This window comes from Paraburkholderia sp. Tr-20389 (genome assembly GCF_017104565.1).
In the GTDB taxonomy this organism is placed as follows: Bacteria; Pseudomonadota; Gammaproteobacteria; order Burkholderiales; family Burkholderiaceae; genus Paraburkholderia.
This window is the reverse complement of the sequence record NZ_JAAGPD010000003.1, coordinates 173,015-285,066: the sequence shown is the minus strand read 5'-3', so window position 1 is coordinate 285,066 and position 112,052 is coordinate 173,015. Positions and strand designations below refer to the sequence as shown.

Genomic DNA, 112,052 nt, shown 5'->3' with positions numbered 1-112,052 from the left:
CCTGGGAGTCCCGACGCATGACTTGCCGCTCATGTGCGCACGCCCCTCACAGTGCGTCGTAACGCGCCTTGACCTGCTCGAAGAGCTTCCAGAACGATGCAGGCGCGCGGCCGTTCAGCCGCTCGCGCAATACGTCGAGATGGCTGTGCCAGCCGGGGCCGACGTCGAGCTGCTCGGCGCGGCCTGACAGATTGCAATGAGTGAGCACGAGCTTCACCTGATCGCCGGCTTCCGACAATTCGAACGTCACTTCCGAGAGATTGTCTTGAATGCTGCCCCACGTGAACGCGAGCGCATGAGGCGGCTCGACGCGCAACAGACGGTGCAGCGATTCATGTCCGCCCGCGTACTGCCGATACGGCTCTGGCGGGACTTCGGGCGTCGCCGACAGCAGCGAATGATCGAAGTGCATGATGAAGTCGCCGCCGGGCTGCGGCGCCATCGCGCCGGATGCGAGCCACTGGCTGCGCTTGTCGGCTTCGGTCAGATAGGCCCAGACGCGCTCGATCGGGCCGGGCAGCAGACGTTCGAAGCGCACGACCTGCGTACCTTCGAAAGCGCCGAGTGTTTCGTTCAGATTCATCGTGCTTCTCCCTGTTGGTTGTATCGGTTGTCTCGCGTCAGAGAACGAATCGCCGCGCCGAGTTCCGCGATCAGCCGGTCCGCCTTGTCGGGACGCACGCCCGCGTAACCGAGCATGAAACCGTTGAAGCGGGCGGCGTCCTCTCCCTGATAGCAATACGTGCTCAGCGGTGAAACCGATATGCCCCGCTCGCGAAGCTCGGCGCTCACTTCGCGGTCTTTCAAAGGCGCATCGAGCCGCATCGTCAGATGCATGCCGCTGCCGTCGGACGAAACCGTGACGAGATCGCGCATGTGCGTGTGGATCGCGCCGACCATCGCCTCGCGGCGCTGCTGGTAGATGCGCCGCATGCGCCGCAAATGGCGGGCGTACCTGCCGCTTTCGATGAAATCGGCCAACGCGACCTGATCCGCGACGCGCCCTTGCCGCGACATCTCGCCGATCACGCCGCCGATCTCGGACGCGAGGCTCGCGGGAACGATCATGAAGCCGATCCGCAGCGCGGGGAACATGGTCTTGCTGAAAGTGCCGAGGTAAACGACGGGCGCGGCGTCGCGCAGCCCTTGCACCGACGGCAGCGGCGGACCGCTGTGACGTAGCTCGCTGTCGTAGTCGTCTTCGATGATCCATGCGCCGCGCTCGACGATGTTGTCGATGATCGACCAGCGCCGCTCCAGGCTCAGCACGCTGCCAAGCGGATATTGATGCGACGGCGTGATGTAGACGAGACGCGGCGGCGTGCGCTGCCAGTGGTCCTCTGTCGGTGCGAGGCCGGCGGCGTCGACGGGAATCGGCACGATGTTCAGTCCCGCCGACTGAAACGCAATTCTCGCACCGTGATAGCCGGGGTTTTCGAGCCACACGGTGTCGCCGGGATCGGCCAGCATGCGCGCGCACAAGTCGAGGCTCGTATGCGTGCCCGACGTGATGAACACCTGCTCGGCCGTGCAGCGCACGCCGCGCGACACGCGCACGTATTCGGCCACCGCGCGCCTGAGCGACGGATGACCCGCGTAATAACCGTAGCCGAGATCGCGTGCATCGACGGAGCGCCATGCGCGTTCCATCGACGCACGCCATTGCGCAACGGGGAACTCGTCGAGTGCGGGCACGCCTGCCTGAAACGGCGACTGCATGCCGCGCGCGCCCCGATCGCCCGGCATGCCTGCGACGCGCTGGGACAGGCGGCTGACGGGCGTAGCACTGGCGGCTTGTACATTCGCCGCTGGCAAGGTCACACAGCTGACGATCGAACCATGACGGCTCGCGGCGATGAAACCTTCCTCGGAGAGCCGCTCGTACGCATACAGCACCGAGTTGCGCGCGATGCCCAGTTGCTCGGCGAGCGCCCGCGTCGGTACGAGCTGACTGCCGTGGCGAATATCGCCGTTCAGAATGGCATGACGCAGGCTTTCGTAAAGCAGGGTTTGCTGCGTGAGCTTGCGGTTCGCCGCCTCGCTCGCGAAGCGCGACATCAACAGCCCGTAGTCCAATTGCGTGGCTCCAGATTTTGCTTTCGACGTGGAGCTAACAATGGTGCCACAGAAACCCTATGCTTCGACGATACCTGTCGATATAAGCAAGGAGCGCATGCCGTGACCGAAGCCGTGAAGATCCGCCCCGTCGTTCCCGCCGACTACGAAGCATGGCTGCCGCTATGGGACGGCTACAACCGCTTTTACGGCCGCTTCGACGATACGGCGCTCCCGCGCGACATCACGCAGCTCACGTGGGCGCGCTTTTTCGACGGACTCGAGCCGATGCACGCGATGGTGGCCGAACGCGCGGACGGCACGCTGGTCGGCCTCGTGCATTATCTGTATCACCGCAGCACGATAAGCGCCGGCCCGAGATGTTATCTGCACGATCTGTTCACGCTCGACTCGGAGCGCGGCAAAGGCATTGGCCGCGCGTTGATCGAGGCTGTCTATGCGGCGGCGAAGGACGCACGCTCGGAACGCGTGTACTGGCTCACACACGAATCGAATCACACGGCGAGGCTCCTGTATGACACGATTGCTGATCTGCCAGGCTCCATCGTGTATCTCAAGTCGCTCTAAGCGAGGTCCTTGACGAGCGACTGGCGCACGTCGTCGGAAATCGCCTGAACGTCGACGGGATAGTTCGGATGATCGCAACCGATCAGCAGCGCGGCGCCGTCGCGCAACCGCGTTTTCATCGCAGGCGTGAGTTCGAAGCGCACGAAATGCACCGCTGAGGTCTTTTCGTTGTTCTCGCGTTCGAGGTCTTCGTCGGCAATCGCGTAGGAAGGCGCTTCGCCGTCCACCTTCATGAACACGCTGTCTTCGACGCCGATCAGGCGCGTCAGCGCGGCGCGGCGCTCCACTTCGTTCTCGTACTCGATCTGCATCGTCGCCTTGAAGTTGCTGCCGTCGGGCACGAGCGGCAGATAGGCTTCGAGTTCGCCCTGAATGCCCTCTTCGTCGAAGATCTTTTCGATGTGCAGCATCTCCTGAATCTGATAGCGGATCGTCAGCTCGTCTTCGAACAGGAACGTCAGGTGATTGCCGAGCCTGACGATGCGGCGCTTCTTGTGCTCGATGATCTGCTCGCGCATCGTCTTGCGCGCCTTCGCATAGTTTTCCAGCGACAACAGGGAGTTCCTCGCGATGCTCATTCTTGTCCTCGCAAAAGATGGCAGATCAAAGGCCGTACGCCTTGCGCAGCAGCGTCAGTGGATGCGCGAGCTGTGTTTTCGGCAAGCTGTTTGCATCGAAACCCTGTTCGATATGATGCCCCGCAAGCTGGCAATCCGATGAAATGTAATCCGGCTGCGGCTGCGCCATCGCCTTGAAGACGGGCGTGCCGATCTTCATCGCCATCGCGTGAAATTCCTTCTTCACGCCGAATGTGCCCGCGTGGCCCGAACAGCGCTCGACCACCGTCACCTGCGTATCCGGAACGAGCGCGAAGGTCTCCGATGTTTTGCGTCCGATGTTCTGCACACGTGCATGACACGGCACGTGATACGACACCTTGCCGAGCGGCGTGTTGAAGTCGGTTTTCAGCAGGCCGTCTCGATGACGCGAGACGAAGTATTCGAACGGATCCCAGAAGGCTTCGCTGACGGCGCGTACGTCGGCGTCGTCGGGAAACATCAGCGGCAGTTCGTGCTTGTACATCAGCACGCAACTCGGAATCGCTCCGATGATCGCGTAGCCCTCACGCGCGTAACGCGCGAGCACAGGCATGTTCTTCTCTTTCTTCGCCGCGACGCCGTCGAGGTTGCCCTGTTCCAGCAACGGCATGCCGCAGCACGCCTCGCTCGACACGAGTTCGTATGGGATGTCGTTGTGCGCGAGCACGGCGAGCAGATCGTGTCCGATGCCCGGCTCGTTGAAATTCACGTAGCAGGTCGCATAGATCGCGACCTTACCGGGCGTGCGCTCGCCGTCCTTCGACTGCACTTGCGGCGACTTCTTCGCGGCGCTGCGAAACTTGCGCGTGGCGAAGTCGGGCAGCCATGCGTCCTTGTCGACGCCCAGCGCCTTTTCCATCAGCTCGCGCGCCGCGCCCGTGTGATTCACGGCGTTGACAGTCTGCGTGACGATGGGAATGCCGGCGAATGTGCCGAGCGCGTCGGTGTTCGACAGAAACTTGTCGCGCAGTCCGACTTCGCCGCGTTTGTAGGCGGCAGCCTTCGCGCGAAGCATCAGATGCGGAAAGTCGACGTTCCATTGGTGCGGCGGCACGTACGGACATTTCGTCATGTAGCACAGGTCGCACAGATAGCATTGATCGACCACGGCGCCGAACTTCTTCTTGTCGACTTCGTGCGCCTCGCCGGTATCCGTTTCGTCGACCAGATCGAACAGCGTCGGGAAGGCGCCGCACAGCGACACACAGCGCCTGCACCCGGCGCAGATGTCGAATACGCGCGTCAACTCCTGATCGATCGCTTCAGGATCGTAGAAAGCGTCCGATTTCCAGTCGAGAGCATGACGGGTCGGCGCCTCGAGACTGCCTTCCTTGTGAGGCATGGCGTGAGTCTCCTGTGTCGACGCGCAGCGCTTCGGCGCTCTGGTTGCGTCGCTGTAACGTCGTTGTGGGATTGTTTTGTGCGTCCGTTCTTCTTACATCGAGTAAGCGCGCGCTACCGGGCACGCGAGATCGTGGTCGTCTCGCGCTCGCACCGTGCTCGTGCCGCGATATCGCGTTCCGTCTGCACACCAGGCCTGCGGCAGACGGACAGCGACCGCTGTGCGCCGGCTGCCCAGCCGGCGCTTCAGACTCAATCTACCAGCGATTCCAGTGCCTTCGTATAGCGATTTGCGTGGCTGCGCTCCGCCTTTGCCAGCGTCTCGAACCAGTTTGCGATTTCGTCGAAGCCTTCGTCGCGCGCCGTCTTGGCCATGCCGGGATACATGTCGGTGTATTCGTGTGTTTCACCCGCGATAGCCGCTTGCAGGTTCTGACGCGATGAACCGAACGGCAAACCCGTTGCCGGATCGCCCACGACTTCCAGATATTCGAGGTGGCCGTGTGCGTGGCCCGTTTCGCCTTCCGCCGTCGAGCGGAATAGCGCCGCGACATCGTTCTGTCCCTCGACATCGGCCTTTGCCGCGAAATACAGATAGCGGCGATTAGCCTGCGATTCGCCCGCAAATGCGGCCTTCAGATTCTCCTCCGTCTTCGAACCCTTGAGTTGCGACATCTGAGCCTCCAGTCAAAGCCTGTATGTGGGAGCGCGCGTTTCTCATGGGCGACCACCGGCCAGACGCGCGCACCTGAGCCGTGCCTTAAATCTAGGAGGTCAGCGATGCGTTCCCAATTGGGTTTTTCAATCCAGTCGATAGCCGTCTGCCGTTTGGGCTTGCATAACGTTCGCCCCGACGTAGACTGAGGAGGCGCACATACTCAATTTCATCGGGGGAATTCTGCATGCGGCTGACGATATTGATCAACGGTTCGGACCCCACCGTCAATCACGACTATGCCGTGCTCTGGCTCGATACGGACGAAGGTCGCTGGTCGAGAGAAGCACACGATGGGATCGACCTGCCCCCATGGGGCGAACTTCATGACGAGGACGGCGTCACCAAACTCTGCGCGCCGAGCGCAGACGCACCCTTATGTACGTTGGATGGCTTGCACGTCGACCCGCGGCAACGGGTCAGTTCGGTGCAAGGCAGCGCGGCGTGGTCGTCGGACCGCACGCACACGCTGATGAGCGGCTACTGGCGCCTGCAGGCCGTCGACCGCCTGCCCGTTCACGCCGAACACAGCGTGTTCGGTCGCTGAGCCGATTGCACACTTTCAGACCCGCCTCGCACGCCCCCTCGCGAGCGCGGGCCATCGCTTCGCCCCATCTCACCTCCGCTTCGGCTGCTCGCGCCTGCGTAGAAATTGCCATGCGCGCTGCAACGCGTCATGACGCTTTTGCCGAACTGTCATGCGATGACCGAGTAACGTGATGTAAGCCCTTGCATCGTGCATAGGTCGCACGGCTATACTTGCGGCCCCCTCATTTGCTTTTCCGATCTATGAAGAAGTGGTTAGTCAGCCTGCTCATGGTGGCCGCGAGTCACGCATGGGCGGCAACGTCGTGCACGGATTTCACGCCCAACGCCCAATGGCCCGTGCTGACGAACGCGAAGATGACGCCGAAGTCGCGCATGCTGTGCTACTCGGATTTCGCCGTTCTGCATTCGGGCATCACGCACGGCCCGCTGTGGTCCGCCGAACATCTGACGCGCGACCATATCGAAGCCGCGAAAGACATGGCGCGCACCAACAAGTTCTTCGAAGATGCGCGTCTGCCGGAAGGCGAAGGCGCGACGCTTGCCGACTACAAGCGCAGCGGCTTCGATCGCGGGCACATGAGCCCGGCCGGCAACCGCTGGAATCCGCAAGCAATGGCACAATCGTTCTCGCTCGCGAACGTCGTGCCGCAGAACCGCGAGAACAACCAGCGCCTGTGGTCGCGCCTCGAAACGGCCGTTCGCAGGCTTGCTGTGAAATACGACGACACGTATGTCGTCACTGGCCCGATGTTCATCGGCTCGCAGTTGCAGACCATCGGACCGACGCGCGTGTTCGTGCCGACGAAGCTGTTCAAGGTCGTCTACGTGCCGTCGAAGCAGCTTGCGTTCGCGATCGTCGCGGACAATGTGGCCACCAATAGCTACGAGGTGAAATCGGTACATGAACTCGAAGCGATGAGCGGCATCCGCTTTCCGGGCATTCCGGAATCACTCAAGGACCAACATCCTGGAGGGCTGAAAGGTGTTTAAAGCGTATTCGAACGACGACGACGTGCTCAACATCCAGGGCGACACGCTGACGGTGTCGAACGGCACCACGCGCATCGTGCTGAACGGCACGCTCGACATCACGAAGGACAAGCGTGGCCTGAAAGCGGCGCTGGCGCTGAAAGAAGCGCTCGACGGCATCGTCGCCGCGCTTCAGGCCGAGCCGAAACTGCCGGAGCAGGTCAAGGAAGAGCCCGACGCGAAGCCGGGCGTGATCGACAATCCGTTCTGATTCCGCGCAACTCGCGCATTACTGGTCCATCGATGCAGCGAGCGCGCGTAGCTTCGCTGCATCGACGATCTCGATCTCCGCATAGCGCAGCGCGAGCGCGCCTTGCGTTTCGAACTGTCTGAGAATCTGATTCGTGGTTTGGCGGGACAGCGCGAGCATCATCGCGAGATCTTCCTGCGGCACTTTTAGCACGCGACGCAGCGTGTCCTGCCCTTCACCGTAGCCTCCTGCCATCAGCAACAAACGCCGCGCAACGCGTTGCGCGGCAGGCAGCAGCGCGGTTTCTTCAATTGCTTCGAACGCGAGTCGCAGTTTGTGCGTGAGCAGCAGGCCGAACGCATGCCAGAATGCCGGCGTGCGTTCGAGCATCGCTGTGAGCGCAGCGCATGGCACATGAAAAAGCAGCGTGTCGCGCTCGGCGTAGGCATCGTGGGTGCGCGTGCGGCCGTCGAACAGTGCAATCTCGCCGAACCAGTTCACCGGCTCGATCACCGCAAGCAACGCTTCCTTGCCGCCCGCACTCGCCGCGCCGATCCGCATCAACCCTTCCAGCACGCAATAGAAGCCGTCATCGGCATCGCCCCGGCTGAACAGGCGCTGGCCCGCCGGCAGCCGCCGCGTGCGGCCCGTTTCTATCAATTGCACGCGCAATGCATCGGGCGCTGCGCGGAACCAGGTGCTGCGGTCGAGCACGTCAGTAAGCTCTGTCGACGAAATAACTGATGTCATGAGCGCTTGCGCGAGTTGAGTGTTCGAATTGTCGGCTAGGCGAAAGTGTTGCGGCACGCCGCCCGCGATTATGATGACTTTCGACGAGGAACGGCATCCATGAGAACGCTCACCGACCAGCTCGCGCAGTACGCAGCCTATCATCGCGACCGGCGCAACATCGCGACGCATTTCATCGGCATTCCGATGATCGTGCTTGCGCTCGCCGTGCTGCTGAGCCGGCCTGCGTGGGGCGTGGCGGGGCTGCCGTTCGCCGTGTCGCCAGCGTGGCTGCTGTTCGGCATGAGCGTGATCTACTACTTCGTGCTCGACGTGCCGCTCGGCCTGATGATGACCGTGGTGTCGCTGGCGTGCGTCACGTGCGGCGCATGGCTTGCCGCACAACCGACGTTGACGTGGCTCGCGTCGGGCATCGGCCTGTTCGTGATCGGCTGGGTGTTCCAGTTCGTGGGACACGTCGCCTACGAGCACCGCAAGCCCGCGTTCGTCGACGATGTGATCGGCCTGCTCATCGGCCCGTTGTTCGTGCTCGCCGAAGCGCTGTTCGCATTCGGCTGGCGCCCCGCGTTGCGCGAGGCGATCGAAGCGAAAGCCGGGCCGACGCATGTCGATGCCGCGCACGGCGTCACGCGGCATCGCTCCTGAGTTCAACGCGGCGCCAGCAGCCTCGCGCTATGCAACGCGGTCAATCCCACGGCGATCCAGATGGGCACATAAGTCCCGAGTTGCTGAGCCGTCAGCGTTTCGCCGAGCAGCGTCACCGACACGATCACCAGCAGCACCGGCTCGACATATCCCAGGATGCCGAACAGCGCCATCGGCAGCAAACGGCTCGCTTTCAGGTAGGTCGCGAGCGCCACCGTGCTCAACGCGCCGAGCCCGGGCAACAGCAGCAGCCACATGTCGATGCGGCCTGACAGCAACGCGAGCGAGCCGCCGCTGAACGCCATCGCAAGCGCGAACGGCAACATCAGCGACATCTCCAGCGCGAAGGCCGTCAATGAATCGGCGTTGATCTTGCGCCGCAACACGAAGTACGGCGGATAGCCGATCGCGACGAGCAGCGTCGGCCAGGAAAACGCGCGCGTGACCCAGAGTTCGTGCAGCACGCCGACCGCCGCGCACGCGACGGCGAGCCACTGCAACGGTTCGAGCCGCTCGTGATAGTAGAAGCGCCCGAGCAGCACCATCGACAGCGGCAGCAAAAAGTAGCCCAGCGAGACTTCGAGCATCCGACCATGCAGCGGCGCCCACAGGAATACCCACAGCTGCGCGCCCAGACATATCGCGCTGGCAACCAGCAGCAACGCCGTGCGCGGCTCGCGAAGCACGCGCTGCAACAGCGTCTGCAGTTGCGGCAGGCGCGAGCGAAGGGCAATCAGCGTGAAGGCGCCCGGCACGGTCCAGATTACGCGCCAAGCGAAGATATCGAGCCCCGTCAACGGCGCGAGCAGCTTCGCGTACACGGACATGAGGGCAAACAGCGTCGATGCGCTCACGGATAGCGCGATGCCGCGCCCCGGCTGATAAGCGTTCATCGGGGAATCCGCTGCGTAAGGTCAGGCGGATGGCGCAGCGCGATGCGGCGGGAAGTGTCGTCCATTCTTAAGTCTTGTTTTAACTTAGCGGCGCGAGCGGGCTTGCGTATGAGCGCGGCTGTGTCGCGTGAAGCGCGCATTCTAGCGATATCTACGCGCAGCCCGCCTTTTTCGGCCAGATTGCGTCCGTGCATATCCACGCGCGATGCACTATAAAACTTAACTCCATCTCCGCGCCGCACGTCGCACAAGTCTGTTTCTTGCTTCTCTGTACGGCTTAGAGCCGCACCAGCGGCTTTCAAATTGCTTCTGTGCGAACGACGCACGAACGCAGACACGCGCCGGTCATCGAATGCGCTCACGCTTGGTTCGCTGAACGCACGCCGGTCCACTCACTCCAACGCATTCGCTCTTCCGCAGTCCGCAAGTCATCAATGGAACGAGACAACACGGAGCCAACATGACTCAGCCAGCCGTATCGCATCATCTGTCGCGCGACGTATCGCCGGAGTTCGCCGCCGCCGTTCGCGCTGGCCTCAGCAAGCAGCCCCAGAAGGAATTGCCGTCGAAGTATCTATACGATGAAGTGGGTTCGGCGCTGTTCGAAGTGATCACCGCGTTGCCCGAATACGGCGTCACGCGTTCCGAAGAGCGCCTGCTTGCGCAACACGCGAGCGATATCGTCGCGCAGTTGCCGCACGATGCGATCGTCGCGGAACTGGGCAGCGGCAGCGGCCGCAAGACGCGCCGCATTCTCGAAGCACTGTGTAAAAAACGCCCCACGTCTTACTGCCCGATTGAAATTTCGCGCACCGCTTTGCAATTGTGTCGCCGCGAACTCGGCGACATTGAACGCATTTCGATCGTCGGTTACGAGCGCGACTATCTCGCGGGGCTCGCCGAGGTCAGCAAGCGCCGCGCCAAAGGGGAGCCGCTGCTCGTGTTGTTTCTCGGCAGCACGATCGGCAATTTCGGCCGGCTCGCGGCGACGCGCTTTCTGCGCGACATCCGCAACATGCTCGCGCCCGGCGACGCGCTGCTGCTGGGTACCGACCTCGAAAAGCCGGTGCCCGTGCTGATCTCCGCGTACGACGATCCCATCGGCGTGACGGCCGCTTTCAATCTGAACCTGCTCGCACGCATCAATCGCGAGCTGGACGGCGATTTTCCGCTGGATGCATTCGAACACGTCGCGCGTTTCAATCCGGACGTGCGCAGCATCGAAATGCATCTGCGCGCGAAGCGCGACGTGGAAGCACGGGTGTGTGCGGCGAACCTGTCGGTCGAACTACGGGAAGGCGAGACGATCTGGACGGAAAGCAGCCACAAGTATCGTGCGGAAGAACTGCATGCGATCGCCGACGACGCAGGCTTCACTTGCAGTCATCAATGGCTGGAACGGGATTGGGGTTTTGCGGAAAGCCTGCTCGTAGCGCGCTGAATGGAATTGCACGCCGTTGAAAGATGAAAAGCGCGCGGGCCTGTGTCCGCGCGCTTTTTTCATATCACTTCAATGCTGCTCGAAACGCTCGTAGCGTTTTTCGCTGATGCGCTCTTCGTGGGTCACTTCAGTCACGCGCGCCGCCGGCGGCCCGTGACGCAGCCACGACAGCATCCGGTCGACCTGATTCGCCGGTCCCTGCAGCATCGCTTCGACAGAACCGTCCTCCAGATTCGCCACCCATCCCCGGATACCGAGCGCATGCGCCTGGCGCACCGTCGCGTGACGAAAGCCGACGCCCTGCACTGCGCCGCGCACCCGCACGTAATACGTTTCCATCCGCGAGTCGAGATCCGTGCCGGACATGCTGTTACCTCCTTTATGCGTTTCCATCCGTATACGCGGGCATTCTAGTCGCGCCGCGCGCGCTTTGCTCGTGCACATCCACGTGCCTGACGCGCACCACGTACAATCCGACCTCTGCAAACCATCGACCACGCGCCGCGTGCGGCACGTCAGGCAGCAATCAGGAAAACGCCCAGCAATGACCGATCAGACTCGCGACCTCGTACTCGTCACCGGCGCATCCGGTTTCGTCGGCTCGGCCGTCGCGCGCATCGCCCAGCAAAAAGGCTTTGCGGTGCGCGTGCTCGTGCGTCCGACCAGCCCGCGCCGCAACGTCGAATCGCTCGATGCGGAAATCGCGGTCGGCGACATGCGCGACGAGGCGTCGATGCGCGCCGCACTGCGCGGCGCGCGCTACCTGCTGCACGTCGCGGCGGATTACCGGCTGTGGGCGCCGGACCCGCTCGAAATCGAGCGCTCGAATCTGGAAGGTACGGAAGCGACGATGCGCGCCGCGCTGAAGGAAGGCGTGGAACGCGTCGTGTACACGAGCAGCGTGGCGACGCTGAAGGTGACGGGCTCGGGCGCATCCGTCGACGAGACTTCGCCGATGACACCGCAGCAAGCGATCGGCGTGTACAAGCGCAGCAAGGTGCTCGCCGAGCGCGCCGTCGAGCGGATGATCGCCAACGACGGCCTGCCCGCCGTGATCGTCAATCCGTCGACGCCCATCGGCCCGCGCGACGTGAAGCCCACGCCGACGGGACGCATCATCGTTGAAGCGGCGCTCGGCAAGATTCCCGCCTTCGTCGATACCGGGCTGAACCTCGTGCATGTCGACGACGTGGCGATGGGCCACTTCCTCGCGCTCGAACGCGGCAAGATCGGCGAGCGCTACATTCTGGGCGGCGAGAATCTGCCGCTTCAGCAGATGCTCGCGGATATCGCGGGCATGGTCGGACGCGAGGCGCCCACCATCGCACTCCCGCGCTGGCCGCTGTATCCGCTCGCGGTCGGCGCCGAAGCCGTCGCCAAGTTCACGAAACGCGAGCCGTTCGTGACCGTCGATGGCCTGAAGATGTCGAAGAACAAGATGTACTTCACGTCGGCGAAAGCGGAGCGCGAACTCGGCTACAAGGCGCGCCCGTATCGCGAAGGATTGCGCGACGCGCTCGACTGGTTCCGTGAAGCGGGCTACCTGAAAGCGTGACGGCGCAAGCCTCTCTGCGCGCACTTGCACACGCTTTGTTACAACTCGCGTTGCCGGGTCGAAAGCTAACGTCAGCGCGCAGAAGGTAAAATCGCGGGTCTTACCAGAGAACTACGCATGAATCTTCAGGAACAGCTTGGCGCGCTCGAAACGGGCGTCACTCAGCTCATTCAGGCTGTGACGGCTTCTGCCGCGGCTTCGCGCGAAGGCGACGCCGCGACCGATCGGCATGTGGATGGCGAACAGGCGGAGACGGTTGTTGCGGAAGCGCCAGCCGAAGAAGCGGTTGAAACGGCAGCCGAACCGCAAGCCGACGCAGATGAAAAGCCGACGCTGCATATCGAGCGTCCCAGCCAGAACGAAATCACGATGTCGATCGGCGGCAAGGCGGTCACACTGCATCCGCTGCAACTCGCTCAGCTGATCGAGGAACTGTCGAACGCGCGCGCGTCGATGGAACCGGAAGTGCCGCCAAGTCTGCCCACCGGCTGGCGTTTCGTGTCGACGAAGAACCCGATGATGGCCGTGCAGAAGCAGTCGAACGGCGACCGCCTGCTGGTGATGCGCCATACGGGACACGGCTGGGTGCCGTTCCAGTTTTCGCCCGACATGGTCATCCAGATGTACATGATGCTGACGCAGAAGTGATCGGATGCGACGGCCGGCGCGGCCGTCGGAACACTTCAGGCCGCGTCGGCGTTCAATGCGACAGCGGCAGCAGCGAATTCAGCAGGTTGGTTGCGCGCTGCGTGACGCTCGCGCTGCTCGCGGCGTCCGCCTCGGGGCTCGCGTAGATCACGGGCCCGATGCACAGCGACGTGTAGCGAGCGTCGCACCCGCCGTCTCGCGACGGCAGCGGCTGGTCCGCGCCCGGCACCGCGCTGGCCTCCACGCTCACGACATCCGCGAACGTCTTCACCCGGCCGTTGACTTTCTCCGCATACGCCTGCGATCCGCCGTAGCTCTTCAACGCCGCATTCAGATCGCCTCCCGACGATTTCACGTAGCCGTACAGAATCGCCGAGCCGATTTCGATGTTGGTCTCGGGGTCGGTCAGATCCTTCACGTCTTTCAGCATGCGTTTATGCGCGCCGGGCACGACCTGCATCAGCCCCGTTGCGCCATTGCCGCCCTTGGCCTTTTCCTTGAAACGCGATTCGATCGAGATGATCGCGAGAATCAGCGCGGGGGGCAGCGCGTACTTTTCCGACGCGACACGCACCGCGTTCGAGATCTGCTCGGCCTTCTCTTTCGCGACGCCGAACTTCTGATGCAGATAATCGGAGGTGCGGTCGTGGTTCGTCTGATCGTCGGCCCATGCACTTTGCATAACACTGAACGCGAGGACGGTCAGGCAGACCAGCCGCCTCATTGATTCGTCCCGGCGGGCGCCTGCACGCGCGCCTTCCACTGGCCGCCCTTGCCGCGCCAGTAACGCACGGCCGAGCCGAACGTCGCGCTGACGTAGAACAGCGCGACGAGCGGCAGAAACGGCGCCCACAGCGGCGAGCGCTGGTAGTAGCGCAGCATCGGCGCGTACGCGCAGCACATCGCGGCCCACGCGAGCCACGCCGGCAAACCCTTCGGCCCGAGCAGGATCGCGACGGCGGGCGGCACGAGATAGATGATCGTCATGCCGAGCAGCGTGCCCGCCAGCAACCAGGCCGAATAGCGCAACTGCGTGAACGCGGTGCGCGCGATCATGTTCCAGATCTCCCGCCAGCTATCGTACGGACGCAGCGACACGCTTTGCGCCGCCACGTCGAGACGGATGGGGTGGCGCCCTTCACCGCGATGCTTGATGCGCGCGGCCAGGCTGCAGTCGTCGATCAGTTCGGCGCGGATCGACTCGATGCCGCCCGCTTCTTCCAGCGCCGTGCGGCGCACCAGCATGCAGCCGCCTGCCGCGCCCGCCGTGCGGTTGCGCGGATTGTTGACCCATGAGAACGGATAGAGCTTCGCGAAGAAGAACACGAAAGCGGGAATCAGCGCCTTTTCCCAGAACGAATCGCAGCGCAGACGCACCATCAGCGAGACGAGATCGCGCTGTTCGGCGTCGGCGCGCATCACGAGCTGCGTGAGCGCGTCGGTCGGATGACCGATGTCGGCGTCGGTGAGCAGCAGGTATTCGGGCGAGTAGCCGAGCGAGCGCGCCGCCTCGATGCCCTGCGACTGCGCCCAGACCTTGCCCGACCAGCCCGCCGGCAGCGGCTTTGCGCTGATCACCGTGAGCCGGTCCGGGCATTGCAGCGCGAGCGCGGCGGCACGGGCAGCGTCGGCAGTGCCGTCGGTGCTGTGGTCGTCGATGACGATCACGTGGAATTCGCCCGGGTAGTCCTGCGTGAGCAGCGAGGTGACGGCCCGCGCGATCACGTCCGCTTCATTGCGCGCCGGGACGACGGCGGCGACGCCCGGCCAGACGTCCCGCAATTCGCGCGCGAGCGGCGCAGCGGGCTGCGCGCGCCAGAAACCGCCGCGCGCGAACAGCAGCACACACCAGATCAACAGCGACAGACACGCCATCACAAACAGAACCGCCGCAATCATGCATAGCCCTCTATGGAAGCCGCGCGCTTCGGACGCGCACACGGGCGCGGCGCGCCAGCAACACCCGCGACGCTGCGCCAATCGTGGAAATCGAGAACTGGCCGGCTATCGAATATGTGATAGTCCGCGTTTCCGATACGTTCAAGAATGCGTCGTCGGCGAAAGACGTCGCAGATAATTCCATTGCTGCACGCCGGACAGCGCACGCCATGCGTCGGCGCAGCAAAGCCCGATAGTTTAAGGGTTCCCGCCGACAGCCGCAGCGGGTCATTTTTGCCGCGACGCCCGCCGTGCAAACGCCACAGTTCGGTACGCCTGAAAAGCAAACCGACGGCGATAGCGTTAGAATGCGCGTTTGGTCTCAAGTATCGACTTTCGTCGGATTTAAGACATCAACTAAATATAGACGCGGCGAACAGGTCGTTTTTACCGATCTGGACCGGAATCCCGCGTCAGTCGGAGTTCGCCAGCTTATGCGAGTCATCCTTGCTCAACCCCGCGGCTTTTGTGCGGGGGTCGTGAGGGCGATCGAAATTGTCGATCGCGCTTTGCAGCAACATGGCGCACCAGTTTATGTGCGTCATGAAATCGTCCACAACCGGCACGTGGTCGATAATCTTCGCCAAAAAGGCGCGCGCTTCGTCGAGGAACTCGATGAAGTGCCGCAGGGCGCAGTTGCCATTTTTAGTGCCCACGGCGTCGCGCAAAGCGTGGAACGCGACGCGGAGCAGCGCGGTCTCGATGTTCTCGATGCCACCTGCCCGCTGGTGACGAAGGTTCATGTGCAGGGTCGTCAGTATGTGGCCGGGGGGCGCACGCTGATTCTGATCGGGCACGCGGGCCATCCCGAAGTGGAAGGCACGATCGGCCAGATTCCGGGCAAGGTGCTGCTCGTGCAGAGCGAAGCCGAAGTCGCAAAGCTGGAACTGCCCATCGACACACCGCTCGCCTACGTGACGCAGACGACGCTATCGGTGGACGACACGCGCGGCATCATCAACGCGCTGAAGCGCCGGTTCCCCGACATCGTCGGTCCGGATACGCGCGACATCTGCTACGCGACGCAAAACCGCCAGGCAGCCGTGCGCGAACTCAGCTCGCAAGTCGATGTCCTGCTGGTGGTGGGCGCAACGAACAGCTCGAACTCGAATCGCCTGCGCGAAATCGGCAGCGAATCGGGCGTGCCGAGCTACCTCGTCGCGGATGGTTCGGAAGTCAAGCCGGAATGGTTCGCCAGCGTGACGACGGTCGGCATCACGGCCGGCGCGTCGGCACCTGAAGAGATGGTCGAGAACGTAATCGATGCGCTACGCGCACTGGGCCCCGTCGACGTCACGACGATGGCGGGACGTGAAGAAAAGGTTGAATTCAAGTTGCCGTCGAAGCTGACGCAACCACTCGCTGCACGCGAAGTTTAAGGAGGACGATTTGTCTATTCCGATGCTACAAAAAGTCCGGGTTGGCGCATACATCATGCGTAACCACCTCAAGGGCAACAAACGCTATCCGCTCGCGCTGATGCTCGAGCCTTTGTTCCGCTGCAACCTCGCTTGTAATGGTTGCGGCAAGATCGATTATCCGGATCCCATCCTCAACCAGCGCCTGTCGCTGGCGGAATGCCTCGAAGCCGTCGACGAATGCGGCGCACCCGTCGTGTCGATCGCCGGCGGCGAGCCGCTGCTGCACAAGGAAATGCCGGAGATCGTCAAGGGCATCATGGCGCGCAAGAAGTTCGTGTACCTGTGCACGAACGCGCTGCTGATGGAAAAGAAGATGGACGATTACGAGCCGAACCCGTACTTCGTCTGGTCGGTGCACCTCGACGGCGACCGCGAAGCGCACGATCACTCGGTCTCGCAGGAAGGCGTGTACGACAAGGCCGTCGCGGCCATCAAGGAAGCCAAGCGCCGCGGCTTCCGCGTGAACATCAACTGCACGTTGTTCAACGACGCCGTACCCGAGCGCGTGGCGAAGTTCTTCGACACGGTCGGCGAGATCGGTGTGGACGGCATCACGGTGTCGCCGGGCTATGCGTATGAGCGTGCCCCGGACCAGCAGCACTTCCTGAACCGCGACAAGACCAAGAACCTGTTCCGCGAAATCTTCAAGCGCGGCAACAACGGCAAGAAGTGGTCGTTCAGCCAGTCGAGCCTGTTCCTCGACTTCCTGGCCGGCAACCAGAGCTACGAATGCACGCCGTGGGGCAACCCGGCGCGCACGGTGTTCGGTTGGCAGAAGCCGTGCTATCTGGTCGGCGAAGGTTACGTGAAGACCTTCAAGGAACTGATGGAAACCACCGACTGGGACAAGTACGGCACGGGCAAGTATGAGAAGTGCGCGGACTGCATGGTCCACTGCGGCTTCGAGGCGACAGCCGTGATGGACACGGTCGCGCATCCGTTGAAGGCGCTGAAGGTCAGCCTGTCGGGCGCACGTACCACGGGCGCGTTCGCCAAGGACATTCCGCTCGACAAGCAGCGTCCCGCCGAGTACGTGTTCTCGCGTCACGTCGAGATCAAGCTGGAACAGATCGAGCGCGCGGGCACGGGCAAGAAGGTGCAAACGTCGGCTGCCGCGTTGAACTAAGACGCATCGACGCCGCATGAAAAAAGAGCGCAACGGTTTAGCCGTTGCGCTCTTTTGTTTTTGGTGCCGCTCACATGTAGCGGCAGCAGAGGTGGACGATCAGCCCGCGCTGCGCGCGTTGTGCTCGGTGAGGAACTTGATGAGCCCGTCGACGCCGCCCTTCGACAACTGATCCTGGAACTGCGTCTGATACACCTGGATCAGCCACGCGCCCATCATGTTGATGTCGTAAATCTTCCAGCCGTTCGCCGTTTTTTCGAGGCGATAGTCGATCGAGTCGTCGCCGCCGTTGCTCAGCACATGCGACTGGACGACAGTGTCCTTCGTATCCGCCGACGCGTTCGACGGCATGAACTTGAACTTCACGTCCTGATCGCGCAGTTGGGACAACGAAGCCGCATACGTGCCGACGAGCAGCTTCTGGAATTGCTCATACAGTTGCTTTTGCTGCTCGGGCGTTGCCGTGGCCCACGCTTTACCGACGGCGATGCGCGTCGTGCGCTGGAAGTTCGTGGCGGGTACGAAGTGCGACTCGACCACTTGCGTGATCTTCTTCATGTCGCCGCCGCGAGCCTGCGGGTCGGCCTTCATCGCGTTGACCGTGCCTTCGACTGCGCTCTTCACGATCGCATCAGGCGCGGTTTGTGCGAAAGCCGCGGTGGACACCACGGCGGCTGCCAGAAAAGCAGAGATATAACGTTTCATACGCTCATCGGGACAGTTAGGAGTGAACCCGCGCGGGACAGGCCGCATCCCGCGCGGTTACGGGGTCAGTATACAGACTTTGGAAAGCTGCACTGGTTCACTAACGCGACCGTGCGGCGGCTGCGTCGGTATACTTGTGCCCTCTACCAATAATGCCAACCGTGACAAGGCCCCGCTCGCGTCAATGCTGAAGTCCTCTATCGTTCGCCTCGTTGTCTGGTCGGTGCGCCGTCCGCTGCAGGTCATCGGGCTGTCGCTCGTGCTCGCCGTGCTGAGCGCCATTTATGTCGTTCACCACTTCAAGATCAATACCGACATCAGCCGTCTCGTCGAAAACGATGCGCAATGGGCAGCGCTCGGAGACCAGATCGACAAGGCCTTTCCCGATCGCGGACAAACCTTGCTCGTCGTCGTCGAAGCAGGCGCACCCGAATACGCGGATGCCGCCGCGAATACCCTCGCCGCTGCACTGCAGAAAGAAACGACGGAATTCAGCTCGGTCATGCAGCCCGGCAGCGGCCCGTTCTTCGAGAAGAACGGCTTGCTGTTCCCGTCGTTGTCCGAGGTTCAATCGACGACTTCGCAACTGGTCAAGGCGCGTCCGCTGATCAACCAGCTTGCGCACGATCCGAGTCTCACCGGTCTCGCGGGCACGCTCACGACGAGCCTGCTGCTGCCGCTGCAGATCGGCCAGGTGAAGCTCGGCGACATGAGCAATCTGTTGTCGCGCAGCGCGACCGTCATCGATCACGTGCTCGCCAACGAGCCCGCCGTTTTCTCGTGGCGCGCGCTCGTCGACAAGGACGCGGCAAAGGTGCCCGCGCGCGCGTTCATCGTCGTGCAGCCGAAGCTGGATTACGCGGCGTTGCAGGCGGGCGCGAAAGCATCGGAGGTCATCCGCAAGACGGCTGCATCGCTCGATCTCGACTCGCAATACGGCGCACGCATCCGCCTGACGGGCGAACAGCCGCTCGCCGACGAAGAGTTCGCGTCGGTGCAGGACGGCGCGGAGATCAACGGCATCGTCACGTTCTTCGTCGTGCTCGGCATCCTGTGGCTCGCGCTGCGCTCGGGACGTCTGATCGTCGCCGTGTTCATTACGCTGTTCGTCGGGCTCGTCATCACGGCTGCGCTCGGCCTGATGATGGTCGATGCGCTGAACATGATTTCCGTTGCATTCATGGTGCTGTTCGTCGGGCTCGGCGTCGACTTCGGCGTGCAGTTCGGCGTGAAGTACCGCGAGGAGCGCAATCGCGACGACCGTCTCGCGGCCGCGCTGATCCACACGGCTTACAGCATCGGCGTGCCGTTGACGCTCGCCGCCGTCGCCGTCGCCGAGAGCTTCTTCTCGTTCCTGCCGACCGCCTATCGCGGCGTGTCCGAACTCGGCAAGATCGCGGGCGTCGGCATGTTCGTCGCGTATCTGACCAACATGACGCTGCTGCCCGCGCTCATCAAGGTCTTCAACCCGCCGGGCGAAGCGGAGTCGCCGGGCTTCACGTTCCTCGCGCCCGTCGACGACTTTCTCGATCGCAACCGCACTCCCGTGCTGATCGCGACGGCCGTGCTGATCATCGGCGCGTCGCCGCTGCTGCTGCATCTGCGTTTCGACTTCAATCCGCTACATCTGAAGGATCCGAATACGGAGTCGATGGCGACGCTGATTTCGCTGAACGATGCGCCCGAAGCCGCCGTCAACAACGTGCGCGCGCTGGCGCCGACGCTGGCGGACGCGGACAGAATCGCGGCGCGTCTGTCGAAGCTGCCGCAAGTGGGCCGCACGACGACGCTCACCACCTTCATTCCCGCCGATCAGCCGCAAAAGCTCGAGCTGATTTCTGCGGCGGCACAGCAACTGCTGCCTGCGCTCACGCAAACGCCCGCGCCTGCCTCCACCGACGCCGTGCGCGTCGCCGCATTGAAACGCACGGCGAACCAGCTGTCGCTCGCCGCCGAAGACCATCCCGGTCCGGGCGCTGCGGAAGCCAAGCATCTGTCGGATACGCTGAACAAGCTCGCGAATGCGGACGTCTCGACGCGCGATCGTGCTGAACGCGCGATGTCGGTGCCGCTGAAGCTGTCGCTCAAGCAACTGGCGACCTTGCTGCAGCCGTCGGAAATCACCCGCGAGAACGTGCCGAAAGAGATTGCCGACGGCTGGGTGTCGAAGACGGGCCAGGCGCTCGTCGAGATTTCGCCGAAGGTGCCGCCCGGCACCGATCCCGGCGACGACGTGATGCTGCGCAACTTCGCGAAGGCCGTGAAGGCTGCGGAACCGGGCGCGATCGGCGGGCCGATCTCGATCCTGCATTCGGCGAACGTGATCATCAAGTCGTTCGTGCAGGCGGGCGCGTGGGCCATCCTGTCGATCACCGCGCTGCTGTGGCTCACGCTGCGCCGTTTCGGCGATGTGCTGCGCACGCTCGTGCCGCTGCTGGTGTCGGCCGTCGTCACGCTGGAGTTGTGCGTGGTCTTCGGCATGCCACTTAATTTCGCGAATATCATTGCGTTGCCGCTGATGCTCGGCGTCGGCGTCGCGTTCAAGATCTACTTCGTGATGGCGTGGCGCAGGGGGCAAACGGGCCTGCTGCAATCGAGCCTCACGCACGCCGTGCTGTTCAGCGCGGCGACCACGGCTACGGCATTCGGCAGCCTGTGGCTGTCGCACCATCCCGGCACGTCGAGCATGGGCCGCCTGCTGGCGCTGTCCCTCTTGTGCACGTTGATTGGCGCTGTGGTATTCCAGCCGGTATTGATGGGTAAACCGCGCGCTCGCCGCGCATCGAAGAAACAATAAGGAAAGCCGCATGAAGATGCGTACAGCCGCGCTGGCATTGGCCGTCGCGAGTCTTGCAACGGGGTGTGCAACGGGTCCCGACCGGAAACCCGGTGACCCGCTGGAGCCGATGAACCGCGCGATTTTCACTTTCAACGACGCAATCGATCGCACGGTTGCCGTGCCGATCGCGAAGGGCTATCAAAAGGTCACGCCGCAGCCGCTGCGTCAGGCCATCAGCAACTTCTTCTCGAACCTCGGCGATCTCGACAACTTCGCGAACAGCCTGCTCCAGTTGCACATCAAGGACGCAACGGAAAGCCTGATGCGTTTCGCGATGAACTCGACGTTCGGTCTCGGCGGCCTGCTCGACTTCGCGACGCCCGCCGGCCTGCCGAAGCACAAGCAGGACTTCGGCCTGACGCTCGGCCGCTGGGGTGTGCCGTCGGGTCCGTATCTGGTGCTGCCGCTGTTCGGCCCGAGTTCGTTCCGCGACGGGCTCGGTTATCTGGTTGATTTCCGCGCCAATCCGATCTCTTACCTCGACGCGGAAGTCAAATACCCGCTGTACTTCATGGAGTTCGTCAGCGTGCGTTCGGATCTGCTCGGCGCGACGACGCTGCTGGAGCAAGCTGCACTCGACAAATACTCGTTCGTGCGCGACGCCTATACGCAGCAGCGCCGCTCACTCCTGCGCGGCGCGAACGCGCCGGCTTCCGCTTTGCCGGACTACGGCGACGACGATACGGGCGCGGAAGCGCCTGCGGGCGCATCGGGCACGGCGCCGACCGGGGCCGCGCCGCTCGGCCTGCCGAATTCCGCCGAGCCGGCGGAAGGTGCGTCGGGCGCCGGCGGCACGGGCGGTACAGGCGGCAAGAAGCGCGCGCCGACCAACGACGAAAGCCTGCCGAACTACGAAGATCCGGGCGAAGGCGCTGCACCGTCGCCTGCATCCACCGGCGCACCTGCGACGGGCACAGCGCCGGTTCAGAACGCAACGCCCGCACCTGCACCGGACAAGCCCGCTTCGCAGTAAGCAAAGAAACCGCTGCGACCGAAGCGCAAATGAAAAGCCCCGGCTGGTCTCGCGACCTGCCGGGGCTTTTTCATACAACTTCGAGCAGCGCCGGATGCAGCGCGATTAGTGCGCCGCGTCCGCTTCCTGATCGACGTCTTCCATGGCTTCGGACGCCAACACCGCGCCCGGCTGCTGCATCGCGCGAAGCTTCTCGCTGTAGCGCTCGAATGCTTCGTCCGAATAACGGATCTTCGTGCGGCCATGCGGCGCCGGATTGCCGGCCTCGTCGAGATTCACGAACACCATCTTTTCGACGGTCAGAATGCTTTTGCGCGTGATCTTGTTGCGCACTTCGGCGCGCAGCGTGATCGACGTCGTGCCGAAATGCGTCGCCGTCATGCCGAGTTCGATGATGTCGCCCTGACGCGCCGAACTGACGAAGTTGATCTCCGACATGAACTTGGTCACGACGCGCTGATTGTCGAGCTGGCAGATCGCGTAAATCGCGGCTTCTTCATCGATCCAGCGAAGGAGGCTGCCGCCGAACAGCGTGCCGTTGGGGTTGAGATCTTCGGGCTTGACCCATTTGCGTGTGTGGAAATTCATTGCGGTCCCTCTTCGGATATAGCGTGGCCGCGCTCATAGGCGCGACCTAGGGTTAATACCTAGCACTATACCAGAGATAAGGGTTTTCCCTAGGTATTCAAGGCCAGCACACTATTTCGCTTTCCGCGCATCCCGCGCGGGCGAGGGTCAGAGCGAGCGGAGCGCGCCCGAGCGTTCCAGCAGCTGACGCGCGGCAACGAGGGTCGCGCGCGCGGCGCGCGCGTCGGCGGCGACCTGCAGCAAACCGCCCAGTTGCGACGGCTGGCGCGCGAGTTCGCGCAGGATGGGACCGATGGCTGTCGTGCCGTCGTCGCGCAAACCGGCCGTTGCGGCGGACGGCAGCGTGCGCCACGCCGGATCGACGATCGCCCGGCATACGACGAACGGCAGCCCGTTCGCCTCGGCGATTGCGCCCGCAAGGTGAGATTCCATGTCGACGGCGAGCGCACCTGTCGATGCATGCAGCGCCGCCTTGTCGGCTGCACCGACGAGCGGTGCGGCCACGCCCGCGATCGGCCCGCGGCGCAGCTTCGCCGCCAGCGGCGTGCCGTCGAGCGCGGTAACGATACGGCCCGCCCAGCGCAGATCGGTTTCCACGACGCCCAGCGGGCTATGCACGCTGCTCGCGACGATCAACGTGCCCGGCGCGAGATCGGGCGCGAGGCCGCCCGCCGTGCCGAAGCTGACGATGCCCGCGCAGCCGCGCGCAACGGCCGCATTCAGCGCGCGTTCGAGCAGATCGGCGCGCGCAGCGTAGACCGCTTCGACGCCTTTGCCGCGCGCGATACGCGCTTCGAACGCCATGCCGGTCACGGCGATGACCGGCAGGTTCGTGTTCATGAGATCGGGCCGCGCTGCCATCACATGCCGAAGGTGACGCGCTTCTCACCCGTGCGCTTCAGGTTGCGGTAACGCGCGAGCGCCCACAGCGGGAAGAACTTGCGATATCCGTGGTAGCGCAGATAGAACACGCGCGGGAAGCCCGTCGCCGAGAAGCGCTCTTCGTCCCACAGGCCGTGATCGCGCTGTTCCTGTTGCAGATACTCGATGCCGCGCGCGACGGCGGGATGATCGACATAGCCGGCGGCCATCAGGCCCATCAGCGCCCATGCCGTTTGCGACGGAATGCTCGGCGCCTTTTCGTAGCCGCGATAGTCGAGCTTGTAGCTGGTGCCGTCTTCGCCCCAGCCGCCGTCCGCGTTCTGGATCGACACGAGCCACTGCGCGGCGCGCTTGATGCGCGCGTCTTCGAGCGAGATGCCCGCCGCGTTCAGCGCGCACAGCGCCGTCCACGTACCGTAGATGAAGTTCATGCCCCAACGGCCGTACCAGCTCCCGTCGGCTTCCTGCTCTTTCAGCAGATAGTCATACGCGCGGCGTGCGGGCTCGCTCGTCGCGGGCATTTCGCCGAGTTGCGCGAGCATCGACAGGCAGCGGCCTGATACGTCGGCCGTCGGCGGATCGAGCAGTGCGCCGTGGTCCGAGAACGGAATGTTGTTCAGGTAGTACTGCGTGTTTTCCGGCTCGAACGCGCCCCAGCCGCCGTCGCTGCTCTGCATGCCGACCACCCATTCGCGGGCACGCGCAATGGCGTTGGCATCGACGTTCGACTTCGTGATTGCCGCCGAACGCTGCATCGCCATCGCGACCACAGCCGTATCGTCGACATCGGGGTAATGCGCGTTGTTGTACTGGAACGCCCAACCGCCCGGCCGCACGTCGGGACGGCGCGAAATCCAGTCGCCGCGCACGTCGAGAATCTGCAGCGGACGCAGCCATGCGAGGCCGCGCTCGGCGGCTTCCTCGGCGCGTGTGTCGCCCGTTTCGAGCAGCGCATGCGCCGCGAGCGACGTGTCCCACACGGGCGACAGGCACGGCTGGCAATACGCCTCGTCTTCGTGGATGACGAGCAGTTTTTCGATCGACTCGCGGGCGATCGCGCGGTTCGGGTGATCGGCGGAATAGCCGAGCACGTCGTACATCATCACGGAATTCGCCATCGCCGGGAAAATCGCGCCGAGACCGTCCACGCCGTTCAGGCGTTCATCGACGAAGCTGACGGCTGCCTTGATCGCTCGCTCGCGCGACGCCTTCGGGAACAGGCCATCGGTTACACGCAGCACGCCGTCGACGGCGCGGAAGAACGCGAACCAGCTCTTGCTCTGATGGCCCGAACGAGGCAGCAGGCCCGTCGTGACGGGTGCGCCGCGGAACAGTTCGTCGATGCGCACGCCGCGCGGATTGCGCGCGACGGGCCGCTTCGCGTTCAGCACGAGCAGCGGCACGATCACCGTGCGCGCCCAGTACGACACCTTCGACAGATGAAACGGGAACCACTTGGGCAACGACATGATTTCGACGGGCATCATCGGCACCGCGTACCACGTGACGACGCCGAACAGCGCGAGCAGGATGCGCGTGAACACGTTTGCCGCTTCCGCGCCGCCGTTCGCGAGAATGCACTCGCGCGCGCGGACCATGTGCTCGGCGTCTTCCGCATCGCCGACCATCTTCAGCGCGAAGTACGCCTTGACGCTCGCGCTGACGTCCATCGCGCCGTCCGTGAAAAGCGGCCAGCCGCCGTCGGGCAGCTGGATGCGGCGCAGATAGCGCGCGATCTTCTGTTCGAGTTCGAGGTTCGGCGTTTCGCCCAGGTAGTGGACGAGCAGAACGTATTCGGCGGGAATCGTCGCGTCGGCTTCGAGCTCGTAGACCCAGTGGCCGTCGTCCTTCTGCGCCGCGAGGATCGCGTCCGTGGCGCGCGTGACGGCGGCGTCGAGCACATCGACGGGTGCGGCGCCCGTCGCCAGCGCGGCGGCAACGGGAGCGTGATCGTCGATCAGCGTTTGAGGCAGTGCTTCGCCCAGCGTCTGGGTCATGGATAAATCGTTCATCGGCGTTCCATCGGTTCGTTCAATAGCGTATCCGCGGCCTTCTGGCCTGAGCGGATCGCGCCTTCGATGCCCGGCGGCAGACCGGTTGCCGTCCAGTCGCCCGCGAGCATCAGGTTGTTCCAGCGAGTGCGCGTGGCCGGGCGGCGCATCTCGTCGTCGGGTTGCGCGGCGAAAGTGGCGCGCGGCTCGACGCTCAACTGCCACTTGAGCGGCAGATCGGCCGACAGTCCCGTCACTTGCGCGACGTCGGCCCACAGCTTGCGCGCGAGGTCGTCGCGCGGCATATCGGTGAGATGTCCTGCATCGTAAACCGTCACCGAAAGACGACCGTCCGACGCAACCAGCCAGTTCGCAGTCGCGTTGACGAGGCCCATCAGCGGCGGATGGCCGAGCGGCGGCTCGACGGCGAAATGCGCCGTCACGATCGCCGAAAAACGGCGCGGCGCCTGCACGCCCGGCAGCAGCGACTGAGCCACATCGGGCGTCACGGCCAGCACGACGGCTTCGCTCGCACCGACTTCTATGCGCTCCTCCGCGTTCAGCCGCAGCGCTGCGACACGCAGGCCATCTTCGCCATCCGCGAATTCGAACCCGTCGAGCCGCGCGCCGAGCCGGATCGCGGCGCCGCCGTGCTGCAACAGCCGCAGCGCCGGTTCGACGAACGCCGACCCCAAGCCATTGCGGGCGACGAGCGGACGGCTGGCCGGCCCGCCCGCCACGAACGTGTCGCGCAGTGCGGCGCCTGCGAGTTCAGCCGTCGCGTGGCGCGGGTCGACGTTCGTCATCGCCAGCAGTAACGGGCGCAGCATGCGGTCCCACAGCGGGCCGTTGCTGCGCATGGTCTGCACGACGCTGCGGCCAGGCTTGGCAAGCAGGAGCGGCACGATGGACAGATAGTCCGTCCATTGCGTGTCCGGCACGCGCGCATGCGCCTCGAAAATCCACGCTGGAAATCGCCCTTGCGACATCCGCACGGTCCAGCGCTGGTTCGTCGCGAGGTCGACGAACGGGTATTCGGGCTGCGTCGGCCCGACGAGATCGTCGGCGGAACCGATCGCCCGCACGTAGTTCAACGTGGCCTGCTGGCCGGACAGCACCAGATGGTTGCCGCTGTCGACGGTCGCCGCCAGTGCCCGGTCGTAACACGTGCGGCAGCGGCCGCCAGCCTGTTCGGCCGCCTCGTACAGCACGACCTGCGCGCCGCGCCGCTGCAGTTGCACGGCGGCGGCAAGACCGGCCAGCCCTGCGCCGATCACGTGAACCAGCTTTCGCATCAAAAGAGCGCGTACCGCGCGACGATGGCCAGCATCCGCAGCTTCGGCTTGCGGACCTTCGTACGCGGAATGTCGAAGCCGCGTTCCAGCGTGCGCTCGAGCAGCACGCGATACACGCCCGACATGATGCGCGGCGCCTTCACCTGCGCACGCGGTTGTGCATCCATGATCGCGTCGGAGGCGGCGAAATGCTGCTTCGCGCGCTCCGCGAGCGTCGCGCAGACGCGCGGCAGCGACGGATCGTCGGCGATCGTGAGCGGACTCGACGTCGCGATGCCTTCGCGCGCGAGCAACTCGTACGGCAGATAGCAGCGGTTGATCTCCGCGTCCTCGTCGATGTCGCGCAGGATGTTCGTCAGTTGCAGCGCGCGGCCCAGATGGTGCGACAGCTCGATGCCTGGCTGCTCCTGCATCCCGAAAATTCTCACCGATAGCCGGCCGGCTGCACTCGCAACACGATCGCAATACAGATCGAGCGTCGCTTCGTCGGGCGCGCAGATGTCGGCGGCAGCGTCCATCGCCATGCCATCGATCATCGCGTGGAAATCTTCGCGCTGCAGATGGAACGTGTGGATGTGCCGGGTCAGCTCGAGCAGCGACGCGCGCGGCGAGCCGGCGTAGCACGCGTCGATGTCGGCGCGCCAGCGTTCGAGGCCCGCGGCGCGCTCGGCGCGCGGCAGGTCGCTGTCGGCGATATCGTCGACGGCGCGGCAGAACGCGTAGACCTGATACATCGCATCGCGCTGCGCAGGCGGCAAGATGCGCATCGCGAGATAAAACGAGCTGCCCGAACTTGCGGCGGCTGCGTCAGTTTGTGTGTCGTCCACGACGAGATTGGAAACGGCCAAGACGATCTCCGCTGAGACACCCACCACGGGGCGATCAAGAAGTCATGCCTACCCGCAGGGCAAGCCGCCCGCGCGCGCGGACACGCGCGAAACACCGGCCGGAAGACCGGAAAACGGGCAAAAGTATACCAACCTTTCATAGCGGACGCAGAAACGGCGGCCGCCCGTACAAGGCGCGGCGCGTGCGCCCCGGACGATGCGCGGTCTGGTCAGCTCGCCGGATCGTGACATTCGCGAGCGAAGCGACGGTCAGCCGCAAATCGCCTTCAAATCGATCCGATTATTCGAAGGCGCCAATCCATTATCTCAAATTAAGACTTGTCTGAGATATTGAAAAGCTAGTTGAGACTATATTCGTCTTCGACATCGATGAAGTCGGTCGCGACACAAACAGGTCCGCGCGGCCAGCCAGCGCGGGGCGACGCCCTATCGACATGGATTGAATCGCCTCCTTAAATCCATCTTCATTGGCGCCAATACCAATGGATAAATTCCGCATTCAGGTATTTACCAAATTATTTGCCGAATTACGCAAATCTATTCCAGCAAAGGAAAAATCATGAAACTGCATATTTATCTGGCTGCTCCGCTTCTGGCCGCGTTCGCTCTCTCTGCGCCAGCGTTCGCCGCGCAAAACGACGAAACCGTGATCCGCCAGCTGGAAGAAAACTGGGTGCAGGCAAGCATGCATCGTGACACGGACACGCTCAAATTGCTGCTCGACGATTCGTACCGCGAGATCACCCCGTCCGGCAAGGCGCGTTCGAAGAGCGATGTGCTAAGCGCGCCGCCCCCGCCCGCCGGCTCGACCCAAACGCTGCAAAATGTGCAGGTGCGCGTCGACGGCGATCAGGCCGTCGTCATGGGCGAGAATCATTTCATGGCGCCGAACGGTGACGCCGCGGTGTTCGGCTTCAAGGACGACTTCGTCCGGCGCGACGGTCAATGGCGCGTCGTCGACTCGTGGATGACGAAGAAGTAAATCGAGGACGCTGGACGCGGCTTGCCGCTCGGCAACGCGTCCAATCCGCCTGAACCTCAGATAAACGCAACCGACCGGTTGCGCCCTTGCCGCTTCGCGCTGTACAGCGCAGCATCCGCCTCGTTGATCAGCGCTTCGTAAGCCGGCACCCCGGCCCGCGCAGCCGCGCAGCCGACGCTCGCCGTCACGGGCACATCGACGCCCTGCACGTCGACGGGCGTTTCGCCGATCGTATTGCGGATCTTCTCCGCGACCAGCATCGCATCTTCCAGCGGCGTGCACGGCAGCAGCAACGCGAACTCCTCGCCGCCGAAGCGCCCGAACGTATCCTGCGCGCGCACCACGTGCGCGACCCGCTGCGCCATCTCCCGCAGCACCGTATCGCCGACCACGTGACCGAACTGGTCGTTGATCTTCTTGAAGTGATCGAGATCGAACAGCAGGATCGACAGTTCGCCGCCGTAGCGCTGCCAGCGCGTGTATTCGTCTCGCAGACGCGCTTCGAAATAGCGGCGGTTCGCGATGCCCGTGAGGCCGTCGCGGTCCGCATATTCCTGCAGCTTCGCGACGGCTTCTTCGCGCTCGCGCTGCATGATGCTCACATGCGTCACGTCGCACACCGTCACGCACACGGCCTCCACCTCGCGATCGCGCATGATCGGCATGAAGGTGCAGTCCTGCTGCATGAAATCGACGCCGCCAGTAATTGGCCGGTCGTGATCGAACTTGAACAGATAGGGGCGCTGCTCCCACGAACTGAACGCGAAGCTGCCCAGCTGGAACACGCTTTCGAGTTTGCGCGTGAGCCACACGCGCGGCAGTTCGGGAAAGCTCGAGAATATCGACTTGCCGACCACCTGCTCGGCCGACAGACCGCTGTGATCGTGCATGAAGCGATTCCACATCAGCACGTTCATCTGACGGTCGAGAACGAAAATGCCAAAGCCGACCCGTTCGACAACCAGGTCGCTCAGCGAGGGAAGCGGGGCATTCATATGCTGGAAAGCAGCGCGTCCAGCGCGGTGCTCAAATGACGGATCGAGTCTTCCGCCATCAGCATCACGAGGTGGGCGCGGAAACTCTGATCCTCTAACGCAAAATTCACTTCGACCAGCAACGCGACTTCCCACGCGAGAACGTTCGGCTGGAACACATCGTCGAGCGACATCGCCGAGCCGAGCAGGCCGGGCGCCGAAAACACGGGCGTGCGTCCGAGCTGGTCGAGAATGCACGACACGCACGCGCCCGTCAGGATGTTCGCGACGTCGAACACCAGTTCTTCCTGCGTGGTCGCTTCATAAGCCGACTTGGCGTACGGATCGCTCACGAGCGAGCAAAGCTGCTCGATGCTGCCGCTGCGGCAGATCACCAGCGCCTCGCCCTTGATGTCCGAGCGAAAGCCCTGTCGCACGGCGCTGACGGGCTCGTTGATCCCCGTCATCTCGCGCAGCGCCGGGGCTGCTTCGCGCACGGCCACCACCCGCACGCGCGGCACGGACAGCTCGATGAACGCATCCAGCAGCAGAGCGAGGCGCGTCGCGGCCTGGCCCATCGCCAGATTGGCGACCTCCTGCAGCGCGTCGCGCTGATCTTCGTTGAGGACTGGCTCAGACATACAACCCGTACTCCTTGAGGATGGGAAGCACCGCCTCGGTGGTCACGGGCTTCGGGATGAATGCCAGCGCGCCAAGCGCGCGCACGCGTTCCCTTGCCATCGGCTGGACATCGGCGGACACGACGATCACGAATGTGTTCAGGTCCTCGTGCTGCAGGGCCTCCAAAACCTGATAGCCCGTCATGTCGGGCATCGTCAGATCGAGAAACATCACCGACGCGCGCCCCTTGCGATAATGCTCGAGCGCTTCGCGGCCGTTGGACGCGTAGGTAATGTCGACGTCCCAATCCTGCGGCAAAGCCTTCGTGAGCACCTTGCGGGCAAGCAGCGAGTCATCGGCGATCACAATGGGCAAAGACATGGCGGCGGATTGGAAACGGAGTGGGCTCTTGCGTGTTAACGGCAGTGCCTGGGCGAACTTTAGCGCCCGCTCGCGCGATTGCGCGTCGGACCCGCCTGGACATGGGCAAACTCGCCAACCGGATCGATCGGCGCGAGCGATGCTGTGCGCACCGGACCGCGCGCGCCGCCGATGTGACGCGTGCGGCGCGTGGCGGCGGTCTGCACGCAATGGACGACGGATATGACCGGCATTTTCGAACCCTACCCCGTAGATAATTCTGCGGCGGCAAGACGGCGTTCATGGCTCCGTGGTGCCCCGCTGGTCTCCGCGAGGATCTTGTCGGCCTTGCATCACGTGCAATGCACCGTCCCTCGCGCGGAATTCACCCGATCATGGCGGGCTGATTATTTATCGTGGCGCAATTCTCGAAGCAAATTGGCGGAAAGGCAACTCGCCAGAAAGCATTCGACGAACGAATTTAACTCGATTTTGTCGGATTCGAGTAAAAACGTAAGCATTCGTCAGAAGAATGGTCGTACTTTTCCTTTTGTGTACGTTTGCGCTTCCAGATTCGTCGCTGATTTGCGAACTCGTATGACAAAAGCGGCGAAGCCGCGCCGCTTCTGCCGCGACGCGTCCTTTGTTGCATTGCGTGCGAGCAAAGCGCCCGCTTGAACCTATGATGAGAACTCACCCCTTTTTTACCGCCCGCCTGCGCGGCTTGAGCGATGACAGCTGACCGGTCCGATTCCGTCGACGTGAGCGCTCCCGACGAGCGCGCCGCCGGCGCGCGGCCCGACGAAGCGCTCTTTCCCGCCGTTCCCGAACAGAATTTCGCCGTTCGCCGCATGACGCTGATCGCGCTGCTGGTCGCTGCCGTCGTGGTGCCGTGCGTGTTCGTCGCGGCGATGGCGTTCAGCGATCTGCGCACGCGCGAAGCCGACGCGACCGACGTGACGCTGCGCACCGTGCGCGTCGCCGAAGAGCACGCACTGAAAGTGTTCGACATGAACGAGTCGCTCGACGCGCGCGTGGTCGATCTCGTTCAGGGACTCGACGACGACGGCATTCGCGAGCGCGAAGCCGCGATTCACGAGAAGCTTCAAACGATGGGCGGCGGCTATCCGCAGGTCGCGGCCGTCTCGATCTTCGGCCACGACGGTGTGTTGCTCGCGAGCAGCCGCTTTTATCCGGCACCCGCCGTGTCGATCGACCAGCGCGAAGATTTCGTCGGCATTCGTGACGGCCAGGTGCTCGAACATGTCTCGAAGGTAATGGTCGGGCATGTCGCGGGCGAGATCGTATTCAACACGGGCGTCGCGCGGCGCGCCGACGATGGCGCGTTTGCCGGCGTCGTGTCGGTGGCGCTGCGTCCCAGCTATTTCGCGGCGTTCTATCGCGAACTGCTGGGCGGCAACGATTCGCCGATGACGATGGCCCTCACACGCTCCGACGCCGCCGTGCTCGCGCGCTATCCCGTCGGTCCGCCGTCGAAGGTCGAAGAGCCCGTGCGACACAACGCGTACACCGACGCGCTCGCCGAAGGACGACGCGCAGGCGTCGTGCGGGTCCGCTCGACCGTCGACGGCGAAAGCCTGATCGTCGCGTTCCGCCGCGTCGGTTCGTATCCCGCTTACGTGGCCGTCGGCTATCGCACGTCGGCGATCTGGGCCGCGTGGTATCGCCATCTGAGTGTGCTGATCCTGTCGACGTTCGTGCCGTCCATCGTGCTGTGGTGCGTGATCTGGCTGTCGCTCAAGCGTCTCGGCGCCGAAGAGGAAGCGTGGGAGCGCTGGCAGGCGGAAGCATCGATGCGGCGTTCGATCGAATCCGCTTACCGGCAATCGCGCAAGATGGAAGCGCTCGGCAATCTCGTCGGCAGCGTCGCGCACGACTTCAACAATCTGCTGATGATCGTCTCGGCCAACGCGCAGATCGTGCGGCGCCGGGGCGCGGCGGCGTTCGATCGCGAGTTGTCCGCCATCGAGCGCGCGCTCAAGAGCGGGCAGTCGCTCACGAGACAGCTGCTCGGCGTGGCGCGCAAGCAGCCGCTGCGCAACGAAACGCTCGACGTCGAACGCTGGCTGCCCGGCTGCCGCGATCTGCTGCGTGCTTCGCTCGGCGCGAAGGTCGCGCTGGTGATGGACGTCGGCTCGGGCCTGTGGCCGATGCAGGTCGACGTCGCCGAACTCGAACTGGCGCTGATCAACGTCGCCGTCAACGCCCGCGATGCGATGCCGAACGGCGGCCGCTACACGGTGCGCGCGAACAACGTGAGCTTCAGACACGAAGACGGCTTCCCGATCACAGGCGACTTCGTGCAGCTTTCGCTGGAAGATACGGGAGTCGGGATGCCGCCCGACGTGCTGTCGCGCGCATTCGAGCCGCTCTTCACGACCAAGCCGAAGGGCATGGGCACGGGTCTCGGCCTGCCGCAGGTGTTCGCCTTCTGCGAGCGCTCAGGCGGACTCGCGGCGATCGACAGCGCCATCGGCGCGGGCACCTCGGTGCGGCTGTATCTGCCGCGCGCCACGCACGCGCCCGAAGTCGAGCGGCCCGCCGAACCCGTCGCGGAAGAAGCGGGGGCGCCGCATGGTTTGCGCATCCTGCTTGTCGAGGACAACGATGAAGTCGCGGCCGGCACGGAGGCGTTGCTGCAGATGATGGGCCACGAGGTCACCTGCGTGTTCAACGCCGACGCGGCGATGGAACGTTTCGACGCGGCGCATGCGAAGCAGAAGGACACGGGCGAGCCCTTTCCGTTCGACCTCGTGATTTCCGACATCCACATGCCGGGCAAGCTGAACGGCATCGATCTGGCTGAGCGCGTGCAGGCATTCGAAACGAAGCTTCCCGTGATTCTCGTGACCGGCTATGCGGAAGAACTCGAGCGCGCACGTCATGTCGATGCGCGCGTGTTGTCGAAGCCCTTCGATATCGCGCTGCTCGACAAATTCCTGCAGACCCTGCAGCGCGATCTCGCGCATCCGCCGACGCATCCCGCCGGCTAAGCGGCCGTTGCCGGGGATTACCAGCCATTTGTAAAAGCGCGCCATACGGTCGACGTGCCCACCCACGCGACGGCGTTGGGGCCGTCGCGGGCCGGCCGTCTCAGGACTTTCCCGCCAGTCCGCGCATGTGCAGCCCGGCATGAAGGTTGCGGCTTTCTCCGCATCGAGAGTGCAGCGGCGCGCCGCCGCACTCGTCCAGAACGCCACGGAGACAGACATGCGACACACCGTGATTGGTCTTTTCGACACCTACGCGCAAGCCGAAAGCGCGCGCAACATGCTCGTGCAGACCGGCTTCGCATCCAGCGACATCGAGTTGCAGGCGAACCCCGAAACGCCCGCCGATGCAGCCGCCGCGCATTCTCCCGGCGTCATCGCCAATATCGAACGATTCCTCTCAAGCCTGTTCTCGACGTCGGGCCCGACCGCGCCCGAAGCGGAGCGCTATACGGAAGCCGTGCGGCGCGGCGCCGTGCTCGTGGCGGTGAACGCCGCGAGCGAGTCGCATGCGGAACTCGCGCGCAACTCGCTGACCCGGTTCGGCGCCATCGAAGTGAGCGAGCGTGCGCCTGACGTCGACGCGCGCTCGTCGGAGACGCGAGCCGAAGCACGTCGCGAACATTCGGTGTTCGATGAACTCGGCATCGGCACGCCGGGAGCGACGCCGACGGCAGTGCAGCCGTCCAGCGACGCGCTGCTTGCCGAAGAAGAGGCTCGCAAGCGCGCGCGCATGGACGTGCTGCATGGCGTGCCGCCCGTCGACGAGACGTCGGCTGAAGCGCTCGCCGCCGCGAGTGCGCCGGGCGCCGGGGCGGTGATGCGCCCAGAGGTTCCGCATGTGTCCGCTGCGCGTGAGGACGATGTGGAACGGTCGGCGTCGGCGGTGCCCAACTATGGCGTACCCACGGGCAGCAACCGCCCGGCGGCGACTCAGGAGGACACGCCAGCGGCTGCCGCAATCGCGTCGGCGGGCATTGCAGGTTCAGGCGCCGTGATGACGCCCGACACCGCCGCACCCGCGCAAGCGATGCCGCAACAGGTGCCGGACGAGTTTCTCGAATACGAAGAGGACTTCCGCAGCCACTACGACTCGGAGTATGCGCACGAGGGATTGCGCTACGACGAGTACGTGCCGGCGTACCACTACGGCGCGACGATGGCTCGCGAGATTCGCTATCAGGACCGATCGTGGGACGAGGTCGAGCCGGAAGTGCAGAAGGACTGGGAACGCGAAAGTTCGGCGGGTATGGGCAGCTGGGAGCGGTTCAAGGCTGCTGTGCGGCATGGATGGGATCGGGTAACGGGGCATCCCGATCACCGTCGCTAGCATCGGCTAGCGTTGCGGCGCCTGATGTCAGGCGCCGCTTAGGTGCTTGCTCGCTCCGCGCGTTACCCGACGTGCCGCTTCACCCAGTCCACATATCGATCGACGAATTTCTGCAGGAATTTGCGTGTGTCGTCGTTCGTAATGTTGCCGTTCTCGTCGATCTGGCCGGCCGTATGCTTGATGAACATCTCAGGCTGGCTGAGCGTCGCGACGTCTAGATAGGAAAGCACGTTGCGTAGATGCTGTTGCGCGAGCGCCGTGCCCGTCGCGCCCGGCGACGTACCGATCACGGCGCCTGGCTTGCCGCCCCATACGTTGTGACCCCAAGGACGCGAACCCCAATCGAGCGCGTTTTTCAGCACGCCGGGCATAGAGCGGTTGTATTCGGGGGTCACGAATAGCAATCCGTTTGCAGCCTGGATTCGCTGTTTAAAGTTTCGTGCGACTTCTGGGAAGTCGTCGTCGTAATCCTGGCTATAGAGCGGGAGAGAGCCGATGTCGAGAAACTCGAAAGAAAAATCTGAAGGCGCGAGGGAAACCAACGCCTTCGCCAACTGGCGGTTGGTCGAGTCGCGGCGCAAGCTGCCGACGACGACTGCAATGTGATGGGCCATGTCTTCCTTCCTCGGTTGGCGCAATAGCGCGAAAAGGGGGTGCGACCTGTGAATCATAACGGTCGATGTGTCGCGTAGGCGGGCTGTTTTCCGACCCGGATATGACGCTTTTCTGGCGGGCAGTGGATAACTTGAGGGCCGCACAAGTTATCCACAGATTTTCTGGATAACCCTGTGGATAGGTCGAATCTTTGCCTTATCAATCAAGCGCATCGTCGGGCTGTCGCCCCGCGCAACAAACGGTGCGCGATATCGCTTGGCAGGACAGCTTCAGGTTGAACTTGTGGACAGGAGATTTTTCGAACTGATAGGAGGTGCCTCATGGTTCTCTTGGTTGTCTGATGCCGAAGCGAGAACCGTTGTGAACCGATCGGGAGGAATTGATCATGAGCTTGGACCATTCAGGCAAATCGCATGACGAAGCGTTTGCCGTGCGGAAGCAGCACAAGCCGCGCTCGCTGGAACAGCCGGGCGGCGAGATGGCCGTAGAAGGCACGCAGGCGGACGAAACTCACAGCTGCGGCGAGCTTTCCGAGCGAGGAAAACAGGTGTGGCGCACGGGTAGTGGACTTGATGGCGGCGGCAAAACCTGAGCTTGCGGTCTTGCGCACGGCATCATAAAAAGGGCGCTCGCGGCGCCCTTTTCCTCGTCTAGCGCTCAGATGGCGGTATATCGCGATAACGCTCCAGATAGCCGCCATGTGCGACGTTGTCGACGCCGACGGGGTGTCGCTCGGAAGATGCTGGGTGTTTTCCAAGCATCGCCGTTGGACGAATCGGACGATGTTGAAAGTTTCCCCCGCAGTTGGGACAGACGTTCTGCAAAGCGGCGAGCGCGCAGTTCTCACAAAACGTACATTCAAAGCTGCAGATCATTGCATCGTTGGCGTTTGGCGGCAGCGCCTTGCCGCATCCTTCACATGACGGTCTGAGTTCAAGCATGCTGGTCTCCGGAGTCAGTACGATCGCCGAAGTGTAGGGAAATCGACACCGGCAAAAAGGTCAGCCCGGCGTCAATTCCTGCCAGGCCGGCTAATCGGATCGAGCTGCCACGCAGTGATTTGCTTATGCGAATTTATCGGTTCGTGCCGGTTGACGCCCGGCTTATCGTTGAGCGCAATCGGTCCATGTTGCGTCCGTTTTCGCTATATCGCATCCGCCTATGTCTCAACATCGCACGTTCACACGCCGAGCCTTCCTGGCGGGAGCCGGCGCACTCCTGGCCTCGGCCGCGCTTCCTTCATTCGCGGACAGCCGTGCAAAAGAAATCCGCATCGGATATCAAAAGGCCGCGAGCACGCTAGTGCTCTTGAAGGCGCATGGAACGCTTGAAAGGCGTTTCGCTGCGCAGGGCGTCAATGTGAAATGGACTGAATTTCCAGCAGGCCCGCAGTTGCTCGAAGGACTGAACGTCGGTTCGATCGACTTCGGTTATGTGGGGGAGGCGCCGCCCGTTATCGCACAGGCCGCTGGCGCCAATTTCGTCTACACCGCGTATGAGATTCCGACGCCGCAAGCCGAGGGCATCCTCGTTCATCGCGATGCCCCGATTCAATCCGTTGCGGACCTGAAAGGGAAGCGTGTGGCGTTCAACAAGGGCTCCGACGTTCACTGGTTTCTCGTCGCTGCGTTGCAGAAAGCCGGTGTGAAATACACCGACATTCAAACTGTTTTTTTGCCGCCCGCCGATGCGCGCGCAGCATTCGAACGCGGTGCAATCGATGCATGGGCCATTTGGGATCCGTTCCTCGAAGCAGCAAAGCGGCAGTCGAATGCAAGACTCTTGACCGACGGTACGGGCATCGTCAATCACCATCAGTTCTTTCTTAGCGCGCGCACCTTCGCGCAACAGAACGGTGAGCTAGTCGATGCCGTCGTGACTGAAGTCGGGAAGGAAGGTGCGTGGGTTCGCGAGCACTACGCAGAAGCAGCGGCGCAGCTCGCGCCGATTCAGGGGCTCGACGCGAATGTCATCGAAGCGGGCCTTCGACACTACGCGCATGTCTACAAACCAATCGATGCTGGTGTGCTGGCCGAACAGCAGAAAATCGCCGACGCGTTCACCGAACTCCGCATCATCCCGACAAAGATCGTGACGAAGGAAGCGGTTCTCGGCGCGAAGGCTTGAGAGCGTCTGTTTGATCGAGCGCGCGTGACGGTCATCCGCCGCCGCGCGCGTTGTTGTTTCTATTTCGCCGGAGCGGCAAACAGAACCTTCACATTCTCCGGCGGGCGACCGATGACTGCGCGCCCATCGCGGACGACGATCGGGCGTTGAAGCAGGATCGGATTCGCGGCCATCGCTTCGTATAGCTGATCGTCGGTCAACGAGGTGTCAGCAAGGCCCAGTTCCTTATAGACCGGCTCCGAGTCGCGGATCATTTCGCGGACCGTGCTGCCCAGCATCCGGTTCAGTTCCTTGAGTTGCGCCACGGATAGCGGTGTCCGAAGGTACTCGACGATCTCGACAGGTTCATTCGACGGGTTGTAGACGCCGTTGATGAGTTCGCATGCGCCGCGAGATTTCGAGCAGCGCGGGTTGTGATAGATCGTGATCATGGCCGGTATGTCGATGTGAGAAGGTGCTGGGATTTTAGCGGCTGTGGTCGGGCGATGTTGTGGTCGTATGTGGGGCTTGTGATTCGCCCGGTGATGATGCGTTGGTCCCACGCATGACATAGTCGACGCTTGCGCTTCGGCGGCCGGCAGCGCGTCGATGGGCTTTCTCTAGCGGGGTGTCCCGCATCCGACTTCGTCGCTCGCTCCCGCTCTTGCCGCTGCTTTGCGCGCGGTCGAATTTATGCGCATAAAGGTGCTGGCGATCCCGTCGATTGCATCTCCGCCCACTGCGCTCACCAACGTTATGCGCATAAACCGACCTCGCCTTCGAGTTGGCTGCGCTACGAAGGCCGCGTAGATACAAAGCTGAGGTAGTGCCACTCGAGTCCCTGCTACGCAGCCAGCGACGCGGTCAATTCAGACGCCCGGAACAATCGGCTGCCGCCCCCGGATTCACACTCAACTTAACCCCACCCGCTTTATGCGCATAAAGCCGTGTGCAAACGGCCTATAACCGTTGCATCTAACCAAAAATGTTTGAATTACAAAATCATCAAGGTAAAATTCAGCGGCGTCCAAAAAGAGGAGGTGAACATTGGCAGCAGAAATCATCGCAGTGACACAACAGAAGGGCGGGGTCGGTAAGAGCACAATTGCGATGCACCTCGGCGCAGCCTTCCATGAACGCGGGAAGCGCGTTCTCGTCGTCGATGCTGACGGCCAAAACACTCTCATCCACTGGGCCAGCGCAGCCTCGGATAGCGACTCCGGCATCCCTTTTCCAGTCGTCAATCTCTCCGAGGCCGGCGCGCAAATCCATCGCGAGATCAAGAAGTTCGTCGCCGACTACGACCTGATCGTCGTCGACTGCCCGCCGTCGATCACAGAGAAGGTCTCGGGCGTCGTTCTCCTCGCCGCGACCGTCGCAGTCATTCCGACGTCCTCGTCGCCGGCGGACTACTGGTCGAGCGTAGGTCTCGTCAAGCTGGTCCAACAGGCGCAGGTCATGAACGAGGATCTGCGTGCTGTCTTCCTCCTCAACAAGACCGAAGAGAAGCGAATGCTGACCCGCGAGCTGAAACGCGCGTTGGAGGAACTCGGCTTCCCGCTTCTACGCACTCAGATTCCCACGCGCGAGGCGTACAAACAGGCAATGGCGCTCGGTCAGACGGTCTTGCAGATGAATGATCGGGGCGCCAAGCTCGCCAGCCTCGAGATTCGCGCATGCGCCGACGAGATCGCCGCCCTGCTTCCCTGAATTTATGCGCATAAAGGTACCTGAATGAAACCGTCCCAATTCGCCAAAGGCTTCCAGGCTCGCCCCGATTCGACCAGCAGCGAAAAGCGCACGGCACTCGACCGGCTCAATGCGATCGACGGCCTGGTGCAAAACGCGCCGAAGAACGCGAACATCGCCGCATTCAAGAGTCCCGCTGCGCCGTCGCCCTTGCCCAGCGAAGCCGAAGCGGGGGATGTTGCAAACGAGACGATTGAATACCGCACCTGGCGTGCCGAGCACGGTTATCGTCCGGGGCAGATCATCGAACTGCCGCTGAAGGCGATCAAACCGAGCCCGTTCAATCCGCGCTACTTCTACGTCAAGTCGTCGATCGCCGAACTCGCTGTCAACCTTGCGAAGCAAGGCCAGCAGCAGGCTATCCATGTCATCCCCGATTACGACAATCCGGGCAGCTACTTCGTCAGCGATGGTGGCAGACGTGTTCGCGCGTTAAAGGAAGCCAACAAGGAGACGGTGAAGGCGCTCGTCGTCGATCTGCCGATCGGAATTCAGAGCTACAAGCTCGGCTACGATCTCAACGTCCAGCGCGATTCGCAGACCGTCTTCGATAACGCGGTCGTCTGGCGCCGCTTCCTGGACGAAAAACACTTCCAGAGCCAGAAGGAACTCGCCGAGCATCTCGGCCTTGATGAGTCGACCATCGCCGTCGCGCTGTCGATTGCGAAATTGCCAGAGCCCGTGATGCAGGAGATGGTCGCGCGAGCGGACCGCTTCGGTTCGAACATGGCGTATCAGGTCGGCCGTTATCACTCGGCGCGCGGCACGGACTCCACGCTGCGCCTCATCAACAAGATTCTCTCCGACGATCTGAGCACCCGCCAGGTCGCAGACATCGTGAAGGGAAGGGCGACGGCGCAGGAAAGCGCCAAGCCGGCGGGACGCCAGCGTTACGCCCAGCGGCTGGATATCAAGTTGGGTGGTGTGTCCGTGGGCGACTTGAAGTCATACGGCGACGATCGCCTCGAACTGAAGCTGCGTGGCTTGTCGCGTGACAAGCGCGATGACATTCTCAGACAGATCGAGCAGATGCTGTCCGACCCGTCGTAACGAGCAGGAAAAATAGCGCGCCGATCACGGCGCGCTTCATCGAAATCAGGCAGCTCGCGATTGACTCAACGTGAACGCGAGCAGATCGCCGTCCGTCGGCTCGCCCCAGGTTTTGCGCGCGAGCCAATCGAAGAATGCGGTTTCCGTCAGCTTCGACTCGAGACCGCGCCGGCGCCAATCGTCACGCATGTGCGCGCCGAGACCCGGCAATTCGTCTTCCTCGAATGAGTGCCGCGCCACCTCGCGCTCCGCCTCACCTTGCTCTTCGTACAGTGCCTGCGCTTCCTTGCGCCGATATGCCATGTACTCGCCCAGTAGCCGAGCCTTCGCATCGTCCGCGGGCGCCCCGGCAAGCGCCTTGCCAGCGGGCGTCGAGGGCAACGCCTCGACAGGCGGTGCATAGCCCTTCTTCAGCGCATCCTTGAAGAGCGCAGGCGCGCTGCGTACGGGCGGCAGCGTCGTACTGCGCATCCGCTGCTCCGTCATTTGCAGGGCCGCACGAATCCGGTTTTCCTCACTGTCCGCGTAAAGCGTCTGCGCTTCCTTCAAAGGAATACCGATCTTCACCATCCGGTCGACCAGGGTACTGTCGAACACGTTTGGATGCTCGTCGAGCGCAAGCATCGGCTGCTTGCGCTCGGTTACCCGGAACTGGATTTCGGCGACCCGCCGACCTTCGCGATGTTCAATCAGTTCAACGAAGATATTCGTGACGGCATTCACTTCCGCGATCGCGGGACGCAGATAATCGCGCTTGAAGTACTTGTATTCGCGCTTGGCTTCATCGCCGGCTTCCGTGTCGGGGGTGCCCGACAGGATGGGCCGCCACCATTCCCAAGCCTCGCGCATCGTCAGATGGCTCGGATTGGTCAGATAGCGCACACAGATTTCGTACAGTGCCAGCCCCGCGCTACTGCGCAACTGGCTTTGGAACTGCAGGCTCAAGCGTGCGTACTGCACGGGATCGAGCAGCTTCTTCTTGATCTTGGGCGCAAATGAAAACTCGACCCAGACACGACGCGTTGCCGGATCTTCGAGAATTTCGGCGTCGGCGATCAGGGTTGAGATGCCCCACTTCCGGCCGGGTTTCTGACTCGACGAACCCTGACTCCACTCGACCTGCACGGAGACCATGCGACGCAGGTGCTCCTTCACGAGAGCCGTGTCGTTCGAATCGAATGCGGAGTTGGCGACAATGTCGGACAGCAGCGCGCGATAGGTGTCACCCGCCTCGTCTGCTTGCTGCGCGACCGTCAGCAAGACGTTGAACAGTTTGCGGGTGAGTAGCGTGATCTTGCCGCTCTTGGGCTGAATAGCGATCGCCTCGACGGCTTTGCGCAATTCGGCGGAGCTAGGGCTCACCACATCGGTTTTTTTCGCGCGCTTCGTGGCCATGCGTCGAGTCGAGAAGAGATTTGGCGAAAGGATACCGGCTGCGGTGATGCGCGTCTATAGCACCCGTCTCACCTACCTTGGGTGAAATCGGGCTGCGACGACGAACTCACCAGGAGATGGTCCCGAAAACACTCACCTTTCGGTGTGAGAAGGGTTTCGCGAAGGTCTTGATGGTTGTGGGCCAGGTCTTTATCACGTGAAATTCCACCTTGAGGCCGCCGATTATTTGCTTCCCGAAATTACTCACCTTTGGGGACGTCGCAAATACACGACGCGATTTCAGCGTTTCAATTCGTACGCCGGCAAATCCTGAGATCCGCGGAAGAGGGCATTTCCTCGCCGGCCTTGCGCCAACTCTCTCCGCGACCGCAATCGAGGCGCTCGAGCACGCACCGCGACGGGCGTTCAAAGGCGCTGCGGCCGCTCTTTCGTCCATTCGTCAACTAGATGGGGCGCCGAAAAGTCCGACCTTGTGTACCCACATCCTAAGAAAAAACGGATAGCAGTCCACAAGCGGCGCCGCCTCCTTGATAACCACTTGCAATATCAGCGCGGGGGCTCCCGAATATCCTCACCTAAGCGATGCCCCGAACCGACGACTGTCGCGACTTCCGGCCCCAACCAGAAATTTAACGTGGAAATTTGCTCCCGAATATCCTCACCTGCAACCCCGTGATGCCCTGGAACGACCAAGCGTCGCACATCATAAAAGCGATCCCGGATATCCTCACCTTTGCATTGAAAGCGATGAAATGTTAATAAAAATAATGACTTAGCACACAGCACCAGAAAGCAAGGTCAACCAGGCAGAACACCTGGATTCCCGAATACGCTCACCTTTCAGCGACCCGTGCGAAAAAAAATGCGCGACTTCTGTGCAATTCAATCCCCCGAAACTTCTCACCTTTCCCAGAATTGTGTCGTGAGCGATCAATCCCGGTATCCGCGCCCGATTGGGATGTCGCGGCCATCCCCGCCCAAAATAGTCCTGTATTTCCTCACCTTTCGCGCAGAAATGGCGTGATTACGCTCCCGCACAATCTCACCTTTGGACTTTTACGCGCCCATTTCTGGCCCAGGATATGCATACCGTACCGAGTCCCGAATCCCCTCACCTAAGCCGAGTACATGCCAAAAATCAGCCTGTTTGCATTCCGCTGCACGGCAGCGGCGTCCCGTAAAGCCTCACCTTTGAGGATTTCCGACCGCGTAGCGATGCCCAAATGCCTCACAGACCCCGAAAAGTCTCACCTTCGATTCCGTTTTCTTCCCGTGAACGCTCACCAAGCACCAGGCGAGCCGTCCAAAACGGCCAAAAACCCGGTCGATCGGCTGTCCTGAACCCGCTCACCTCGCGTTAACCCGGTTCGAACGAGCCTGCTCAACGTATACGGGGCGCAAACGGGCGTTACGTCCCGAAAACGCTCACCTTTGAGCAAAGCCAATATTCGTACCGCTCCCGAAGCCACTCACGTTCTTTCCCGACGCGGCTCACCGACATCCCCGAACCCCATCACTGCTTCGTCCCGCCAAAGCTCACCATCATTCCCGAAAAGCTTCACCTGATCGGTCGCAAAGCCTTATCCTGTAAGGGTTCCGCTTGGCGTTAACGTTTTTAACTAAGGTTCAAAGGTGTTTACTTTTATTACTCTCAAGCAAAGAGCCCCGAGAGCTTTCCAAAACACAGCCACAACCTCCTCATCTACGCCAATACGCGCGTGAAACAGTGCCAAAACAACGCTGGATCCGATAAATGTCTTGGTTAACAATAAGTTAGAGTGGTTTCTTCGATTTGTTTCACGTTCTTGTGAGCAGATCGACACTGCGATGACCCATTCAGCAGGTTTCCCCTCTTCGTTGCACGAACGATCCACCTGAACTCAAAAAACGTATCGAATACTACGTAAATTGTTATGATTCTTCGAATGACAGTAGATCCGAGGCAAGAATGAATCTGGACGAAGAACGCCAAGCCATCCGAAGAGAACTCGATGCGTTGCGTACAAACGGCGCCCGCCGACAAGAACTGTCGCTGCATGCATGCAAGCGGCTTTTCTTTGATCTCGGCATTCGCCCGTCGATGGCGGCGGTGCGTGACCTTACGCAAACAGGTAGTGCGAGCGACATTCCGAAAGACATCGACACGTTTTGGGAGCGCATCCGTTCCGCGTCGCGTGTGAAGGTCGGTGCCGGCGCTATTCCAAAAGCGCTGGAAGAACGTGCGGGCGAACTGTTGGGGGCGTTATTCGAAGACGCACTAGTACAAGCACGAGCGTCGCTCGACGAAGAACGACAGGAAATCCAAACGCTGCGAGCGGCCGCCGAACGCGGCTCGCAAGAAGGCCAGATTCGAAAGGAAATTTCTGAGGAAGCAATACAGCGCAGCGAAGCTCGCGCCGATGCCGCTTGGGAACGCGTACGCGCTCTTGAGACTCAGCTTGCTTCCGCCAATTCCAGCGAATCGGCCAATCAGCAAGGTTTGAAATCCACCGTGCGTCGCCTCGACGCCGAGAACGAATCACTACGCAAGCGCCTGGATGCGGAGCAATCGACGAATGCCGGCTTACGCGACCGGCTCGATGCGTTGCACGGCGAGATGCGGCAAAACGCCGAGCACTACGCGCAGCAGATCAAGGATGCCGTGGCGGAAGCAGAACGTCGCGTCAAACCGATGCTCGTCGAACTGGATTCGTTACGCGCAATGGCGGCGACCTATCAAGCGGGCGTCAGGGACGCGAGCCGAAAAGAATTCGATTTCATCCAGCAGCTAGCCGCGGCAAAAGCACGCGGCGATCGGCTCGACGGACAATTGCGCGAACAATCGGATGAACTCGATCTCCTGACGCGCCAGATGACTGCGCTGCGCGCACAACAAGGTATCGATCCCGTCGTCGCGCAGTTGGTCTGTCAGTTGGCGAGCGCCGGCCGGTTGAGCACGGAGGAATTGGAGTTGATCGGCACGGCTGTCGACGGACATGTTTCCGTACCCACGCAGTGTCCGAAGTGCGCTGAGGGTGAGCCGGAGCTGTCTCAGGTGGATCACCACTACGAATTGCTTTGTCCGGAATGCGATCACACGTCCGGAACCGGCGATTCCAGGCTCGCGGCCGTGACGCGCTTTATGTCAACGGCGCAAACCTCGGCCTTGCCCTGATCGAAAACGACGCAGAAACGTGTATTGGTGAGCGTTTACGGGACCGCACGGGTGAAGGTTTACGGGAGCCGTCTAACCGTCGCCCCGCGCGCCGTCGTGATCTTCAGACGGCGCCGACGCTTCAGCGAGTCGCAGGTCGCCGTCGAATTTTTCCTGTTCACTCCAGATTTTCCACGCACGGTGCAGTCGGTTCGCGGAAACAGCTTGCGCGAATCCAAGCCACTGTCCGACAACGTCCACTTCCATGCCGCTCTCGAACAGGTCGGCTGCAAACGAGTTGCGCAACGTATGCGGACTCGCGCGTGCTTCGCGCGACTGTCCGAATCCGGCTGCATCGACCAGTGCATCGACGGCCCGGAGCATCGTCGCCTTGTGCATCGGACGTCCCGACGGCGACGCGGGGAAGACCAGTTCGCCTGGTAGTTCGGCCTGTTTGCGTTCATCGAGCCACGCGTCGAGCACCGACACGGCGAACGGTGCGAGTCGCGTCCTGCGGGTGAACAATGGATTCGTCGCTTCGATCACGACCCACGGCGAGCCCGGTGTCACGCAACTCATCGAAAGCGTTCGAGCCTCCCCGGTCTTGATCCCACCGCCGAGAAATACGGCAATCAACGCCCGGTCGCGCCGCTCGCGCCAGCGTTGCGCCGACGACAGATTGGTTACCGGCGAAAACAGATAGGCGATCAATGCCGAACGTTCCGCGATAGTGAGAAATCCAGTTGGCTCGTTGTCGCGTGCATTGCGCCATTCCGCTTCGCCATCCTGAGCAATGAATCGGGCCGGATTGGTCGACGCCAGTTCGATCTCGCGCACGTGATCGAGCACACGCTCGATCAACCGCAGATAACGGGCACGCTGCGGTTTTCGAATCGACAAACCACCGACGAACTCTGCAATCGAGCGCATATCGACGGTCACAAGATTCTTGTGACGCGCCTGCAGCCACTCGAGAAAAAGCCCCCACTGCGCGCGATACACCTCCGCCGAAGAGTTGCGGAAGTTTTGTCCGGCGAGCCAGGCATCGAACGCGGTGCGCGGATCGATGAGCCAGTCCTGACGTTCACGGTCGAATAGATCGGCTTCAGCGACAACCGGCGACGAATCAGCAGAGCCAACAGGATCGGTTGAGGCCATAGTCTGTTTTTCCGTTAGTTGCGCAAAAGTTATTGTAGTCAGTCGATAAGCGGCGGCGAGCCGACTTTACGCGCATAAACTCCCATCGCCTGCCCGAACTTCACGACACGAACGCGGGCACGGCACTACCCCACTACCCGCCCCAGGCACGTCCCCCACCGTGCTCGCGATCGGCAGAGCGCCGCCTTGCAGCCCCGGCTTTCGCTTTCTCCGCTTCGTCGTAAGCCGCGACCGCAAAGGCGAACGCAGCCGGCAACGCATTCGATCGACTGAAGTCGACGGCCTCGTCGGTCTCGGGAAACTGGAAGTTATCGGGCCGCTGAAACAGCCCGAGCATGAAGGGATCGTGCCGGCTGGCAAAACCCAGATCCGCGAGCGCTTCGGCTTCGATCGCATGCAGAAGCCGCCATGTGAGCGGCACCTGCTGCACGATGTACCGCGCTGCGATGTGCCGGACGATGTGTTCGAGGTCGCGGGCGGCGGACTTGAAGCGCAGCGCGGCCAGATCCTGTTCGTTGTTCAGCTTGTTCATTCTTCGGCTCCGTCGGACTGCGTATACTGTACAAACATACAGTATCGGCTGCAACCGGCGTGACGCAGGAGAATCGCGATTCGGATTAGCCGTGAATCACGACGAGCAGCGCTTTCGCCTCGCCTTTGCCCGCGTTGCGAATTGCATGCGGCTCGTCGGCGACGTAGCGCGCAGTATCGGCGGCTTTCAGACGCTTCGTCGTACCCGCCGCGTCGATGTCGATGACACCGTTCAACACCGTCAGATGTTCACGCGTCCCCGGCTCGTGCGCGCTGGACACGAGTGCGCCGCCCGGCTGCAACGTCAGTTCGTACCATTCGAATTTGCCGGCCAGCTCGATCGGCCCCCATACCCGCAACTGGTATCGCGCTTCGTGGCCGCTCAACGTCGGAATCTCATGCGGGCCAGACACCGCGATCGGATCAGGCGCCTTCTGCGGTGCGAACAGCGAATCGAGGCTTACACCCAGCGCGTTCGTGAGCCGCCACGCGACGGCGATCGTCGGATTCGCCTTATCGCGCTCGATTTCCGACAACATCGATTTCGACACGCCCGCCGCGCGCGACAGATCGTCGAGCGTCATTTTGCGTTCACTGCGCAACCGCTGAATCTGCTCGCCGACACGCGGCGGCACCGATACAGACTGCGCCGCCGCCGTCGCCGCCCCCGACGAACCCTTGCGCATTCCCGAACTTGCCATTTCCTGACCTATCGATTAGAGTTGTTCGACATATCGAACTTTAGTTCGAAAAAACGAAAATTTCCGATAAAACTGAAACCGACTATAACAGGCCGCCGCGCCGTATGGTGCGCCGCAGAGCCGTCCATTCAAGGAGCCGTCTTCATGCGAGACCCATTCCTCGCGCATTTGCGCAGCACGCTCGACCAGATTCGCGCCGATGGTTTTCATAAGACCGAACGCGTGATCGCGAGCCAGCAATCGTCCGATATCCAGCTGGAGAGCGGCGCGGACGTCCTCAACTTCTGCGCGAACAATTATCTCGGCCTTGCAAACGACGCGCGCCTGATTGCGTCGGCAAAAGAAGGCCTCGACAAGGACGGCTTCGGCATGGCGTCGGTGCGTTTCATTTGCGGCACGCAGACGGTTCACAAGGAACTCGAGCGCGCGCTGTCCGCATTTCTGAAGACAGACGACTGCATTCTTTACTCCAGTTGCTTCGACGCAAACGGCGGCCTGTTCGAAACGCTGCTCGACGACAACGACGCGATCATCAGCGACGAACTGAATCACGCGAGCATCATCGACGGCGTGCGGCTGTCGAAAGCGAAGCGTTTCCGCTACAAGAACAATGATCTCGCCGATCTCGAAGCGAAACTGCGCGAGGCCGACGCGGCAGGCGCGCGCTTCAAGCTGATCGCGACCGATGGCGTGTTTTCGATGGACGGCATCATCGCCGACCTCGCGGGCATCTGCGATCTTGCGGACCGCTATGGCGCGCTCGTGATGGTCGACGATTCGCACGCGGTCGGCTTCATCGGCGAACACGGACGCGGCACGCCTGAACATTGCGGCGTGCTCGAACGCGTCGACATCATCACGGGCACGCTCGGCAAGGCGCTTGGCGGCGCATCGGGTGGCTACGTCGCGGCGCGTCAGGAGATCGTCGATCTTTTGCGGCAGCGCTCGCGTCCCTATCTCTTCTCGAACACGCTCACGCCGAGCATCGCGGCTGCATCGCTGACCGTGCTCGAACTGCTCGCGAGCGACGAAGGCAGGCAGTTGCGCGAACGCGTGCGCGCAAACGGCGCGCACTTCCGTCAGGCGATGAGCGCGCACGGCTTCACGCTCGTGCCCGGCGAACACCCGATCATTCCCGTGATGCTCGGCGACGCGCAACTCGCATCCAATATGGCGGACGCGCTGCTGAAGGAAGGCGTGTACGTGATCGGTTTTTCGTATCCCGTCGTGCCGAAAGGCCGCGCGCGCATTCGCACGCAGATGAGCGCCGCGCACACGGCTGAACAGATCGATCGGGCCGTCGACGCCTTCGCGCGCGTCGGCCGTTCGCTTGGCGTGATCTGAAACGGGACATCGACATCAATGAAAGCACTGGCAAAACTTGAACGCGCACCGGGCCTCACGCTGACCCGCGTGAAGAAACCCGAAGTGGGTCATAACGACGTGATGATCCGCATCACGCGCACGGCGATCTGCGGCACCGACATTCATATCTGGAAGTGGGACGACTGGGCGCAGAAAACGATTCCCGTGCCGATGCACGTCGGCCACGAATACGTGGGCGAAATCGTCGAAATGGGTCAGGAAGTGCGCGGCTTCTCGATCGGCGACCGCGTGTCGGGCGAAGGGCACATCACGTGCGGATTCTGCCGCAACTGTCGCGCGGGGCGCAGGCATCTGTGCCGCAATACGGTCGGCGTCGGCGTGAATCGCGAAGGCGCGTTTGCCGAATACCTCGTGATTCCCGCGTTCAACGCGTTCAAGATTCCGCCTGAAATCTCCGACGATCTCGCCGCGATCTTCGATCCGTTCGGCAACGCGACGCACACGGCGCTGTCGTTCAATCTGGTCGGCGAAGACGTGCTGATCACGGGCGCGGGACCGATCGGCATCATGGCCGTGGCGATTGCGAAGCATGTGGGCGCGCGCAATGTCGTGATCACCGACGTCAACGATTACCGTCTCGAACTCGCCCGCAAGATGGGCGCGACGCGCGCGGTGAACGTGTCGCGCGAATCGTTGCGCGACGTGATGAGCGATCTGCACATGACGGAAGGCTTCGACGTGGGCCTCGAAATGTCGGGCGTGCCGAGCGCGTTCACATCGATGCTCGAAGCGATGAACCACGGCGGCAAGATCGCGCTGCTCGGCATTCCGCCGGCGCAAACGGCGATCGACTGGACGCAGGTCATCTTCAAGGGGCTCGAAATCAAGGGCATTTATGGCCGCGAGATGTTCGAGACCTGGTACAAGATGGTCGCGATGCTGCAAAGCGGCCTGGATCTTTCGCCGATTCTCACGCACAGCTTCGCCGTCGACGATTACGAAAAAGCCTTCGCCACGATGTTGTCTGGCGAAAGCGGCAAAGTGATTCTCGACTGGACCGTCTGATCGCGCTGCACAGCAGACTCAACCGGCAGGCGGCCTCGCTGCCTCTGCCTGAATGACGACGTGAATGTCATCGCCCACAGCGGGATACCACGTCGTCAGACCGAACTTCGAGCGACTGAACTGCCCGTCCGCTGAAAAGCCGAGCGTATCGGCTTTCGTCAGCGGATCGAGGCCGTAACCATTGAACGTGACATCGAGCGTGACCGGCTGCGTCACGCCGCGTATCGTCAGATCGCCCGTCAGCTTGCCGCGCGCGTCGCCCGTACGCTCAAAGTGCGTGCTGACGAAACGGATCTGCGGGTTACGCTCCACGTCGAGCATGTCCGCTCCCTTCACCATCTTGTCCAGTAACGGGACATTCGTGTCGATGCTCGCCGCGTCGATCGTCACCGTGACCTGGCTCTTGTCCAACCCGCCTTCCTTCCAGTCGATCTCACCCGCCACGCGGTCGAAGCGCATCGTGAAGCGCGTGTATTTGAGGTGATCGACGTTGAATATGACGCTCGTGTGATGCGGGTCGAGCTTGTACTGACCGACGGGCACGCGCGTCTCCGTTTGCGTGACCGTGTGCGTAACGACCTGCAGTGGCGTGCATGCGCCCAGCACGGCCGACATCACGACGGCCGACATGGCACGGCGAAAAACGATGCTCATGACACTCATCCTGTTGAACGATTCTCCGACACGATAAAGCATGACGCGCCAAACCGGCAGACGATGCGAAGCGATCCAGCACTTGACGAAGGAGAATGATCGTTCTACCCTTCGCGCATGGCTACTCCTGACGACACACAAAGCAGCGCGCGCGAGCGTCTGCTCGATGCAGCGGAAGCGCTGATTTACGCGGGCGGCATCCACGCGACGGGCGTCGATGCGATCGTCCGGCAATCTGGTACGGCGCGCAAAAGCTTCTACACGCATTTCGAATCGAAAGATGCGCTGGTGGCGGCTGCGCTCGAACGGCGCGACGAACGCTGGATGAAATGGTTCATCGACGGGACGCTGCGCCGTGGCAAGAGTCCGCGCACGCGTCTGCTCGCGATGTTCGACGTGCTGCGCGAATGGTTTCTATCGGACGACTTTCACGGCTGCGCGTTTCTCAACGCTGCGGGTGAGATCGCTTCGCCTGACGATCCGATCCGCGTCGTTGCACGCGAACACAAGGAACGTCTGCTCGAATTCGTGCGTGCGCAATGCGACGAATACGTCGCAGCGACGGGCGGCGATGCGCGGCGCGCGGCGCGGCTGTCGCGCCAGTGGCTGATCCTGATCGACGGCGCGATCGGCGTCGCGCTCGTCAGCGGCGATGCCGATGCCGCGCTGGACGCACGGGCCGCAGCCGGGCCGCTACTCGATTCCGCAAGTGCAAACACCCGCTCGTCGAACCGGCGAGCGTCCACCTGACGCAATTCAACGAGGAACCATCATGGCCGATATCGAAAGACGTCCTCCCGTCCCGCCGTTCACGCGCGAGACGGCGATCCAGAAAGTGCGTGCCGCCGAAGATGCGTGGAATACACGCGAGCCCGAGCGCGTATCGCTCGCGTACACGCCGCAGAGCAAATGGCGCAACCGCGCCGAGTTCCCGACGGGCCGCGCCGAGATCGTCACGTTCCTTCAGCGCAAGTGGGCGAAGGAACTGGACTATCGGTTGATCAAGGAACTGTGGGCGTTCACCGATAACCGCATCGCAGTGCGCTTCGCGTACGAGTGGCGCGACGATTCGGGCAACTGGTTCCGTTCCTACGGCAACGAGAACTGGGAGTTCGACGAGAACGGCCTGATGGCGTATCGCCATGCGAGCATCAACGACAAGCCTATCCGCGAAGAAGAGCGCCTGTATCGCTGGCCGCTGGGCCGTCGTCCTGACGATCATCCGGGCCTGTCCGACCTCGGCCTCTAACCCACGGTCATGTGAACGGTGAGCGCGCACAGGGCGCGTTCACCAAGCTGCAATCGTTCGTTCGCTATCGTTGCCGTCTGCAGGCGCGTTGTCGTCCCGAGCGCGCACTCCATCTCAAGTGTAGGGTTTGTGGGGTACAGTGCGCGACTGGAGAGCAATTCGACACTAATCGCGACATTCAGACGCCGGCACGCGACCGGTTGCGGAGAGCACATGCCGTTTGGAAAGATCGAGAACAAGATTCGTCGTGCATGCGTGGCAGGTTGCGTAGCGGTCATCGGTTTGATGGAAACGTCGGGCGCGCAGGCGGCCGACTGGTGCAGCGGCGGCGTGTGGGTCGATGCGATGATCGGCTCGTATCACATCAATCCCGACCCTGACACGCACTTCGAACAGTTCAATCCTGGTCTGGGTGTCGAATGCTGGCTCAACGGGCAATGGGCATTGACGGCAGGCGGATTCCGCAATTCGTTGCGTCGCCCGTCGTGGTACGGCGGCGGTGTCTGGGCGCCGGAGTTCGTGCACTGGAGCTTCATTCGCCTCGCGGTGATCGGCGGCATCATCTCCGGCTACAACTACGGCAACTGGGGACTCGGCCACGATCACACGATCGGCCCGGTCGTGGCGCCTATCGTGATGCTCGAATACAAGCGCGTCGGCGCGAACATCATCGTCATTCCACCCATTCCTTCCGATAATCTGCCGTTCACGCTCGGCTTTCAGGTGAAGTTCAAGTTCTGATAGCCACTCACTGTACGATCCATTTTTCAGGTTCGAACGCGAAGGGTGAGGCTTTTCGGGAGTTGTGTTTACGGTGAAGCTTTGAGGCGAGCCACGCATCACCTGAAACACGAAAACCCCCTAAAACAGGCACTCAAAGCAAACGCGGCACCTATTCGACGTCAACCGGATGGACCGCGCCGGCATCAAAGGTGAGCGTTTACGGGGCATCGAACGCGAATACAACAGAGTCCCGAAACCTCTCACCTTGACGACGCAATCGTGCGAACGGATCAGTCACGACGATCACCGCGACCCCGTCGACGCCGTTCATAATCGCAGGCAACGCGACCCATCGAAGCAGCGGAAGGCGTCTATGAACGATTCGAATCTGGACTGGAGCGACGTGCGGATCTTCCTCGCAATCGCGCGCTGCGGCACGCTGGGCGCGGCTGCGCGTCAGCTCGGCCAGACTCAGCCGACGATGGGGCGGCGGCTGCGTGCGCTCGAGGAAGCCCTCGGACACACGCTCTTTCAGCGCACGGCCGAAGGCTTCGTGCTCACCGACGAAGGCCGTTCGGTGCTGAGCTACGCCGAGCGCATGGAAGAAGAGGCGCACGCGTTCATGCGCTCGCTCGCGGGCAGCGAGCAGGAATTGACGGGCAACTTGCGCGTGTCGTCGTCGGACTGGTATGGCATTCACGTGCTGACACCCGTGTTCGCGGCGTTTCTTGCGCGCCATCCACGCATGGCGATCGAACTGATCACTGATTCGCGCCGCTACAACCTCGCGCGCCGCGAAGCCGATCTGGTATTCCGCATCACGCCGTTCGACGAGCCGGACGTTATCCAGCGCAAGCTGATGCACATGGATTACGCGCTGTATGGGCGCATCGATCTCGTCGCGCCCGTGCGCGGCGACGGCGCGGGCCAGTCGCTGATCACGATGGATAGCGCGTTCGGCGAACTGCCGGACGTCGCGTGGATCAGGCAGATGCTGCCGAACGCGCACATCGCGTATGCGAGCAACAATCGCGGCGTGCAGGCGCGCATGTGCGCGGAGGGCGGCGGCTTCGCGGTGCTGCCGTGCCCGCTCGGCGACAACACGCCGGGCCTGCGACGCCTCGATCTGGGCGAAGCGCCGCCGGGCCGCGATGTCTGGCTTGGCTACCACCGCGACCTGAAACGTCTCGCACGGCTGCGTGCGTTGCTCGATCTCGTGATCGAACGTCTCGCGAACGTGTGAGCGGCACCACGACCTCAATCGATGTCGACGACGATCTTGCCGCGCGCGGTGCGCTCCGTGATCGCATCGTACGCACGTTCGGCGGAGGCGAGATCGAAGCGGCGCGGATCGAGATGCGGCGCGAGCTTGCCCTGTTCGACGAGGCGCGTCGCTTCGGCCAGCATCTCGCCATGATGCGCACGATGCTTGCCGGTGAGTAGCGGATGCAGCGTGAACACACCTGAATACGTGGCCTCGCGAAACGACAGCGGCGCGAGCGCATGTGTACCCCAGCCCAGCGCGCTCACCACATGCCCGAAATGCTTGACGGCTGCGAACGACGCGTCGAGCGTCGCCCCGCCGGCCGTATCGACGACGAGATCGAAACCTTCGCCCGCCGTCAGTTCGCTGACGTACTGTTCGACGGTGTGCGTCGCGTAGTCGATCGGCGTCGCGCCGAAGCGCGCGACGAGATCCTGATCGCGCGCACTCGCCGTCGCGAACACCTGCGCGCCGAGCGCGCGTGCAAGCTGCACCGACACATGCCCGACGCCGCCCGCACCGCCTTGCACGAGCACGGTTTGCCCGGCCTGCAGACGCGCACGGTCAACGATGCCCGCATACGACGTGATGAACGCGAGCGGCAGCGCGGCGGCTTCGCGCATCGTGAGATTGGAAGGCTTGTGCGCGAGCAGTTGCGCGTCGACGGCTGCGTATTGCGCGAGCGAACCCTGGATCCCGCCGACGCCACCCGTCATCCCGTACACCTCGTCGCCCACCTTGAAGCGCGTCACATCGGCGCCGAGCGCGACGACTTCGCCGGCGAGATCGATGCCGAGCACGAGCGGCAACGGATGACGCGCATGCGCGGCGCTCCCTGCGCGAATCTTCGTGTCGAGCGGATTGAGGCCGCTCGCCTTGATCCGCACGAGCACTTCGCCGCGCGCGGGTTCGGGAATGGGCAGCGTGGTCGGTACGAGCGGACCTTTGTACTGGCTGAGAACGAGGGCTTGCATGGACATGATGAACTCCGGCAGAAGAGGAATGCGGTTGACGGAAGACATCATCGGTGAACGCAGAAGCCTGGTAAATCAACGATTTAGCACGACGTCCAAACAGAAATGCATGGCTGCTTTCGCTTCGCTCGCACACTTTCCGTATACCTGGGTATGCCAATGGAAGCCGGTCACATGGCCTAAAGGTGAGAACCTGCGGGAGTGAGCGAAACGCGTCGGAGCAGCGCACCGCAAGCAGCCGCAAACCCTTGCTGGATAAGGCTTCGTGGGCAGCATCAAAAGTGCCGCGAGGTGCACGATGCGATCAATGGTGAGGCTTTGCGGGACCCAGGAAAAGTGACGCGGCCGCGCATCGCGCAACTCACCTTTACCGCGAGCTTGCTTACGTCAGACGAGACCGGCGATGTTGCGGCCGTCGCGATGCGACAGCACGTCGGCGAGCCGCTCCATCGAAACGGGTTTCGTCAGGTGATAGTCGAAGCCGGCCGCGAGCGCGCGCGACTTGTCGGATTCCGATGAGTAGCCCGTCAGCGCGATCAGGAACATGTGCGCGAGCGCCTTGTTCGAGCGGATCGTGCGCGCCACTTCGAAGCCGTCCATCTCCGGCATGCCGATATCGATGATGCCGACTTCCGGCAGTTCCTTCGCCGCGAGCTTCACGGCATCGCGGCCGTTTCGCGCGACGATCACTTGATGCCCCTCCAGTTCGAGCAGCAGATGCAGCGCATCCAGCGCGTCGACGTTGTCGTCGACGAGCATGATGCGGCTCGGCGCGGCCTTCAACGGCGTCGTCGAGTCGTGGGCGACTTGCGGCTCGAGATCGAGTATGGGGAGTTGCAGCGTGACGCACGTGCCGTGACCGACGCCCTGGCTATCGAGCGTGATCGTGCCGTCGTGCAGTTCGATGAGCCGCTTCGCGACCGCGAGCCCGATGCCGAGTCCGCCCTCCGAGCGATGCATGTTGGCCTGCGACTGTGCGAACAGCTCGAACACGTGGTCGAGCGCTTCGCGGCTCATGCCGACGCCGTTGTCCTCGATGGCGATCGACACCATGCCGCCGGGTTCGATCTGTACGCGCAGTCGCAGCGTGCCGCCGACGGGCGTGTACTTCGCCGCGTTCGACAGCAGATTGCCGACCACCTGGCTCAGGCGCACATGATCGGCACGCACATAGACGGGCTGTTCGAGCCCGTCGATTTCGAGCCGATGCTTGCGGGCGTCGATGTGATGCTTGAGCGCGGTAATCGCGTCATAGATGATTTCGTTCAGCGACGTGCGGCTGTATTTGATAGCGAGCTTGCCGTGGCGCAGCCGTGCGGCGTCGAGCAGATCATCGACGAGTGTGCGCAGTTGGCGCATCTGCCGCTGCGCGATGGCGAGCACGTCGGTGGCCTGGTCTTCGCCCGCGCAAAGCAGCTTGAGCGCGGCGATCGAACTGTCGATGGGCGCCATCGGATTGCGCAGTTCATGCCCGAGCATCGCGATGAATTCGTCGCGCCGGTGCGCCGCGTCTTCCAGCGCCCTCCGTGCCTGTTGGGCGGCGGCGGCTTCTGCCTCGGCAGCCTGCTGCGCGTCGAGCAGTGTCAGCGCGGCGCCCGCGAGCACGGCGAGATTACCGAGCAGACGCACGTCTTCGCGATCGAAGCGATGCTCGTCGTGCGACGCGACCCAGATCGCGCCCAGTTGTTTCGACTCGTGGCCGCGAATCGGAATGGGCGTGACGATGCCTTCCGTCATCACGGCGCCGGCATCGCTCAAACTCTTGAAGAACGTATGCGGCGCCACGAAAAGTTGCGGCGCGCCGAGTTCGAGCGTCATGCCGCACGGACATTCGGCCCATGCGGTTGTCCTGCCTTCGAACCCCGCGCATGCACCGGCGACAGCGCGCCAGCGGAACACGGCGTCGCCTTCGCTGGTGGTTTCGAGCAGGCTGATGCCCGCGCTGCCTGCGCCGCAGGCGGAGAGCGCGGCATCGGCGATGGCTTGCAACAAGGTGTCGCGGCGGCCCGTTTGCGCGCTTGCGACGGTGACGAGCGTGCGTACTTCGGCGGCGTGATCGGGCGCGCGCGCCGGCCGGTCCTTCAGGTCGTCCGTGCGCAGTACGCCCGCCTGGCGGGCGCTTTCGATGGCGTCGCTCATGGTGTTCGAAGAAGGGTGGTATTGGTATGCAGCGTTCCGGCGCGTCTGCAAACGGCGGCCCGGGCATTATCGAAGAAGTATAGGCGTTGTGTCCGGATGATTACGTCGGATTTCGCGCACAGTAGTATGGGTATGTTCCCTGCGTGTCGGTCAGGCTCAGTCTCATGGAGAAGGCAATGAACCAGCAAACGGCTTATGAAGGAGGATGCGCGTGCGGCGCGGTGCGTTTTCGCGCGAGCGGTGCGCCCACGCGCGTGGGAATGTGTCACTGCATGACGTGCCGGCGGGTGGGCGGGTCGGCATTCGGCTCGTACGTGATTTTCAATCGCGACGCCGTGACCTTATCGGGCAATACGCGCGAATGGCGAAGCTCGGAGCAGGGCCGGCGTCATTTCTGTCCGCTGTGCGGATCGGTGGCGTTCATGGTGTACACCGACCGCGACGAGATCGCCGTGCCGATCGGTGCCTTCGATCGGACGGGGTTGTTCGAGCCTGCCTATGAACTGTGGTGCACGCGCAAGGAGCCGTGGTTGCCAAAGGGCGTGCGCCGCGAATACGACGAGGAGCGCACGCACTAGCCTGTCGAGCGGTGAGAAAAAGCGGGCCGTTACGCGATGGCTGCCGAAAGCCGGCATACGGCCCGCATTGCATCGATGCCTTTACTGATGATGCTTCTTCGGAATCTTCGCGCCTGACTTGCGCGCCTGGTTCAACGCAATCGCGACGGACTGCTTCTGCGATTTGCCCGCCTTCTTTTCGGTCTTGATGTTGTGCCCGATGGTTTCTTTCGATGTGCCTCGCTTGAGTGGCATGTCGCTCTCCCTTCCCGTTTTTGACGGCTTGCCAGGTGCCTGGCCCCGCCCCGCGAATGGCGCCGCGACGAATCGCGGCGACGTGCAAACGAGTCGAGCATGCGCCGTTCCCGCCGCCGTTTCCTTCGGTCAGCAAAACGACTGCCCCCTTTTTGCGTTCGCGTTTCCGTGCATGCATGAAGCGTTGGGCGAAAAGCGGTACGTCGATTGCTGAAACATTGCCTGGCACGCTGCATCCAGGAGCATGACGTGAACACCGTTTCGATGGCTCGAAGTGCGACAGCGGCAATTTTTGCCGCCGTGGCGGGCATCGGCTACGCGCAAACGGGTTGGCTTCCCGCCACGCAGAGCGACAAGTCGATGGCGGTACCGGGCGCGACATCGGGCGAACTCAAGACACCGCGGCCCAGCCAGTCGTCGGCATCCGGGATGTCGGGTAAGGCCACGTCGGATCCGGGCATTCCGGATACGGGCCGCACACGCAGCATCCAGCGGACGCACGACAGAAACAAGCCCGCGACGCTGCCCAAAGCGGGCCAGGGCGAGACGCCTTGACGTTCGCAACGCTCGCGCTCGTTCGTGTGCCATGCGCGGGCGGATGCGCCATATCAATCGGCATGCCGGCAAAAAACGCCGGATCCGGCATGCACAGCACGGGAGTTGCAAATGACAAGGCCACGGATGATTTTCCCGAAAGTGCGCAATGCTGTGGCCTCGAAACCCGAGTCGCAGAACGACTATCAGATCTACGCAACTTACCGCCGCACGACGGAAGGTTCGTACATGGGACAGCTAAAGGTCGTGCGCAAGACGGACGGTCGCCTGCTGTTTCCGTTCACGGGCGCACCTGACATCGGCCCGTTCACCGACGGCGACCAGGCACGCGAAGCCGCGCACCGGCACGGCGAAACGGTCGTGCAGTCCGATCTCGACAATCCCGAGCCGTAAGGCAACTGTTGACGCGCTTCACCATGCTCCTGGTGTGATCGGAGGCACAAACACGAGCGTGCAGTTCACGGGCAACTTCCCCACACCGCTGCCTATAATCACGCGACGATTCCCGCGCGGCCCGCGCGAACAAACAACGGAGGCAGGCGATGAAGCGTAACAGCGCAATGGTGATCGGCGTCGGCGCCGAACTCGGTCTTGGTGCGGCGCTGTGCAGGAAGATCGCCGCGAACGGCTATCACGTGTACGTCGCGGGACGCACACAGGCGAAGCTCGATACGGTGACCAACGGCATCGCATCGAGCGGCGGCTCGGCTGCGTCGTTTGCGATGGACGGCACGTCGGAAGCCGACATCATGCGTCTGTTCGACAAGGCGATGTCGCCGCCCGACGATATCGATGTGCCTTCGCTCGTCGTCTACAACGTCGGCAACAACCGGCACGTTCCGTTTCGCGACCTGACGGAAGCGCAGATGCAGGACTTCTTGCGCTCCGGGCCGATCGGCGGATTTCTGGTCGGACGCGAGGCCGCGCGACGTCTCGCGCCGCTCGGTCGCGGCACGGTGATCTTCACGGGCGCATCGGCAAGTCTGCGCGGCAGGCCTGGTTTCGCGCATTTCGCCGCGGCGAAAGCAGGGCTGCGGATGGTCGCGCAAAGCATGGCGCGCGAGTTCGGGCCGCTCGGTCTGCATGTCGCGCATGTGGTGATCGACGGCGGCATCGACGGCGAGCGCCTGCACAGCTCACGTCCGCATGCTGCCGCCGAGCGCGGCGAAAACGGGCTGCTGAACGTCGACGCGATTGCCGAAGCGTACTGGCAGATTCATCTTCAGCATCCGTCCGCCTGGACGCACGAAATCGATCTGCGGCCATTCAAGGAACCGTTCTGAGCGTCTGCGTTCAGCCCGCGCCCATGCGGCTCTCGTCGACGAACGTTTCAGTCGCGTCGTCGATCTTGCGTCCTTTGCGCCCCGTCGGACCGTGCACGTACAGCACCTTCACGTTGCTTTGCTCCGGCCCTTGCGCGGGCGGCGGCGTCATTTCATAACGCACTTCGCGCGCGTGATCGCTCAATTGCAGATTCGGATTGAACACCGAGTTGAAGCGCCATAGCATGCGCACGAAGTTCGTCTGTCCGCGCATCAGCAGCGAAGCCGCTTCGCCCGCCGCGCGATACAGTGCGCCCCAGCCGAGATGCTTGCGATTGAGCACCTGCTGCGTGCGCACCAGTTCGCCGTAAAACTCGGGCAACGGTAGCCTGGTCGGCAGCACCGCATGCTGGATGTCGTAGAGCCGGTAGTCGAGGCTCGTGAGTTGCCGCGCTTCGCGCAACCAGATCTCCGTGCCCGGATACGGTGTGTTCACGCTGATGTTCACGATCTCCGGAATTTCCAGGCACCATTGACGGATCGTTTCGAAGCGTTCGTGATCCCAGTCGGGATCGGCGATCAGATTGACCGCGACCGTGATGCCGAGCGAGCGCGCAAACGCGAGCGCCTCGAAGTTCTTGTCGAGATTGACGCGCTTGCGAAAGGCCTTGAGCCCTTCGGCATCGATCGCTTCGAGGCCGATGAACATGTATTGCAGCCCGAGCCTGCGCCAGTACTCGAACACTTCCTTGTTGCGCAGAAGGACGTCGCCGCGTGTCTCGAGGTAATACTTCTTGTGGATGCCGCGCCGCTCCACTTCGCGGCCGATCGCCATACCGTGATCCGCGTGAACGAACGCGACGTCGTCGACGATGAACACGCCCGGCTCGCGAATCGACGCGAGTTCCTCGGCGACGACTTCGGGGCTGCGCGAACGGTAGCTGCGTCCATAGAAGGTCCACGCGCTGCAGAACGTGCAGTCCCACGGGCAACCGCGCGCAAATTCGATCGATGCGCACGGATCGAGCACGCCGATGAAGTATTTGCGCCGATGCCGCAGAAGATCGCGCGCGGGGCGAATCTGATCGAGGCTTTCGGTGAAGCCGGGCGCCGGCCCTTCGCCTTCGCGCGTGACGACGCCCGGAATGCGCAGCAGATTCTCTTTGCTCGCAACGGCAGCGAGCAACTCGACGACCTTCGCTTCGCCTTCGCCCTTCAACACGCAATCGAGCGCGCCGTCCGCGTGCGTCAGCATGTCGCGCGCGGTGAACGACGCGCTATGTCCGCCGACGAACACGAAGCAGCCCGGCAACTGCGCCTTGATCGCCTTCGACAGATCGATGATTTCAGGAATGTTGGCGAGATAGTTGCCGGAGAAGCAGACCACATCCGGCCGCCACGTGCGAACGAGTTTGTGCAGAGCGCGATGGGATTCGACCTGCAGGTCGATCAGGCGGATATCGTGGCCGGCTTCGCGTATCACGGAGGCGACGGTTTCGAGTCCGAGCGGCTCGAGCCGCAGATACACGCGCGTGTACATCAGGCCACTGGGGTGAACAGCGAGCACCTTCATGAGATCTCCTTGCGTCCGAAGGGCGCGCTGCGTACGAGACGCTGCGTGCCGGGCTTTCGTGCTGGTATCCCTGGTACGGGTCGACTGCCGAGCCTGTGCGTCCTGCCGGACCTCACCGCGATGAGGCTCGATCCGATTCTACTTGTCATCGGATGGACGTGCTCGCCGGCGGACGCGTCGTGCAAAGGTGAGGGTTTACGGGAGGTGTTGAAGCGGCTTGTGCACAGGCAGATCGCCGCATTGCAGCACGCCCGCTGGCTTGCTAAAGGAAGAAGGCTGGAGGCGGGTGACGCTCATTGCGCAGGATGGCGCCAGTCGTCCCACCGGTCGCGCACGCGCAGCGCGATGCGCTTCCACGGCGGATCGGCGAACAGGATCAGCGCGCCGAGCGCGAGGCATCCGCAGACGAGAAACGTGCCGCGATAGCCGAGACCCGCGACCAGCACGCCCGACAGCACGCCCGACAAAATCGAGCCGACACGCGACGCGTTGAAGAACAACGCCGTCGCCGCGCCCGGCGAACGCGGCATCAGATCCTGCATGTACGTCATGCCGAGACACGAGGTCACGGCCACGACGAACGCGTTGAAGGCCTGCATCGGAATCAGCACGTTGACGGTGCCCGACGCCGCGACGGCCACGAAATACACGACATGCACGGCCGCGCACGCAGCGAGCCAGTTCAGCTTGTTGAGCGTCGAGCCGCGTGCGCCGAGCGCGAGCATCATCGGGATTTCAAGGAATGCGCCGAGGCCGAGCATGATCGAGACGTCGAGCCGCGTGCCCTTGAGTCCATGCACGACGTAGAGCGGCAGCACGATCATCGTCGCGTTTGCCGCGAGGCCGACCAGCGTCAGCGCGACGACCGAGCGCCAGATTTGCCGCTGCGTGCCGGGCGCATGAGGTGGTGTGGGCGGCGGAGGTTCGGCGGGTTCGGTGACGGTCGTCACTTCGAGCGACGACGCGGGGTCGCCTGCATAGTGCGCCGGCGCGCTGTGCGGATCGCCGGCGGGCGACTCGCGCATGCGCCACACGATCACGCCGCACGCGGCGAAGCATGCGGCCGCGAACAGAAAGAGCCCGTAAAAGCCTGCGCCCGCGAGCACCAGTGCGCCGACGGACGGCCCGAACACCCAGGCCATCGACAGCACCGTGCGCAGCGTCGCCAGCGCGAACGAGCGCTCGGCTTCGTCGTGCACGGGCAGCGCCGCGCGTCCGAACGAAAACACCAGCGACATCGCCGAGCCGCCCGCGCCGAGAAACGCGACGCCGATCGCGAGCAGCGCCGGATAGTTGCGCACGAAACAAAGCAGCAGGAAGCCGAGCGCCGCCGCGATCAACGCCGCAAGCAACAGTCCGCGATGATGTCCGTGTTTGTCGGACCATTTGCCGGCCCACGCGCTCGCGACCACGCCGCTCGCCGCGATCAGCGTCATGAACAGGCCGAGTTGCAACGGCGACATGCCCGCCTGCTCCACGCCGAACAGCGACAGATAGGGCGCGGTGAACGACATCGCGATGCCCAGCATTAGTGTCGCGCTGGCAAGCGGCGTGAAGGAATGAATGCGCGTGAGACTGGCGAAGCGGGAGTTCATCGAGGGCGCGTGTTCGAACTGTGGGATGCGCGCGTGCAGAGTGCCGCGCACGAACAGGCATTGTCGGGCGCAATGCGTATCGCGCGCAACGCAGTTTCGTCATGTTCTGCAAAGAATGCGCGCCGCATTGGCGAAAACGCGAGAAGCCCGCTTCGTATCAAGGGCAAGCGAAACGAGATGACGTGAAGCGCTTAGACTGACCGGCTCATTCCGCTGGATGCTTTGACCGATGGCGACTCTCAAAGACTCGATCGAATCCTACATATTGGCGAAGGACGGCAACCGCCCGCATCGGATGACGGATGCGTTCGCACCCGATGCCTCGCTGGCGATGACCGTGAAGACGGCCGCTATCGCGTTTCCTCAAGAAACGCAGGGGCGCGACGCGATTGCCGCGGTGCTGGTGAGCGACTTCGCGTTGAAGTACGAGAACGTGTACACGTTTTGCGTCGGTGCGATGCCTGAGCATGGTCAGCGCGAATTCTCGTGCGACTGGCTGGTCTGCATGACCGAGAAGACGACGGGCGCGGCGCGCGTCGGATATGGCCGTTATGACTGGACTGGCGAAGCGCACACCGCGCACGTGACGCAATTGCACATCACGATCGAAGAGATGGAAACGCTGCCCGCGACATCCGCCGGCAGCGTATTGCGTTGGGCGAGCAGCTTGCCTTACCCGTGGTGCGAGCGCGCTGCCCTCAACCGCGACGCGCCCGGCAACGCCATCCTCCGGCGCATCATCGAGCAACTGAAGCGCTGATCAACGCACCAACTGATCACCTTCGAGGGCAGCCTGCGCGCCATACGTCCACGCATGATTGTGCGTGCCGTGGCCGATCGGAAAGCCCGCATAAATCGGCACGTCGTACGGCTTCAACAGATCGACGAGCATGTCGTGCAGCGTGAAGTCCGCGTTGTCGGGCAGCGGACAGCGAATGAAATCGCCGAGCACGAACGCACGCGCGCCGTCGAACACGCCTGCTTCGCGCAACTGCATGATGCTGCGATCGATCCGATACGCAAGTTCGGTCACGTCTTCGAGCAGCACGATCGCGCCGTCGCAACTCGCTTGCCATTGCGTGCCCGCGAGACTCGCGAGCACCGTGATGTTGCCGCCCGCGAGATGTCCCTCGACGCGATGCGTGTCCGAACCCGCCAGGCGCTGCAACGGCACGGGCGCCGCGCGTTCCTCGCGCAACTCGGCGAGCATGCTCGCGCGCGACGCGTCGTCGTGTTTCGTTGCGAGGCCGTTCAACGTCGGACCGTGGATCACGCGCACATTCGGCTTGCCATGCAGCGCGCCGAACAGCGCAGTCGCATCCGAAAAGCCCACCACAGTCTTTGCGCAAGGCACCGAATCCGGCACCGCGCGCAACGTGTAGACACTGCCGTAGCCGCCGCGCGCCACCCAGACGATATCGACGGATGGATCGGTCAACGCGCGATGCAGATCGGCGGCGCGGTCTTCATGCTTGCCCGCGTGATAGCGATAGCGGTCGCGCACATGCTCGCCGACCTGCACGCGCAGACCCCAGCTTTCGAGCAGCGCGATGCTGCGCTCGACGTGCTCCATATCGGGCACGCCCGCAGGCGCGACGACTGTAACCGTCTTGCCGTCGAGCTTCATGTGCCCGCCTTCTTGCTGAGCAGTGCGGCCGTGTCGGGTGCGCCCATGCGGCTCGCGGCATCGGCGGCCGACACGCCGTTCGCGTCGCGCGCGTTCAGGTCCGCGCCATGCGCGAGCAGGAGTTCGACCATGTCGGTGCGATTGAACATCGCGGCGATCATCAGCGCCGTGCGTCCATCCGGCGATGCGCCTTCGACATTCGCGCCATGCGCGAGCAGTGTCTGGGCGACCTCTTTGAAACCCTTGAAGGCCGCGCCCGCGATGGGCGTCTGTCCGTTGTCGTTGCGCAGGTTCGGATCGGCGCCGCGTTCGAGCAGCACGCGCACGGCATCGGCATGGCCGTGGTACGCGGCGAGCATCACGAGGCTGTCGCCCTTCTCGTTGCGCAGATTCGGCGGTGCGCCTTTCTCGATGACGGCAGCGAGTATGTTGGCTTCGCCGCGCCGGGCTGCGTCGAATATTTCGCGCGCCACTTCGAGCAAATCAGGATCGATGTCCTCGGGGCTGCTGCGCCTGTCTTCTGTCATGAAGCCTCTCCGCTGTCGAACAAGGTGCACCGTGTGTGCGGCGCATCGGGTACAGCAGAGGATACAGGCAATGCATGTTTGACGCTGTGCTTGCCCGGCAGCCAGGGACAAGGTGAGGAGGCGAACGAAGCGCAGCGGGAAGCGCAAAAAGAATGCGCTTCGAAAAGGACAAAGGTGAGCGTTTTCGGGAGCGAAGAACGCGTCGCCGTTATGCCTGCTTGCGCATCGTCGGCTCGGCGTCGCCCGTTGCCATGATGCGGTCGAGCCGCGCGCTCGCGTCCGTCAGCGCGCTGAGCGGCGCGCGCTGCAATTGCGCGTCGTAGGTGCTGACGATGTGCGAGAACAACTCGACGTGCGCTTCGTCGAGACGCCAGTCATCGCGCGTGCGGCCACGATCGAACGTCATCGCGAGCGCCTGATCGGCGGTGCGCAGTTGATCGTAGGTCATCTCACCGTAGCCGAGATCGCACAGGAAGCCGGTGAGCAGCATCGTCTGCGTGAGCGTTTGCGCAGCGCTCAAGCTGCCGGCGCCGCGTCGCAGCGCGTCGAGTGCGATATGCACGGGCAGGATCAGCTCGACGGCCATGCTGCGCGGGATCGGCAGCAGCAATGCCTTCGCCTGCCGCGCGCGCGTGGCCTGATTGCTGCCGGGAAACGGAATGGTCTTGGCCATGTCGCTCGAGAAAAATTGGGAATGCTCTAGCGATAACGGCGCACGGCGGAAAAGATTAAGGGCTGATTGCGCGAAACCGCAAACGTTTGTCGAGGTTCACGTTTCCCTTTATTGCTGGGGCGGCCGGAAGAAGCGTGCTAGAGATGCTTGTAATAGAAGGTCGTGCCGCAAAACGATCCATCCGGCATCAGCGCGTAATCCGGCACCGCGCCGACCCGCTGCCAGCCTGCGCGCGCATAGAGGCGCTCGGCGTCGCCGCCCGTCACGGTGTCGAGGACGAGCACGGTTTTGCCTTCGTCGCGGGCCACGGCGTCGGCGGCCGTCATCAGTTGCTGCGCGACGCCGCGCCGGCGCGCGCGGCGATGCACGAGCATCTTCGCGACATCGGCGCGATGCGGCTGGTTGTCGGGTTGCGCGAGCACCAGTTGAACCGTCCCGGCGATATAGCCGTCTTCGTCCTCGGCGACGAGCAGCGCGCGCTCGCCGCGTTCCACGGCGCTCGCCACGGTCTGCCAGAACGCAATCGCTTTGGTGCGTTCGAGCGGCCACATGAAGCTCACCGATGCGCCGCCCGCGACGCAATCGATCAGCACATCGGCAAGGCCGTCGATGCACTGCGCGGCTTCGTGCGCCTCGATCCGTCTGACGCGCAGGGTTTCTGTCATGCGTTTCTCCGTAAAAGTGAGGGCGGCAGCGTGGTCAGCGCCACCAGGTAGCGTGCCGGTTTGCGCGTCGGATTGCGATACACGACCGGGCGATCGAGGCGCATCGTCACGCAATCGCCCGCTTCGAGGTGCCAGTGTTCGTCGCCCGCGCTGATGTCCATCGCGCCTTCGATCAGCCAGATCTGCTGATGGATTTCGGCGTCGCGCGCGCCCGTCTCGTAGGCGACGCGCTGGCCGGCAGGAAAGTGAACCTCCACTAACTGAAGCGGCGACGGCTGCGCCGGCGACAGATTGCGCCGCACGTAGCCGGATTCGGGATCGGTCCAGACGGCCTGCGTCGCGGCGCGCGCAAGCGGCGACGGCGCCTCTGCGGACGGCGCGGGCGCCTCGAATAGCGACGCGAGCGTGACGCCAAGCGCGGTGGCGAGCTTGTCGAGCACGGCTGCCGTCGGACTGCTCTGCGCGCGTTCGATCAGCGAGATATTCGAGCGGCTCACGCCGCTGCGCTCGGCCAGTGCTTCGAGCGACAGCCCGTGGCCGTCGCGCAGTTCGCGCACGCGGCGCGCAATCAACGAGTTGATGTCCATGTATCCATAATAGTGGATCAAAATTCCAGCATGCTGGAAGTCAGATCCGTTTCGTCACATTCGAATGCGAGAGTGCAAACGGCTTCGGGCACAATGCCCGGACGTCCCGACTTCCTGAACAACCGCGAATCCCGAACGATGAGCCGTCGCCAAGCTGTCTCAAGTCAGCCGTCAAGCAGATCGATCGGTCGCACCATCGGCGTCGCCGCGCTCGTGCTGGTGAGCGTCGTCGTCGCATTGCTCGGCGCGGCGCTGCTTGGCGGCTGGCTGCTGCTGCGCGGCAGTCTCGCGCAGCTCGACGGGACGCAGCGCGCGCCGTCGTTGTCGTCGGCGGTGACGATCGAGCGCGACGCGCTCGGCGTGCCGACCATCCACGGCGCCGTGCGCACCGATGTCGCCTACGCGACGGGCTTCCTGCATGCGCAGGACCGTTTCCTTCAGATGGACTTGCTGAGGCGCGTCGCGGCGGGCGAGATGTCGGCGCTGGTCGGCCCGAACGCGCTCGAACTGGACCGGCGCAACCGCCTGCATCGCTTTCGCGCACGTGCGCATGCGATCGTCGAAGCGATGCCCGCCGATCAGCGTCAGCTGCTCGAACGCTACACGGCAGGCGTCAATGCCGGGCTGGCCGCGCTGTCGTCGCGGCCGTTCGAATACTGGATGCTGCGCACCCAGCCTGAGCCGTGGCGTCCGGAAGACGCGCTGCTGGTCGTCTATGCGATGTATTTCGATCTGCAGTCGTTCGAGACGCGCCGCATCCTCGCGCGCGCCGTGTTGCGCGACCGCGTGCCTGCCGATCTGTACGCGTTTCTGCTGCCCGCCGCGAGTCACTGGGACGCGCCATTCGACAGCGCGTCGACGCCGCCCGTCGAACCCGCGCGCATGCCCGCGACGCGCCCCGACTGGCTCGCGGCGCCGAAGCCCGTCAGCACCGCGCGTGACGAGCGAGAGCAGCAGGAGGACGTGAGCCAGTCGGCGATCGGCAGCAACGGCTGGGTCGTCGACGGCGCCCACAGCGCGCATGGCGGCGCGATCCTCGCGAGCGACATGCACCTGGGCCTCTCGCTGCCGAACATCTGGTATCGCGTGTCGCTGATGTGGCCCGCCAGCGACGGGCAGCCAATGCACACGCTGACGGGCGTCAGCTTGCCCGGCACGCCGCTCGTGATCGCGGGCAGCAACGGCAAGATCGCGTGGGGTTTCACGAACAGCTACGGCCGTTATATCGACTTGATCGAGCTGCATCGCAATCCCGCCGACCCGCTGCAATACCGCGCGCCCGACGGTACATGGGCGCGCGCCACCGTTTATCACGAGCGTATCGACGTGAAGGGCGGCGCGAGTGTCGACTTGCCTGTCGTAGAGACGCGCTGGGGACCGGAGCTGACCGTCGGCGTGCGCGCGTATGCGTTGCGCTGGGTCGCGCACGATCGCGAAGCGGTGAACCTCAATCTGCAAAAACTCGAAGACGCGAAGACGATCGACGAAGCGCTGCACGTCGCGCAAACGGCCGGTATCCCGACGCAGAACATCATGGTCGCCGACTCGCGCGGCAAGATCGGCTGGACGCTTGCCGGTCCGTTGCCGCAGCGCGATCCGGGCGACACGCAAAGCGGCCCGGACAGCGACACGCCCTACGACTCCGCGACGTACAAAGGCTGGACCCACTATCTGCCGCCCGCGTCGTATCCGAAGCGCGTCGATCCGCCGCTCGGCCGGTTGTGGACGGCGAACAATCGCGTGCTCGTGTCCCGCGACGCCGCGAAGATCGGCGACGCGGGCGCGGACCTCGGCGCGCGCGCCTCGCAGATTCGCGACGATCTGCTCGCCGCGCCCAGCCCCGACGAGCACGCAATGCTGGCGATCCAGACCGACGATCGCGCGCAATGGATCGACGTATGGCGGCGCGTGGCGCTCGAAGCGCTCGATGCCGATGCGCTCGAAGAACACCCGCAGCGCGCCGCGTTCCGCCAGCAACTGCTCGCATGGAATGGGCGCGCGGATGTCGACGCCGTCGGTTACCGGCTTGTGCGCGGCTTCTTCTTCTCGTTGTATGACGCGTGGTTCGGCAGGCTCGACGCCGACCTTGCGGGCGCGATGCCGGGCGGCAGCACGAGCACTCCGCCGCTCGGTCTGCGTGTGGCGAATTCGCGTTACGAGGCGCTGATGGAGACCTTGGCCGAGCATCACGCATGGGTGCCGGAAGGCTTTCGCGACTGGCGCTCGCTCATGCTCGACCGCATCGACCGGACGATCGCACAGTTGCCGTCGAGTACGCCCATCGAAGAAGCGCGCTGGGGCGAGCGCAACCGCGCGGCCATCGAGCATCCGTTCGCGCGCATCGTGCCGGCGTGGCTGCCGTGGGTGCGCGGGTGGCTCGGCGCACCGCATGATCCGCTGCCCGGCGACATCAACATGCCGCGCGTGCAGACGCCGAACTTCGGCGCGTCGGAGCGGATGATCGTGTCGCCGGGGCGCGAGCAGAGCGGCATCTTCGAAATGCCGGGCGGACAGTCGGGGCATCCGCTGTCGCCGTATTTTCTCGCCGGTCACGAAGCGTGGGTGCGCGGCGAGAAGACTTCGTTCCTGCCGGGCGCGCCCGTGCATCGGCTGACGCTCGGCCGGGCGGCGCAATGATCCTGTATTGAAGGTTTGAGTGGAGTATCTGTATGGAGCAAGAGCGGAACAGCGACCTGGTCGCGGTGCGCGATCTGTTGCGGCGATTCGTCAGCGAGCGCGACTGGTCGCGCTTTCATTCGCCGAAGAATCTTGCGACTGCGTTGAGCGTCGAAGCGAGCGAACTGCTGGAGCCGTTTCAATGGCTGCAGTCGGGCGAGAAAAGCGAACTCGCCGACGACAAGCTCACCGCGATCCGTCACGAGATGGCCGACGTGCTCGCGTATCTCGTGATGCTCGCCGACCGGCTCGATGTCGATCTGTATGCGGCCGTGCTGGAGAAGATCGAACTGAATCGCGCGAAGTATCCGGCGGACAAGGTGCGCGGCGATGCGCGCAAGTACTCCGAGTACGGCGAGTAACTGTGCTTCGGTGAGACTTTTCGGGAGCCGTGCGTCGGGCTCGATGCGGTGACGAAGAAAACAAAAAAGCCGCCCGAAGGCGGCTCGTGCAATCAGCAGACAACGCGCAGAACGCTTACTGCTTCACGCCTTCCGCCTGGATATTCAGCACGGTCTTCGTGTTGAAGCCGTACGACTTGCCCCAGTCGATGCCGAAGTCCGCGCGGTCGAACGTCGCCGTCGATTCCGTGCCGCACACTTCGCGCTTGAGCATCGGGTTGATGAAGCACTTGAACGATTCGATCTTCAGGTTCAGCGGCTTCGTCACGCCGTGCAGCGTCAGCGTGCCGATCACTTCGACGGGCGTGTCGCCGTCGAAGCGGATCTGCGTGCCCTTGTAGGTCGCCGTCGGGTACTTCGCCGCGTCGAAGAACTCGGGCGTTTGCAGATGCTTGTCGAGCTTGTCGTTGCCCGTATCGATCGATGCCGTGTCGATCGTCACGTCGACGGTGCCCGTCTTCGCTGCGCGATCGAGCGTGACCGTGCCGTTGCTCGACTTCTTGAACTTGCCGCGCCACACCGAGACGCCGCCGAAGTGGTCGGCTTCGAAGCTCGGATAGGTGTGGTTCGGATCGAGTTGATAGGTGTCGACGGCGGCCATTGCATTGAACGACATGCCTGCAACCAGCGCGCCCGCTGCGATCAACAGTTGTTTCTTCACGTTATGCTCCTGAATTGATGAGTGTGCCCCGCGCGCTCAATGCTTTGCGGCGACGATGTGAAACTTGATGACGACGTCGTCGGCCACCACCGACGTGTCTTTCCATTCGCCCGTACCGACGTCGTATTGCGTGCGCTTGATGGGCAGCGAGCCGTCGAAGGTTTGCGTCGCGCCCTGCTGCGCAATCGCGACGGGCACGGTGACGGTCTGCGATTTGCCCTTGATGGTCAGCTTGCCCGTCACCTTGTACTGGTTGCCGCCCACGGGCGCGATGGCTGTCGAGACGAACGTCGCCGTCGGGAACGTGGCGCTGTCGAACCATTCCTTGCCGCGCACCTGCTTGTTGTATTCGTCGTCGCCGAGGTCGTAGCTGCCGGTGTCGATCGTCAGGTTCGCGTTGCCGGCCGTCGGTTTCGCGGGGTCGAACGTCAGTTGTGCGCTGAACTTCTTGAAGGTGCCGTCGACGGGCACGTTCATCTGCTTCGACGTGGCGACCACCGTGCTCTTGCCCGCATCGACCTGCGCGAAGGCGGGCGATGCAGCGGCGAACAGAACGGCGGCTGCGCCTGCCAGCACACGGCGATAAGCGCGGCGATATCCAGGATTCTTCATGTTCATTCGATGATCCGACGTGAAAGCGCGTTGAAATGCGCGCTCATTTGAGGAAGGGAATCATGCGTGCAAGCAGTCCGTCGCGTTCGACGAACTGATGCTTGAGCGCGGCCAGCACGTGCATCGCGAAGAGCGCGAGCAGCGTGTAATTCAACGCGATATGCGCGGTGCGCAGAACGGCTTTCAACGCCTGGTCGGGACCGATGAGGGTCGGCAGCGGCAGCACGCCGAGATACACCACCTGCACGCCCGCAGCCGAACTGAAGAAGTAGCCGGTAACAGGAATGGCCAGCATCAGCACGTAAAGCAGCGCGTGTGTCGCGTGTGCGGCGCCCTTTTGCCATGCGGGCATCGCGGCGGGCATCGACGGGGCCTCATGCGTTGCGCGCCATATCAGACGCAGCACTGCCAGCGCGAACACCGTCACGCCGATCCACTTGTGCCACGACACGTACTTGAGCTTCGTCGGCGTGAAACCCGGGATGTCCGTCATGATCCAGCCGAGGTAGAAGCCGCAGATCATCAGCAGCGCAATGAGCCAGTGCAGCGCGATGGCTGTGCGGCTGTAGCGCTGCGGCTTGCCGGCGCTTCGAGACGGAGCGTGAGATGTCATAGGCAATCGATGACCTTCGCGTAATCAGTTCGTTGCGGAGCGCGACGCGAAGACGCCGCCTCCGATTGAACGCGAATGGTAGTGGGCGAATATGCCTATGAATAGCCAGGGCCGAGAGAACAGATCGTTGCGGTGGTGCGCGCAATCATTTAACAAACGGCGCTGCGATTCAGCTTGAATGCGAGGCCCAAAACGCGCGCTGCACCTGCATGATTTCTTCTTCGACTTCGGCGACGGGACCGATGAGATCGACCTGCTTCTGACAATGATCGAACACGTATCGCGACGACACGCTCATCGTCGGATTTTCCGTGTGACTGCCCGTAGCCTGCAACAGGCGTTCTTCCGTCATCCCGAACACCACCCGCCCGATGTTCGCCCAATACGCAGTGCCCGCGCACATGCAGCAGGGTTCGACCGTCGTGTAGAGCGTGCAGCTCCATAGATACTGCGGCGTGAAATTGAGCGCGGCGATGCGTGCCAGCACCGCTTCCGCATGATTGACGGTATCGACGTTACCTTGCTCGATCAGCACCGTCTCCTGATCCGGGCCGACGAGTATCGCGCCGAACGGGTGATGCCCCATCAGCGTTGCGCGCTCCGCGACGATGCTCGCATGACGCAGATGGCGCACGATCTGTTCGCGCGTCGGCGCGAGCCCCTGCTCGGGGAAGTCCGACGCGTTCTGTTTCGATGGAATGGTCAGGCTCAAATGATGTCTCCTCCTTATGGATGGTTCTTGCTTACTTCGGCAGCGATCCGTCGACGCCTTGCACGAACCAGTTCAGCCGCAGCAGGTCGGCATCCGACAGCGATTTGCCGGCAGCTACCTTGATCGCGCCGCTCTGATCCTTGATCGGTCCTGCGAACGGATCGAACTTGCCCGCGATGATGTCGTCGCGCTTGTCTGCCAGCGCCTTTTGCGCGGTCGGCGAAACGGCTTGCGTGTTGATGCTCGCGAGGTCGATCGCCTTCTCCTTGAGGCCCCACCACGTCGGCGCGTTGGTCCACTTGCCCGACTGCACCTGCTCGATCAGATGCGAATAGTAGACGCCCCAGTAGCTCACGCACGCACCCAGTTGCGCGTTCGGACCGAACTTCTTCATGTCGGAGTCCCAGCCGAATGCATGCACCTTCTTTTGCTCGGCGGTTTGCATAGTCGCCGTCGAGTCTGTGTTCTGGATCAGCACGTCGGCGCCCTGGCCAATCAGCGTCTCGGCTGCCTGCTTCTCCTTGCCCGGATCGAACCATGTGTTGATCCACACCACCTTCACCTTCGCGTTCGGATTGACCGAGCGCGCGCCCATCGTGAATGCGTTGATGTTGCGCACCACTTCCGGTACGGGCACCGAAGCGACGAAGCCCAGCGTGTTGGTCTTCGTCGTATAGCCGCCGACGAGTCCCGCGAGATAGGCGCTCTGATACGTGCGCACGTCATAGGTCGCGAAGTTCGCGGCCTTCTTGTAGCCCGTCGCGTGCTCGAAGACGATATCGGGGTAATCCTTCGCGGTCTTCAGTTCGAAGTCCTGGAAGCCGAAGCTCGATCCGACGATCACCTTGTTGCCCTTGCTCGCGAGGTCGCGGAACACGCGCTCCGAGTCCGCCGATTCGGGCACGTTCTCGACGCGCGTGACCTTGATCTGGTCGCCGAACTTCGCTTCGATCGCCTTGACGCCCTGCTCGTGCGCGTACGTCCAGCCCGCGTCGCCGGGATTGCCGAGGTAGACGAACGCGACGCCCATCGGCTGCGCGGCCACGGCCGCCGTGCTGAGGACAGCCGCGCCGAACGTGGCAAGTAGCACGGCCTTGATACGCAGCGAGCGCGAAACTGCGCGGGCCATTGTTGTTTTCATGAAATCTCCGGAGACGGGAAAGGGAAGACGCCTGGCCGTCGTGCGGACGGTCCGCCGCGTCGTGTCAGCGGAGATGGTCGTAAGCCAATATCGAGGTCGAAATTAGGATTCGTTATCCGCCATATAACGGATTTGATATGAAGTGATGGGGGCGCAATCGGCATCGCGCACCTTCGTTATGGTGAGTCGGCCGGCCGCCGATTGCCTCACGAATGCGCTTCAGGTGAGGGTATTCGGGAGCACTGCAACGGTGAGTTGCCTCGCAACCCGCACGGCACTGTAGCGAAAGGTGAGGATATGCGGGAGCAGGATCGATCGTTGCGGACAGCTAGCCGGTGACGATCAGCAGCACGCCCGTGACGGTCAGCGCGCCGCACCACAGCCAGTCGAAATTGATCCAGCCACGGCGCAGCATGCCGAGTCCCAGATACTGATAGGCGAGCAGCGCGATCGCGCCCGCCGTCGCGAGCGTGACGAGGGTATGCACGGCCGTCACCTGCCCGACGGATTCGAGTGAACTGCCGACGGGCATGCCCGCACCGCACAGCGGCAGCAGCGCAGGCAGCAGCATGAGGCCCGCGCCGTGCATCGTCGCCATCGCCGCAGACCACAGCGCAAGCCCGAAGAAGCCCGCCGTCATGCCGACGCGTACGCGCTGCCGGTGTCCGTAGAAGTGGTGATACGCGGCCCAGGCGATCAGCAGCACACCCATGATCGCGCGCAGATGTTCGGTGTGTGCGAAGAGCCCGAGCGCGACCGCCGACGTCGTCACGAGCATCACGGCGACGGCATGTCCGAGCGCGAGCGGCGGCAGCGCCATCAGCACGGCTTTGCGGCTGCGATGCTGGAGCCCGAGCGCGGCGGCGAACAGCCAGCCCATCGCGGGATTCACGCCATGAAAAATCCCGCTGCCGATCACCGTCGCCCACACGCCGCTCATCACACGCTCACGGATAGCAATACGAATCCGACGACGCATCGCCGCCTTCGAGCCGGATCTGATGCGGCCGATGCGACTTCGGCCAGTCGACGAAGAAGTTCTTCGCAACGGTAAGCCCGCCGTTCTTGCCGGCATCCAGGCTGACCATCCAGCCGTCGAGCCCTTCCGTATAGAACTGATCGTCGATCACGCCGTAGAGCGAGTTGGTGAAGTACACGCGGCTGCCGTCGCGGCTCACTTCGACCATCTGCGGACCGCCGTTCAACGGACGCTCGCCGGCCGCCGGATGCGTCGCGCGCGCGGCAATTCCGCCGATGCGCACCGTTCCCGTCAGTTCGGGTTTCATCGGGTCGGATACGTCGTATTGCCGGAGGTCGCCGGTACCCCAGCACGACACATAAAGGAAGCGGTCATCGAGCGACAGTGCGATATCGGTGACGAGCGGCGGCACCGCGCCGAAGCCTTTGAGCATCGGCGGAAGCAGTGACGCATCGGCGGGCTCGGCGGGAATCTCGATCACCTTGCGCGCGGCCCATTGATCGCCGTCGCGATACCACGTCCAGATCGACGCGGACAGATCCTTGAGACTGATCACCGAATTGACGAAGCCGTACGCTTTGGTCGGGTCGTGCGCGGGACGCAGTTCGAACACGAGCTGGTTCTCCGCGCCGAAGTCCACGACCTGCTTATGCTTGCGTGTGTTCATGTCCCAGAAGTGCAGGCGGTGCCCATATTGCCCGCCGAGCAGCACTTCCGGCACGAGACCGTTCTCGAAGGTCGCGGGCAGGCCCCATTCGCTCGTCACGACGGTGTCGTAGCCGAGATGCCACCAGCCGTCATACGCCAGTTCCTGCGGGCCGCGATCGATTTCCCACTGGCCGCGGATATCGAACGTTTCGTGATCCATCAGGAAGATGCCGCCTGGCGCTTCGCCTTGCGCGTTCGCGAGCGACACGACGTAAATGCCCTGAGGACCGCAGTGAACCGTATGCGGGCGCGTGTAGCCCGCTTTTTCCGCGACTTCCGCGGGTTCGAGCACGCGCACAATTTTCGGCTTCCGCTTGTCGGGCTTCGTATCGAGAATGTGGATGCGCGACGAGCGCAGTCCCGGCACGACGAGATAGCGGCGCTCCGTATGCGGATGCGGCGCGTTCGGACACAGGCACGAACTGCACGCGTTCCAGCCGAAGTGATGCAGCTCGTCGCCCGTATTGGGCATCGGCACGCGGCTGACGATGCGCCCATAGTCCGCGGAGCCGGGATCGACATCGACGACGGCGAGTTCATCGGGCGATTCGCGCGACGGATCGAAGCTCGCCACATACGCGACGGTCTCCTTCGGCGCGCTGCCTGCCATGCGGGCGGAAGGATAGAAGGTCGGATCGGGTTTCCAGGTCGCCATATCTCAGTCTCCGGAGGATGTTGCATACGGCACGCGAATCGCACGCACCTCTAACGAAGACGGCGCATGCGTTCGGGCTTTCACTGTAGGCAATTTCGCGCTGACTTGCGGATGAATGTGATGTGATACACGCGATTGCGTCGATCTGAATGCAGCAGCGTTAATGCGCCATGCATCGCGCGATGCAGACCGGACTAAAATGACGCAACATCACCGTCATTTCTGCCCCTTTTTAGCCGCAAAGCTGCGTTTCCAATCATGCGTTCATGGCGCCTCGACCGTCCCGTTTCACAAGGGCAGCTGGATCTCAGCCGAGCGACGGGGCTCGTGTCGTCGATCGGCAGCGACGACTCGAATGCGCTCGCCGCCGAAGTGCTGAAGCTGCTCGGCGATATCGCCGCGATTTCGCAGTGCACGATCTTCGCGTATGAATTCGGCAACCGGCCGCGCACGGTGTCGGTGGCGGACCATCGCGGCGGGCGTTTTCTGCGCGATGTCGCCGATACTTATGCGCGCCATTTCTATGCGCTCGACGGCAATCAGAAGATCGTTTCGTCGGCGCGCAACGACAAGCCTGGCTCGACGCTCGTGCTGCATCAGCAGACGAGCGACGACATCCTCAACGAAGCGTATCGCGCCGCGTGCTATCAGCAGCCGAACGTGTCGGACCGCGTGTCGCTTCTCGTGCAGCCGACAGCCGATATCTGGCTCTCGGTGAACCTGTATCGCGACCGCCGCTTCGGCAACTACCATCCGCGCGAAATCGCGTTGATCGAAGCGATGGCGCCGCTGATCGCGCACGCGGCGAAGCATCACTACGCGATCTGCGGTCAGCGCGACATGGCGATTTCGCATCTGATGCTCGCGCGCGTACGCGGCCTGTGCCCTGAACTGTCGAAGCGCGAACTCGACGTCCTGACAGGCGTGCTCGAAGGGCGCACCGCGCAGGAGATCGGCGACACGATGGGCATCAAGGCGACGAGCGTCGTCACGTATCAGAAGCGCGCATTCCGGCGGCTCGGCATTTCGAGCCAGCGGCAGTTGTTTGCGCTGTGCATCGGATCCGGCAAGGGTTGATGCGATCCGCTTTGGCGACGCGTTTCCGCTGAGCGCGGTCAGCGTTTTCCCCAGGCCCGAACGGCTCTCATGTTGTACCCAAAATGAGGACAGGCGGCATGCTGCCGGCCTCCATACTGCGACGCATCGCCATGCGCCGCCCACGATGTAACGCGGCTCGTCGAAGCGATTGCACCGGGCCTCGCGTCCGGCATAGCGTCAACATCGGAGACAACGGTATGGAATCCTCCTCGCGAGCCGGCGCGCTGCATGCGACGCCCGCCACCAGCGTGCCGCACACGAACGAACAGCCCGTGATCGCGAAAGTATCGCGGCATCTGCTGTGGTTTCTGTTCGTGCTGTTCTTCTTCTCGTTCCTCGATCGCATCAACATCGGCTTCGCCGGCCTGACGATGATGAAGGACCTCGGGCTCACGAGCACGCAGTTCGGGCTCGCGACGACGCTCTTCTACGTCGCGTACATCGCGTTCGGCATTCCGGGCAACGTGGTGCTGGCGCGCATCGGCGCGCGCAGATGGATCGGCACGATCATGATCGCGTGGGGAATCGCATCGACGGCGACGATGTTCGCGACCAGCCCCGGCACGCTGTATGTACTGCGCGTGCTGGTCGGCGTGACGGAAGCGGGCTTCTTGCCGGGCATTCTGCTGTACCTGACCTACTGGTTTCCCGCTGCGTATCGGGCGCGCGCCAACGCGCTCTTCATGATCGCGATGCCCGTGACGGCGGCTGTCGGTTCGGCGTTGTCGGGCTTCATTCTTGGGCTCGACGGCACGATGGGCCTGAAGGGCTGGCAATGGCTCTTTTTGCTGGAAGGTCTGCCGTCGGCGATTCTCGGCCTCGTGGTGTACGCCTGGCTCGACGACGGTCCGCAGCAGGCACGCTGGCTCGACGACGAGGAGAAGCGCGCGCTTGCCGCGACGCTCGCGGCTGAGCATCGGCAGGACGTCACCGTGCAAACGAAGACGGGCGGCGCGCAAAGCATCGTCAGCGAATTGTTGTCGCCGGTGGTCGTGAAGTTCGCGATTGCGTACTTCTGTCTCGTGAACACGCTGGCGATGGTCGCCGTGTGGACGCCGCTGATCGTGAAGAGCTTCAGCGCCGACGCTAGCAATCGCACGATCGGCCTGCTCGCCGCGATTCCTCAGGTGTGCACGATCGTCGCGATGATCTGGTGGGGACGACGTTCGGATCGCAAGCAGGAGCGCAAGTGGCACCTGATGATCCCGATGCTGTTCTCCGCCGCCGGCTGGTTGTGCACCGCATATTCGACGAACCCGGCCTTGCGCATGCTCGGCGTGTGCCTCGCGTCGGCGGGTTCGTACACGGCGATGTCGATCTTCTGGACGACGCCCGATCATGCCCTGAGTTTCCGTGCACGCGCCATCGGCATTGCCGTGATCAACGCGACGGGCAATATCAGTTCGGCGTTGAATCCGTTGATCGTCGGCTGGCTGAAGGACGCGACGCATAGCTTCTCGTCTGGGCTGCTGTATTCGGCGGTGCTGCTCGTGATCGGCGTGATCGTCGTGACCTTGTTGCCGATGGACAAACGCGAAGCGCCGCGTGCAAGCGTCGCTTGAAGATTTCGAATCAGGAGCATTGGATGAACAGGCAATTCAAACCGTATCCGTTCGCGGCCAAACAGTACGCGGCGCGTGTGCCGCAATTGAAGCAGGGCGTGGACGCAAAGCGCCACGCGGTGACGATCGTCGGCGGCGGGCCGGTCGGGCTGGCCGTTGCGCTCGGCCTCGCGAATCACGGCGTGCCGTGCGTGCTGATCGAAGCGGACGATTCCGTGTGCTACGGCAGCCGCGCGATCTGCATCTCGCGTCGCAGCCTGGAGATCATCGAGCGCCTCGGCGCCGTCGAAGGTTTTCTGAAAACGGGCTTGCCGTGGACGGGCGGACGTAGCTTCTATCGCGACACCGAAGTGCTGCACTTCACGATGCCGCAGGACGAGAACCAGAAGCTGCCGCCGATGGTCAACCTCGCGCAATATCACATCGAACAGTTTCTGCTCGATGCAGCGGAGAAGCGTGCCGATCTGATCGATATCCGCTGGCAGACGCGTGTGAAGTCGATCGATTCGCGCGACGACGGCGCGACCCTGCATCTGAGCACGCCCGATGGCGACTACGCGCTCGACACCAACTGGGTGGTCGCAGCCGATGGCGGACGCAGCACGATCCGCGAAGCGCTCGGCTTGCAGTTGCAAGGCACGAGCTACGAAGGGCGCTACGTGATCGTCGATATCGAATTGCACAGCGATCGGCCGACGGAACGTCTCGCGTATTTCGACCCTTCGTCGAACCCCGGTTCGACCGTGCTCGTGCACAAGCAGCCGGACAACGTATGGCGCATCGACTATCAGTTGCGCGACGGCGAGGATGCTGAACAGGCGGTGAAGCCCGAAAACGTGATGCCGCGTGTGCAAAGCCTGCTCGACATGATGGGCGAGAAGGGCGAATGGTCGCCGATCTGGATCACGATCTACAAGGCCAATGCGCTGACGCTCGAACGTTATCGCCACGACCGCGTGATGTTCGCGGGCGATGCCGCGCATCTCGTGCCGATCTTCGGCGTGCGCGGCGCGAACTCGGGTATCGACGATGCGGACAACATCGCGTGGAAACTTGCGTTCGTCGTCAAGGGGCTCGCGTCGGCGTCGCTGCTCGACAGCTATTCGGACGAGCGCGTCGCCGCTACGCACGAGAACTTGAGCTACGGCACGAAGAGCACCGAATTCATGGCACCGCCGTCGTTCGCGTTCGATCTGATGCGCAAAGCCGTGTTGAGTCTTGCCGTGATGCATCCGGGCGTGCGCTCGCTGATCAATCCACGGCAGACGTCGGCGATCACGTATGTGGATTCGCCGCTGAATGTCGCCGACAGCGATGCGTTCGCTGTGGGTCCGATGCCGGGCGCCGTGCTGGCGGAGTATCCGTTGACCGTGGCCGAAGGCGGGCACGCGCGCGAGGCTCATTTGACCGATCTCGTCGGTGCGCGCTTTACCGCGCTGTATTTCAGCGACGAGGGCGAAGTGCCCGACAGTTTCAGCGCACTCGTATCCGCGCTGCGTGATCGCGGCGTGCCGTTCAGGATCGTGCCGCTCAGCGCGCGTTTGCATCCGCAAGCGAAGGGCGTGCACGCGTGGGATCACACGGGGCGCATCTTCGAGCGATATGACGCAAAGACGGGAACGGTGTATCTGGTGCGGCCGGACGGGCATGTGCTGGGTCGCTGGCGCGATGCCGACGCAGCCGATGTCGAAGCGGCGATTGTGCGCGCACTGGCTTGATGAACCGAAACAACGAAAGGAGAACGCGATGACCGATGCAGAACTCGACGTCGTCTACACACGGTTGTGCAAAACGATGACCCAACTCGGCGAGGCCAGCGCGCCGCTGTTTCTCGCGCGCTTTGTGTTGCTCGCGATCGAGAAGATCGGCGATGCGGATGTATCGTTGGGATTGATTGATGCGGCGGGGGACGGGGTGGGTGAGTAGCGATGCCCGCTCGGTGCATGTGGCTGAGATGACGCGTCGCGTCGTCTCATTCCGCTTCGCGGATTTCGCCCGTCGCCAGCGCTTTGATCAACGCATCGACAGCCACATAAAGATCCTCGACGACCTTCGTGCCGACTTGCTGCTCCAGCGCCTGATACTCCGCCTCCAGCAACGGCTTCATCCGCTCGACGACTTCCGCGCTTTGCGTCGTCAGCGACACGCGCACGCGCCGCTGATCGTCTTCGAAGCGCTCTTTCGTCACGTGGCCGAGATCTTCCATCCGCGCGAGCACGCCGGCGAGACTCGGGCTCGAGATCGTACACAGCGCGCATAACTGCCGCGGCTCCAGCGGCCCGTTCTCATGCAACGCGCGAATGATGCGCCATTGCTGCTCGGTGAGCCCCTGCGCCGTCAGCAGCGGACGGAATCGCGCCATCATGAGTTCGCGCGCGCGCAGCAGCAGCATCGGCAGATTGCGGTGCATGGTGTGCGGCGTGGTAGTGCGCGAGCGGGACGTCACCATCGATACGAAGCGAGAAAAACGATTCGCTAGCATATAAGTAAATGGACTCCGGCGACAGCCACGCACTACGGCTTTTCTTTAGCGCGCCAGGTGTTTCCGAAGGCTTCGACGGAATTTTGACGCTGACTACAATAAGAAGGCCGGGGCGCGAAGGCGCGTCTGGCGGCGTCGGCGGGAAACAGGCACCTGTCGCGTCCAGCCGACGAAAGCGCCCAGGATAAACCCTCGAACGTATTTTCCCGACCGCTTGGTCGGTTTATTCTACGCAACTTGGCGCATTTTTGAGATTGAGGGCACCCGTGTACGTCCATCACCAGTTCTTCGACGACGCCGATGCGCACGCGGCCGCGCTGCGAGGCTGGGATCAGCGTTACGACCAGATCGGCTCAGGCGCCTTTCGCAGCGCGGTGAAGCAGATTGCGCTGGACGGCGTGCAGGTCTTCCACGAATCGGCCAATCTGCGTGTCGTGCAGCGGGGGCAGTTGCCCGAGAATCATATGACGTTTGGCGTTCCGCTCGCGGGCGCCGGCGCATTCACGTTCGGCGGCGTGCGCATCGATCGCGGCGCCTTTGTGATGGCGCAGGGCGGCATGCCGTTCGAGTTTCATTCTCCTGATGATATGTCGCTGATCGGCGTCGTGATCGACTCGGACATGCTGCAAGGCGTCGCCGATTGCGCGGGCGTCGATCTCGACGACAGCCTGTTTCGCCGGACCGTGCTCGATATTCCGAACGCCGCCTGCACGCGCGCGGGCGTGCAGCTCGCGACGCTGATCGAACGCGTGCTCGCACAGCCCGATGGTTTCGACGACGTGCACGCGCAGCGCGCGGTGCGCAATCAGGTGAACGAGGCGCTCGTCGATCTGCTTGCGTACCACGTGCCCGCATCCTCGAACCGGCTGACGTATGCATGCCAGGCCGACATCGTGCGACGCATTCATGACTTTGTGATCAACCATCCCGAAGAGCCCATCGACATCCAAAGCCTCTGCACACAATTGCGCGTGAGCCGGCGCACGGTGCAGAACAGCTTCCAGGCCGTCGTGCAGACCAATCCGCTCACTTACCTGCGATCGCTGCGGCTCGCACAGGTGAGGCGCCTGCTGCTCGATACGCGGCAGGCGGATCTGTCCGTCAGCGATGCTGCTGCGCAGTGGGGCTTCGTGCATCTCGGACATTTCGCCACCGCGTACAAGGCACAATTCGGCGAGTTGCCTTCGCACACGGTGCGCAGAACATCGCGCGCGAGCGTCGCGCGTTAATCCACGAGACGGAAGAAAAAAATCCGCGTTCGCGAGAACGCGGATTAAAAGGCACGCTTGAGCGGAGACTGCAAGCGGCTTGGTCGTCACACCCGTGACGAGGAAGCAGCCTCGATCGTGATTGCGCTCAGGCGTGGTTGTGCGCCGGATTGCGGCACGCGCCCGTTTGCACGTTCGAATCGTTCCACGCCGAGCCGAGGATGATGCTGCAGAAGTTCAGGCGCTTGTATTCCGGGTCTTTCAACGCGAGCACATCGGCCTTCACGTTGCCGAACGTCGTCAGCGGCTTGTGCTTCGTGCCGTTCGCGAATGCATCGATGATGTTTTCCTTGAACTTCTCGCCGCGCGGATGCGCCGCGACGACCAGCTTGCGGTCTTCCGTCGAGAACTCGTCGTAGGCGAGGCCCAGCACGTCCATTTCGACGCCCGCCGTCACCAGTGCGACCACGGGCTTCTTGTACTGCGGGATGCCCGGCGTCGTATGCAGCGCAATCGAGTCCCACACCATCTCGATGTCGTTCTCACCGATGCCATAGCCCTGCAGGAAGTTGCGCGCGGCATTCGCGCCGTCCACTTCGAAGCGATCGTGCGCGCTGCTGTATTTCTCCATCAGACCCATGTCATGGAACATCGCGCCGATGTACAGCAACTCCGGGTCGTACTTCAGCCGCTTGCGCTCGCCCGTCAATGCCCCGAACAGAAACACGCGACGCGAGTGGTGATAGAGCAGATCGGTTTCGGTATCGCGCACGAGCTGCGTCGCTTCGCGTGCCATCTTGCTGTCGGGGATCTTGATGCCTGCAATGATTTCGCTCATTTCGGTTCTCCAGAACGTGATCGACGGTGGCCGTTCGCTGTATCGAAGCGAGCGATCGGCGGGTGATCAAAGTGTAAGGAGAGCCCTTGTGCGCGGCAAAAGCATTGATACGCGCGATGCTGCCAACCGCGCGCGGTTTTCTGCCAACTGCCGCGGAAACCGCTTGAGGTGAGGGTTTTCGGGAGGCTTGCGTTGCTTCGAGTGCTTGCGCGATCAACTACGTCTGGCGATTTCGCGCGCGCACGGTGCGCGTGTACGACGCGATCATCGTCGCGAGTTCCTGCGCGGCGGGCGTGAGCGGCGCGGCGGCGCGCTGCAATACGCAGACGTCTTGCGCGGCGACGCGCTCGCGCACGTCGATGATGGTGAGTACGCGCGCGAACGGCCCGCGCTTCGTCACGACGGCGGCTTCGAGCGACAGACAATCCGTCTCGCTCACCAGATGCAGCGACTCGAACAGTCCTTCGACCGTCGAGACGATACGCGGCGGTTCGAGACGATGGCTCTTGAACAGATCGTTGAGCCGGTGCGCTTGCGGGTCGTCGGTGAGATTGGGTGAGCGCGTCGCGATCCACGAGCAGTCGGCGAGTTCGGCCAGCGACTTCGCATGCGCCTTCGGATGATCGCGCCTGCATACGACGACGGGATCGGACGCATACAGCTTCGTGACGGAAAGATCGGTCGTGTCCGTGTGCTTCGAGACGAGCGCGACGGCGAAGTCGAGCGTGCCTTCGCGGATCCACTGGATCATCATCCGCGACGTGCCCGTGCGCATATGCGCATCGACGCGCGGAAAGCGCTCGCGAAACTCGGTCAGCACGGGCGCGCCCGCATCGATCAACGGCTCGGTCGTCATGCCGAACGTGACCTGTCCCGTGTACTCGCCGCGCAGCTGCTGCGCTTCGTGTTCGGCGCGCGCGCATTCGCCGAGGATCGTCGCGGCGCGTTGCAGCATGCGTTGCCCGAGCGCGGTGAGCGCGATGCCGCGATTCGTGCGCGTGAAGAGCGTCGCGCCGAGCATCGCTTCGAGGTTCTGCAACTGCTGCGTGACGCCGCTTTGCGCGATGCCGAGCGCGCGCGACGCCGCGCGGATGCTGCCGTGCTCGGCGACGGCCGTGAATACGCGGAGTTGTGAAATGGTCAGGGCCATCGTCGAAAGGGGTGTGGGCGTGTGATCGGCAAAAGTGATCATGATAGACAGATTTGCACTTTTTTGGATCACTGGCGCATCGTAGGATCGGTCAGGAATGCTCCCGTCACAGCCGATTTAATACGCCCCTTGAGCCCGTTAGCCATGAAGACTCCGCTGATCCTTCTCCTTTCTGCATTGGGTTTTGCAAGCCACGGCGCGTTCGCGCGCGACAACGACACGATTCGTCTCGGCATCGACCCGACCTATCCGCCGATGGATGCGAAAGCGCCCGACGGCAGTCTCAAAGGCTTCGACGTCGATCTTGGCAATGAAATCTGCAAGCGAATTCACGCGCGCTGCGAGTGGGTCGAGTTGGAGTTTTCCGGCATGATTCCGGCGCTGCAGGCACGCAAGATCGACGCGATCATGTCGTCGATGGCGATTACCGCGAAGCGCGAACAGCAGATCTTGTTTTCGTCGAAGCTGTTCCAGTTCAAGTCGCGGCTGGTTGCAAAGCAAGGCTCAGGGCTGAACGGCAGCGCGCCCGCTACGCTCGCCGGCAAGCAGATCGGCGTGCAAACGGGCACGCAGTTCGAGTCGTTTGCGCAGTCGCATTGGGCGCCCGCAGGCGTGCACGTGGTGGCATACAAAGGTCAGGACGAAGTATTCAGCGATCTGGTCAACGGACGCCTGGACGGCGCGTTGCTCGGCACGGTCGAAGCCGATTACGGCTTTCTGCGCATGCCACAAGGCAAGGGCTATTCGTTCGTCGGCGAGCCGCTCGACATGGGCGATCGCGGCGTCGGCATCGGCATGCGCAAGGACGAGACCGCGCTGCAAACGTCGATCAACACCGCCATCGCGTCAATGCGCAAAGACGGCACCTACGCGCAGATCGCGCACAAGTATTTCGACTTCGATCCGTACGGCAACTGATCGAATCGTACATTCGAACGATATCCAGAAGAGTCACATGAACAGGCAATCGATTCCGCTTCTCTCGCCCGCCGTCGGCACGTCACGCGAACTCGTCGCGTTTCATTTCGGTCCGCAAAACAGCGGGCAAAAGATATACATCCAGGCGTCGCTGCACGCCGACGAAACACCCGCGATGCTCACGACGGTGCTGCTCAAGCGCCGTCTCGTCGAACTCGAAGCGCAAGGCCTGCTGAATGCCGAAATCGTGCTCGTGCCCGTCGCCAATCCGGTGGGTCTCGGACAGCACGTGCTCGGCCAGTTTCTTGGCCGCTTCGAAGCGGGCAGCGGCAAGAACTTCAACCGCCATTTCATGCAGTTCACGAGGCTGCTGGACCGCGCGAAGGATCGGCTCGGCGCCGACGCGCATGAGAACCGCATGCTGATTCGCGAACTGGTGCGCGAACAGCTGGATGCGCAAAAGCCGCTCACCGAATACGAGTCGCTGCAACTCGCGTTGCTGAAGCTCTCGCATGACGCGGACGTCGTAATCGATCTGCATTGTTCGCTCGAAGCCGTGATGCATGTGTACACGAGCGAAGCGGGCTGGCCGGAGATCGAGCCGCTCGCGCGTTATCTGCGCTCAGAAGCGTCACTGCTGGCGACGGATTCGGGCGGCCAGGCGTTCGACGAGACGCACAGCCTGTTGTGGTGGCACTTGCAGCAGAATATGCCCGCAGGCAAGCCCGTACCGACGGGAACGGTTGCCGTGACGATCGAATGCCGCGGGCAGCGCGACGTATCGTATGAAGTCGCGCAGCAGGACGCCGATGCGCTCGTCGACTATCTGACGTATCGGAAGGCGATCGGGGGTAGCGCGAAGCCGTTGCCGGAATTGCCGACGCCCGCGACGCCGCTTGCGGGGAGCGAGCAGTTCTATGCGCCTGTCAGCGGGATCCTCGTGCATCGGGTGAAGATCGGCGACTGGATTCGCGCCGGCGACGCGCTGTTCGATATCGTCGATCCGTTGACGGACGAAACGACGACCATCACCAGCAATACGGAAGGCGTGCTCTATATGCGTCGCGCGATTCGTTTCGTGACAGCCGGTGCGCCGCTGGGCCGCGTGACGGGGACCAAACCGATCCGCGCCGGCGTGCTGCTGGGCGCGTGATGCGTCGTACGCCGTGACATACGCCACGGCCTAGGCGGCGAGTTTAGGCGCATAAACTTCGCGGACCGGCTTCGTTGGAGTAGGCGATACGAGCCGCCAAGCGCAGGCACTTTTGGCGCATAAACTCCCGAAGCCAATCAGCGGCGCGACGCCAACCCGCGATCGCGCCGCAAGCCTCTGCATCAAGCCACATTGAACCGCGCAGCCGGCGTGGTGCGCGACAGGTTCGGTCCGAGCGCGGCACGCGCGGACTCGAACGCCTGCCAGTCGGCGTAATCGGGCAGCGACGGAATCGTCGCGAGTTCGCCCTGGTCGAAGCCGACCAACGACGCATCCACCATCTCTTCCGCGCCCATCACGATGCCGCGTTCTTCGACCATTTCGATGGGCACGCCCGCAGCGTCCCAGAATTCGGTGCGCGTTGCGCCCGGCAGCACTGCCTGGACCTTCACACCCTTGCTCGCCAGTTCGTGATGCAGCGACTGCGTGAAAGCGAGCACGAAGGCCTTCGTGCCGCCATACACCCCGTTCAGCAGTTCCGGCGCAATCGCGACAATCGAAGCGATGTTGATGATATTGCCGCCGCCACGCGCGACGAAGCCGGGGGCGATCGCGTACGTGAGTCGTGTCAGCGCGACCACGTTCAACTTGATCATCGATTCCATCTTGTCGACGTCCGAATCTACCAGCGGTGCGCCTGCGCCGACACCCGCGTTGTTCACCAGCATCGTGATGCTCGCGTCCGTGCGCAGCACGTTTTCGACGCGGCGGATATCGGCGTCGTCGTTCAGATCGGCGGCGACGATTTCCACCGAGCGGCCCGTTTCGTTCGAGATGCGTGTCGCCAGTTGTTCGAGACGCGCGCGGTTGCGGGCGACGAGGATCAGGTCGTAGCCGCGGCGCGCGAGGCGGTCCGCGTAGATCGCGCCGATGCCCGATGAGGCGCCCGTCACGACGGCCGTGCCGCGGTTCGCTGCGGAATTGGAAGAGTTCGACATAGCAATGCTCCTGAAGGTTGGTAGCGCAGGTGACGTCGCGTCGTCTGCATGACCGTCAGATTAGGTGCATACTCACATGGCCTCAATGTCATAGATGCCACTTTTTAGGACATCGCTGGAGACTAGCCATGCTACGCGTCGGAATCGTTCTGTTCCCCGGTTTTCAGGTGATGAATCTCGGCATGACGAGCGTGCTGGAGTTCGCGAACCGCGAGATGAGCGAACCGCTGTACGACTTCGTGTTGCTGTCGGAGCATGGCGGACCCGTCGTGTGTTCGTCCGGATTCGAAGTGTCGACGCAGCCCTTCGACGACGGCCGCTTCGACACGATTCTGGTCGTCGGCGACAACGATCTGCAGCCGTCGCCGCCGTCGCTGATCGACTTCCTGAAGCGCGCGTCGCCGGCGGCGCGGCGCGTCGCGGCTGCCTGCACGGGCGCCTTTCATCTGGCCGAAGCCGGTTTGCTCGATGGCCGGCGCGCGACGACGCACTGGTACTACGCGGCAGACATGCGCAAACGTTATCCGGACGTGAAAGTGGAGGAGGATCGCATCTTCATCATCGACAACGACGTGTGGACGTCGGCGGGGATGACGGCGTGCATCGATCTCGCGCTCGCGTTCGTCGAAAAGGATGCGGGCGTGGAACTCGCGCGTCACGTCGCGCGCAAGCTCGTCGTGTATCACCGGCGCGCGGGCGGTCAATCGCAGTTCTCTGCGCTGCTCGAACTCGAGCCGAAGTCCGATCGCATCCAGACCGCGTTGTCGTACGCGAGGCGCAATCTGAACTCGCCGCTTTCTGTCGAGCAACTCGCCGACGCCGCGCATCTGAGTCCGCGACAGTTCACCCGCGCATTCAGGGAAGAAACGGGACAGACGCCCGCGAAGGCCGTCGAGCGGTTACGCGTCGAAGCAGCGCGGCTGATGCTCGAAACAGGGCGACATGGCGTCGATGTCGTTGCACGCGACGTGGGTTTCGGCGATCGCGAGCGCATGCGACGGGCTTTTCTGCGTGCGTTCGGTCAGCCGCCGCAAGCGGTTCAGCGGATGACGCGCGGTATCGAGTGAAAGATTTAAAACTTTGGTAAGCCTGTGTAATTTACCGATTTTCGCTGAGGAGCCCGGAATTTAAAGGGTTCAAGAAAGCACCCAGAAAACGAAGTAAATATTCATTAAAGATTTTCCGTGAGTGGTCCGTAATAGAACGGGTCTGGGACGCCGGTGCAACGCAACCCCATTGCGTGTGTCGGGCAATTCTTCCCGATACACATGGCGTCAAGGTCAGGCGCCCTCCAGAACCCCGAAGGAAAATCTCACAGATGAACAGGCTGTTGGTCACCCTTGCGGCGGGCTTCGCGCTGTCCGCGCCCGTCGTTCACGCTCACGAAATTTATGGTCAGGTCGGCACGGAAGGCGTCGGTATCGGCTTCTCCGAACCGCTCGGCACGCGCGACAACATCCGCGCCGAATTCAACGGTATCGCGTTCTCGCACAACTTCAGCGCCGGCGGCCTGAATTACGACGGCAAAGCCAACATCTATCACGGCGGCCTGTATCTCGACTTCTTCCCGGCGCCCGCCACGGTGCCGTTCCGCATCACGGCGGGCATGATCATCGGCGGCGACAATGTGACGGGCGACGCGACCAGCCCGAGCGGCACGGTCAACATCAACGGCACCAGCTATTCGACGAACGGCGAGAGCGTTCACGCGAAGGCGAAGTATCCGGCCGTGCGTCCGTATATCGGCATCGGCTTCGGGCACACGCCTGTCGCGCAGAAGGGCTTCTCGGCATTCTTCGACGCGGGCGTCACGTACGGCCGCCCGCACGTGACGCTCGACGTCCCCGCAGACATCGTTGCCGAAGCAGGGCAGGCGAACGTCGATGCGGAACGCCAGGCGCTGCAGGACAAGGCAGACAAGTGGCGCTGGTATCCGATCGTGAAAGTGGGTGTGACGTACCGGTTTTGATCGTCAGGTAGCGAATACTAAAAGCGGCTCGCCATGGGTCATGGCGGGCCGTTGTTCGTTCCGGGCGACGAACGCCGACGTCAGATGTTCAGCTTCGACACCTTGGTGCCTGAGAGCGATACATCGCCCATCAAGCCCGAGTTCGTCATGACGATCGCTTCGACAGGCGCGGTGGCCGTCGTCGTGTCGAGCGCGCCGTTCGCGCCGACCTTGAGGAGCGCCACCGATGCATCGGCGCCCGCCGACCAGCCCTTCGCATTCTGGAAGGTGTCGAGCGCTTCCTGTGTCATGAACAGGAAGATGACTGCCTTCGACTGCGCGCCCGCCGTGAGACCGAACGAGCCCGAGACCGTGCTGTAATAGCCTGCCGAGCTGCCGCCGATGCGCAGCGCACCTTCGCCGTACTCTCCGCCCACTACGAAGCCGACCTGTAGCACGGACGGAAACACGAGTACGCCGCGCGCCTTGCCGACCAGTTCGCGCGAACCTTGAACCGACGTATAGAGTTTCGCCAGTGCGCCATCGACGCTGGCATCGATCGACTGCCGTTTGGACATGTCGGTCGCGGCGGATTCTCCACTGCCCTTGGTGGTCGTGCAGCCCGACATCAGCAGACCGCCATATGCGAGTGCAGCAACACTTGCTGTCACGAAGTGTCTTCTTTGCATTGTCGTTCTCCGTCTGTGAAGCATTGGAAGGGGAAATGCACGTTTGCACGCGTGATCTCGCGCAAGCGCAACTGCTACGCTTCCTCCACCAATATCAGAAACGTATTGCGGTTGTGAAGTGCGCTACCCAATTTGTTTGCGAGCAAAGGCATTCCGGCGCGCGGTCGCGGGGCCGAATGACGCGAACGTGTCGACGCGCGAAACGATGCGCACGATCGTTGCGAAACGCAGTGCAATCCGTACGCGCGCCGGAAACAAAAAAAGCCGCATGCCTCCTACGAAGCATGCGGCCGAACACCCGACAACGCATCAATACGCGCTGCGCGTGCTTACCTTCAATTTCGACACCACGCCGGGGATCGCTTCGCTGGCGGGCAGCGCTTCGTCGATCGACGTGCGGCCGCCGTCGCGGAAGAACGCCTGCTCGGCGGCCTTGTTCAGCACGAGCACGCTGATGCGCCGGTTGGTCGGTTCGTCGGCGACGTTTGCATTGAGCGGCAGCACGTCCGCGAGACCGCGCACCTGCAGCAGCTTGTCTTCGCGCATGCCGCCCGCGACGAGCGCGCGCCGCGCCGCGTTCGCGCGTTCCGACGACAGCTCCCAGTTCGAATAGCCGGCCGGACCGTTCGCGTAGGTGACGGCGTCCGTGTGGCCCGCAATCGAAATGCGGTTGTCGACGTCGTTCAGCGCCGCGCCGATCTGCGTGAGAATTCCGACCGCGTAGGTCTGCAGTTTCGCGCTGCCCGTCGCGAACATCGGGCGCTTCAGCGTATCGACGATTTCGATGCGCAAGCCCTCGTTCGTGATCGAGATGCGGATTTGATCCTTGAACGCCTTCAGCGCGGGCGTTTCCTCGATCAGCGCCGAGAGTTTTGCCTTCAACTGCTCCAGGCGCGCGGCGTCGTTGGGAACGGTGGTCGCCTGCGTGAGCGTCGGCTTCGCGGGCTCCTGCTGCATCTTCTTGCCGTCGCCCGGACGCGTGTCGGAGATGTCGCGGCCGCCGCCCTGGATCACGTTCGGACGCGAGGCCGCCGTGCCCTCGTTGCCGCCGAGCAGGCTCGACAGCGGCGTGTTGAAATAATCCTCGATGCCCTGCTTGTCGTACTTCGACGTCGAGCCGAGCAGCCACATCAGCAGGAAGAACGCCATCATCGCGGTCACGAAGTCCGCATAGGCGATCTTCCATGCGCCGCCGTGATGCCCGCCGTGTCCATCGCCCTTCTTCGAGCGGCGCACGATCACGGGCGCGGCTTTCTCGCTCGCCTCTTCGCCGCGGGGTCGTCTTTCGGCCATGCCGTTCTCCCTCTTGGCTAGGATCAGGCCGACTTCGGCATCTTGGTCGCGCGCACGGCGTCGTCGAGCTCCTGGAAGCTCGGACGGTCTGCCGTGAACAGCACCTTGCGGCCGAATTCGACGGCGACGGGCGGCGCGTAGCCGGACAGCGACGCAAGCAGCACGGCCTTCACGCATTGAAACGGCTTGGCTTCCGCGCGGCCCTTCGCATTCAGCAGATCGGCGACGGGGCCGATGAAACCATACGCCAGCAGAATGCCGAGGAACGTGCCGACCAGCGCGCCCGCGATCATCTCGCCGAGCACGGCAGGCGGCGCGCCGACCGAGCCCATCGTGTGGACGACGCCCATCACGGCCGCGACGATGCCGAATGCGGGCAGGCCGTCAGCCATCTTCTGGATCGCGTTCGCAGGCACGGACGATTCGGAGTGGTGCGTCTCCAGTTCTTCGTCCATCAGGTCCTGCATTTCGAGCACGTTGACGTTGCCCGTCGACATCATCCGCAGATAATCGACGATGAAATCGAGCAGATGATGATCTTTCAAAACGTGCGAATATTTCTGGAACAGCACACTTTCTTCCGGCGCATTGACATCGGCTTCGAGCGCCATCATGCCTTCCTTGCGCGCTTTTTGAAGCAGCTCATAAAGCAGCGCAATCAGTTCCAGATAAATCTCTTTCGAATAGGCGCCGCCTTTGAAGCATCCAGGCAAAGCCTTGATGGTTTTCTTCAGCACCGAAACGGGATTGCTGACGACGAACGCGCCGATCGCCGCGCCGAAAATGCACAGCAGTTCGAACGGCTGCACCAGTGCGGGCAAATGGCCGCCCACTCCCACGAAGCTCCCGATCACCGAGCCGAGAACCAGCACCCAACCAATAGCGACAAACATGGACCCCTCTCCAATTTAGAGCACTTGCGGCACGCCGATGAACCGGCAGGTTTTACTGCACGAATGGCGTACCGTTTTGTTAATTCCGTGAAGGTGGTAACGGCTGGAGAAGCGCCGTGCTGAAGTGCGGGCAAAGCCCAATCAGGAAAATATTTTTACGATTCGATTTATATCGATACTTCGGGCGTTTTTACTGGCGTCGTTTTTACCGACTGACGATTTAAAACAGATAATCGCTCGCGGTCGGCAAAATACCTGCAATCTTGAGTGCGGCGTGAAAATAAAAATCGCCGCATGAGGGCGGCGATTATCAATTCGAATGGACTGTTTCGCGCGTTCTATCCGCGCGCGATGTCACTGCGACACGGCGGCGGCAGTCGAAGCAGGCGACGCGGCAATCGCGGGCGTGCCGTCGAGCAGGGCGGCCGGGTCGGGCGCGGCCGATTCTTGCGCGGGCGTTGCCGAAGCCACAGGCGTTGCCGAAGCGGAAGCCGCGGGCGTGGCCGGCTGGGCCGAAGGCGCCGGCATGATGACGGGCGCCACATGGCCGCCCGGCGCCGCTGGCATCGGCGTGACGACCAGCGCAGGCGCGGGGGCGGGTGCCGGCAGTTGCGTCGCCTCGACGGTATTGCCGGGCACGGGCGTGCTGCGCACGACACTCTCCAGATAATGGCCGATCAGCGTGAAGAAGCCGTCGTAGAACTTGCCCGACTGGATGGTTTCGCTGGAGATCTTCACCATCGCGTCGCTGTTCTGGCGGATCGGCAGCGACAGCGAGCCGAGCACGCTCAGTCCGACGCTCGCCGACGTATCGCTTTTCTTGAGCGCGTAGCCGCTCTGCACCGCGTTCGCATAGACGATGCTGCTATTGGTCGCGTCGTCGCCTGCTGTGCAGACGATATGGAATTCGACGGTGAAATGCGAGTCGCTGGCGGGCTGGAAATTCTTGCTGGCGTCGACGGTATCGGGGCGCACCAGCGTCGTCATGTAGCCCTGGCTCAGCAGTGCGCGGCGTGCGCCTTCACAGGCTTCCGTGCTCGTCACCTGGAACGTGCGCGTGTACGGACTCGCGCCGCTGCTGAAGAAGTTTTCCTGCAGCTTCGCTTTCGGCGGCGTCGAGCACGCGCCAAGCGCGACAAGCACGGGCAGGGTCAACGCGAGAGCGGCACGGGAGGGGCTGAACATGATGAAGATGCGGACAAACGGAATCGGACGGCAAGCATTGTAGTGCGGTTTGATGGCAAGCCGTTATTACGTCGATAGACGCCGTCGCGTGGCGGAGCGGCGCGCGAAACGGGGCGCGGACGCGCGCCCATGCCACGCAAGGCGCACACGCCGCTGCCGCATCTCTTACGAACTATTTCAGCGGCTCGGCGTCAGCTCACCCAGCTTTGCGCCGTGCGCGGCAACTCGACGGTGAACACCGTGCCGACGATCTCGTCCGACGCCACCGTCACCTTGCCGCCGTGCATGTGCACGATCTTCTGCACGATGTGCAGCCCGAGCCCGAGCCCTTCGCGCGACCGTTCGCCCGCGTTGCTGGATCCGAACGGTTCGAACAGATGCGGCAGCATCGCCGCCGGAATCGCACCGCGATTGCCGACGGTCAATCTGAGCCGGTTCGAGTCATCGGCGTTGACGTCGACGGCGATCGGGCTGTCGCGCTCGCCGTGATGCAGCGCGTTGCTGATGAGATTCGAAATGGCCTGCCACAGCAGATCGGTGTCCCAGTTGCCCGTCGTGTTGCCGCGCGACGTGAACTCGATCTGGCCGGCGCGCTCGTGCGTCGCGAACTCTTCGATCACGCCGCGGCACAGCGTCGCGAGTTCGCTCGCGCGCGGCTGCAACTGCATGCGGCCGCCTTGCAGCCGCGCGAGATTGAGCAGCTGATGCACCATTCGCGACATACGCAGCGAACTGTTCCTGACGCGTCCCGCGACGATTGCGGATTGCTCGTCGGGCGCGTTGCGCACGAGATATTCCGCCGACGCGAGCACCGTTCCCAGCGGCGTGCGCAGATCGTGGCCGAGCACGGCCATCAGCATTTCGTTCGCTTCCAGCAACTGCCGCGTGGTCAGCAGCTGATCGGCGAGTTGCCGCTTGTGCTGTTCCAGTTGCACGAACACGTCGACCTTCGACTGCAAAATGCGCGGGTCGAACGGCTTGTGCAGAAAGTCGACCGCGCCCGCTTCGTAGCCGCGAAACGTGCGCGACGTGTCTTCCGTCGTGGCCGTCAGGAAGATGATGGGCACGTGCGATGTGCGCGGGCTGCCGCGCATCAGCGACGCGAGTTCGAAGCCGTTCATGCCGGGCATGTTGACGTCGAGTATCGCGAGCGCGGCTTCATGCTTGAGCAGCAGGTCGAGCGCGGCCGTCCCAGAGTTGGCGACCAGCAGTTCGACGCCGGGCCGCGCCAGCAGCGCTTCGAGCGCCGTGATGTTATGCGCGATATCGTCGACGATCAGAATGTTGACGGGTGAATTCCTCATGTCATCGTTCTAGTGTGAGGCGGCAAACCGGCGAGCCGCCGGGCCATCTGGGTTGGAGAAAGCACTTCGTCGGCGGCGCCGAGCGCGATGGCCGCGTGCGGCATCGTCGACGAGACGGCCGTTTGCGGGTCCTGCACCCACGCGAGGCCGCCCATCGCGCGGATCACTTCGAGTCCGTGCGCGCCGTCGTCGTTCGCGCCCGACAGCAAAATGCCGAGCAGCCGCTCGCGGTAGACGTGCGCGGCGGATTCGAACAGCACGTCGATGGACGGCCGCGAATAACGCACCGTCGCGTCGATCGACAGCGCAACCGTACGGTCGTCGTCGATCAGCATGTGATAGCCGGGCGGCGCCACATGCACGCGTCCGGGCAAGACGGGTTCGCCCGCATCCGGCTCGGCGACGGGGAGCGCGCAGCGATAGCCGAGTGTTTCGGCGAGGCAGCTGGGCGCATCGGGCGGGACGTGCGTCACGATCAGCACGGCGATCCCGAACGTTTCAGGCAGCGCGGGCAGCAGCACGTTCAACACATCGAGTCCGCCCGCCGACGCGCCGATCGCAATAGCCTCGAACGCGCGCGTTCCCATCGGCGCGACAGCGTCCGGTGGAGAAGGTGGGCGAGGTGTGTTCATACGCGTCGATCGGTCGTTCGATGTTGAAGTCGTGCAGTCTAGCGTTTCTGATAGATGCGCTCGCGCTCGCGAAATTCTTCGAAGGCATCGTACTGCGTCGAAAAACGCAGGCTCTCCTTACTGCCGAGGCCGAGGAAACCACGCCTTACGAGGGTGTCCCTGAACAGCCCCAGTGCGCGGTCCTGCAAGCCTCGATCGAAATAGATCAGCACATTGCGGCACGACACGAGATGCGCTTCGAGAAACACTTCGTCCGTCGAGAGGCTGTGATCCGCGAACACCACGCGCTCTTTCAGCGAGCCCGCAAAGCGCGCGCCGCTATAGGCCGCGTGATAGTAGTCCGCGAGCGAACGCGTGCCGCCCGCGGCCAGATAGTTGCGCGTGAAGCCCGCGATCCTGTCGAGCGCGTAGATGCCCGCTTCGGCGCGCGCAAGCGCGTCGGGATTGATGTCGGTCGCGTAGAACAGCGTGCGCTCGGTGAGGCCCGCCTCGTCGAACAGGATTTTCAGCGACCACAGTTCTTCGCCCGTGCTGCAGCCGGCCACCCACACCTTGATCGACGGATAGGTTTGCAGCACGGGCAGCACGTGGTTGCGCAGCGCGAGAAAGTAGGCCGGGTCGCGGAACATGTCGCTGACCTGCACCGTCAGGTAGTGGAACAACCGCACGAAGTCCGCTTCGCTGCGCATGATCCTGTCCTGCAGTTGCGACAGCGTCGTGACGCCGAATTCTTCGAGCGCCTGCGCGAGACGCCGCCTCAACGACGACATCGAGTAATGCCGGAAGTCGTGCTGGTACTTCAGATAGATCGCTTCCAGCAGCAGCTTCAGCTCGATGTCGAAATCGTGCAGGCGTTGCGGCGAATCGTCGTACGTGAAACGGCTCATGACGGGCGGTTCCTCGCGGCTAGCGCTGCCGCAGCCACACGCGGCACAGCGAGATCAGCTTGTCGACGTCGATGGGCTTCGAGATGTAGTCGTCGGCGCCTGCTTCGAGGCAGCGCATGCGGTCTTGCGCCATGGCTTTCGCCGTCAGCGCGATGATGGGCAGATGCGCAAAACGCGAATCGCGGCGAATGTGCGAGATCGCCGTCAGGCCGTCCATCTCCGGCATCATGATGTCCATCAGCACGAGATCCACCTCGCGTCCGCTGTTCAGCGCTTCGAGCGCTTCGCGTCCGTTGCGCGCGATTTCGAGCGTCGCACCGAGCGGCTCGATCACATGCGACAGCGCGAAGATATTGCGCACGTCGTCTTCCGCGAGCAGGATGGTGCGCCCTTCGAACTGGTTGTCCCGCTGCCGCACCGTGCGCAGCATGCGCTGCTGTTCCGGCGCGAGCGACGACTCGACGCTATGCAGGAACAGCGTCACTTCATCGAGCAGACGTTCGGGCGACTTCGCTCCCTTGATGATGATCGATTTCGAGTAGCGGCGCAGCCGGTGCTCTTCATCGCCCGATAGCATGCGGCCCGTGTAGACGATGACGGGCATCGCCTGATGCGTGACATCGGCGGCCAGCTGTTCGAGCAGATCGTAGCCGGTGCCGTCGGGCAGCGCGAGGTCGGTCACGACGCAGTCGAACAGCGTCGACGACAGTTGTTCGAGCGCGCCCGCCAACGTCGCGACGACGACGATCTCCGTGGTCTCGCTTTGCAGCAGCGCGCGGATGCTTTCGCGCATCGCGGCGTCGTCCTCGATCACCAGCACACGCTTCATGCGCTGTTGCAGGCGGCTTTCGAGGCGGCGGATCGCGGCCTCGAGCGTGGTGCGCGCGGTCGGCTTCAGCGTGTAGCCCACTGCGCCCAGATGAAGCGCTTTCTCGGCATGATCCGTCGCCGAGACGATGTGGATCGGGATATGACGCGTGGCGGGATCGTTCTTCAGCCATTCGAGCACCGTCAGCCCCGAGCGGTCGGGCAGGCCGACGTCGAGCAGCACGGCCGTCGGCTGCATGTCGCGCACGAGCGTCAGGCCGGTCGTGGCGTCGGTGGCATGGACGAAATCGAAGTCGAGTTCATGCGTGAGATCGCGCAGGATTTCGGCGAACACGAGGTCGTCTTCGATCGCGAGAATCAGGCGCGCTTCATGGCGGCGCGTGTCGCGGTCGTCGGCAATCGAAGCGTGCGCGCCGGCCGTCGGTACGGGCGCGGGCACGGCTTGAGCAACGGGCGACGGCGCGCTGACGGGCACCGTCAGCGGCGCGGCGGCGTGCGGCGTCTGAGCCGCCGGTGTGGTGTGCGCGTGCGCTTCGTCCGCGCCTTGCAGCGGCAGCCAGAGCGTGAACACGCTGCCCTTGCCGGGCTCGCTCGCCACGCTCACGCGTCCGCCGAGCAGGCGCGCGAACTCGCGCGAGATCGACAGGCCGAGGCCGCTGCCGCCATAGTGGCGGCTCGTCGAGCCGTCGGCCTGCTGGAAGGCTTCGAAAATCAGTTCGAGCTTGTCGGCGGCGATGCCGATGCCCGTGTCGCGCACATCGAAGCGCAGCGTGTTCGCATCGCTGGCCGCGACCGTCAGCGCGACTTCGCCGTGCTCGGTGAACTTCAATGCGTTCGACAGCAGATTGCGCAGGATCTGCAGCACGCGCTGACTGTCGGTGAAGAACGTGTCGGGCACGCCAGGCGCGCGTTCGACCGAAAACTGCAAATGCTTCGCAGCCGCCATCGGCTCGAACATTTCGCGCAGCGATTGCAGCATCGATTCGACGGGCACGAGTTCGCTGTCGATCGTGATCTGCCCGGCTTCCACTTTCGACAGATCGAGAATGTCGTTGATCAGCACGAGCAGATCGCTGTTCGACGCATGAATCGTTTCCGCGTAGCGCACCTGCTCGTCGGTCAGATTGCCTGTGCGGTTCTCCTGCAGCAGGCGCGCGAGGATCAATGAACTGTTCAGCGGCGTGCGCAGTTCGTGCGACATGTTCGCAAGGAACTCGGACTTGTAGCGGCTCGATTGCTCCAGCCGCGCGGCATTCGCCGCAAGCTCGCCTTGCGCGCCGAGCAGATCGGCTTTCTGGCGCTCCAGACGCCTCGCGTAATCTTCGAGCTGCACGTTCGTCTGCTCGAGTTCCGCCTGTTGCGCTTCGAGCCGCGCTTGCGATTCGACGAGTGCGCGGCCGCGTTCTTCGAGACCTTCGTTCGACACGCGCAACTCTTCCTGCTGCACCTGAAGCTCTTCATTCAATTGCTGCGTTTCGGAGAGCGCGTCCTGCAAGCGCTCGCGATACAGCGCGGCTTCGATGAAGTCGCCCATGCTGTTGGCGACCAGTTGCAGGAACTCGTGATCGCGCGGCGCGATATTGCGCATGAAGCCCATTTCGACGACGCCGTTCACGATGCCGTCGTTTTCGATCGGCAGTACGACCAGGTTGCGCGGCGGGCTCATGCCGGTGCCGGACACGACTTTCACGTAATCGTCGGGGACGTCGTGCAAGACGAGCGTGCGGCGCGATACGGCCGCCTGACCGACCAGGCTTTCGGCATCGCGAAACGAGCGCGTCGCCTGTTCGCTCTCTTCGCTGAAGCCATAGGTCGCGATGCGCTTCAGGCTGCTCGTTGCACGATCGCGCACGTACAAGGCCGCGACCACGACGTCGAGATATTGGGCGAGAAAGTCGAGGATCGCCCGGCCGACGAGAGGCGGACTCGACTGGCCGACCATCTTCTCTGCAAGCAGACGCTGCCCGGAGCGCAGCCACACCTGCTGCTGCAGCACTTCCGTGTGCTCGGCCTGACGCCCGAGCACGGCGTCATACGCTTCGGACAGGTTCAGCAGATCGCGCCGGCCGCGCCACGCGATCACGCCGCTGATCGCCAGGCTGATGAGCAGAAACACGCCGACGAGCACGGCTGTCACGCTGCGGGTGTCGCTGGAGCGCTGCTGGCGCAGTGCTTCTTCGACAGTCAGGAACTGCCCGAAAAGCCGCCGCGTTTCGTCGAACTCGATTTTTCCGCGTCCGCTCTTCACCGAGTCGGTGTAGTCGAGATTGCGCCGGCGCAGATCGATCATCTGTTGCGCGAACTGGTCCCAGCGCTGTTGTACGCCGCGAATGCGCTTGAGTTGATCGACCTGCGACGGGTTGTCGGACACCATCTCGATCAGCGAATCGATCTCCGTTTCGAAGCGCGGCTGACCCAGCTGATACGGCGCGAGGAAGGCCTCGTCGCCCGTGATCAGAAAGCCGCGCAACGCGGACTCGCGATCGACGGCGAGCCGCAGCATTTCGTTCGCGTTGCCGATCACGCGCTCCGAATGTTCCACCCAGCTGATCGTGTTGACGAGGTAGGCAATCAACGCGACGAACACGGCCATCGTGACGACGCCGAGCCCGAGCGGCAACGCGATATTGCGGCGAATGATGCGGCGAAAACTGATCTGATCGACAGCGCCGACAGCGGTCATTTTTTCTGCGTGACCGCGTGACTCGTGTGATGGATTCGGCATTTTTGACTTGAAAAAACGTTGGCGTCTTTAGTTGTAGCCGGAATGTGCGACTGCACGGCATGTCCAGACTTGTAGCGATGCAATTCGTTGTATGGACAAGCGTTGGAAGTATCACACAGCGTCAGGCATTCGTGTATATGGACGCTGAAACGGCGGGATGCGCAGAAGGGTTGCGCGCCGATCTGAAAAGTAGCGTGCTTGAAAAGCAGGAGTCGCAACTGACGACGGAGCGACCGGCAAACAAAAAGCCGCACGCCGAAAACGCCTGCGTGCGGCCGTTCAAATCGAATGATGACTATTGGCTCGCGCCCGCTCCGATGCCCGCTTTTTTCTGCGCGTCTTGCAAATCCTGCGGGTAGTTCGGGTCGTTGGCGCGGGCAGGCTGGTAGCCCGCGTCTTCGAGCTTCTTCAGCTCGGCGTTCTTCTTCGCGCGCGCTTCCTTGTGGGCCTGCTTGCGCTGCTGCTTGGTCGGCTTCGCGGCAGACGCGGCGGCGCCCGTCGCGTCCGTGCCGCCCGACGCGTCGTTTTGCGCGAAGGCCGGCGCGACGGCGCCGATGCCTAGCGAGGCCGAGGCGAGAAGGACGATCAGTTTCCTGGCGATACGCATTTCCGTTCTCCTGTCGTAGAAGCTTTGCGATCGATTCCGCTTGCGCGGCCTGAGTCGGACTGTCCCCGGCTTCATGTGAAGGTGTGCCGGGGGAGCCCAATGTACCCGACACGCACGGATCGCGCCTGGCAGGGCTGTAGAATCCGGCGGACATGTACGGCTTTTTCTGCATACAGAATCGGAACACGACTGGAAAGGAGACCCGGAATGTCCGTTGCTGCAACCGTTTATCGCGGCGATGTCGTCGAGAACACGCATGTCGCGCACGTGGCCGTCGTCGATACGGACGGAGGGTTGCTGTATGCGAGCGGCGACCCGTCGCGCTTCACGCTCGTCCGGTCGGCGGCCAAGCCGGCGCAGGCGCTCGCCGTCGTCGAAACGGGCGCGCTCGAACGCTTTGGTTTCGACGACGCGGACCTCGCGCTGATGTGCGCCTCGCACAGCAGCGAAGCGCGGCATATCGAACGCGCGCGCAGCATGCTCGCGAAGTCGCAGGCCACCGAGGCCGACTTGCGTTGCGGCGGCCATCCGCCCATTTCGGATGCCGTCTACCGCGAGTGGATCAAACGCGATTTCTTGCCGGGCGCCGTGTGCAGCAACTGCTCGGGCAAGCACGCGGGGATGCTGGCGGGTGCGCGGGCGCTCGGCGTGGCGCTGGCCGACTATCATCTGCCGGATCACCCGTTGCAGCAACGCGTGAAGCGCGTGGTCGCAGAAGCGTGCGATCTTCCCGACGAAGGCGTGCAGTGGGCCGTCGACGGCTGCAATCTGCCGACGCCCGCATTCCCGCTCGACCGTCTCGCGCGTCTTTACATGAAGCTTGCGCGTGCCGCCGACGGACATGCTTCAACCGATAAGCAGCGCGACGCGGCGCTCGCGCACATCTATCGTGCGATGACTGCGCATCCCGAGATGGTCGCGGGCGAAGGACGGTTCTGCACAGTATTGATGAGCGCATTCAAAGGCGCGCTGGTGGGCAAGCTCGGCGCGGACGCAAGCTACGCGATCGGCGTGCGCGCATCGGCGCAGACGGCGAAGCTCGGCGCGAAAGGCGCGCTCGGCATTGCGGTGAAAGTGGAAGACGGCAACTCGTCGATTCTCTATGCGATCGTTGCGGATCTGCTGACGAAGCTCGGCATCGGCGACGAATCACAACATCGCGCGCTCGATGCTTTCCGCCTGCGCACCATGCGCAATACGGTCGGTCTCGAAACGGGCCGCGTCGAAGTGTCGGTGCCGCTCGTCAAGGTGAATTAGCCACGCCTAGCTGGACGACTGGCTGTCGCTGCTGGGAGCATCGAACATTGCCTGGCACTTTGGCGACAGCTTGTCGTAGTGCTCTTTCATGCAGGCTTCGATCTTTTCCTTGTTGGGGATATGGATCGCGCAAAACTTGATTGCGTCGTGCTTGCACGCCTTGGTCTGTTCGTCGCGCGTGGCGGCCGTTCCGACGTTCGCCGCCGCCACGCACACGATCAGCAAAAGTAGCGGTTTGAGCTTCATTGCCGTTGATCCATGTCGAGGGGAATGCGCGGGAGTCCCGGGTCCATTTCGAGTAAAGCAGCCAACCTGCGCACGATCAAGCAAAAAGCGAACCCAACGCGGTTCAGCGCACGCATTGCGATATGCAGCAAGCGCGATAATGTCGGCGTGCGGTGCTTCGTCAAAGCGCACGGCGGCGCGTGCGCCCCATGCTATGCTTGCACAGCCCACAGGGAACGGTACAGCTATCCGCATTCGCACGGCCACAACAAATACATCATGGACTACCGGCATCTTCAGAAACGCAAAAGCCTGCATGCGCGGATCGTGCAGGAACTCGGTATCGAAATCGTCAGCGGCAGGCTGGTGCCGGGCGAACGTCTGCCCGCCGAAGCGACGCTGTGCGAAAAGTACGGCGTGAGCCGTCCCGTGTTGCGCGAAGCAACGCGTGTGCTGGTGGCAAAAGGTCTGGTGGTTTCGAAGCCTCGCGTGGGCAGTGTCGTGCGGCCGCGCGAAGAGTGGCACATGCTCGATCCCGATGTGCTCTACTGGACACTGAACAGCATTCCTGAAGGGGAGTTCTTTCTGTCGCTGATGACGGTGCGCCGCATCATCGAACCGGCGGCGGCCGCGCTTGCCGCAACGGCCGCGACGGATGAAGACCTGGAGCGCATCGGCTCCGCGTACGACCGCATGGAGCACGCGCAAAGCGCCGGCGATCTGCTCGAACCGGACCTGGAATTTCACCGCGCGATCATGGCCGCAACGCACAACGACATGCTCGCGTATATCGGCAACATGATGTCGCTGGCGTTGTCGGAGTCGATCAAGCTGACGAGCCGCCACCCCGACACACATGCGCTGTCGTTGCCGCGCCATAAAGCGATTCTCACCGCGATCCTGAATCGCGATGCGCTGGCCGCGCGTCAGGCGAGCCTCGTGCAGCTCGAACACGCGCGTGCCGACGCCGATACGATTCTCGGCATCGGCACGACGTGACGCTTAACGCGCGGTAAGCGCGTTCGCGTTCAATGCGAATGCGGCGGGACTTCCGCGCCGCGACAACCCACGAGGAAATCGAAGTCGCAACCCTGATCGGCCTGCATCACGTGGTCGATGTAGAGATTGCGATAGCCGCTCGCATCGGCGGGATTGCGCTGCTGGTTCTCCTTCCATTCGGCGAGACGCGCGGTCATTTCCTTCTCGTCGATATCGACATGCAGACGGCCCGCGTCGCAATCCAGATCGATCCAGTCGCCGTTGCGCACGACAGCGAGCGGTCCGCCCGCACGCGCCTCGGGCGCCACGTGCAGCACCACCGTGCCGTAAGCGGTGCCGCTCATGCGTGCATCCGACACGCGCACCATGTCCGTCACGCCTTGCGCGAGCAGCTTCGGCGGCAACCCCATGTTGCCGACTTCGGCCATGCCCGGATAGCCCTTCGGTCCGCAGTTCTTCATCACGAGCACGGAATCCGCCGTCACATCGAGATCGGGATCGGCGATGCGCTTCTTGTAGTCGTCGAAGTTTTCGAACACGACTGCGCGACCGCGATGCTTCAACAGCGCAGGCGTTGCGGCAGACGGCTTGAGGACCGCGCCGTTCGGCGCGAGATTGCCGCGCAGTACGCACAGACCGCCGTCTTCGCGCAGCGGCTTTTCCAGCGGACGGATCACTTCGTCGTTGTAGATCGGCGCGTCGATGCAGTTCTCCCACAGCGACTTGCCGTTCGCCGTCAACGCATCGGGATGCGGCAGCAGGCCAGCTTCGCCGAGTCTGCGCAGCACGGCAGGCAAGCCGCCCGCGTAATAGAACTCTTCCATCAGGAAGCGGCCTGAAGGCTGCAGATCGACGAGCGTCGGCGTGCCGCGTCCGATGCGCGTCCAGTCGTCGAGTTCGAGGTTCACGCCGATACGCCCCGCAATCGCCTTCAGGTGAATCGCCGCATTGGTCGAGCCGCCGATCGCCGCATTCGCACGGATCGCGTTCTCGAACGCTTCGCGCGTGAGCAGCTTCGACAGCCGCACGTCTTGCAGCGCCATTTCGACGATGCGCATACCCGACAGATGCGCGAGCACATAGCGGCGCGAATCGACGGCCGGAATGGCCGCGTTGTGCGGCAGCGTGACGCCGAGCGCTTCGGCCATGCAGGCCATCGTCGATGCCGTGCCCATCGTGTTGCAGGTGCCCGCCGAGCGCGACATGCCCGCTTCCGCCGACATGAACTCGTGAATCGAGATCTTGCCTGCCTTCACCTGTTCGCTCAGTTGCCACACGACCGTTCCCGAGCCGATATCGCGTCCTTCGTGCTTGCCGTTCAGCATCGGGCCGCCGCTCACGACGATCGCCGGCACGTCACAACTGGCCGCGCCCATCAGCAGCGCTGGCGTGGTCTTGTCGCAACCGGCGAGCAGCACGACGGCGTCGATGGGGTTGCCGCGAATCGATTCCTCGACGTCCATGCTCGCGAGGTTGCGCGTGAACATCGCCGTGGGCCGCAGGTTCGACTCGCCGTTTGAGAACACGGGGAATTCCACGGGGAAGCCACCCGCTTCGAACACGCCGCGCTTCACGTGCTCCGCGAGCTTGCGAAAGTGCGCATTGCACGGCGTCAGTTCGGACCACGTGTTGCAGATGCCGATGATCGGCTTGCCGGCGAATTCGTGATCGGGGATGCCCTGATTCTTCATCCAGCTGCGGTACATGAAGCCGTTCTTGTCGGCGGTGCCGAACCAGGCGGCGGAGCGCAGCTTGCGGGGTTGGTCGCTCATGGTGTCTCGTTCAGTTTTGTTCAAATATAGTAAGACTATATGCGTCGTACACGCCGATGTCCATTAGGGCTTACAAGCAAACTTTTGAAAAGTCCACCGGGCGGCAAATGTCTTAAATAGCGGGTACGTATTGCGCTGCCACATGTCGGTCATCGTGCTACAACGGATAAATAGAATGACTTTTAAGGGTTGTGCATGGGGGAAAACACCAATCAAAACGTATCGTCGTCACGCATATAGTTTGGCTAATTCGTCGATCGACGTATCGGCTGCGCTGTGAAACTGAGGAGTCTCAAATAGTGGCAATTTCGGGCACATGCTTCTTCGAATCACTCGCGGCGCGGCTCGGTCTGCAGGTCGACACGATGTCGAATGCCGCTTGCGTCGATTCATGCGAACTCGCACGCGAAGCACATGCGCTTGCGTTACGCTGGGGCCGCTAACAATCCGTTAGTCCCTCGAAGCTCTATCGCCCACTATATGAACACCAAACTTTCCATCGGCATCGTCGGCGTCGGCAAGATTGCGCGCGACCAGCATCTTCCTGCTATCGCCGCACTCGACGGCTTCGAACTCGTCGCATGCGCGAGCCGCAATGCGCAGGTCGATGGCGTGCGCAACTACAAGACGATCGAAGAGATGCTCGCGGCCGAGCCGCAACTCGACGCGATCTCGCTGTGCGCGACGCCACAGGTGCGCTTCGATCAGGCGCGTGCCGCGCTCGCAGCGGGCAAGCATGTGATGCTCGAAAAGCCGCCTGGCGCGAGCGTGCACGAAGTGGAGGTGTTGCGTTCGATGGCGCGCGCCGCAGGCCGCACGCTGTTCGCGACGTGGCATTCGCGCTATGCGCCTGCTGTCGAAACGGCGCGCGAATGGCTCGCATCGCGCACGCTGCAGGAAGTGCAGGTGCGCTGGAAGGAAGACGTACGCCGCTGGCATCCGGGCCAGGCATGGATCTGGACGCCGGGTGGACTCGGTGTGTTCGATCCGGGTATCAACGCGCTGTCGATCATCACGCACATGCTGCCGCGTGAAATCGTGCTGCGCGAAGCGACGCTATCGGTGCCCGCCAACGTGCAGACGCCGATTGCCGCCGACCTCGATTTCGTCGACGAAGCGGGTGTGCCCGTGCGCGCCGAATTCGACTGGCGTCATGGTCCCGTCGAGCAATGGGAAATCGTGGTGAAGACCACGGACGGCGAGCTGCATCTGAGCGAAGGCGGCAAGAAGCTCGCGATTGCGGGCAAGCCCGTCGAGATCGGGCCCGAGCGCGAATATCCGTCACTGTACGAGCGGTTCCACTGGCTGATTGCGCATGGCGAACACGATGTCGACGTGCGCCCGCTGCGGCTGGTGGCCGATGCTTTCCTGCTTGGCTGTCGTCACGAGGTCGAGCCGTTTCACGACTAGAGCCTGAGAGTAGCGCGGGCCCGGTCGTCCATTTAGACCCGTTAAGCGCTGATTCGAACAACCACAAGCAACCGCTGTTCAAGGAGACTAAGCATGACCCGCAAGCTTCGACGCCTTACTTTGTCCGCGATGGCCGCAGCACTGCTGGCTACGCCGTTCGCCATGCAGTTGACCGCGCATGCGGACACGCCGCTGAAAATCGGCGTGCTCGTGAAGATGCCCGAACAGGCATGGTTCATCAACGAGCAGAAGGCGGCGACCGCTTTGGGCCAGAAGGAAGGCTTCTCGGTGGTGAACATCGGCGCGCCTGACGGCGAGAAGGTGCTGGCCGCGATCGACAACCTCGGCGCACAAGGCGCGCAGGGCTTCGTGATCTGCCCGCCCGACGTGCGTCTCGGACCGGCCATTCAGGCGCGCGCCAAGCGCTACAACATGAAGTTCGTCACCGTCGACGATCAGCTCGTCGACTCGACGGGCAAGCCGCTCGCGGGTGTGCCGCACCTCGGCATGTCGGCGTTCAAGATCGGCAATCAGGTCGGCCAGGCGATCACCGACGAAATGAAGAAGCGCGGCTGGAAGCCGGAAGAAGTGGGCGCGATCCGCATCACCGACTACGAACTGCCGACGGCCAAGCTGCGCACCGACGGCGCAACGGAATCGCTGCTCGCGAACGGCTTCAAGAAGGACAACATCTTCGACGCGCCGCAAAAGACCACCGACGACGAAGGCGGCTTCAACGCGGCATCGCCCGTGCTGTCGAAGCACCCGAACATCAAGAAGTGGGTGATCTTCGCGCTGAACGAAGAGACCGTGCTGGGCGGCGTGCGCGCCACCGAGCAGCTGCATATTCCGGGCGCGGACGTGATCGGCGTCGGCATCAACGGCGCGGGCGAAGCGTTCGCCGAGTTCCAGAAGAAGGAACCGACGGGCTTCTACGGCACCATCGCCGTCAGCTCGACGAACCATGGCAAGCAGAGCACGCAGAACCTCGTCGACTGGATCAAGAACGGCAAGCAGCCGCCCGCCGATACGCAGACGACGGGCAAGCTGATGACGCGCGAAAACTGGAAGGACGTGCGTACGGAACTCGGAATCTGAAGCGGTAGAACGGATGCAAAACACGATGAACGCGAATGACGCCGCCAGCGCACAAGTTGTCGCTCCTCTTGAACAGCCGTTGACGGCGGCCGCCACGCATCTCGAACTCGACGGCATCACCGTCGCGTTCCCGGGCGTGGTGGCGCTCGACAACGTGTCGTTCGAAGTGCGCGGAGGTGAAGTGCACGGCCTGATGGGCGAGAACGGCGCAGGCAAATCGACGCTGCTGAAGGTGCTGTCGGGCGTGAACCAGACGCAGTCGGGCGCATTGCGCCTCGCCGGCGTCGAACACAAGTTCACGACGACGAAGGCCGCGATCGAGGCGGGCATCGCGATCATCTATCAGGAACTGCATCTCGTGCCCGAGCTGACGGTCGCGGAAAACCTGATGCTCGGGCAGTTGCCGAACCGTTTCGGCGTGCTCGACGAGAAGGCGCTCGTCAAGCGCGCGATGACGGAACTCGAGCGCCTCGGCGAATCGATCGATCCGAATGCGCAGGTGAAGAGCCTGTCGATCGGCCAGCGGCAGATGATCGAAATCGGCAAGGCGCTGATGCGCGACGCGCGCGTGATTGCGTTCGACGAACCGACCAGTTCGTTGTCCGCGCGAGAAACGGAACGGCTCTTCAAGATCATCAATGCATTGCGCGCCCAGGGGCACGCAGTGATTTACGTCACGCACCGGATGGACGAGGTGTACGAACTGTGCGACCGCGTCACCGTGTTTCGCGACGGCCGCCGGATCGAAACGTTCGACTCCGTGGCGGACCTGGATCGCGACCGGCTGATCAGCTGCATGGTCGGCCGCTCGATCCGCGATGTATATGGTTATCGCCCGCGCCAGGCGGGCGAGGTACAGCTTGAAGCGAAGCAGTTGATGGGGCCGGGGCTCTCCGCTCCGGTCTCCTTCACTGCGCGCAAAGGCGAGATCGTCGGCTTCTTCGGGCTCGTGGGCGCGGGGCGTTCCGAGCTGATGAAGCTGCTGTATGGCGCCACGCAGCCTACGGGCGGTCATGTCGAGCTGAACGGCAAGCGCGTGTCATTCTCGACGCCACGCGACGCGGTGCGTGCGGGCATTGCGCTGTGCCCTGAAGATCGCAAGCAGGAAGGTATCGTCGCGATTGCGTCGGTGGCCGACAACCTGAACATCAGCGCGCGCCGGCACTTCAGTCCGTTGAGCTTTCTGCTGAACGGCAAGCGCGAACGCGACCTCACGCGCGAATACATCGACAAGCTGTCGATCAAGACGCGCAACACGGAAACGGTGATCGGCACGTTGTCGGGCGGCAACCAGCAGAAGGTGATTCTGTCGCGCTGGCTGGCGGAGCGCATCGACGTGTTCCTGCTCGACGAGCCGACGCGCGGCATCGACGTCGGCGCACGCGCGGAAATCTATGACTTGCTGTACGACCTCGCGGAAGCAGGGCGCACGGTGATCGTCGTATCGAGTGATCTGGCGGAAGTGATCGGCGTCGCGGACCGCGTGCTGGTGATGAAGGAAGGACGCATCGTCGGCGATCTGCCGAAGACGCAGGCCACGCCCGATCAACTGATCAAACTCGCATTGCCGCAATGACGCGCGCGCCCATGCGGGCGCCATGAAGCAACAGCGGATGCAACAACGCACCACGTAGACCACGGAACTGGAAGACCATGCAAACACCGAGCACACGTCCGGCGACCGAGCCGGCAGTCCAACATGCCGCATCGCCCGGTGCAGCCGCGCGCGCGGCCCGCACGTGGGACCTGATCAACAAGTCGGGCATCGTGATGGTGTTCGTCATTCTGTTCGCGGTGCTGTCGTTCGCGGTGCCCGACTTTCTGACGAGCCGCAACATGCAGGGCCTGTTGCTCTCCGTGACGCTGATCGGCTCGATCTCCGTGACGATGATGTTCGTGCTGGCGCTCGGCGAAGTGGATCTGTCCGTGGCGTCGATCGTCGCTTTCGCGGGCGTGGTGGCGTCTACCTTGATTACGGCCACGCATAGCGTGATGCTCGGCGTTGCCGCGGGCGTGCTGGCGGGCGGCGCGGTCGGCCTCGTAAACGGCGTGCTGATCGCGCGCTACAAGATCAATTCGCTGATCGTCACGCTCGCGATGATGGAAGTGGTGCGGGGCCTCGCGTTCATCACGTCGAACGGCGACGCCGTGATGATCTCCGAAGAGAGCTTCTTCGATCTCGGCGGCGGCTCGTTCCTCGGCATTTCGTATCCGATCTGGAGCAACATCGTCGGCTTCGTGCTGTTCGGCTTTCTGCTGCGCAAGACAGTGTTCGGCAAGAACGTGCTGGCGGTAGGCGGCAATAGCGAGGCTGCGTTGCTGGCCGGTCTGCCCGTCACGCGCATCAAGATCACGGTGTTCGTGCTGCAAGGTCTCGTGACGGGCTTCGCGGGTGTGATGCTCGCGTCGCGGATGAGCCTCGGCGACCCGAAGACTTCGGTGGGTCTCGAACTCGGCGTGATTTCGGCGTGCGTGCTGGGCGGCGTGTCGCTGACGGGCGGCGTCGCGACGATCTCCGGCGTGCTGGTCGGCGTGCTCATCATGGGCTCGGTGCAGGACGCGATGAGCCTGCTCAACGTGCCGACGTTCTATCAGTATCTGATTCGCGGCGGTATCTTGCTGCTGGCCGTGCTGTTCGATCAGTTCCGGCGGAGCAAGCGGCGGGTTTGAGGTTGCCGTTTTTTAAGTCGTCGCTGTATCGCGACCCGCGCAGCCTTGCGCGGGTCGTTTAGAACCGTCGCTAACGGCGCGATGCGCTCGCGCCGCCGAAGATCGAAGCCAGCAGAACCAAGACGAGCCAGAAAGCAAAAAAGCGGTTTGCAGCGTCCGGGTTTGTGTCGAACAAGCTGCCCGACCCGCGCGCCATTCCGAACAAATACAGCCCGCCCCATGCAACTGCCGTCGCCGCGATTGCGCCGAGTACAGCACCTGTACCGATTCGTAGCAGTTTCATTTGATCGGGAAAAATAGAATCGTCTTCGAGTTTCGGAAGTCGGACCAGATTCCCGGGATGACGATGTTCCAGCTTACACGTACCCCGGTTCCCAGCCCCGTCAGCTTTTCCCCGTTCCACAGATCGATATGACCGCCGCTTGCATCAGTGGCGGATTCGCCGTCTCTTGTCCAGTAGCCGTCGAACATGATGATGCCCGTGCGTCCCTTCACCTTGGACAGCCAATCCGCGCCCGTAATGTTTTCCGATTTTCCAATGCCCGCGAATGGTTGCTGCTTGAGCCATTCGCCAAGCTCATTCGCACGTGTGGCCGTGGGCTTGCCATCAAGGAAGATGCGACCGATTGAAGGCTGACCCGACTGCGGTTTAACGAGTTTGGACGAAAAGGACTTCATGGGGATGCCGACACGATGGAACGTCACGCTCATGCGAATGGCGCATTGATTCGTGTACGTGGAATCGCCATACGGATTGCCGGAAGGGTAGTTTTCCCAGAGTTGCTGAAACGTTACCGCCTTTAGCTGCACGACCTTAACCGAATTCGGTGTCGCGTTGGTACGGACTACGCTTGGTGGATTAGGCATGGATCGCCCCCTTGGATTTTCGAAAGGCTGCTTCGCTCCAATAGAGGGTGTAACCGTCGGGACTCTTGCCCGTCGTGATGTGCGGCCGGATGCCGCCGAAGCCGACGCGGCAGGTCGCTTTGTTGCCGCTGAGGGCTACTTGCCGATCGTCTGGTGGTTCGACGAAGAAAGGCGGAATTGAGGAAATTATTTCGTACTGCTGTGTTCGAACCATGATCCGCCTCCAATGAACTCGTTGACCACCGTCTAAAAGTGATCACGTCAGCATAGGGCGGAATATGGATCGTGCAACGCGACGTTGCTACATAGTCGTTGAAAATTTACGGAATTTGACGCTGCTGCATCTCCTCCGGTCAGTAAGGTTTCTGAAATTGACAGTCAGCGCAACATAAACGACATCGCCGACAGACAATTCAGCGTGCGCACGGCATGCTCGACAGACGCTGTGGAGAATCGCAGCGTCACACCGTCCACGCGTTCCAGAGACGGCATCTGGGCAAACAGATCGGCAAGCGCCGTGGTCTGTACGCGCAATTCGATATCGACGGGGCGGGGCGTGACACGTTGCGCTGCGGCTAGTCCCTCGAACCTCGCAACAACACCGCGCGCCGACTCTCTGATCGCAGCGCAGGCACGTTCCGGTGTTTGCGTCACACCGCTTCCATAACCCGTCGCCTGCTTCGTGACCACGAACGTCGCGTCGGGAAACTGCGGTTTCGTTTCGTCCGCGAACACATCATCGCCCGATAGCAGCGCGACCCGCGCGCCATATTCGTGTGCCAGCGCACCATATAAACCGGCTTCACCCACATCACGCCCGTTCAACGTCACGCGAGTGAACGCGAAGCTGTTGATCGTATGCGCGAGGATGCCTTCCGATTGCGCCATCGAGTGATAGCCGATCATGAACACGAGTTGCGGCCCGTATTCGAGTCCCGCCATCATGCCGAGCGTACGCGGTTTGCCGAGGATCACGTTGGCGCGCGCATCGAGCATGTCGGGCAACAGATTGCGAAAGCCGCCATGTGAGTCGTTGACCCAGACCTCCGTGGCGCCGCCCGCGAATGCGCCTTCGATCGCCGCGTTGGCTTCGAGCGTCATCCAGCGGCGCGCGCGTTCGTATTCGCCATTGCCCGCGCGTGTCTGCTCGGGATTCACGACACCCGCGATGCCTTCGATGTCGACGGAAATCAGTACCTTCATGTTGTGCGCCGTTTCAACAATTGTTCGAGATCGGGAACAGCCTCGTGCAGCGAAAGACGTGTATGTGCATCGCGACCCGTGACCGTGATGGCCGACCACAACGCATCGAAGATCGCCTGCTCGACGCTGTCCGCGCATGCGCTGAACAGCGGATCGAGACGCGCGTCGCTGAGCAGCGGCGGCGTGGCGATGAAGTCGTCGTCATGCGGCACGGTCCACGCCGTCGAAAATGCGAGCGTGATATCGCCGCTGCCATGTCCATACACGGAACCCGTGCGGGCGAGACCGGCGGCCGCGCGCATCGACAGACGCTTGAGCTGGCGCGCGTCGAGCGGTGCATCGGTGGCGACGATCATGATGATCGAGCCTTGTTCGGGCTTCGCCTCCGTTGCACGACGCCGTTGC

At 62.9% G+C, this 112,052-nt stretch carries 112 protein-coding genes (1 of these 112 cut by a window edge); 48 read left to right on the top strand and 64 right to left on the bottom strand.

Features of this window, described 5'->3' with window-relative positions:
- Positions 1-46: 46 nt before the first annotated feature.
- Both G3N95_RS07110 and G3N95_RS07105 read right to left on the bottom strand, forming a co-directional pair.
- Complete coding sequence (locus tag G3N95_RS07110; RefSeq protein WP_205969295.1) at positions 47-583, bottom strand: SRPBCC family protein; 537 nt, start codon at positions 581-583, stop codon at positions 47-49.
- A complete protein-coding gene (locus tag G3N95_RS07105; protein WP_205969294.1) occupies positions 580-2,076 on the bottom strand; it encodes a PLP-dependent aminotransferase family protein in 1,497 nt (498 codons plus the stop codon). The genes G3N95_RS07110 and G3N95_RS07105 overlap by 4 nt, the downstream gene beginning before the upstream one ends.
- 102 nt (positions 2,077-2,178) lie before the next feature.
- Here G3N95_RS07105 and G3N95_RS07100 point away from each other — a divergent pair, with 102 nt between their 5' ends.
- On the top strand, positions 2,179-2,643 hold the full coding sequence (locus G3N95_RS07100; RefSeq protein ID WP_205969293.1) for a GNAT family N-acetyltransferase: 465 nt from the start codon (positions 2,179-2,181) through the stop codon (positions 2,641-2,643).
- Here the strand turns inward: G3N95_RS07100 and G3N95_RS07095 are convergent.
- The 3 genes from G3N95_RS07095 to G3N95_RS07085 form a co-directional block, all read right to left on the bottom strand.
- On the bottom strand, positions 2,640-3,221 hold the full coding sequence (locus tag G3N95_RS07095; protein ID WP_205969292.1) for a DUF3501 family protein: 582 nt from the start codon (positions 3,219-3,221) through the stop codon (positions 2,640-2,642). The genes G3N95_RS07100 and G3N95_RS07095 overlap by 4 nt on opposite strands.
- Positions 3,222-3,246: 25 nt before the next feature.
- A complete protein-coding gene (locus tag G3N95_RS07090) occupies positions 3,247-4,584 on the bottom strand; it encodes a heterodisulfide reductase-related iron-sulfur binding cluster (protein ID WP_205969291.1) in 1,338 nt (445 codons plus the stop codon).
- 251 nt (positions 4,585-4,835) lie between these two features.
- Positions 4,836-5,258: a rubrerythrin family protein gene (locus tag G3N95_RS07085; protein WP_012403411.1), complete on the bottom strand. Its 423-nt coding sequence runs from the start codon at positions 5,256-5,258 to the stop codon at positions 4,836-4,838.
- A 227-nt stretch (positions 5,259-5,485) separates the two neighbouring features.
- Here G3N95_RS07085 and G3N95_RS07080 point away from each other — a divergent pair, with 227 nt between their 5' ends.
- From G3N95_RS07080 to G3N95_RS07070, 3 genes are all read left to right on the top strand, one after another.
- Complete coding sequence (locus G3N95_RS07080) at positions 5,486-5,845, top strand: DUF3564 domain-containing protein (protein ID WP_205969290.1); 360 nt, start codon at positions 5,486-5,488, stop codon at positions 5,843-5,845.
- 242 nt (positions 5,846-6,087) lie between these two features.
- Complete coding sequence (locus G3N95_RS07075; RefSeq protein ID WP_205969289.1) at positions 6,088-6,837, top strand: DNA/RNA non-specific endonuclease; 750 nt, start codon at positions 6,088-6,090, stop codon at positions 6,835-6,837.
- Positions 6,830-7,087, top strand: a complete 258-nt coding sequence (locus G3N95_RS07070; RefSeq protein ID WP_205969288.1) for a hypothetical protein — start codon at positions 6,830-6,832, stop codon at positions 7,085-7,087. The genes G3N95_RS07075 and G3N95_RS07070 overlap by 8 nt, the downstream gene beginning before the upstream one ends.
- 18 nt (positions 7,088-7,105) lie before the next feature.
- Here the strand turns inward: G3N95_RS07070 and G3N95_RS07065 are convergent, their stop codons facing one another.
- Entirely contained in the window at positions 7,106-7,816 is a 711-nt protein-coding gene (locus G3N95_RS07065; RefSeq protein ID WP_205969287.1) for a Crp/Fnr family transcriptional regulator, read from the bottom strand.
- Between the two features lie 99 nt (positions 7,817-7,915).
- Here G3N95_RS07065 and G3N95_RS07060 point away from each other — a divergent pair, with 99 nt between their 5' ends.
- A complete protein-coding gene (locus tag G3N95_RS07060) occupies positions 7,916-8,461 on the top strand; it encodes an Mpo1-like protein (protein WP_205969286.1) in 546 nt (181 codons plus the stop codon).
- A 2-nt stretch (positions 8,462-8,463) separates the two neighbouring features.
- Here the strand turns inward: G3N95_RS07060 and rarD are convergent, their stop codons facing one another.
- Positions 8,464-9,354, bottom strand: coding sequence for an EamA family transporter RarD (gene rarD / locus G3N95_RS07055; RefSeq protein ID WP_205969285.1), 891 nt, complete (start codon positions 9,352-9,354; stop codon positions 8,464-8,466).
- Between the two features lie 460 nt (positions 9,355-9,814).
- Between rarD and egtD the strand changes: the two genes are divergently transcribed.
- A complete protein-coding gene (egtD, locus tag G3N95_RS07050) occupies positions 9,815-10,795 on the top strand; it encodes an L-histidine N(alpha)-methyltransferase (protein WP_205969284.1) in 981 nt (326 codons plus the stop codon).
- A gap of 69 nt (positions 10,796-10,864) precedes the next feature.
- On the opposite strand, the gene G3N95_RS07045 is transcribed toward egtD, so the two are convergent.
- Positions 10,865-11,161 (bottom strand): acylphosphatase, encoded by a 297-nt coding sequence (locus G3N95_RS07045; RefSeq protein ID WP_205969283.1) that lies wholly within the window; start codon positions 11,159-11,161, stop codon positions 10,865-10,867.
- A gap of 178 nt (positions 11,162-11,339) precedes the next feature.
- Between G3N95_RS07045 and hpnA the strand changes: the two genes are divergently transcribed.
- Both hpnA and G3N95_RS07035 read left to right on the top strand, forming a co-directional pair.
- A complete protein-coding gene (gene hpnA / locus G3N95_RS07040; RefSeq protein ID WP_205969282.1) occupies positions 11,340-12,350 on the top strand; it encodes a hopanoid-associated sugar epimerase in 1,011 nt (336 codons plus the stop codon).
- 117 nt (positions 12,351-12,467) lie between these two features.
- Positions 12,468-12,998 carry a hypothetical protein gene (locus tag G3N95_RS07035; protein WP_205969281.1) on the top strand — a complete coding sequence of 177 codons (531 nt, stop codon included), beginning with the start codon at positions 12,468-12,470 and terminating at the stop codon, positions 12,996-12,998.
- Positions 12,999-13,050: 52 nt separating this feature from the next.
- Here the strand turns inward: G3N95_RS07035 and G3N95_RS07030 are convergent, their stop codons facing one another.
- Together G3N95_RS07030 and G3N95_RS07025 are read right to left on the bottom strand one after the other, a co-directional pair.
- The gene (locus G3N95_RS07030; protein ID WP_205969280.1) at positions 13,051-13,722 is read right to left on the bottom strand and encodes a lytic transglycosylase domain-containing protein; all 672 of its coding nucleotides are present in this window, start codon (positions 13,720-13,722) and stop codon (positions 13,051-13,053) included.
- Positions 13,719-14,897 carry a glycosyltransferase gene (locus G3N95_RS07025; protein ID WP_205969279.1) on the bottom strand — a complete coding sequence of 393 codons (1,179 nt, stop codon included), beginning with the start codon at positions 14,895-14,897 and terminating at the stop codon, positions 13,719-13,721. Before G3N95_RS07025 ends, G3N95_RS07030 begins: the two co-directional genes overlap by 4 nt.
- A gap of 473 nt (positions 14,898-15,370) precedes the next feature.
- Between G3N95_RS07025 and ispH the strand changes: the two genes are divergently transcribed.
- Positions 15,371-16,315, top strand: coding sequence for a 4-hydroxy-3-methylbut-2-enyl diphosphate reductase (gene ispH, locus G3N95_RS07020; RefSeq protein WP_205969278.1), 945 nt, complete (start codon positions 15,371-15,373; stop codon positions 16,313-16,315).
- Between the two features lie 10 nt (positions 16,316-16,325).
- On the top strand, positions 16,326-17,483 hold the full coding sequence (hpnH, locus tag G3N95_RS07015) for an adenosyl-hopene transferase HpnH (protein ID WP_041764468.1): 1,158 nt from the start codon (positions 16,326-16,328) through the stop codon (positions 17,481-17,483).
- Positions 17,484-17,582: 99 nt separating this feature from the next.
- On the opposite strand, the gene G3N95_RS07010 is transcribed toward hpnH, so the two are convergent.
- Positions 17,583-18,188, bottom strand: coding sequence for an ABC transporter substrate-binding protein (locus G3N95_RS07010; RefSeq protein ID WP_205969277.1), 606 nt, complete (start codon positions 18,186-18,188; stop codon positions 17,583-17,585).
- Between the two features lie 184 nt (positions 18,189-18,372).
- On the opposite strand from G3N95_RS07010, the gene G3N95_RS07005 reads away from it, so the two are divergent.
- Positions 18,373-20,985: an MMPL family transporter gene (locus G3N95_RS07005; protein WP_205969276.1), complete on the top strand. Its 2,613-nt coding sequence runs from the start codon at positions 18,373-18,375 to the stop codon at positions 20,983-20,985.
- A gap of 10 nt (positions 20,986-20,995) precedes the next feature.
- On the top strand, positions 20,996-22,000 hold the full coding sequence (locus G3N95_RS07000; protein WP_205969275.1) for a VacJ family lipoprotein: 1,005 nt from the start codon (positions 20,996-20,998) through the stop codon (positions 21,998-22,000).
- A 105-nt stretch (positions 22,001-22,105) separates the two neighbouring features.
- Here G3N95_RS07000 and G3N95_RS06995 read toward each other — a convergent pair whose 3' ends face one another.
- From G3N95_RS06995 to hpnD, 5 genes are all read right to left on the bottom strand, one after another.
- On the bottom strand, positions 22,106-22,588 hold the full coding sequence (locus tag G3N95_RS06995; protein WP_205969274.1) for a hotdog domain-containing protein: 483 nt from the start codon (positions 22,586-22,588) through the stop codon (positions 22,106-22,108).
- Positions 22,589-22,735: 147 nt separating this feature from the next.
- A complete protein-coding gene (locus G3N95_RS06990; protein WP_205969273.1) occupies positions 22,736-23,449 on the bottom strand; it encodes a phosphorylase in 714 nt (237 codons plus the stop codon).
- Complete coding sequence (gene shc / locus G3N95_RS06985; protein WP_205969272.1) at positions 23,449-25,482, bottom strand: squalene--hopene cyclase; 2,034 nt, start codon at positions 25,480-25,482, stop codon at positions 23,449-23,451. Before shc ends, G3N95_RS06990 begins: the two co-directional genes overlap by 1 nt.
- On the bottom strand, positions 25,479-26,756 hold the full coding sequence (hpnE, locus tag G3N95_RS06980) for a hydroxysqualene dehydroxylase HpnE (protein ID WP_205969271.1): 1,278 nt from the start codon (positions 26,754-26,756) through the stop codon (positions 25,479-25,481). Before hpnE ends, shc begins: the two co-directional genes overlap by 4 nt.
- Positions 26,756-27,604, bottom strand: coding sequence for a presqualene diphosphate synthase HpnD (hpnD, locus tag G3N95_RS06975; RefSeq protein ID WP_205969270.1), 849 nt, complete (start codon positions 27,602-27,604; stop codon positions 26,756-26,758). The genes hpnE and hpnD overlap by 1 nt, the downstream gene beginning before the upstream one ends.
- Before the next feature lie 559 nt (positions 27,605-28,163).
- Between hpnD and G3N95_RS06970 the strand changes: the two genes are divergently transcribed.
- Positions 28,164-28,586, top strand: coding sequence for a nuclear transport factor 2 family protein (locus tag G3N95_RS06970; RefSeq protein ID WP_205969269.1), 423 nt, complete (start codon positions 28,164-28,166; stop codon positions 28,584-28,586).
- 56 nt (positions 28,587-28,642) lie between these two features.
- On the opposite strand, the gene G3N95_RS06965 is transcribed toward G3N95_RS06970, so the two are convergent.
- Genes G3N95_RS06965 through G3N95_RS06950 form a run of 4 tightly spaced genes read right to left on the bottom strand, consistent with a single transcriptional unit; the run spans position 28,643 to position 30,795 of the window.
- Positions 28,643-29,581, bottom strand: coding sequence for a diguanylate cyclase (locus G3N95_RS06965; RefSeq protein ID WP_205969268.1), 939 nt, complete (start codon positions 29,579-29,581; stop codon positions 28,643-28,645).
- Positions 29,578-30,201, bottom strand: coding sequence for a chemotaxis protein CheC (locus tag G3N95_RS06960; RefSeq protein WP_205969267.1), 624 nt, complete (start codon positions 30,199-30,201; stop codon positions 29,578-29,580). The genes G3N95_RS06965 and G3N95_RS06960 overlap by 4 nt, the downstream gene beginning before the upstream one ends.
- Positions 30,194-30,562: a response regulator gene (locus tag G3N95_RS06955; RefSeq protein ID WP_028366793.1), complete on the bottom strand. Its 369-nt coding sequence runs from the start codon at positions 30,560-30,562 to the stop codon at positions 30,194-30,196. Before G3N95_RS06955 ends, G3N95_RS06960 begins: the two co-directional genes overlap by 8 nt.
- A 59-nt stretch (positions 30,563-30,621) precedes the next feature.
- Positions 30,622-30,795, bottom strand: a complete 174-nt coding sequence (locus G3N95_RS06950; RefSeq protein ID WP_205969266.1) for a hypothetical protein — start codon at positions 30,793-30,795, stop codon at positions 30,622-30,624.
- A 477-nt stretch (positions 30,796-31,272) separates the two neighbouring features.
- On the opposite strand from G3N95_RS06950, the gene G3N95_RS06945 reads away from it, so the two are divergent.
- Together G3N95_RS06945 and G3N95_RS06940 are read left to right on the top strand one after the other, a co-directional pair.
- Positions 31,273-33,555, top strand: a complete 2,283-nt coding sequence (locus G3N95_RS06945) for a hybrid sensor histidine kinase/response regulator (protein WP_205969265.1) — start codon at positions 31,273-31,275, stop codon at positions 33,553-33,555.
- Between the two features lie 217 nt (positions 33,556-33,772).
- Positions 33,773-34,882: a hypothetical protein gene (locus G3N95_RS06940; RefSeq protein WP_205969264.1), complete on the top strand. Its 1,110-nt coding sequence runs from the start codon at positions 33,773-33,775 to the stop codon at positions 34,880-34,882.
- Positions 34,883-34,944: 62 nt separating this feature from the next.
- Here the strand turns inward: G3N95_RS06940 and G3N95_RS06935 are convergent, their stop codons facing one another.
- The gene (locus G3N95_RS06935; RefSeq protein ID WP_205969263.1) at positions 34,945-35,496 is read right to left on the bottom strand and encodes an NADPH-dependent FMN reductase; all 552 of its coding nucleotides are present in this window, start codon (positions 35,494-35,496) and stop codon (positions 34,945-34,947) included.
- 386 nt (positions 35,497-35,882) lie between these two features.
- Here G3N95_RS06935 and G3N95_RS06930 point away from each other — a divergent pair, with 386 nt between their 5' ends.
- Complete coding sequence (locus tag G3N95_RS06930; protein WP_205969262.1) at positions 35,883-36,089, top strand: hypothetical protein; 207 nt, start codon at positions 35,883-35,885, stop codon at positions 36,087-36,089.
- Positions 36,090-36,147: 58 nt separating this feature from the next.
- Here G3N95_RS06930 and G3N95_RS06925 read toward each other — a convergent pair whose 3' ends face one another.
- Positions 36,148-36,438 (bottom strand): DUF1272 domain-containing protein, encoded by a 291-nt coding sequence (locus tag G3N95_RS06925; RefSeq protein ID WP_205969261.1) that lies wholly within the window; start codon positions 36,436-36,438, stop codon positions 36,148-36,150.
- A gap of 220 nt (positions 36,439-36,658) precedes the next feature.
- Between G3N95_RS06925 and G3N95_RS06920 the strand changes: the two genes are divergently transcribed.
- Positions 36,659-37,624 carry a sulfonate ABC transporter substrate-binding protein gene (locus G3N95_RS06920; RefSeq protein ID WP_205969260.1) on the top strand — a complete coding sequence of 322 codons (966 nt, stop codon included), beginning with the start codon at positions 36,659-36,661 and terminating at the stop codon, positions 37,622-37,624.
- A 59-nt stretch (positions 37,625-37,683) separates the two neighbouring features.
- Here G3N95_RS06920 and arsC read toward each other — a convergent pair whose 3' ends face one another.
- The gene (gene arsC / locus G3N95_RS06915) at positions 37,684-38,055 is read right to left on the bottom strand and encodes an arsenate reductase (glutaredoxin) (RefSeq protein WP_205969259.1); all 372 of its coding nucleotides are present in this window, start codon (positions 38,053-38,055) and stop codon (positions 37,684-37,686) included.
- A gap of 595 nt (positions 38,056-38,650) precedes the next feature.
- Here arsC and parA point away from each other — a divergent pair.
- Together parA and G3N95_RS06905 are read left to right on the top strand one after the other, a co-directional pair.
- A complete protein-coding gene (gene parA / locus G3N95_RS06910; RefSeq protein ID WP_012403445.1) occupies positions 38,651-39,313 on the top strand; it encodes a ParA family partition ATPase in 663 nt (220 codons plus the stop codon).
- 24 nt (positions 39,314-39,337) lie between these two features.
- Positions 39,338-40,402: a ParB/RepB/Spo0J family partition protein gene (locus G3N95_RS06905; RefSeq protein ID WP_205969258.1), complete on the top strand. Its 1,065-nt coding sequence runs from the start codon at positions 39,338-39,340 to the stop codon at positions 40,400-40,402.
- A gap of 45 nt (positions 40,403-40,447) precedes the next feature.
- Here G3N95_RS06905 and G3N95_RS06900 read toward each other — a convergent pair whose 3' ends face one another.
- Positions 40,448-41,797 carry a replication initiation protein gene (locus G3N95_RS06900; RefSeq protein WP_205969257.1) on the bottom strand — a complete coding sequence of 450 codons (1,350 nt, stop codon included), beginning with the start codon at positions 41,795-41,797 and terminating at the stop codon, positions 40,448-40,450.
- Between the two features lie 1,948 nt (positions 41,798-43,745).
- Between G3N95_RS06900 and G3N95_RS06895 the strand changes: the two genes are divergently transcribed.
- Positions 43,746-44,951: a DNA-binding protein gene (locus G3N95_RS06895; protein WP_205969256.1), complete on the top strand. Its 1,206-nt coding sequence runs from the start codon at positions 43,746-43,748 to the stop codon at positions 44,949-44,951.
- Between the two features lie 72 nt (positions 44,952-45,023).
- Here G3N95_RS06895 and G3N95_RS06890 read toward each other — a convergent pair whose 3' ends face one another.
- From G3N95_RS06890 to G3N95_RS06880, 3 genes are all read right to left on the bottom strand, one after another.
- A complete protein-coding gene (locus G3N95_RS06890; RefSeq protein ID WP_205969255.1) occupies positions 45,024-46,088 on the bottom strand; it encodes a tyrosine-type recombinase/integrase in 1,065 nt (354 codons plus the stop codon).
- Positions 46,089-46,221: 133 nt separating this feature from the next.
- The gene (locus G3N95_RS06885) at positions 46,222-46,620 is read right to left on the bottom strand and encodes a DUF2471 family protein (RefSeq protein ID WP_205969254.1); all 399 of its coding nucleotides are present in this window, start codon (positions 46,618-46,620) and stop codon (positions 46,222-46,224) included.
- Positions 46,621-46,705: 85 nt separating this feature from the next.
- Positions 46,706-47,320 (bottom strand): XRE family transcriptional regulator, encoded by a 615-nt coding sequence (locus G3N95_RS06880; RefSeq protein WP_205969253.1) that lies wholly within the window; start codon positions 47,318-47,320, stop codon positions 46,706-46,708.
- A gap of 144 nt (positions 47,321-47,464) precedes the next feature.
- Here G3N95_RS06880 and G3N95_RS06875 point away from each other — a divergent pair, with 144 nt between their 5' ends.
- Entirely contained in the window at positions 47,465-48,664 is a 1,200-nt protein-coding gene (locus tag G3N95_RS06875) for a glycine C-acetyltransferase (RefSeq protein ID WP_205969252.1), read from the top strand.
- An 18-nt stretch (positions 48,665-48,682) separates the two neighbouring features.
- Entirely contained in the window at positions 48,683-49,711 is a 1,029-nt protein-coding gene (gene tdh, locus G3N95_RS06870) for an L-threonine 3-dehydrogenase (RefSeq protein ID WP_205969251.1), read from the top strand.
- An 18-nt stretch (positions 49,712-49,729) separates the two neighbouring features.
- Here the strand turns inward: tdh and G3N95_RS06865 are convergent, their stop codons facing one another.
- The gene (locus tag G3N95_RS06865) at positions 49,730-50,365 is read right to left on the bottom strand and encodes a YceI family protein (protein WP_205969250.1); all 636 of its coding nucleotides are present in this window, start codon (positions 50,363-50,365) and stop codon (positions 49,730-49,732) included.
- 117 nt (positions 50,366-50,482) lie between these two features.
- Here G3N95_RS06865 and G3N95_RS06860 point away from each other — a divergent pair, with 117 nt between their 5' ends.
- The 4 genes from G3N95_RS06860 to G3N95_RS06845 all read left to right on the top strand — a co-directional run bounded on the left by G3N95_RS06860 (position 50,483) and on the right by G3N95_RS06845 (position 53,580).
- On the top strand, positions 50,483-51,115 hold the full coding sequence (locus tag G3N95_RS06860; protein ID WP_205969249.1) for a TetR/AcrR family transcriptional regulator: 633 nt from the start codon (positions 50,483-50,485) through the stop codon (positions 51,113-51,115).
- Between the two features lie 22 nt (positions 51,116-51,137).
- Positions 51,138-51,614, top strand: a complete 477-nt coding sequence (locus G3N95_RS06855) for a nuclear transport factor 2 family protein (RefSeq protein ID WP_205969248.1) — start codon at positions 51,138-51,140, stop codon at positions 51,612-51,614.
- A gap of 213 nt (positions 51,615-51,827) precedes the next feature.
- On the top strand, positions 51,828-52,355 hold the full coding sequence (locus G3N95_RS06850; protein ID WP_205969247.1) for a hypothetical protein: 528 nt from the start codon (positions 51,828-51,830) through the stop codon (positions 52,353-52,355).
- Between the two features lie 355 nt (positions 52,356-52,710).
- A complete protein-coding gene (locus G3N95_RS06845; RefSeq protein WP_205969246.1) occupies positions 52,711-53,580 on the top strand; it encodes a LysR family transcriptional regulator in 870 nt (289 codons plus the stop codon).
- Between the two features lie 14 nt (positions 53,581-53,594).
- Here the strand turns inward: G3N95_RS06845 and G3N95_RS06840 are convergent, their stop codons facing one another.
- Both G3N95_RS06840 and G3N95_RS06835 read right to left on the bottom strand, forming a co-directional pair.
- Complete coding sequence (locus tag G3N95_RS06840; protein WP_205969245.1) at positions 53,595-54,581, bottom strand: zinc-dependent alcohol dehydrogenase family protein; 987 nt, start codon at positions 54,579-54,581, stop codon at positions 53,595-53,597.
- Between the two features lie 381 nt (positions 54,582-54,962).
- Positions 54,963-56,714, bottom strand: a complete 1,752-nt coding sequence (locus G3N95_RS06835; protein WP_205969244.1) for an ATP-binding protein — start codon at positions 56,712-56,714, stop codon at positions 54,963-54,965.
- 176 nt (positions 56,715-56,890) lie between these two features.
- Here G3N95_RS06835 and G3N95_RS06830 point away from each other — a divergent pair, with 176 nt between their 5' ends.
- Complete coding sequence (locus tag G3N95_RS06830; protein ID WP_205969243.1) at positions 56,891-57,292, top strand: GFA family protein; 402 nt, start codon at positions 56,891-56,893, stop codon at positions 57,290-57,292.
- A gap of 81 nt (positions 57,293-57,373) precedes the next feature.
- Here G3N95_RS06830 and G3N95_RS06825 read toward each other — a convergent pair whose 3' ends face one another.
- Entirely contained in the window at positions 57,374-57,526 is a 153-nt protein-coding gene (locus tag G3N95_RS06825) for a DUF6496 domain-containing protein (protein WP_167538882.1), read from the bottom strand.
- A gap of 249 nt (positions 57,527-57,775) precedes the next feature.
- Between G3N95_RS06825 and G3N95_RS06820 the strand changes: the two genes are divergently transcribed.
- From G3N95_RS06820 to G3N95_RS06810, 3 genes are all read left to right on the top strand, one after another.
- Complete coding sequence (locus G3N95_RS06820) at positions 57,776-58,081, top strand: hypothetical protein (protein WP_205969242.1); 306 nt, start codon at positions 57,776-57,778, stop codon at positions 58,079-58,081.
- Positions 58,082-58,192: 111 nt separating this feature from the next.
- Complete coding sequence (locus G3N95_RS06815; protein WP_205969241.1) at positions 58,193-58,474, top strand: DUF6723 family protein; 282 nt, start codon at positions 58,193-58,195, stop codon at positions 58,472-58,474.
- Between the two features lie 149 nt (positions 58,475-58,623).
- On the top strand, positions 58,624-59,364 hold the full coding sequence (locus G3N95_RS06810; RefSeq protein ID WP_205969240.1) for an SDR family NAD(P)-dependent oxidoreductase: 741 nt from the start codon (positions 58,624-58,626) through the stop codon (positions 59,362-59,364).
- A gap of 10 nt (positions 59,365-59,374) precedes the next feature.
- On the opposite strand, the gene hpnR is transcribed toward G3N95_RS06810, so the two are convergent.
- Together hpnR and G3N95_RS06800 are read right to left on the bottom strand one after the other, a co-directional pair.
- Complete coding sequence (gene hpnR / locus G3N95_RS06805; protein WP_205969239.1) at positions 59,375-60,916, bottom strand: hopanoid C-3 methylase HpnR; 1,542 nt, start codon at positions 60,914-60,916, stop codon at positions 59,375-59,377.
- Positions 60,917-61,209: 293 nt separating this feature from the next.
- The gene (locus G3N95_RS06800; RefSeq protein ID WP_205969238.1) at positions 61,210-62,511 is read right to left on the bottom strand and encodes a sugar efflux transporter; all 1,302 of its coding nucleotides are present in this window, start codon (positions 62,509-62,511) and stop codon (positions 61,210-61,212) included.
- A gap of 229 nt (positions 62,512-62,740) precedes the next feature.
- On the opposite strand from G3N95_RS06800, the gene G3N95_RS06795 reads away from it, so the two are divergent.
- Positions 62,741-63,271: a hypothetical protein gene (locus G3N95_RS06795; RefSeq protein WP_205969237.1), complete on the top strand. Its 531-nt coding sequence runs from the start codon at positions 62,741-62,743 to the stop codon at positions 63,269-63,271.
- On the opposite strand, the gene G3N95_RS06790 is transcribed toward G3N95_RS06795, so the two are convergent.
- From G3N95_RS06790 to G3N95_RS06770, 5 genes are all read right to left on the bottom strand, one after another.
- Positions 63,272-64,138, bottom strand: a complete 867-nt coding sequence (locus tag G3N95_RS06790; RefSeq protein WP_205969236.1) for an LD-carboxypeptidase — start codon at positions 64,136-64,138, stop codon at positions 63,272-63,274.
- Complete coding sequence (locus G3N95_RS06785; protein WP_205969235.1) at positions 64,135-64,665, bottom strand: ankyrin repeat domain-containing protein; 531 nt, start codon at positions 64,663-64,665, stop codon at positions 64,135-64,137. The genes G3N95_RS06790 and G3N95_RS06785 overlap by 4 nt, the downstream gene beginning before the upstream one ends.
- Before the next feature lie 208 nt (positions 64,666-64,873).
- Entirely contained in the window at positions 64,874-65,338 is a 465-nt protein-coding gene (locus tag G3N95_RS06780; RefSeq protein ID WP_205969234.1) for a hypothetical protein, read from the bottom strand.
- A 137-nt stretch (positions 65,339-65,475) separates the two neighbouring features.
- Positions 65,476-66,003 carry a GNAT family N-acetyltransferase gene (locus tag G3N95_RS06775; RefSeq protein WP_205969233.1) on the bottom strand — a complete coding sequence of 176 codons (528 nt, stop codon included), beginning with the start codon at positions 66,001-66,003 and terminating at the stop codon, positions 65,476-65,478.
- Positions 66,000-66,590 carry an XRE family transcriptional regulator gene (locus tag G3N95_RS06770; RefSeq protein ID WP_205969232.1) on the bottom strand — a complete coding sequence of 197 codons (591 nt, stop codon included), beginning with the start codon at positions 66,588-66,590 and terminating at the stop codon, positions 66,000-66,002. Before G3N95_RS06770 ends, G3N95_RS06775 begins: the two co-directional genes overlap by 4 nt.
- Positions 66,591-66,728: 138 nt before the next feature.
- On the opposite strand from G3N95_RS06770, the gene G3N95_RS06765 reads away from it, so the two are divergent.
- Positions 66,729-69,227 carry a penicillin acylase family protein gene (locus tag G3N95_RS06765; RefSeq protein ID WP_205969231.1) on the top strand — a complete coding sequence of 833 codons (2,499 nt, stop codon included), beginning with the start codon at positions 66,729-66,731 and terminating at the stop codon, positions 69,225-69,227.
- Between the two features lie 32 nt (positions 69,228-69,259).
- Entirely contained in the window at positions 69,260-69,628 is a 369-nt protein-coding gene (locus tag G3N95_RS06760; RefSeq protein WP_205969230.1) for a nucleotide pyrophosphohydrolase, read from the top strand.
- Positions 69,629-69,743: 115 nt separating this feature from the next.
- Here G3N95_RS06760 and G3N95_RS06755 read toward each other — a convergent pair whose 3' ends face one another.
- The 7 genes from G3N95_RS06755 to G3N95_RS06725 form a co-directional block, all read right to left on the bottom strand.
- Entirely contained in the window at positions 69,744-70,328 is a 585-nt protein-coding gene (locus G3N95_RS06755; protein ID WP_205969229.1) for a YceI family protein, read from the bottom strand.
- A 36-nt stretch (positions 70,329-70,364) separates the two neighbouring features.
- On the bottom strand, positions 70,365-70,940 hold the full coding sequence (locus G3N95_RS06750) for a YceI family protein (protein WP_205969228.1): 576 nt from the start codon (positions 70,938-70,940) through the stop codon (positions 70,365-70,367).
- Positions 70,941-70,983: 43 nt separating this feature from the next.
- The gene (locus tag G3N95_RS06745) at positions 70,984-71,553 is read right to left on the bottom strand and encodes a cytochrome b (protein ID WP_205969227.1); all 570 of its coding nucleotides are present in this window, start codon (positions 71,551-71,553) and stop codon (positions 70,984-70,986) included.
- A 169-nt stretch (positions 71,554-71,722) separates the two neighbouring features.
- A complete protein-coding gene (locus G3N95_RS06740; RefSeq protein ID WP_205969226.1) occupies positions 71,723-72,265 on the bottom strand; it encodes a nucleoside deaminase in 543 nt (180 codons plus the stop codon).
- A gap of 31 nt (positions 72,266-72,296) precedes the next feature.
- Positions 72,297-73,406, bottom strand: coding sequence for a BMP family ABC transporter substrate-binding protein (locus G3N95_RS06735; RefSeq protein ID WP_205969225.1), 1,110 nt, complete (start codon positions 73,404-73,406; stop codon positions 72,297-72,299).
- 328 nt (positions 73,407-73,734) lie between these two features.
- Positions 73,735-74,346 carry a hypothetical protein gene (locus G3N95_RS06730; RefSeq protein ID WP_205969224.1) on the bottom strand — a complete coding sequence of 204 codons (612 nt, stop codon included), beginning with the start codon at positions 74,344-74,346 and terminating at the stop codon, positions 73,735-73,737.
- A 7-nt stretch (positions 74,347-74,353) separates the two neighbouring features.
- A complete protein-coding gene (locus tag G3N95_RS06725) occupies positions 74,354-75,748 on the bottom strand; it encodes a selenium-binding family protein (protein WP_205969223.1) in 1,395 nt (464 codons plus the stop codon).
- A 258-nt stretch (positions 75,749-76,006) separates the two neighbouring features.
- Between G3N95_RS06725 and G3N95_RS06720 the strand changes: the two genes are divergently transcribed.
- The 4 genes from G3N95_RS06720 (at position 76,007) to G3N95_RS06705 (ending at position 80,334) form a co-directional block, all read left to right on the top strand.
- A complete protein-coding gene (locus G3N95_RS06720; RefSeq protein WP_205969222.1) occupies positions 76,007-76,825 on the top strand; it encodes a helix-turn-helix transcriptional regulator in 819 nt (272 codons plus the stop codon).
- 218 nt (positions 76,826-77,043) lie between these two features.
- Positions 77,044-78,408, top strand: a complete 1,365-nt coding sequence (gene hpaX, locus G3N95_RS06715) for a 4-hydroxyphenylacetate permease (protein ID WP_205969221.1) — start codon at positions 77,044-77,046, stop codon at positions 78,406-78,408.
- Positions 78,409-78,431: 23 nt separating this feature from the next.
- Entirely contained in the window at positions 78,432-80,126 is a 1,695-nt protein-coding gene (locus G3N95_RS06710) for an FAD-dependent oxidoreductase (protein WP_205969220.1), read from the top strand.
- A gap of 28 nt (positions 80,127-80,154) precedes the next feature.
- On the top strand, positions 80,155-80,334 hold the full coding sequence (locus tag G3N95_RS06705) for a DUF2783 domain-containing protein (protein WP_205969219.1): 180 nt from the start codon (positions 80,155-80,157) through the stop codon (positions 80,332-80,334).
- A 46-nt stretch (positions 80,335-80,380) separates the two neighbouring features.
- On the opposite strand, the gene hpaR is transcribed toward G3N95_RS06705, so the two are convergent.
- Positions 80,381-80,818 carry a homoprotocatechuate degradation operon regulator HpaR gene (hpaR, locus tag G3N95_RS06700; RefSeq protein ID WP_241018285.1) on the bottom strand — a complete coding sequence of 146 codons (438 nt, stop codon included), beginning with the start codon at positions 80,816-80,818 and terminating at the stop codon, positions 80,381-80,383.
- 338 nt (positions 80,819-81,156) lie between these two features.
- On the opposite strand from hpaR, the gene G3N95_RS06695 reads away from it, so the two are divergent.
- Complete coding sequence (locus G3N95_RS06695; RefSeq protein ID WP_205969217.1) at positions 81,157-82,119, top strand: helix-turn-helix domain-containing protein; 963 nt, start codon at positions 81,157-81,159, stop codon at positions 82,117-82,119.
- A gap of 127 nt (positions 82,120-82,246) precedes the next feature.
- On the opposite strand, the gene G3N95_RS06690 is transcribed toward G3N95_RS06695, so the two are convergent.
- Positions 82,247-82,936, bottom strand: a complete 690-nt coding sequence (locus G3N95_RS06690; RefSeq protein WP_205969216.1) for an HD domain-containing protein — start codon at positions 82,934-82,936, stop codon at positions 82,247-82,249.
- Positions 82,937-83,153: 217 nt separating this feature from the next.
- Positions 83,154-84,086 carry a LysR substrate-binding domain-containing protein gene (locus tag G3N95_RS06685; protein WP_205969364.1) on the bottom strand — a complete coding sequence of 311 codons (933 nt, stop codon included), beginning with the start codon at positions 84,084-84,086 and terminating at the stop codon, positions 83,154-83,156.
- A gap of 144 nt (positions 84,087-84,230) precedes the next feature.
- Here G3N95_RS06685 and G3N95_RS06680 point away from each other — a divergent pair, with 144 nt between their 5' ends.
- A complete protein-coding gene (locus G3N95_RS06680) occupies positions 84,231-85,004 on the top strand; it encodes a transporter substrate-binding domain-containing protein (RefSeq protein ID WP_205969215.1) in 774 nt (257 codons plus the stop codon).
- Between the two features lie 37 nt (positions 85,005-85,041).
- Complete coding sequence (locus tag G3N95_RS06675) at positions 85,042-86,157, top strand: succinylglutamate desuccinylase/aspartoacylase family protein (RefSeq protein WP_205969214.1); 1,116 nt, start codon at positions 85,042-85,044, stop codon at positions 86,155-86,157.
- Between the two features lie 182 nt (positions 86,158-86,339).
- Here G3N95_RS06675 and G3N95_RS06670 read toward each other — a convergent pair whose 3' ends face one another.
- The gene (locus G3N95_RS06670) at positions 86,340-87,155 is read right to left on the bottom strand and encodes an SDR family oxidoreductase (RefSeq protein WP_205969213.1); all 816 of its coding nucleotides are present in this window, start codon (positions 87,153-87,155) and stop codon (positions 86,340-86,342) included.
- 128 nt (positions 87,156-87,283) lie between these two features.
- Here G3N95_RS06670 and G3N95_RS06665 point away from each other — a divergent pair, with 128 nt between their 5' ends.
- Together G3N95_RS06665 and G3N95_RS06660 are read left to right on the top strand one after the other, a co-directional pair.
- Positions 87,284-88,222 (top strand): GlxA family transcriptional regulator, encoded by a 939-nt coding sequence (locus tag G3N95_RS06665; RefSeq protein ID WP_205969212.1) that lies wholly within the window; start codon positions 87,284-87,286, stop codon positions 88,220-88,222.
- Positions 88,223-88,473: 251 nt separating this feature from the next.
- Positions 88,474-89,124, top strand: coding sequence for a hypothetical protein (locus G3N95_RS06660; protein ID WP_205969211.1), 651 nt, complete (start codon positions 88,474-88,476; stop codon positions 89,122-89,124).
- 80 nt (positions 89,125-89,204) lie between these two features.
- Here the strand turns inward: G3N95_RS06660 and G3N95_RS06655 are convergent, their stop codons facing one another.
- The 9 genes from G3N95_RS06655 to G3N95_RS06615 form a co-directional block, all read right to left on the bottom strand.
- Positions 89,205-89,792: a YSC84-related protein gene (locus G3N95_RS06655; protein ID WP_205969210.1), complete on the bottom strand. Its 588-nt coding sequence runs from the start codon at positions 89,790-89,792 to the stop codon at positions 89,205-89,207.
- A gap of 309 nt (positions 89,793-90,101) precedes the next feature.
- The gene (gene motB / locus G3N95_RS06650) at positions 90,102-91,085 is read right to left on the bottom strand and encodes a flagellar motor protein MotB (RefSeq protein ID WP_205969209.1); all 984 of its coding nucleotides are present in this window, start codon (positions 91,083-91,085) and stop codon (positions 90,102-90,104) included.
- Between the two features lie 23 nt (positions 91,086-91,108).
- Positions 91,109-91,978 (bottom strand): flagellar motor stator protein MotA, encoded by an 870-nt coding sequence (motA, locus tag G3N95_RS06645; protein WP_205969208.1) that lies wholly within the window; start codon positions 91,976-91,978, stop codon positions 91,109-91,111.
- A gap of 354 nt (positions 91,979-92,332) precedes the next feature.
- Positions 92,333-93,163, bottom strand: coding sequence for a DUF2242 domain-containing protein (locus G3N95_RS06640; protein ID WP_205969207.1), 831 nt, complete (start codon positions 93,161-93,163; stop codon positions 92,333-92,335).
- Positions 93,164-93,354: 191 nt separating this feature from the next.
- Positions 93,355-94,467: a hybrid sensor histidine kinase/response regulator gene (locus tag G3N95_RS06635; RefSeq protein WP_205969206.1), complete on the bottom strand. Its 1,113-nt coding sequence runs from the start codon at positions 94,465-94,467 to the stop codon at positions 93,355-93,357.
- Entirely contained in the window at positions 94,464-95,099 is a 636-nt protein-coding gene (locus tag G3N95_RS06630; protein WP_241018284.1) for a chemotaxis protein CheB, read from the bottom strand. Before G3N95_RS06630 ends, G3N95_RS06635 begins: the two co-directional genes overlap by 4 nt.
- A 38-nt stretch (positions 95,100-95,137) precedes the next feature.
- Positions 95,138-95,986: a CheR family methyltransferase gene (locus tag G3N95_RS06625; RefSeq protein ID WP_205969205.1), complete on the bottom strand. Its 849-nt coding sequence runs from the start codon at positions 95,984-95,986 to the stop codon at positions 95,138-95,140.
- A 19-nt stretch (positions 95,987-96,005) separates the two neighbouring features.
- Entirely contained in the window at positions 96,006-99,497 is a 3,492-nt protein-coding gene (locus G3N95_RS06620; RefSeq protein ID WP_205969204.1) for a response regulator, read from the bottom strand.
- A 337-nt stretch (positions 99,498-99,834) separates the two neighbouring features.
- On the bottom strand, positions 99,835-100,146 hold the full coding sequence (locus G3N95_RS06615; protein WP_205969203.1) for a DUF4148 domain-containing protein: 312 nt from the start codon (positions 100,144-100,146) through the stop codon (positions 99,835-99,837).
- 207 nt (positions 100,147-100,353) lie between these two features.
- On the opposite strand from G3N95_RS06615, the gene G3N95_RS06610 reads away from it, so the two are divergent.
- Positions 100,354-101,403 (top strand): asparaginase, encoded by a 1,050-nt coding sequence (locus G3N95_RS06610; protein ID WP_205969202.1) that lies wholly within the window; start codon positions 100,354-100,356, stop codon positions 101,401-101,403.
- Between the two features lie 6 nt (positions 101,404-101,409).
- Here G3N95_RS06610 and G3N95_RS06605 read toward each other — a convergent pair whose 3' ends face one another.
- Entirely contained in the window at positions 101,410-101,649 is a 240-nt protein-coding gene (locus G3N95_RS06605; protein ID WP_205969201.1) for a hypothetical protein, read from the bottom strand.
- 258 nt (positions 101,650-101,907) lie between these two features.
- On the opposite strand from G3N95_RS06605, the gene G3N95_RS06600 reads away from it, so the two are divergent.
- The gene (locus tag G3N95_RS06600) at positions 101,908-102,627 is read left to right on the top strand and encodes a FadR/GntR family transcriptional regulator (protein WP_205969200.1); all 720 of its coding nucleotides are present in this window, start codon (positions 101,908-101,910) and stop codon (positions 102,625-102,627) included.
- Between the two features lie 29 nt (positions 102,628-102,656).
- Here the strand turns inward: G3N95_RS06600 and G3N95_RS06595 are convergent, their stop codons facing one another.
- The gene (locus tag G3N95_RS06595; RefSeq protein WP_205969199.1) at positions 102,657-104,399 is read right to left on the bottom strand and encodes an IlvD/Edd family dehydratase; all 1,743 of its coding nucleotides are present in this window, start codon (positions 104,397-104,399) and stop codon (positions 102,657-102,659) included.
- 480 nt (positions 104,400-104,879) lie between these two features.
- Between G3N95_RS06595 and G3N95_RS06590 the strand changes: the two genes are divergently transcribed.
- The 4 genes from G3N95_RS06590 to araH all read left to right on the top strand — a co-directional run bounded on the left by G3N95_RS06590 (position 104,880) and on the right by araH (position 109,577).
- A complete protein-coding gene (locus tag G3N95_RS06590; RefSeq protein WP_205969198.1) occupies positions 104,880-105,809 on the top strand; it encodes a Gfo/Idh/MocA family oxidoreductase in 930 nt (309 codons plus the stop codon).
- A gap of 93 nt (positions 105,810-105,902) precedes the next feature.
- Positions 105,903-106,907, top strand: coding sequence for an arabinose ABC transporter substrate-binding protein (locus G3N95_RS06585; protein ID WP_205969197.1), 1,005 nt, complete (start codon positions 105,903-105,905; stop codon positions 106,905-106,907).
- Between the two features lie 25 nt (positions 106,908-106,932).
- Positions 106,933-108,483, top strand: coding sequence for an L-arabinose ABC transporter ATP-binding protein AraG (gene araG / locus G3N95_RS06580; RefSeq protein ID WP_241018283.1), 1,551 nt, complete (start codon positions 106,933-106,935; stop codon positions 108,481-108,483).
- Positions 108,484-108,560: 77 nt separating this feature from the next.
- Entirely contained in the window at positions 108,561-109,577 is a 1,017-nt protein-coding gene (araH, locus tag G3N95_RS06575; RefSeq protein ID WP_205969196.1) for an L-arabinose ABC transporter permease AraH, read from the top strand.
- A 279-nt stretch (positions 109,578-109,856) separates the two neighbouring features.
- Here the strand turns inward: araH and G3N95_RS06570 are convergent, their stop codons facing one another.
- The 4 genes from G3N95_RS06570 to G3N95_RS06555 all read right to left on the bottom strand — a co-directional run.
- Positions 109,857-110,444 carry a type VI secretion system amidase effector protein Tae4 gene (locus G3N95_RS06570; protein ID WP_205969195.1) on the bottom strand — a complete coding sequence of 196 codons (588 nt, stop codon included), beginning with the start codon at positions 110,442-110,444 and terminating at the stop codon, positions 109,857-109,859.
- Entirely contained in the window at positions 110,437-110,658 is a 222-nt protein-coding gene (locus tag G3N95_RS06565) for a hypothetical protein (RefSeq protein ID WP_205969194.1), read from the bottom strand. The genes G3N95_RS06570 and G3N95_RS06565 overlap by 8 nt, the downstream gene beginning before the upstream one ends.
- Before the next feature lie 164 nt (positions 110,659-110,822).
- A complete protein-coding gene (locus tag G3N95_RS06560; RefSeq protein WP_205969193.1) occupies positions 110,823-111,647 on the bottom strand; it encodes a M55 family metallopeptidase in 825 nt (274 codons plus the stop codon).
- Positions 111,644-112,052, bottom strand: the end of a protein-coding gene (locus G3N95_RS06555) for a P1 family peptidase (RefSeq protein ID WP_205969192.1). 650 nt of this gene lie beyond the right edge of the window; the window shows 409 of its 1,059 coding nt (coding positions 651-1,059); its start codon lies beyond the right edge, outside the window — the gene reads right to left on this strand; its stop codon occupies positions 111,644-111,646. Before G3N95_RS06555 ends, G3N95_RS06560 begins: the two co-directional genes overlap by 4 nt.

Excerpts from the sequence above, each read along its gene's own strand:
- G3N95_RS06865 (WP_205969250.1), bottom strand. The coding sequence starts at position 50,365 with ATGAGCATCGTTTTTCGCCGTGCCATGTCGGCCGTCGTGATGTCGGCC.
- motB (WP_205969209.1), bottom strand. The coding sequence starts at position 91,085 with ATGGCCGAAAGACGACCCCGCGGCGAAGAGGCGAGCGAGAAAGCCGCG.
- rarD (WP_205969285.1), bottom strand. The coding sequence starts at position 9,354 with ATGAACGCTTATCAGCCGGGGCGCGGCATCGCGCTATCCGTGAGCGCA.
- G3N95_RS06860 (WP_205969249.1), top strand. The coding sequence starts at position 50,483 with ATGGCTACTCCTGACGACACACAAAGCAGCGCGCGCGAGCGTCTGCTC.
- G3N95_RS06895 (WP_205969256.1), top strand. The coding sequence starts at position 43,746 with ATGAATCTGGACGAAGAACGCCAAGCCATCCGAAGAGAACTCGATGCG.
- G3N95_RS06965 (WP_205969268.1), bottom strand. The coding sequence starts at position 29,581 with ATGAATGCCCCGCTTCCCTCGCTGAGCGACCTGGTTGTCGAACGGGTC.
- G3N95_RS06875 (WP_205969252.1), top strand. The coding sequence starts at position 47,465 with ATGCGAGACCCATTCCTCGCGCATTTGCGCAGCACGCTCGACCAGATT.
- G3N95_RS06600 (WP_205969200.1), top strand. The coding sequence starts at position 101,908 with ATGGACTACCGGCATCTTCAGAAACGCAAAAGCCTGCATGCGCGGATC.
- G3N95_RS06785 (WP_205969235.1), bottom strand. The coding sequence starts at position 64,665 with ATGACAGAAGACAGGCGCAGCAGCCCCGAGGACATCGATCCTGATTTG.
- G3N95_RS06705 (WP_205969219.1), top strand. The coding sequence starts at position 80,155 with ATGACCGATGCAGAACTCGACGTCGTCTACACACGGTTGTGCAAAACG.
- araH (WP_205969196.1), top strand. The coding sequence starts at position 108,561 with ATGCAAACACCGAGCACACGTCCGGCGACCGAGCCGGCAGTCCAACAT.
- G3N95_RS06815 (WP_205969241.1), top strand. The coding sequence starts at position 58,193 with ATGACAAGGCCACGGATGATTTTCCCGAAAGTGCGCAATGCTGTGGCC.
- G3N95_RS06880 (WP_205969253.1), bottom strand. The coding sequence starts at position 47,320 with ATGGCAAGTTCGGGAATGCGCAAGGGTTCGTCGGGGGCGGCGACGGCG.
- G3N95_RS07065 (WP_205969287.1), bottom strand. The coding sequence starts at position 7,816 with ATGACATCAGTTATTTCGTCGACAGAGCTTACTGACGTGCTCGACCGC.
- G3N95_RS06905 (WP_205969258.1), top strand. The coding sequence starts at position 39,338 with ATGAAACCGTCCCAATTCGCCAAAGGCTTCCAGGCTCGCCCCGATTCG.
- G3N95_RS06850 (WP_205969247.1), top strand. The coding sequence starts at position 51,828 with ATGCCGTTTGGAAAGATCGAGAACAAGATTCGTCGTGCATGCGTGGCA.
- G3N95_RS06710 (WP_205969220.1), top strand. The coding sequence starts at position 78,432 with ATGAACAGGCAATTCAAACCGTATCCGTTCGCGGCCAAACAGTACGCG.
- G3N95_RS06565 (WP_205969194.1), bottom strand. The coding sequence starts at position 110,658 with ATGGTTCGAACACAGCAGTACGAAATAATTTCCTCAATTCCGCCTTTC.
- G3N95_RS06690 (WP_205969216.1), bottom strand. The coding sequence starts at position 82,936 with ATGAGCGAAATCATTGCAGGCATCAAGATCCCCGACAGCAAGATGGCA.
- G3N95_RS06655 (WP_205969210.1), bottom strand. The coding sequence starts at position 89,792 with ATGCAAAGAAGACACTTCGTGACAGCAAGTGTTGCTGCACTCGCATAT.
- G3N95_RS07085 (WP_012403411.1), bottom strand. The coding sequence starts at position 5,258 with ATGTCGCAACTCAAGGGTTCGAAGACGGAGGAGAATCTGAAGGCCGCA.
- G3N95_RS06825 (WP_167538882.1), bottom strand. The coding sequence starts at position 57,526 with ATGCCACTCAAGCGAGGCACATCGAAAGAAACCATCGGGCACAACATC.
- G3N95_RS06595 (WP_205969199.1), bottom strand. The coding sequence starts at position 104,399 with ATGAGCGACCAACCCCGCAAGCTGCGCTCCGCCGCCTGGTTCGGCACC.
- hpnA (WP_205969282.1), top strand. The coding sequence starts at position 11,340 with ATGACCGATCAGACTCGCGACCTCGTACTCGTCACCGGCGCATCCGGT.
- G3N95_RS06840 (WP_205969245.1), bottom strand. The coding sequence starts at position 54,581 with ATGTCCATGCAAGCCCTCGTTCTCAGCCAGTACAAAGGTCCGCTCGTA.
- G3N95_RS07045 (WP_205969283.1), bottom strand. The coding sequence starts at position 11,161 with ATGTCCGGCACGGATCTCGACTCGCGGATGGAAACGTATTACGTGCGG.
- hpnE (WP_205969271.1), bottom strand. The coding sequence starts at position 26,756 with ATGCGAAAGCTGGTTCACGTGATCGGCGCAGGGCTGGCCGGTCTTGCC.
- G3N95_RS06790 (WP_205969236.1), bottom strand. The coding sequence starts at position 64,138 with ATGAAGCTCGACGGCAAGACGGTTACAGTCGTCGCGCCTGCGGGCGTG.
- G3N95_RS06670 (WP_205969213.1), bottom strand. The coding sequence starts at position 87,155 with ATGTCGAACTCTTCCAATTCCGCAGCGAACCGCGGCACGGCCGTCGTG.
- G3N95_RS06765 (WP_205969231.1), top strand. The coding sequence starts at position 66,729 with ATGAGCCGTCGCCAAGCTGTCTCAAGTCAGCCGTCAAGCAGATCGATC.
- G3N95_RS07075 (WP_205969289.1), top strand. The coding sequence starts at position 6,088 with ATGAAGAAGTGGTTAGTCAGCCTGCTCATGGTGGCCGCGAGTCACGCA.
- G3N95_RS06835 (WP_205969244.1), bottom strand. The coding sequence starts at position 56,714 with ATGAGCGACGCCATCGAAAGCGCCCGCCAGGCGGGCGTACTGCGCACG.
- tdh (WP_205969251.1), top strand. The coding sequence starts at position 48,683 with ATGAAAGCACTGGCAAAACTTGAACGCGCACCGGGCCTCACGCTGACC.
- G3N95_RS06665 (WP_205969212.1), top strand. The coding sequence starts at position 87,284 with ATGCTACGCGTCGGAATCGTTCTGTTCCCCGGTTTTCAGGTGATGAAT.
- G3N95_RS07060 (WP_205969286.1), top strand. The coding sequence starts at position 7,916 with ATGAGAACGCTCACCGACCAGCTCGCGCAGTACGCAGCCTATCATCGC.
- G3N95_RS06995 (WP_205969274.1), bottom strand. The coding sequence starts at position 22,588 with ATGAATTTCCACACACGCAAATGGGTCAAGCCCGAAGATCTCAACCCC.
- G3N95_RS06625 (WP_205969205.1), bottom strand. The coding sequence starts at position 95,986 with ATGAGCCGTTTCACGTACGACGATTCGCCGCAACGCCTGCACGATTTC.
- hpaR (WP_241018285.1), bottom strand. The coding sequence starts at position 80,818 with ATGCACCGCAATCTGCCGATGCTGCTGCTGCGCGCGCGCGAACTCATG.
- G3N95_RS06810 (WP_205969240.1), top strand. The coding sequence starts at position 58,624 with ATGAAGCGTAACAGCGCAATGGTGATCGGCGTCGGCGCCGAACTCGGT.
- G3N95_RS07010 (WP_205969277.1), bottom strand. The coding sequence starts at position 18,188 with ATGAAACGTTATATCTCTGCTTTTCTGGCAGCCGCCGTGGTGTCCACC.
- G3N95_RS07000 (WP_205969275.1), top strand. The coding sequence starts at position 20,996 with ATGAAGATGCGTACAGCCGCGCTGGCATTGGCCGTCGCGAGTCTTGCA.
- G3N95_RS06770 (WP_205969232.1), bottom strand. The coding sequence starts at position 66,590 with ATGGACATCAACTCGTTGATTGCGCGCCGCGTGCGCGAACTGCGCGAC.
- G3N95_RS06780 (WP_205969234.1), bottom strand. The coding sequence starts at position 65,338 with ATGGCCAAGACCATTCCGTTTCCCGGCAGCAATCAGGCCACGCGCGCG.
- G3N95_RS07090 (WP_205969291.1), bottom strand. The coding sequence starts at position 4,584 with ATGCCTCACAAGGAAGGCAGTCTCGAGGCGCCGACCCGTCATGCTCTC.
- G3N95_RS06615 (WP_205969203.1), bottom strand. The coding sequence starts at position 100,146 with ATGCGTATCGCCAGGAAACTGATCGTCCTTCTCGCCTCGGCCTCGCTA.
- G3N95_RS06720 (WP_205969222.1), top strand. The coding sequence starts at position 76,007 with ATGCGTTCATGGCGCCTCGACCGTCCCGTTTCACAAGGGCAGCTGGAT.
- G3N95_RS06560 (WP_205969193.1), bottom strand. The coding sequence starts at position 111,647 with ATGAAGGTACTGATTTCCGTCGACATCGAAGGCATCGCGGGTGTCGTG.
- G3N95_RS06605 (WP_205969201.1), bottom strand. The coding sequence starts at position 101,649 with ATGAAGCTCAAACCGCTACTTTTGCTGATCGTGTGCGTGGCGGCGGCG.
- G3N95_RS07095 (WP_205969292.1), bottom strand. The coding sequence starts at position 3,221 with ATGAGCATCGCGAGGAACTCCCTGTTGTCGCTGGAAAACTATGCGAAG.
- G3N95_RS06660 (WP_205969211.1), top strand. The coding sequence starts at position 88,474 with ATGAACAGGCTGTTGGTCACCCTTGCGGCGGGCTTCGCGCTGTCCGCG.
- G3N95_RS06730 (WP_205969224.1), bottom strand. The coding sequence starts at position 74,346 with ATGAGCGGCGTGTGGGCGACGGTGATCGGCAGCGGGATTTTTCATGGC.
- G3N95_RS06760 (WP_205969230.1), top strand. The coding sequence starts at position 69,260 with ATGGAGCAAGAGCGGAACAGCGACCTGGTCGCGGTGCGCGATCTGTTG.
- G3N95_RS06855 (WP_205969248.1), top strand. The coding sequence starts at position 51,138 with ATGGCCGATATCGAAAGACGTCCTCCCGTCCCGCCGTTCACGCGCGAG.
- G3N95_RS06735 (WP_205969225.1), bottom strand. The coding sequence starts at position 73,406 with ATGAAAACAACAATGGCCCGCGCAGTTTCGCGCTCGCTGCGTATCAAG.
- G3N95_RS07110 (WP_205969295.1), bottom strand. The coding sequence starts at position 583 with ATGAATCTGAACGAAACACTCGGCGCTTTCGAAGGTACGCAGGTCGTG.
- G3N95_RS06945 (WP_205969265.1), top strand. The coding sequence starts at position 31,273 with ATGACAGCTGACCGGTCCGATTCCGTCGACGTGAGCGCTCCCGACGAG.
- G3N95_RS06570 (WP_205969195.1), bottom strand. The coding sequence starts at position 110,444 with ATGCCTAATCCACCAAGCGTAGTCCGTACCAACGCGACACCGAATTCG.
- G3N95_RS06725 (WP_205969223.1), bottom strand. The coding sequence starts at position 75,748 with ATGGCGACCTGGAAACCCGATCCGACCTTCTATCCTTCCGCCCGCATG.
- G3N95_RS06940 (WP_205969264.1), top strand. The coding sequence starts at position 33,773 with ATGCGACACACCGTGATTGGTCTTTTCGACACCTACGCGCAAGCCGAA.
- G3N95_RS06885 (WP_205969254.1), bottom strand. The coding sequence starts at position 46,620 with ATGAACAAGCTGAACAACGAACAGGATCTGGCCGCGCTGCGCTTCAAG.
- G3N95_RS06795 (WP_205969237.1), top strand. The coding sequence starts at position 62,741 with ATGGCGACTCTCAAAGACTCGATCGAATCCTACATATTGGCGAAGGAC.
- G3N95_RS06685 (WP_205969364.1), bottom strand. The coding sequence starts at position 84,086 with ATGGCCCTGACCATTTCACAACTCCGCGTATTCACGGCCGTCGCCGAG.
- G3N95_RS06585 (WP_205969197.1), top strand. The coding sequence starts at position 105,903 with ATGACCCGCAAGCTTCGACGCCTTACTTTGTCCGCGATGGCCGCAGCA.
- hpnR (WP_205969239.1), bottom strand. The coding sequence starts at position 60,916 with ATGAAGGTGCTCGCTGTTCACCCCAGTGGCCTGATGTACACGCGCGTG.
- G3N95_RS07025 (WP_205969279.1), bottom strand. The coding sequence starts at position 14,897 with ATGATTGCGGCGGTTCTGTTTGTGATGGCGTGTCTGTCGCTGTTGATC.
- G3N95_RS06620 (WP_205969204.1), bottom strand. The coding sequence starts at position 99,497 with ATGACCGCTGTCGGCGCTGTCGATCAGATCAGTTTTCGCCGCATCATT.
- G3N95_RS06745 (WP_205969227.1), bottom strand. The coding sequence starts at position 71,553 with ATGACATCTCACGCTCCGTCTCGAAGCGCCGGCAAGCCGCAGCGCTAC.
- shc (WP_205969272.1), bottom strand. The coding sequence starts at position 25,482 with ATGAACGATTTATCCATGACCCAGACGCTGGGCGAAGCACTGCCTCAA.
- G3N95_RS06925 (WP_205969261.1), bottom strand. The coding sequence starts at position 36,438 with ATGCTTGAACTCAGACCGTCATGTGAAGGATGCGGCAAGGCGCTGCCG.
- arsC (WP_205969259.1), bottom strand. The coding sequence starts at position 38,055 with ATGATCACGATCTATCACAACCCGCGCTGCTCGAAATCTCGCGGCGCA.
- G3N95_RS06960 (WP_205969267.1), bottom strand. The coding sequence starts at position 30,201 with ATGTCTGAGCCAGTCCTCAACGAAGATCAGCGCGACGCGCTGCAGGAG.
- G3N95_RS06640 (WP_205969207.1), bottom strand. The coding sequence starts at position 93,163 with ATGTTCAGCCCCTCCCGTGCCGCTCTCGCGTTGACCCTGCCCGTGCTT.
- G3N95_RS07080 (WP_205969290.1), top strand. The coding sequence starts at position 5,486 with ATGCGGCTGACGATATTGATCAACGGTTCGGACCCCACCGTCAATCAC.
- G3N95_RS06800 (WP_205969238.1), bottom strand. The coding sequence starts at position 62,511 with ATGAACTCCCGCTTCGCCAGTCTCACGCGCATTCATTCCTTCACGCCG.
- G3N95_RS06950 (WP_205969266.1), bottom strand. The coding sequence starts at position 30,795 with ATGCCGGTCATATCCGTCGTCCATTGCGTGCAGACCGCCGCCACGCGC.
- araG (WP_241018283.1), top strand. The coding sequence starts at position 106,933 with ATGAACGCGAATGACGCCGCCAGCGCACAAGTTGTCGCTCCTCTTGAA.
- G3N95_RS06970 (WP_205969269.1), top strand. The coding sequence starts at position 28,164 with ATGAAACTGCATATTTATCTGGCTGCTCCGCTTCTGGCCGCGTTCGCT.
- G3N95_RS06890 (WP_205969255.1), bottom strand. The coding sequence starts at position 46,088 with ATGGCCTCAACCGATCCTGTTGGCTCTGCTGATTCGTCGCCGGTTGTC.
- G3N95_RS06920 (WP_205969260.1), top strand. The coding sequence starts at position 36,659 with ATGTCTCAACATCGCACGTTCACACGCCGAGCCTTCCTGGCGGGAGCC.
- G3N95_RS06955 (WP_028366793.1), bottom strand. The coding sequence starts at position 30,562 with ATGTCTTTGCCCATTGTGATCGCCGATGACTCGCTGCTTGCCCGCAAG.
- G3N95_RS06930 (WP_205969262.1), top strand. The coding sequence starts at position 35,883 with ATGAGCTTGGACCATTCAGGCAAATCGCATGACGAAGCGTTTGCCGTG.
- G3N95_RS06675 (WP_205969214.1), top strand. The coding sequence starts at position 85,042 with ATGAACAGGCAATCGATTCCGCTTCTCTCGCCCGCCGTCGGCACGTCA.
- G3N95_RS06845 (WP_205969246.1), top strand. The coding sequence starts at position 52,711 with ATGAACGATTCGAATCTGGACTGGAGCGACGTGCGGATCTTCCTCGCA.
- egtD (WP_205969284.1), top strand. The coding sequence starts at position 9,815 with ATGACTCAGCCAGCCGTATCGCATCATCTGTCGCGCGACGTATCGCCG.
- G3N95_RS07035 (WP_205969281.1), top strand. The coding sequence starts at position 12,468 with ATGAATCTTCAGGAACAGCTTGGCGCGCTCGAAACGGGCGTCACTCAG.
- G3N95_RS06750 (WP_205969228.1), bottom strand. The coding sequence starts at position 70,940 with ATGAAGAATCCTGGATATCGCCGCGCTTATCGCCGTGTGCTGGCAGGC.
- ispH (WP_205969278.1), top strand. The coding sequence starts at position 15,371 with ATGCGAGTCATCCTTGCTCAACCCCGCGGCTTTTGTGCGGGGGTCGTG.
- motA (WP_205969208.1), bottom strand. The coding sequence starts at position 91,978 with ATGTTTGTCGCTATTGGTTGGGTGCTGGTTCTCGGCTCGGTGATCGGG.
- G3N95_RS06610 (WP_205969202.1), top strand. The coding sequence starts at position 100,354 with ATGTCCGTTGCTGCAACCGTTTATCGCGGCGATGTCGTCGAGAACACG.
- G3N95_RS07005 (WP_205969276.1), top strand. The coding sequence starts at position 18,373 with ATGCTGAAGTCCTCTATCGTTCGCCTCGTTGTCTGGTCGGTGCGCCGT.
- G3N95_RS07030 (WP_205969280.1), bottom strand. The coding sequence starts at position 13,722 with ATGAGGCGGCTGGTCTGCCTGACCGTCCTCGCGTTCAGTGTTATGCAA.
- hpaX (WP_205969221.1), top strand. The coding sequence starts at position 77,044 with ATGGAATCCTCCTCGCGAGCCGGCGCGCTGCATGCGACGCCCGCCACC.
- G3N95_RS06990 (WP_205969273.1), bottom strand. The coding sequence starts at position 23,449 with ATGGCAGCGCGGCCCGATCTCATGAACACGAACCTGCCGGTCATCGCC.
- G3N95_RS06900 (WP_205969257.1), bottom strand. The coding sequence starts at position 41,797 with ATGGCCACGAAGCGCGCGAAAAAAACCGATGTGGTGAGCCCTAGCTCC.
- G3N95_RS06680 (WP_205969215.1), top strand. The coding sequence starts at position 84,231 with ATGAAGACTCCGCTGATCCTTCTCCTTTCTGCATTGGGTTTTGCAAGC.
- G3N95_RS06635 (WP_205969206.1), bottom strand. The coding sequence starts at position 94,467 with ATGAGGAATTCACCCGTCAACATTCTGATCGTCGACGATATCGCGCAT.
- G3N95_RS06830 (WP_205969243.1), top strand. The coding sequence starts at position 56,891 with ATGAACCAGCAAACGGCTTATGAAGGAGGATGCGCGTGCGGCGCGGTG.
- G3N95_RS06935 (WP_205969263.1), bottom strand. The coding sequence starts at position 35,496 with ATGGCCCATCACATTGCAGTCGTCGTCGGCAGCTTGCGCCGCGACTCG.
- G3N95_RS06775 (WP_205969233.1), bottom strand. The coding sequence starts at position 66,003 with ATGACAGAAACCCTGCGCGTCAGACGGATCGAGGCGCACGAAGCCGCG.
- G3N95_RS06590 (WP_205969198.1), top strand. The coding sequence starts at position 104,880 with ATGAACACCAAACTTTCCATCGGCATCGTCGGCGTCGGCAAGATTGCG.
- G3N95_RS06630 (WP_241018284.1), bottom strand. The coding sequence starts at position 95,099 with ATGAACACACCTCGCCCACCTTCTCCACCGGACGCTGTCGCGCCGATG.